Consider the following 114,526-nt stretch of genomic DNA (forward strand, 5'->3'; position numbering starts at 1 on the left):
GATTTACCCATGTGATTCACCTCCAACCGCAGTGAATCACACCGATACCCTCGTGAAAACCCCACTCGATTCTCAATTCAAGTGCGATGCTCTAGGCTTTCCGGGCCTTTTTTGTTCATGGCGTCGTGATTGTGCCTAAGTGCAAGAAATGCTGGCCGCAATTTCAGGTGTCGCGTTTAGAAGTTGTTAACCATGATTAGAAAGGATGCATTAACCGCACGATGCTTCCGAGAGTGCGCGACAGAGCCATAGAGAGGCTCACATTTTCCCTTCGAGGACCGACCATGCCAGTCATCACTTTCGCAAACACCAAGGGCGGCGCCGGCAAGACGACAGCCGTACTTCTCCTCGCCACTGAGCTTGCCCAAAAGGGCTATCGGGTGACCATCCTTGATGCCGATCCGCAGCACTGGATCACGCGATGGCATGAGGTGTCCGGCCACGTGCCCAACATCTCGGTGATCGACTTCGTCACATCGGCGTCCCTGCCGCTGCACATTTCGGAAAACAAGCACAATACGGATTACTTCATCATCGATCTCCCAGGCGCGCGCAATCCGCTGTTGGCGACGGCCATCGGGCTTTCAGACCGCGTGCTGATCCCGATCCAGGGGTGCGCGATGGACGCGCGCGGCGGTGCGCAGGTGCTCGAGCTGCTGCAATATCTCGATGAGAAGGCGGGTATCCGCATTGGGCACTCGGTTGTCCTCACGCGCGTCAACTCGATGGTAACGACGCGGGCACTCTCGATCGTCAAGTCGCTGCTGAGCGAGCGTCAGGTGCCGGTGCTCGATACTGCGATCATCGAACGCTCAGCCTTCCGCGATCTCTTCGACTGCGGCGGTACGCTGCATTCCCTCGATCCAGCCCGTGTCAGCAACCTCGACAAGGCGCGCGAGAACGCTCGCTGCTTTGCTGAAGAGATCATGGCGAAGGTACCAGTCAAACTGCCGGAGCCGGCGCGCAGTACTGGCCCCCTGATCCGCTCTGCCGCTTGAATAACCTGATCGACAAATGAAAAATGCGCCCGTAGAGGCGCATTTTTTCTGGTTGGTGCCGCCTGGGATCAATCGACGAATTCGACCGTGACGCCGGGCTTGACCATCTTCGCCAGTTCGGTGGCATCCCAGTTCGTGAGACGGATGCAGCCGTGGCTCTGCGTGCGGCCGATCTTCGACGGCTCCGGCGTTCCGTGGATGCCGTAGGTCGGCTTCGAGAGCGCCATCCAGACCGTGCCGACAGGTCCGTTGGGACCCGGTGGGATATTCAAGATCTTGTCGTTGGCGCCCTGCTGAAAGTTGATCTTCGGATTGTAGGTGTAGCCCGGGTTCAAGGCGACGCGCTCGACCGTCACGGTGCCGGAGGGCGAGGGCGTGTCCGTCGATCCGATCGAGGCCGGGTAAGCGGCGATCAAGTTGCCACTGTTGTCATAGGCGAAGACCTGCTTGCGGCCCTTGTCTGCCACGATGCGCGCAACTGCTCCACCCTTTGCGTCGCCCGGATTAACGACCTTGATGATTGTGCCGGGGACGGTGAAATCCACGCCTGGGTTGATTTCCTTCAGGAAACCTTCGTCCATGTGAAAGCGCTCGGCGAGCATCTCGGTTGTCGAAGTGTAGCCGAGAGACGACATGGCGGCCTTGTGGGCGTAGTCCTCCGGGATTTCCGCTACGTAAGGGCCGGCGGCGTCCGCCGGCGTGATCGTGTAGCTGACGAGCGGTAGACCGCCCGTCATCCGCAACTGCTCGAGAATGGCATCGGTGTTGTTGGGGTCAAGCGTCTCGCCGGCCATCTGCTGGTAGGCATAGATTGCCTTGGTGACGTTCGCGCCCATGCGGCCATCGATGGCGCCGGGAGACACGCCAGCGCGATCAAGGAAAACCTGCAGCGCAACAATTTCGGACTTCGATTTGTTCTTGAGCGTGATCACCGGCTCCTGGGGCGGCTTCGGCTCCAACATCTCGGGTGTCTGCTGATCCTGCTCGATGGACGCATAGTTATCGCCGCCCGGCGGGTAAGGCTGATCGTCAAGCGGCTGTCGGTCGATCGCAGCGTCGCGTGGGATCGAGCCGGTGACTGCACCGCGTTCGGAGTAACGGGCATCGCCGTACGGATCGTTTCCGTAGTAGCCATCGCCATTGTAGGCGTCGCGCACCGGCGGGCGCGGGTAGTAGCCACGCGCACGCATCTCGGTTGCGATCACATTGCCGTAGGGATCGATGAGGACACGGTTGCCGCGCCGGTCGCGTGCGTAGGCTGCGCCCGAAGGGATGTAGTCGAGGATATCGCCGTTTGGCGCCACGAAGACGACGTCACGTTGGCGACCATTATAAAACTGCTGCGCCTCGGCAGAGGGTGCCGCGACAGCGATGGCCAGCAGGGCTGCTGCGGCAGACAATCCCGATATTACAAAGCGATTCACGTCTTTAGACCCTTCAGTGACTTGGCCGACACACACCTGCGAATTTTGACGCTAGTGTGGAATTTATGAAATCGTGCTGAACAAAAGATAAAAACTCCGTGATTTTTCCTTTGGTCATAAACATTTGGGGGCATGGGTCGGTTCCGGTGCGCTCAGCGTGTGGTCGCGATTGACGAATTCGGCGGCACGACATAACCGTGCAAAGGTGGTCAGAACGGGAGGAAGTTGGACGATGATCGAGTTTGCCGCCGCTAAGGGGCCGAAACTGATGCTTGACGAGACGTCGCTGATGGATGTCGGCGGATGTGTTGTCAACGGCGTCGATGTTGCTCCCAAGGAGGCGGTTCCGGATGACGGCGATGCGCGCATTTCGCATTCCGTGCAGGGCTTCCTCTTTACCTGCGGACCGGATCATATCCGTCATCGTGAGCCCATACCCGGCCGCGCCGACGGGAAGGTATATCCCTTGCATGGATCAGGCCCCGGCCATGCAGCCAAAGTTCTCTGGACGAAGTTCGAGAATGGCAATGCCGAGTGCAGGGCGGACATCGATATCGTAACCGTCGAAGGCTTGCCGGCGCGCATCGAGCGCCATTGGTTCATCCACGGCGGGACAGGCGAAGTCAGCCTCAGAGACAAGGTCGTCAACACGAGCGACAAGGTCGTTCCGACCTTCCTGATGTACCATATGAACATCGGTGGGAAGTGGTTCGACGCGGGCACCCGACTCGAAGGCAAGATGCTCGATGGCGGTGGCTTCCCTTGGAATTTCGGCGAGGAACCGGGCGGCATCTTCTGCGTGGAGGCGCCGGCAACGGAAGGCGGCTTCGCCGAGGTGCGGCTTGGCCCGATTGCTGCCACTGGTGGCAGGGTTCTCAGAGTGCGAATTCTTGCCGAGACGCTGCCGCACCTGCAGGTCTGGCGCAATCAAAAGACGCCTGTCGATGTTCTCGGCATCGAGCCGGTGTCGCATCGATGGGTATCACGCTCCGAGTTGGAAGCGGCGGGCGAATTCGTCATGCTGAAGCCCGGCGAGAGCCGCGATTATGCGCTCAGCTTCGCCTTCGTTTGAGTGATCTGCGGTTGACGCTGCGCATGGGGCGGCGTAGTCATTCACCCCACGATTTCAGGAGGATTAGCGATGGACATTCGCCAGATCGACGACGAGTACTCCGTTTCCGGGCAGATTTCGGTCGAGGATCTCGACCAGATCAAGGCTTTGGGTTTCAAATCGATCGTCTGCCATCGTCCGGACGATGAAAGCCCCGACCAGACGCCTTTTGCGCTGGTAGCAGCGCGCGCCAAGGAACTCGGTCTCGATATCGCGCATGTGCCGGTCGGCCCTATGGGCGTCAATGAGGAGGCTATTGCGGGCATGGTCGATGCCTTGGACGAGTTTCCGCGTCCGATGCTCGGCTATTGCCGTTCCGGTGCGCGTTCGACCGCGATCTATCAGAAGACGCACCACATCCGCGCATAGTACTGATCACTGATCCAGGTTCGACGCCGCTTCAATCCAGCGGCGTCTTTCATTTCGTCAATAGGAGACAATCATGACAATCAAGCGCATCGACGTCGGCGCCCGCATGAGCGGCGCAGTCATCCACGGCAACACCGTCTACCTCGCTGGCCAGGTGGGCGAAGGCGAAAGCGTCACGGAACAGTGCAAGTCGGCGCTCGCCGAAGTCGATCGTCTGCTTGCTGCAGCCGGCTCGAACAAGTCGAAGATCCTGCAGACGCTGATCTATCTTTCCGACATGTCCTACTTCGCAGAAATGAACGCTGCCTGGGAAGCCTGGGTCGATCCGGCGAACACGCCGGCTCGCGCAACCAGCGAAGCCAAGCTTGCTGCGCCGAAGTACAAGGTCGAGTTCACAGTTACGGCCGCCCTCGACTAAGTCGACGGCACCGCGATTTGTAAGGCCGGTGAGTTTCGCTCACCGGCTTTTTGTTTGGGCGATTTCGGACAGCGTGCGCGTCGGCGTAATGGCTTCCGGGTCGAGCTTTACCTCGATGATCGAGGGTTTGCCGCTCGCCCTTGCACGCTCGAAAGCGGCTGCGAAGCTTTCCGTCGTCTCGACCGTCTCCCCATGGCCACCATAAGCGCGTGCAAGGGCGGCAAAGTCCGGGTTGGTCAGATCGGTGCCGCTGACGCGCCCTGGGTACTCGCGCTCCTGATGCATCCGGATGGTGCCGTAAATGCCGTTGTTGATGACAATGGCGATGATCGGCAGGTCATAGCGCACGGCGGTCGCAAATTCCTGGCCGTGCATCAGGAAGCAGCCGTCTCCGGCGAAACAGATGACCTCGCGTTCGGGAAAGAGCTGCTTGGCGGCGACTGCGGCGGGCAGGCCGTAACCCATGGAGCCGGACGCCGGTGCCGCTTGGGTGTTGAATTGACGAAAGCGATGGAAGCGGTGCAGCCAGGTGGCATAGTTGCCGGCACCGTTGGTGAAGATCGTGTCTGGCCGCGTGTTTGCCTCGATCCACTCCATGATCGGTCCCATATGGACCGGGCCGGGACCGGTTTGCGGTGGCGTCGACCATGCCATGTAGGTCTGATGCATCCGTTCGGTTCGTTCCGCCCATCTGAGTTCGCTGGGCGCCTCCAGATCAGCAAGATCCGCAACGAAGTCGCTCGGGCTCGCGCTGATTGCGAGGTCGGGTCGGTAGACACGGCCAAGCTCTGACGGATCCGGATGAACGTGGACGAGTGATTGCTGCGGGTAAGGGATGTCGATCAGCGTATAGCCGGAGGAGGGCATTTCCGACATCCGTCCGCCGAGCAGGATCAGCAGATCGCTCTCCTTGATCTCCTTAGCCAGCGCGGGGTTGATGCCGATGCCGACATCCCCGGCGTAGTTTGGGTGCAGGTGGTCGAACAGCATTTGTCGACGGAACGAGCAACCGACAGGGAGCGCGAAGCGTTCTGAGAACGCTTTCAGGTCGGCCACCGCATCCGCATCCCAGCGCGTACCGCCGACGATGACCATCGGTCGCTCGGCCTTCAGTAGCCGCAAGTAAAAGTCGTCAATCTGGCGGCGGCCGGGATGAGCTTCGACGCGCGAGTAACGCTTGGCGCGGGGCGCCTCTACCTCGTCTCGGAGCATGTCTTCGGGCAGTGACAGGACGACGGGGCCGGGGCGGCCGGATGTTGCAATTGCAAAGGCACGGGTGACGAATTCCGGGATGCGCGCTGCGTCGTCGATCTCGCCTACCCACTTGCTGAACTCCGTCAGCGCACGGCGGAACTCGACCTCCTGAAAGGCTTCGCGTTCCCTTGCATCGCGTTGGACTTGCCCGATGAACAGGATCATCGGGATAGAATCCTGCCTGGCGATATGCAGCCCTGCGGTGGCATTCGTAGCGCCCGGACCGCGGGTTACCATGCAGATGCCGGGCTCGCCGGCGAGCCTGCCCCATGCGTCTGCCATCATGGCCGCGCCGCCTTCCTGGCGGCAAACCATCACGTCGATGTCGCTATCGTAGAGCGCGTCGAGTACGGCAAGGAAACTCTCGCCGGGCACGCAGGAGAGGCGTTTCACCCCATTTGCTTTCAAGGCCTCGACGATCAGTTCTCCGCCAGTCTTTTTCATGATGGTCTTTTCCCCTCCAGTTCGGCGAGTTCCGCCAGAACCTCCTCCTGATGTTCTCCCAGCCGCGGGCTCGGCCGCTCGTAACGCAACGGCGTCTGCGACAGCACGACCGGCGTCCTGACGCCGGGAATGACCGTACCCTTTGCGTCGGCGAGATCTACCCGCAATCCACGCGCCTCAATTTGTGGATCCGCAAACATTTCTTCGATGGTGTTGATCGCACCGGCCGGAACGGCGTTGGCCTCACAGGCTTTAAGAAGGTCGGCTTTCTGCCATTTCAACGTTTCGGTGGAAACGAGCCTGCGGACCTCGTCACGGTTCGCGACGCGCGCCTTGTTCGTCGAAAAACGTAGATCGTCAGCAGTACCCTCGAGACCGAGGATCGCACATAGGCGGCGGAACTGGCCATCGTTGCCGACCGCGAGAATCAGATAGCCATCGGCGGCGGGGACGACTTCATAGGGCGAGATATTCGGATGTGCGTTTCCAAGCCGTGTCGGGGCGCGGCCGGAGACCAGGTAGTTCATGTTCTGGTTGGCCAGTACGGCTGACTGGACATCGAGCAGCGCCATATCGACCAACTGCCCTTCGCCGGTCTTCTGTGCGTGAATCAGCGCTGCCTCGATGGCTGCGACCGCATAGATGCCGGTAAATATGTCGGCGATCGCAACGCCCGCCTTCATCGGCTGCCCGTCGGGCTCACCGGTGATCGACATGAAACCCGACATGCCCTGAACGATATAGTCGTAGCCTGCCAGGCTGGCATAGGGACCGTTCTGGCCGAAACCCGTGATCGAGCAATAAACAAGCTTCGGGTTGATCTTCTTCAGGCTCTCGTAGTCGAGGCCGTATTTCACGAGCCCGCCGAGCTTGAAGTTCTCGATGACCACATCGGCCGTGGCGATGAGGCGGCGAACCAGTGCCTGGTCTTCCTCGCGCTTCAGATCGGCAGTGATCGAGCGCTTCCCGCGGTTGGCAGAGTGATAGTAGGCAGCGGAAAGGTTTTCTCCGTTGGCACCCTCGACAAAGGGTGGGCCCCAGTGCCGGGTGTCATCGCCTCCATCCGGGTTTTCGACCTTGATCACATCGGCGCCCAGATCGGCCAGCATCTGGCCGGCCCATGGGCCGGCGAGCACGCGTGCGAGCTCGATGACGCGGATGCCGGACAGCGGCGGCTTTTGGGGCTGATTGTCCGTCATGTTCCTCCCACGAGCAGATCAGGGCGCCAGGGCCGATTGAGGTGTATCGGATACGGGCTTCGATGCAAAGCGCCGCTCGCGCCATATAATGTACAGCCCCGAGGCGATGATGATGAAGATGCCGAGCCACTTGAGCGCATCCGGGAAGTCGCCGAAGACGAGCCAGGCAAAAATGGTTGCCGACACGATCTCGAAATACTGAAGGGGCGCCAATGTGGAGGCGGGCGCGGCGCGGTAGGCATAGACACCGAAGATGCCGGCAATGGCCGCCGTGACGCCGACGCCGAGCAGGTAGAGGTAGCCACGGCCATCCGGCATCACCGAGTCAAAGACGTCGGAACCCGTGCCGCTGCCGAGCGCGAGCAGAATGGCGCAGAACAATAGACCCCAGATGCCCATCTGAAACTGCATCGCCCACGGGTCTTCCCGGTGTGAAAGCACGCGTGTCATCAAGGCGAAGATGGCAATGCAAAAGGCGCTGACGACGGGCAGAAGCGCCACGTACCCTACCTCTTGAAAGCTTGGCTGAATGATCAGCATTGCTCCGAAGAAGCCGACGCCGCAAGCGGTGTAGCGGCGCCAACCGATCGTCTCCTTGAGGAAGATGCTGCTCAGGATCGTCAATATGATCGGCTCGACGAAGAAGATCGCGATAGCGTCGGCAACCGGCATGTACTTCAGCGTCGTGACAAAGGAGACCATCGAGATCGTTATGATGGCGCCGCGGATGGCATGAAAGATGTTGGCGCGCCACGAGAAGCCCTTCCAGCTTCCGCGCCAGACAACGATCGGCAGCATGCAGAGGGCCTGGACAACAAACCGAGCGCCTGTGATTTCCGCCGCGGGAATCGTCGCGATCGCAAGCTTGGAGAAGATGTCGATGATCGGCGATACGAGCACCGATAGGAACATCAGCAGAATGCCGGTCGAAACCTCTGAAGCAGAAACGGGACGGGAAGAAATACCATGGCTCATCGCGAAATCCTTCGGTTCAGGATCTCGCGATCGCTTCGTCGCACCAGTCGGCGAATGCGGCGATGGCCGCGTCCGCTCCAATTTCATTCAGCGTTTCGTGGCGCATGTCCTGATATATCTGTGTCGTGATACGGGAGAAGCCATGCGCTTTCAAATGGTTTGAAAGCCAGATCACCGCTTTTCCGCCATCCGTCGCCGGATCCTGCCCGCCACCAACAAGATGGATCGGTGTCTGCTTCGGCAGACGGTCCAGATGCGGCGTTTGCGGCGCGCGAAACGTCAGTTCGAAAATATCGAGCCAGAGGGAAACGGAGGCATCGAAGCCGCACAGCGGGTCGGCGATATACTTGTCGACCTCGACAGGGTCGCGGCTTAACCAGTCGAACTCCGTTCGACGATTGGCAATGGACTTTCCCCAAGTGCCGAAGGTGAGCTTCGGCAAAATGCCGCTTGGCACATCGGAGCCCTTCAAGGCCCGTTCGGCCAGCAGGATCGCTTGTGCTGCCCGCCCTGCGACGCCTGGGCTAAAATTGGAGTTCCAGACGGCGACGGCGTCATATTTCTCGGGATGGGTCACAGCAGCGTTCAGCGCGATGAGACCTCCCATCGAATGCCCGAAAACGATGACTGGCAGGCCGGGATACTGTGCCACAGCGCGGTCGCGTACGGCAGAGACGTCATCGATCACCTGCCTGACACCATCGCGGCGGGCAAAGCGTCCGATCGGAGCATCCGCAGCAGTCGTCTCGCCATGTCCACGGTGATCGAAGGCAAAGACATGATAACCACGCGTCGCCATCGCCGCCGCAAAACCGGCGTAGCGCTTGGAATGCTCGGCCAACCCATGGGAGACAACGATAATTCCGCGTGCCTCGGATTGTGCCGCTTCATGATGAAAGCCGAGCGAGGCGTTCGCCGTTTCAAGGCGTTGCGTATCTGCAAACATCAAATCCTCCCGTCTGCGCGAGAAGATCAGATCGTCCGCGAAATGCAACACATCCCAATATTTATGCGACTGGATTTTAGCACCCTAGGGATTGAGGGTTGTGAAAACAGACCCACCATGATTTCTTGTTCATGAATTGTTCCTGGGAGGGATGAAGATGAGCAATCCATTTCTGCGCACGGCTTTATTCCTGATTGCGATCACGACTGCTGGCACCGCTGGAGCCCAGGATGCGGGTGGAAGGACGCGCTTCATTTTGGCAGCCAGCTGGCAACCGGCCTTCTGTGAAACCAACCAGCGCAAGCCGGAATGCAGCAGTCAGACCAAGGACAGGTTTGATGCGACCAATTTCTCGCTGCACGGGCTTTGGCCGATGCGCAAGGACTATTGTGATGTCTCGGGCACGCTGCGGACCGCGGACAAGGAAGGTAACTGGAAGAAACTGCCTGAGGTAGAGCTTTCGGCGGAGACCAAAGCCGCGCTTGAGAAGGCGATGCCTGGAACGCAATCCGGGCTGGAGCGCCATGAGTGGATCAAACACGGTACTTGCACAAAGATGAGTGCCGACGACTATTTTGCGACGTCGGTTCGCCTCATCGATCAGCTGAACGCCTCTGCTGTCCGCGATCTTTTCGCTGCCAACATCGGCAAGCCGCTGACGGCGGAGGCGATCAAGGCTGCGTTCGACAAGAGCTTCGGCCCGGGCGCCGGCGATCGGGTCAAGATGAGTTGTCGGCGCGCCGGCGGCGGAGGCCGTGTCATTGACGAGCTCACGATCGGCCTGTCGGAGGACGCCACCTCGAATGACGGAGCGAGCCTGCGCGACCTCATTCAAGGGGCAGGGCGAACCTCGTTCGGCTGCGATCAGGGCGTCGTGGACGCTGCTGGGTTTTAGTGTTTTTGCTCATGTAGCCGAATATTAATCGGATTGGATTAATGTCTGGCCGCTGTTTGCTGGGGCGAGTGCGGAATGGATGCAGTTCTATCGCGAGCCGACTTGAAGGTCTTGCCTGACAGCAGGCCATTTCTGCGCACCTTTCTCACAGTCTACATCACAGGGCTTGCCATTGTTCTGTTCGATCTCGCCGACGGGGTGTTGTTCCTCGGTGATCTCGATGACCAGATGCGTGAGTTGCAGATCCGGTATCTGATGTCGCCGGATGGTCGGTGGTTCGATCTTACGCTGCCGTTCATTTCAATGCCCGAAGCTTACGTTTCGCCCTGGTCGAGATTGATCGATCTACCTTACGCGGCAATAGCGACGTTGCTGCGGCCGTTCATGCCCATCGATCAGGCTATCTCCTTCTCTTTCCGCATCTGGCCGCCGTTGATGCTCGCCCTTTTCTGCCTGCCGGTTGCGTCCACCGTGAAACGGTTGATGGCCGATCAGCCGACGTCGCGCTTGTCGTCGTTGCTGATGTTGATGCTGATGACAATTCTCATGGCGGTTGCCGTGTTCGAATTCTCGCCGGGCCGCATTGACCACCACGATGGCCAACTGGTCGCGATGATGCTTATGGTGTCCGGTCTTGTTCGCTGGGATCAGTTGGGCGGCGCGCTCGTGGGGGGCGCTGCGGCGCTCTCCATCGTCATCGGACTGGAATGCCTGCCGCTGGTCGTTGTTGCCTACGCCGGGCTGGTCCTCTGCTACATTGCCGGCGTCAGGGATGCGCGGGCGATGATTATTGCCAGCGGTCCCGCAATGAGTGCCGTCGCCGGTGCTGCCGCGCTTGCCTTCATTGGCCCGGACGGCATCGTTTCGACGCAATGCGATGCCTTTTCCGCACCCTATCTGTTTCTGTTGATCGGAATGTCCGCCACCCTGTCCTGCGTAGTTTGGGTGGTGCCGGATCGCTCATCGATCTTCGCAAAAATCCTATGGCTGGGCCTGTCAAGCGCATTCGTCCTTGGCCTGGCTGCGTGGTATTTTCCACGCTGTCTCGGCGGCCCCTATCAGATGATCGATCCGGTATCGCGCGCGTTTTGGTTCTCTCGCATTTGGCAGGAGAACAGCTTCCTCTACCTTTACGAGAGTGCGCAATACTCCACCGTTGCGCTGCTGGCGCTTTCCACTTGCGGTGCCCTTCTGGCTGCACCTTACGTCGCCGCGCAGATACGACAGCAAAAGTTCGGCGTGGGGGTTGCATTCGCCGTGGGTCTTGCCTCCCTGCTTCTGACGTTTGACGTCTTGCGGAACATCCGCTTTCCGATTGCGCTCATACCGCCGTTTCTGCCAGCGGCGATTGCCTATTATCTAAATGCCCGATCGCCAACGCGAGGAGTGCGAGTGGCTGTCGGATTTGCCCTTGCATCCGTTCTTGCGCCAGCGGTTCTTTGCCTTGTCATCCGACCGCCGATGCACGTATTCGATGCGGTCGATTACATGACGGCCAGCGACTGCGACGGCGAGGATTTCGGTGTTCTGAATTCGGTCGCCGCGGGACGAATTGCGCTTCCTCAGGGCATCGCGTTGCGCGTGTTATTCGCACGTCCTGCAGGATTTTCTGTCGGCGCAGTGCCATTCCACCGTGCGTCGCCCGGTATGAGACGCATGTTCGAGGCCTTCACCTCGTCTGACGCGGCGGTCCGCCGCGCGGCGTTGGAGCCCTTCGACTATGTGGCTGTATGCCGATTTCCGCTGGCGGCCGATCTACAGCAGGCTCCGCTCTATGCGGCTTTGGCGGCTGGGAAAAGTTGGCCGGGTCTCGAGAGGGTTCCTTATGCGAAGCCGAGCGATTTCCAACTCTTTCGCATCGATCACGCGAAGCTTTGGTAGTGACGCCGTCCCTCTGCAAAATGTCCGCAAGGCCACAAAAGCCTCTGGTTTTTAGCCTTCGCGCGTTGCTCCTTGAGCCCAATTCGCCTACATAGCGGCAAACTTAAATCCCGCCGCGGAGCGAACAATCAATGGCACGTCAGTTCATCTATCATATGGCCGGCCTCAACAAGGCGTACGGCAACAAGAAGGTGCTGGAAAACATCCACCTTTCTTTTTATCCTGATGCCAAGATCGGTATCCTCGGACCAAACGGCGCCGGTAAGTCGACGGTACTACGCATCATGGCCGGCCTCGATAAGGAATACACCGGCGAGGCCTGGCTTGCTGAAGGTGCCACACTCGGCTACCTCGCGCAGGAACCGCAGCTCGATGCCGCCAAAACCGTGCTCGAAAACGTCATGGAAGGTGTTGCTCCGAAGAAGGCGATCCTCGATCGCTATAACGAGCTGATGATGAATTATTCCGACGAGACGGCGGAAGAGGGCGCCAAGCTCCAGGACGTCATTGACAGCCAGAACCTCTGGGACCTCGAAAGCCAGGTCGAAATGGCCATGGACGCGCTGCGCTGCCCGCCAGGCGACTCTTCGGTCGAGAAGCTCTCCGGCGGCGAAAAGCGCCGTGTAGCGCTCTGCCGCCTGTTGTTGGCGCAGCCCGACCTGCTGCTGCTCGACGAACCAACCAACCACCTCGACGCCGAGACGATTGCCTGGCTTGAAAAACATTTGCGCCAGTACCCCGGCTCCGTCCTGATGATCACCCACGATCGCTACTTCCTCGACAATGTCACGGGCTGGATCCTCGAACTCGACCGTGGTCGCGGTATCCCCTACGAGGGCAACTACTCCGCCTATCTGCAATCGAAGGCCAAGCGCATGCAGCAGGAGGGGCGCGAAGAGGCCTCCCGCCAGAAGGCAATCAGCCGCGAGCAGGAATGGATGGCCGCCAGCCCGAAGGCCCGCCAGGCGAAGTCCAAGGCGCGTATCCGTGCCTATGACGAGTTGGTCGCAGCGGCAGAGGCCCGTCGCCCCGGCGATGCGCAGATCGTCATCCCGGTCGGCGAGCGTCTTGGCCAGGTCGTCATCGAAGCCGAGAACCTCACCAAGGGCTATGGCGATACGATGCTCATCGAAAACCTCACCTTCAAGCTGCCGCCCGGCGGCATTGTCGGTGTCATCGGTCCGAACGGCGCCGGCAAGACGACGTTGTTCCGCATGATCACCGGCCAAGAGAAGCCCGATAGCGGCGACATCCGGATCGGCGAGACTGTCGATCTCGGCTATGTCGACCAGAGCCGCGATGCGCTCGACGGCAACAAGACGGTCTGGGAGGAAATCTCCGGCGGCAACGACATCATCAAGCTCGGCAAGCACGAAGTGAACTCGCGCGCCTATTGCGGGGCTTTCAACTTCAAGGGCGGCGACCAGCAGCAGAAGGTCGGCACGCTTTCCGGCGGTCAGCGCAACCGTGTCCACCTGGCCAAGATGTTGAAGGCCGGTGGCAACGTCATCCTGCTCGACGAACCGACCAACGACCTGGATACGGAAACGCTCGCAGCCCTCGAGGACGCGCTCGAAAGCTTCGCCGGCTGCGCTGTCATCATCAGCCACGATCGCATGTTCCTCGACCGCCTGGCGACGCATATCCTCGCCTTTGAGGGCGACAGCCATGTCGAATGGTTCGAGGGCAACTTCGAGGACTACGAGAAGGACAAGATGCGCCGTCTCGGCGTCGACTCGATCAATCCGCACCGCGTGACCTATAAGCGCCTGACGCGCTGATCGCCAAAGAGCGACTCCAGCTATATGAAAGCCCCGGTTCGCCGGGGCTTTTTTTTGCGCGCACCTATGTCGTGATCCGAGCAGCTAATTTCGTGAATGGATGGAATTCCAGCTTGCCACACCTATTCAAATCACATAAAGATATCTTTATATGTTGATTGGATCGGGTATGGGTGAGCCTATCAGACTTGGATTGGATGCTTTGGTGGACGTCCTCAGGGCGGCCGGCGAGCCGACGCGTCTGCGTCTTCTGGCTCTGCTGGCGGCGGGCGACCTGACCGTGACCGATCTTACGGAAATCCTTGGCCAGTCCCAACCGCGTATTTCTCGTCACCTCAAGCTGCTGGGCGAAGCGGATCTGATCGACCGCTACCAGGAAGGCGCCTGGGCCTATTTCCGCCTTCGGCAGGATGGCAAAGCGGCCGCTTTCGTGCGCAGCCTGCTGGCGCATGCCTCCGAGAACGACCCCGTCGTCCTTCGCGACAGCGAACGGCTGGCGACGGTCAAACGTCAGCGGGCCGAGCGCGCGCAGGCCTATTTCAGCCGCAACGCGGCGGAATGGGACGAGCTTCGCCGCCTGCACGCCGCCGATGAAGAGGTCGATGCCGCCGTCATACGGTTGCTCGGCAGCCAGCCGATCGACTCGCTTCTCGATCTGGGCACCGGGACAGGACGCATCCTCGAGCTTCTATCTGGCCTCTATCGCCGGGCGATCGGCGTCGACGCCAGCCGCGACATGCTGAGCGTGGCGCGCGCCAACCTCGACAAGTCAGGGATCACCAAGGCATCCGTTCGTCACGCCGATATCCTGAATTTGCCGTTCGAGGCGCAGGATTTCGACGTGGTGACGATCCATCAGGTGCTGCATTTCTTCGATCAGCCGGAGATCGCAATCGGCGAGGCCGCGCGCATGCTGCGGCCAGGCGGACGGCTTCTTATCATCGATCTTGCCCCACACGGGCTGGAATACCTTCGCGACGAGCACGCGCATGTTCGCCTCGGCTTCTCGCATCAGTCGATGTCCGACTGGCTGCGCAAGGCCGGGCTGGATGTCGAGCAGGTCGTCGATCTTCACCCGGGTCATCAAAGCGGGCAGGGGCTCACCGTCACTGTTTGGCTTGCGCGCGACCCTCGGCGCCTCACGGCCTCAGCCGTGAGTGAAGGCGCCGAACCCATACTTGCCGGGAGATAATGAAATGGCTTTGAACAGCGACGCGCGCCGCAAGATCGGCATTTCCTTCGAGTTCTTTCCGCCGAAGTCGGAAGAGATGGAAGGACAACTGTGGAACGCGGTCAACGAGCTGCAGGACTGGAACCCGGACTTTGTGTCGGTGACCTATGGCGCCGGTGGGACTACCAAGGCACCAACGTTGGCGACCGTGTCGCGCTTCCTCGCCGAAACCCCGCTTGCCACGGCGTCGCATCTCACCTGCGTCGGCGCGACGAAGGACGAAACGCACAGCGTGATCGACAGCTTCCGCAAAGTTGGCGTCAAGCACTTCGTTGCGCTTCGAGGCGATGCCCCTGGCGGCGTCGGCGCACCCTACCAGCCGCATCCCGGCGGCTATGCGAATGCAGCAGCACTGGTTGCCGGACTGCGTGAAATCGGCGACTTCGAGATTTCGGTCTCGGCCTACCCCGAAAAGCATCCGGAGAGCCGTGATACCGCCGCCGATATCGATATGCTGAAGCAAAAGGCGGACAACGGCGCGACCCGCGCGCTGACGCAGTTCTTCTTCGACAACGACAATTTCGAGCGCTATCTGGAAAAGGTGCGGGCTGCCGGCGTCAATATTCCTATTGTGCCGGGTATCATGCCAATCCAAAACCTGACGCAGCTGAAGCGGTTTGCCGGCGCTTGCGGCACCGTGATACCGGCGTTTCTGGATGAGCGCTTTGCGGGCTTCGACGACAAGCCCGAAGAGAGAGCAAAGGTTGCCGCCGAGGTTGCGGCCGAGCAGATCGAAGACCTCGCTCGTCGCGGGCTCACCGATTTCCATCTGTACACGATGAATCGCTCGCCTCTCGTGTCGGCAGTGCTGACCAATCTCGGCTTTACCCGGGAAGGGGCCAGAAAGGCCGGCGCTGCCGCCTAGGCTGGCCCAGATTAGAGGACAAAAAGAAAAGCGCATCTCCGTGGGATGCGCTTTTCCGATTCATTGAACTGTTTCGCTACTCAGGAGTCTCGGCACTGTTCAATCGGCACGACGTTTAGATGAAAAGCATTGTCAATACGAATGCAAACGCCGCGCTGACCAAAAGGACATTCAAGGATTGTGTAAGTCCCATGTCTGTCTCCTTGCGTTAACGCCGCGATAATATGTCGCGAATGTGTCGCTTGGAAAGCAGATTTTATACTGCACTGCGGCGAAAATGTCACATCGACAATGCTGGCTTGCGGGCAACGTGATGAAATCACTGGCAAAATTGCGACGGAAAAATATTCACAGATTTTAACTTGGCGTTAAAGTCAGCGATCCCGCCTTCACACATGCGGCAAGATGAAGGCTAGGCGAAGTCTCTGAAACCATGGAACAAATGAAAAAGCCGGGTCTGAGACCCGGCTTTAAGCGTGCTGAATCAGTAATCACAGCGAATTCAGAAGTGTCGGCGTTGCCCAGCCGTCGGCCGGCATGCCGAGACGCTGCTGCTCCTTCTGGATGGCTACGCGCGTGCCCGAACCCAGGATGCCGTCGACCTTGCCGACGTCGTGGCCGAGGGTTCCGAGCTTGGTCTGCAGTTCCTTCATCTGGTCGTTGGAAAGACCCTGCTCCGGCGTGCCCTTGAGGTAGGTCTCCGCACCAGCAAGACGGGTCGCGAAGTAGGCTGCCGACGTCGTGTAGATGAACGACTTGTTCCATTCGAGATAGATCTGGAAATTCGGGTAGGCGATGAAGGTCGCTCCGAGGCGGCCCTGCGGCAGGATCAAGTCGGCGTGCAGGTTACCGAAGTTGGTGTTCCCATCCCGCGGCTTGACGCCGAGGGCAAACCATTCGCCGGCCGTCAGGGGACCGCCGATGCCCGACTTCTCCCAGGGCAGGCCTTCGGGAAGGGTGACTTCCTGGATCCACGGCTGGCCCTTCTGGAAGCCGAGATGCTGGATGAACTTTGCTGCCGTCAGAATCGCATCAGGAGCGCTCTGCTTGAGGCGCACGTGGCCATCGCCGTCGCCGTCCATGCCATAGGCAACGATATCGCGCGGCAGCATCTGGACCTGACCGATCTCTCCCGCCCAGGCGCCGGTGTTGGTTGCCGGGTCGAGGTCACCATGCTGAACCATTTCGATGAGGGCGATCAGCTGCGGGCGGAACAACTCCGGCCGCCGGCAATCATGGGCGAGGGTCACGAGGGCGTTGCGGGTGTTGAAGTCGCCCTGCACTGCGCCGAAATCCGTTTCCATGGCCCAGAAGGCGGTGATGACGCCAGCGGGCACCCCAAACTCTTGCTCGGCGCGGGCGAAGACATCCGCATATTGCTTCATCTTCTGGCGGCCGATATCGAGGCGAGCCTGGCTGACGGTGCGCTGCGAGAACTCCAGGAAGGTCTGCTTGAACACGCCTTGAGCGCGGTCGCGGCTCAAGACCTTCTGGTCGATCTGCGCGCCTTCCAGCGCCTTGTCTGCGGCCTCGGCCGATGCACCGGCGGCAATTGCGTCGGCCTTCACGCCGGCGAGAAAGTCCGTGAGGTCGCCGTCACATGCCGGGGCTGCTGCCTGCGAAGCCGGTGCACTCGATGCCGGCGTTTCTGCGGCGGCGCCGGTGGCGAGACCAGCGGCAAAAAGGAGTGCAAGTGCCGTGCGGCTTGCGGGCGAGCGGTACATAGTTTCGATCCTCGTCATCAAATGGAATTTCAGTCGATTTCCCAAATGATTGTGACGGAAGCAAGAAAGACCGCCGGACGTTGCTAAGAATTTGTGTCCCTCGATACCGCTGCCACCCAGTTGTGCCAGTTCTGCGTCGATCCGGCGAAAACATTGATATCCGTCGGTCCCTTGATGCCGGGGATGACGCCCGTCGACGTGTACTGCCAGAAGGCCCAACGGCGGTCGGCATACGTGACCTCGGGATGCTTGGCAGTGGAGCGAACCCAGAAGTGATAATCCTGGAAATAGCCGACGAGATTGTCGCGGTGGAAGTCGACCGAGGTATAGATGATCGGCCGCTTGCCGTAATAGGCCTCGAGGCGATCCATGAAGCGCTGAAGCTGGGCGCGAACCGTCGCCGGATCCGGGCGAAGGCGGCAAGTCTTCGATTCCGCATTCCATTCGGCGTCGAGGACCGGCGGCAAGCGCATCGATTCCTTTGGCACGTTACGGATGAACCAGTCAGCCTGCTCGTCGGGCGTCGAGCAGAAATAGTAGAAGTGATAGGGCGCGTGAGGAATGCCGACGGCGCGGGCGCGTTGCCAGTACTCGTTGAAGCGCGGATCGATGCGGTCCTTGCCTTCGGTCGCCTTGATGAACGCAAAGGCAACGCCAGAGCCCTTGACCGTCTGCCAGTCGATATTGCCCTGCCACTTGGAAACGTCGATGCCGTGGATCGGCTGCTGCTCCGGATGCTTTGCGCCGAAGTCCTGGGGATCGGTGTCCTTGAAGCGCGTTTTCGGCTTTACGGACGCTGTTTCGAGATAGTCATAGCCCGATGACGTGCATCCGGCGAGCATGATAGCCAACGGCAAAACGCAAAACAGAAGCCGGCGCATAGGTGTTCCGTCGCGAAACGAATGGATTTTTTGCCCCACAGCTCGACCTTCGTGAAAGACGTGTCCAGCGAGGAATGTCCCCTCTATTTCCCATATCAACGTAAAAATTCGGTTAGTTTCAAGCGAAATGTCAAGCTTTGGTCACAATGACAGCCCGCCAGGCATACCCGCCGCCCATGGTTTCGAATATTAGTCGTGCTTGATTTTCAGAGGCTTGGGACTCGAGAACCTGTCGCAAATCAGCGCGCGGCGAGACATGAAATTTTCGCAGCCATGCCTTGAGAAAGCGCGCGAACCACCCTGGCAGCCGCTCCTGCTGGCCAAAATCGACTATGTGCAACTCGCCGCCGGGGGCAAGAGCGGCAAGGGCTGAGTCGACGGCGCACTCCCAGTCGGGGATCATGGAGAGCGCATAGGAGATCAGGATCCGGTCGAATCCGCTGACGCCAAATTCGCGAGGCGTGAATGCCGTTGCGTCGGCGACGCGGAAGTCCGGGATCGTGGCCTTGCTCTCGAATGTCTTGCGCGCGGAGATCAGCATCTCCTGTGAGATGTCGAGGCCGTAGAGCCGAGCTTGCGGATAATGCTTATGGGCCAGCGCCATGTTGCGACCGGTGCCGCAACCGACTTCCAGCAAGGTGCCGCCCGCCGGCACATTCAGATCGCGGATCGTCTGATCACGGCCAAGCAGGTAGTATTTGCGCGTCAGATCATAGATGTGGCGCTGGTAGCGGTACATACCATCCATCAGGGCGGCATGGCCGTCGTCTTTGGCCACCGGGTTCGTGTCGACCCCGCTCACGCCGTCTTCCTGTAAATATGGAAGCCGCCGTAGATTGCCGAGCGATCGAGCGCCGTCAGCTCGAGGGAACGTTCCTCCATGTAGGTCCACTGATCACGGATGGCAGGCGACAGACGCCCTTCGATGATGCTCTTTTCCGCGGCGGTGCGGAAAATCACCCGAGCACCTTCACGCGCCGTCCGGCTAATTTCTGCCCAGAGATCATTGAGTTGCTCGTCCGTCATCCAATCCTGCGCATCCAGGAGGATGTAGCGATCGCGCGAGGCAGCCGGCTCTCCTGAAAGGAGCTCGGTGAAGCTGGCGTGATGAACGTTGACGCGATCGACGTTCGCGCGGATCACCTCGTAGTTTACAGGCTCGAGATAGGTCGGAAGCGGTCCTTCGCCTTCGGGGGCGTAGCGGCGCCCGAAGGCCTGCCAGGCAAAATAGTTCTCCTGCATCGGGAAGTGGCAGGCCAGCTTCTCAAGCCGATGCCGCAGAACCGGGGCGATCGACTGATCTGCCGCGAGGCTTGCCAGTTCGTCGTACTGCTGCGGCGGGATGCCGAGGCCGAATAGCGAGCTTTTGCGTCCGGTAATCCAGCGCACGACGGGTTTGTCGAACAGCGGTGCGATCCTCTCATCGAAGAACTGGCGCTGCTCGCGCAGCGAACGCGCCTTTGTCATCTCCGTGAGGTCGACGCCGTGCAGGCGGGCAAGAAGGTGAGCCGCGCCGATAAACCGTCCGAGCAGACCGGTTTCGTAGATATTGCGGTCGAAGACGGTGACGCGCCGGCGACCGAACTTGCGGCTGTTCCAGTAGTTCCGGGTTGCGTCGTCGAGGTTTGCCGCGAGGAACTGGTCGAACGCGTGGCTGTTCGACGTTTCACGCGGCTTTGCGAGGAAGCGAACGAGGTCGGTGTGTCCGGGAAGGTGACGGAATGCCGCAAGCTTCAGCCGATTGAGGGCGATATGATGCGGATTGAGGTCGACCACATCGATCGATGCTGGACCCTTAGAGAGATAGGCGAGCATATTGCAGCCGCCGGAGCCGATTGTCACGACGCGATGATGGGGCTGAAGCTCCATCGCCAGCATGTCGAGATCGGGATCTTCCCAGATTTGCGGATAAACCAAACCGGAAAACAAAAGGCCAAAGAGCCGTTCCGAAAAGCCCGCCTTGGAGAAGGCGTTGTGGCGGAGAAGGGCTGCCTTGAGTTTCCGGTTCTTGCGGAAGCCGGCATCCGGTGCAAATTCCGTCATATGAGTCTTTCACCCTTTTAGCGTTCAGGGCGTTTAGCGCGTCGTGACTACAGTTTGATGACGCGGGCTGTGGGCAGGGCGGCCGACGACAGGAAATGCAGGGCCAGCCGCACCCTGGGGTCTTTCGCTGTACGGGCTTTCCTGCTTCTCTTGCACGCAGGGAGGACCGTAGATGCGATTTGTGCTGCGTGTCGTAAAATCACTTGCTCTTCTGCTGGTAGTGATTGTCGCCATGGGCGCCGCCTGGCTCTATGTCAGCCCGCCGGAACTGCTGCGCGTGGGGGATGGCTATGCGGCCAAGATCGTTTGCTCGAACGTCTTTCTCGCGGGAAGGGATCCTGAACAGGTGCTCCATGAGGACGTGCAGGCGCCGGGAAACCCGCTGCTGCGGCTGGTGCGTGTGGCTGTCGACCGGCAGGAAAAGCGGGTTACTGCCCGTATCCTTGGGCTTTTCGCACCGGGTTATGCAATCTATCGCGGCGCGCTCGGCTGTAGCAGCGTGCCAGACGGGGACTTTGAAACGGCAGCGCGCGCGGTGCCAGACGGGCCGGAAGCTCAAAGCTCTCCAAATGAGGCGATATGGCCAGAGGGTAACACCGTCGCTGATGTCCATGATAGCGGTGTCGACGCGCTGCTTGCGAACAAAGATTTGCTCGGTCCGGCCATGCGCGCCGTCGTCGTCGTTCACAATGGCCGCATCATCGCCGAGCGCTATGGCGACGGCTTCGGTCCAACGACGCCGCTGACAGGCTGGTCCATGACAAAGACCGTCAACGCTGCGATTGTCGGGCGGCTGATGCTCGACAACAGAATAACATTTGATGACATAGCGCTCCTGCCGCAGTGGCAGGGTGGTGATCACTCGACAATCAAGCTCAGCGACCTCATGGGCATGCAGAGCGGCCTAGCCTTCAACGAAAGCTATGGCACGGTCGCTGACGTCACTCGGATGCTTTATCTCGATGCGGATATGACGGTACTGCCAGCGAGCCTCCCATTGGAGGCCAGTCCTGGCGAGCGCTTCAACTACTCCAGCGGCACATCGGTTCTCATCTCGAAGATATGGATGGATCGCATCGGCAACATGCAGACAGCGCTTGCCTATCCCAAGATGGCCCTGTTCGATCCGATCGGCATGTCGAGCGCGGTTCTGGAGGTCGACGCACGCGGCACATTCGCCGGCAGCTCCTATCTCTACGCCACCGCGCGGGACTGGGCCCGTTTCGGGCAGTTCCTTCTTCAGGACGGCGTCTGGAATGGGGAGCGGCTGCTGCCGGAACGCTTCATGACGGCGATGAGGACGCCGACGGCATCCTCAGGCGGCAAATATACGCAGGCGCAAGCCTGGCTTGCCGCGCCGGGTGGCGATAGCAGTGCATTAGCCGGTCTTCCCGACGATACATTCTGGATGGAAGGACATGACGGGCAGAGCGTGGCGATCGTGCCGTCGGCGAAACTCGTCGTCGTCAGACTTGGGTTAACGCCAAGCTGGCTTCGCTACAAGCCGCAGATGCTGGTGAAGGAGCTACTCGCTACGCTGGACCATAATGGTCAATAATTGCCCTGGGCGACGTCGTCCATACCTTTGCGCTTGGCCTCGTAATAATAGCCACGGGCGTAAAGGCGGACGGCATTGTCTTCGCTGCTGTCGGACACGAGCCAGGCGCCGCGCAGATACTTGGCGGCGTATTTGATGTTGGTCTCGGCGTCGAACAGACCGGCGGGCTCGCCTTCGTAGCCCATCGACTTCGCCGTGTTGTACTTGATCTGCATCAGGCCGAAGTAGCCACGCTTGTTGTAAGCCTTGGCATTGTAGCGGCTTTCGCGGTGGACGACGCGGTGAAGCAGCGAGGCGGGCACCTCATACATCTTCGAATACTTGTCGATGATCTTGGTGATCGCGCTTTTTTCCACGGTCGGCGCGCCGTCGTCGTCGCTGTCGCTGAACATCGGCGGGGCAGCAGGCGGGTCGGATGGACCCGAAGTGTCGAAGCCGTAGTCCATCATCGGGTGCGGCGTGGTGTCGATTGCGGAAAGGGCGGCGATGGCGCCGCTGCCGGCCTGGGGCGTTGCGGCAAAGGCGAGCTGCGTTGACGGGGAGGGGGTGCCAGGACGCGGAATGGGTATGACGGACTGTATTGCCGTCATCTCGGGAGTAAGGGGAATCTGCGCATAACCCGTTGCGGCGGTAGGCTCGATCTGACCGCCTGGTTGTGAAGGCGCCGCGGTCGGCATGGCTGGGGCTGCGAGAGCAGCCGCTGTCGGGTCCGTGGCAGGGACCATCGCCGTTTCAGTGCTGCCTTCGCCGGCAGGCACGGCGGCAAGTGTGGCATCTTCGCCCGGCTTCGGTGTCGGTACAACTGTCTGGAGAGCGGTCAATTCTGCCTGCGAGGTGTATTCGACGCTCGTGCATCCGGCAACAACGCCGCAGAGCATCGTCGAAACGACGAGACTGCGTTTCAGGCCGGAAAAACCGATCGCTACCATACTCTCACTTTCGTGAACGCGCCGCCCCGGCAGCGTTAGAAGTTACCAAAAACCTTAAGCCCGGATTCCGCCATTAACGTATTCGTTGCTTTGCTGCAACCCGCCGAAAATATTTACGCGGCGATGCGGCGATAGCCGGCCGTTACGGCGCCCGCGGCAATGAGCAGAGTGCCGCCGGTACGGTTGACTGCGCGTTGAACGCTCGCCTTACGGATGAGCCCGCGCGCCGCGTTTGCTGCCAGCGCATAAGTCGAGGCATTGATGGTGGCGAGCACCAGGAAGGTGGCTTCCATGATGAGCATCTGGCCGAAGAACGGCTGAGACGGATTCAAGAACTGCGGAACGAATGCGACGAAGAAGACGATGCTCTTCGGGTTGAGAGCCGTGACGACATAGGCGTGGAGGAAAACCTTGAGGGATTTCTTTTCGGGCAGGTTGTCATTGTCTGCCATCGGTTCGGAAATCACCGGCGCCCGCCAGAGCTTGATCCCGAGCCAGATCAGATAGGCGCCGCCGATCCACTTCAGCACCGTGAACAGGGTTGCGGAGGCCGCGAGCACGGCCCCCAATCCGAACAATGATGCGGTCATCGCGGTGAAGTCGCCGAGCGCCACGCCGGTTACCGTCGCAAGCGCCGTCTTGCGTCCGTGCCCGAGCGCATAGGAAACAACGAGGAGAATCGTCGGGCCAGGGATGGCCAGCATGATTGCAGACGCAGCGGCAAAAGCGAACCAGGCTTCGAGCGACATGGAATCTCCTCCTATTCCCTAGGACAAAAGCAAAGACACCATATCAACCCTCAGTCAATCATGCTGCCCGGTATTTCTGGCCAATCGTGTCCATGACTTCGCCGAACCACTTGGTGGAGGTGTCGAAGGCCTTGCCGCCCTTGATGCGCGGGAACTCGATCGTCCTGAGCTTGCCGTTTTGTGCTTCATCGTGGCCAGTCACACCGGACACCTTGTTGAGGGCGCTTTCAACGGCGAGGTCGGTCATGCTCTGAATCAGGCGAAGGTCATCGCCGTTAGCGGGAGCCGAGCGCGCAAAATAGCCGGACTTCTGCACGAGCGAGCGTTCGGCGTTGATGAGGCCAGCGAACTGCTTCTGGAACCAGCCGCCGACATTGATCGTGTCAATCTTGACGTGTCCGAAAGCGTCGCGCTTGACGGTCTCGCCGGCGGCTTCGCGTTCCGCGACGATTGCATCGAGGCAGGCGCCTTCCGAGACGAACACGGTCGCATGGCCAGTACGGTCGATGATTTCCTTCAGGCGTGCCGCTTCCGCATCGAGGTCGAAAGCCATTTCGGGCAGGTAGACCGCGTCGATGCTCTTCATCTTGGCGTTCGTCATGAAGCCGCCAACGTACTCGTAGTTCTTCGTCCGTTGCAGATAGGCACGCGCCGTCGCGGCCGTCAGCCATCCGCAGTGGCGCCCCATGACTTCATGGATGATCAAGGTGCGCGGTGCTGCCGTCTGCTCGTTGCTGACGTTGTCGAAGAAATGCGCTCCGACTTCGGCCGCCGTCCACGCGCCGAGTGACTGGCGGATAGGAACGACGTCGTTGTCGACCGTCTTCGGGAGGCCGACGACCGTCAGATTGTAGCCGTTGGCAGCCAGATATGCCGCGAGATCGGCGGCGGTGGTGTTTGTGTCGTCGCCACCGATGGTGTGAAGGATGGTTACGCCATCGTTGGCGAGGCGCTCGGCGGCAACGCGCAGCGGATTCTCGCCTTCCTTGACCAGGCCGCGCTTCACGCAATCGGCTGCGTTGGTGAGCTTGACGCGGCTATTGCCGATCGGCGAACCGCCGTAGCGATGCAGAAGCGGCGCCTTCTGGCGCATGTCTGCGTTGATCTTGATGCTGTCGCCGAGAAGCACGCCCTGATAGCCGGAGCGATAGGCGACGAGTTCGATGTCGGGCGCGACGTCGCTATAGCGTTCGATCAGCCCGCCAACCGCCGACGACAGACAGGGCGCCAGGCCTCCAGCCGTGAGCATTGCGACTTTCTGTTTGGCCATGATCCCTCCATCGTGTCTCTTATCAGAGCACCTGCGTGCTGCCTACCTAACGCATGAATGCGACAGGGAAAGGGGCATGTAAAGTGTAGTTATTGTGAAAATCCTGCACCAAAACGGCGAAGATAGGCTGAACGACGATATAATCGTTTCAAGCTTCGGATAGCCGTTGAGATCGATTGTGGAAATCTCCGAGCGCGCGCGGAGCAGCGGTGCGCCGGGCGCCGTGCCGTCGTCACCGCAGCCTATCCTTTGGTGTCATATGAGGCAATGCGAATGCGGCGTATGCTTCAGCATCGGGGCGACAATTACCGAAATGTGAAAGCTGTATTCGCTCCTACGACCAATCGCCGCCTTGCAAACGCAGGCTTTATTTGGTCAAGGTGTCTAACCTATTTGCGCTGCGAGAGACTTTTATGTCCTTCTGGGAAAAACTGCTGAATGCCATTGGCAACACCGCGGGCAACGTCCTTTCGGCGGTGGTCGAGGCTATCCGGACAGTTTTCGAGGGCGATCCCGAGACGCGCCGCAAGGTGGCCTTCTCGGTCGCCATCATCGCTCTGTCCGCAAAAATGGCCAAGGCCGATGGAATCGTGAGCGAGCGGGAGGTGGATGCCTTTGGCGAGATATTCGAGTTCCCGCCGGAGCAGGCAAAGAATGTCGCACGCCTCTACAATCTGGCGCGTCAGGACGTTGCCGGCTATGAAGCCTATGCGGAGCGCCTGTCATCCTTGTGCGTGACATGCGCAGCCAATTGCCCGGTCCTGGAAGAGGTGCTGGACGGTCTTTTCCATATCGCCAAAGCGGATGGGCTCATCCATGAGAAGGAATTGGCGTTCCTGCGGCACGTGAGCGAGATCTTCCATATGAATGAAGATCATTTCGAACGAATTGCAGCGCGGCATGTTTCCATGGGCCGCGATCCCTACAAGGTGCTCGGCGTTTCGCCCTCCGACGACTTCACGACGATCCGTCGCCGCTATCATGGACTTGTCAGCGAACATCATCCTGATCGCCTGATTTCGCGGGGCGTGCCGGCCGAGTTCCATGCGATTGCCAATGAGCGCATGGCTGCGCTGAATGCAGCCTACGAGGCAATCGAGAAGGAACGCCGCGCAGCATGACCTCGTTCGAGGCCGACTACCGGAAAGCAACCGTTCGCCCATCGCCAAATCACGGCGAACGTGCTGATGGGCGCAGGCCAGACATGATCCTTCTTCACTATACAGGCATGCCGACGCCTGACGGAGCCTTGGAGTGGCTCTGTCGGGACGAAAGTCAGGTCTCGAGCCACTACTTCGTTGGTGAAGATGGCGAGGTTCTGCAGCTCGTCCCCGAGGAGCGCCGTGCCTGGCACGCCGGCAAAAGTTACTGGCGGGGGGAGACCGATATCAACTCTTTGTCGATCGGGATCGAGATCGCCAATGCGGGTCATCCCGGAGGGCTCCCTGAGTATCCGCAAGAACAAATTCAAGCGGTCATTGAATTGTGTCGCGATTGCGGCCAACGTTGGTCCATTACCCCCGAAAGGGTGCTTGGGCACTCCGATGTAGCACCGATTCGGAAGGTTGATCCGGGAGAAAAATTTCCTTGGTCAGGCCTGCACAAGGCCGGTGTGGGGCATTGGGTTGAGCCTGCTGCGATCTCCGGTGGAAGATTTTTCCAACGCGGCGACAGCGGCCAGCCGGTCGAGGCTCTGCAGTCGATGCTCTCGCTTTACGGTTATGCGACTGAGATCACAGGCCAATTCTCCGACAAGATGGCGGGCGACATCGAGGCTTTCCAGCGCCATTTTCGGCCCGCTCGAATCGACGGGATCGCGGATTTTTCGACGATCGACACGCTGCACCGTTTGCTGGCGTCGCTGCCGCGATACGCCGCATAAGTAGTACTTTAGGGTGGCGCGGATTCTCAGGATTTTGAGAGTCTGCTGCGTCGCCACATCATTTCCCTATTATCTCCTCATTGCGATGGTCTAACGCCAACCGTCGAACGGCGCCGCTTGTGTTGTTTGGGGTTTCGAGCGGCCGTCAATTGAAACAAAAAGAATTGCTGCAGAATATCTAATATGTATCTGCTGCATACGACCGGATTGTTATTTCAACTGCGATCCGGAAATTCTTTGGGTCGGAGTAATTAGACTAAATGAAGAAGATCATTTCTGCTGCAGTGTGCGCCAGCGCACTGTTGATGGGTATCAACTGCGCCTTCGCAGGCGAATGGGGCGCAAGATCTCAGACAATCCCCTTGAAGACCGTTGACCGCACCAGCGGTTATGCAATGCCGGATTTCACAGCCAACAAATATTCCGCGATCATCGTCAAGTATGCCAACCAGTACAACGTCCCCGTCGAGCTTGCTCGTGCGGTCGTGCGCGTCGAGAGCAATTTCAATCCGAATGCACGCGGCAGCGCGGGCGAAATCGGCCTCATGCAGATCAAGCCGGCGACGGCACGCATGATGGGCTACTCGGGCCCTGCGAAGGGCTTGTTCGACCCTGAGACGAACATCAAGTTCGGCATGAAGTATCTGGCTGCAGCACATCAGCTAGGCGGTGGCGAAACTTGCGGTACGATCCTGAAGTACAATGCCGGCCATGGCGCAACCCGCATGAACCCGGTTTCCAAGGCTTACTGCGGCAAGGTCCTGGCGATGCTTTGATCGCTTGAAAGTGCTTGTTCGAGAATCGCTTCGAGCTGGCACTTAACAATATGATTCAACGTGGCGCCTGTGTTATCCGACCTCGGAAAATGAGGTGACATATGGCAGTTGATTTCAAGGTGATGATCGTCGGACGCGGAATGATGGGCGCGGCTGCTGCCCGCCATCTTTCGGGTATGATCGAAGGCGTAGCGCTTATCGGCCCCAGCGAGCCGGCCGAGCGCAAGAGCCATCACGGCGTCTTTGCCAGCCACTATGACGAGGCTCGCATTACGCGGTCCTTCGATGACAATAGGGTCTGGGCGACCCTCGCTGCACGTTCGCTCGATCGCTACGGGGAGATGGAAGCGAAAAGCGGAATCTCCTTTTTCTCGGAAGCGGGTTGTCTGTTTACCGGGCCGCCCGCGCGACCGGGCGAGGGATTTCTCGGGCGGGCGCTGCAGGTCAGCGAAACCCTCGGTCTTGACGTTGAAGCGCTTACGCCGGCAGCGTTGCGTGAGCGCTTTCCTCAGTTCTCCCTCGATCCGTCCCACCACGGCTATTTCGAAGAGCGGCGGGCGGGGCACATCAATCCGCGCGCTTTGGTTCGGGCACAAACCATGCTTGCCGAGCAGGCAGGCGTAACGGTCGTAGATGCAACTGTTACCTCGGTTCGCGACCGGGGCTCATCTGTCGAAGTTGAAGCTGGTGGCAGGAGCTATACCGCGGAGCGTGTGCTGGTTGCCGCTGGCGGTTTCAGCAATTTCAACGATCTCCTGCCAACTCAGATCGACATCAGAATTGCCGCCCGCACCGTTGCCTTCTTTGAGCTTGGCGAACGGGAGATGGCGACTTTCTCCGATATGCCTTCGACGATTGTCTTCGGTGATCGCGATGAGGACCACGTCTATATCCTGCCACCGGTGCGATACCCCGATGGTCGGACCTACCTGAAGCTCGGCGGCGATCTAGAGGCGCGGTCATTCGAGACGCTCGGGGATATCGGAACGTGGTTTCGCTCTGACGGCGATCCACTGGAGCGCGACAATCTGGTCTCAACGGCACTGCGGCTGATGCCGGCCTTGGCTGGCTGCCCAACAACCTCCGCGCCGTGTGTGTCAACCTTCACGACGACCGCGTATCCTTATGTCGGCTATACGGATTCACCGCGGATCGCTGTCCTGGCGGGCGGCAATTTCGTTGCCGCGAAATCGTCCGACGAACTCGGCCGGCTAGGGGCCGTCGTCATGACGCAGGGCTGGCTCGGGGCAGAGGACTTCGGCCGGGAACTGACACCGGTTTTCCGCTAGGCCCAGAGTCTTGTCACTAGACAGAGCTTTGTCGTCGCGAAGCCGGTAATATTTCGGTGGCATTCGCTCCGTGTCTCCGCTAAGGGAGCCTTGCCAGTTGGCCGGGCAGCCGCGCTTTACCAATGCCGAAAGGCGGTAGGGTGAGGAAAGTCCGGGCTCCACGGAAACACGGTGCCGGATAACGTCCGGCGAGGGCGACCTCAGGGAAAGTGCCACAGAAAGCAAACCGCCTGCCTCGGCAGGTAAGGGTGAAAGGGTGGGGTAAGAGCCCACCGCATCTCCGGTAACGGCGATGGCAAGGTAAACCCCACCGGGAGCAAGACCGAATAGGGATGACGTGGGAGGCGAAAGCCTTCCGGCCGGTTTCCAGGTCAGTCATCCGGGTGGGTTGCGTGAGGCAGCGTGCGAACGCTGTCCCAGAGGAATGGCTGCCACGTTCCGGCTTCGGCCGGGGCCATACAGAACCCGGCTTACAGGCCAGCTGGCGAACTACCCTTGCGGAAGCATGTCTTTGTGATTGCCGTCGATTGCTAGTGGGCGGTCGGCGCCTTCGCCAGACATTCCTCGCAGGTCGTGCTGCTGCGGGCGAGAATGGACCAGCGCTTGAATATCTTGCCGCAGGAATCGCATTGGATGTCAGTCGTCATTCCCGACTGCGACAGCGGAATACGCTTTTCCGGCTCAAAGCGTCCGTAAAGAAGTCCCTTTAATGTGAAGTTTGTCATAATGTTACTCCACGGTTACTTATTTAGCTTCAAGTAATATGCGGCAGCAGTGAACTAATTCAATTCTCCCGCCGTTCATTATTTTGCACGTGGCAGCAGCCGAATGGCTCGGCCTATTACTTCAAAGGAGATAGCGGCTGCATACCTCTTCGTGCGAGCGCTCGAGACGGGTGCTCCCACTCTTGAAGAGGATGCATTAAGCCTCTGTTTAAAAGCGCATATTTTGCTGTGCCAATTTGAACCATATGTGGCCTTTGAGGGCGCTTCGGCGGTTGGGCTGTCCGGTGTCCGCAAGCTCGATCCTAACCCTTTGTTAAACTTAACAGCTTATAAATTTCGGATACTTCGCTCATCGTGAGACGGGCGTTTCCCATTGACGCCCATATGGTCCCATGTTATCCCATTCATGCACTGCGCAAGGGCAAGTAGGTGCCCAACAATCGCAAAGCCAAGGTGTCTTCCGCTCCGGAAGCGCCGGGTGGGATTTCGCCCATTCGGCTCGCGAAGCTGTGCCTGAATTTCGAGGTTCCGGGCTTTTGAGTTCAGTCCGGGCTCTTTCGGGAACGGATGTTTCGTGTCATGAGCCGCTTCCTTTCAAATGCGACCAACAGAATCGATTCCAAGGGCAGGGTTTCCGTGCCGGCGGCGTTTCGATCCGTGCTGGCGCAGCGCAATGTTCAGGAGCTCTATTGCTTCCAGGACTTTGTGTTTCCGGCGATCAGTGTCGGCGGTCCGGATCTCCTGGAGAGGTTCGAGCGTCAGATTTCTGCGGAGGATCCGTTTTCGCCGGACGCGAACGAGATGTCGCTTCTCATCCACGGGGGCGGTATCTTCATGAAGCTCGATGCGGAAGGTCGGCTGATGGTCACGGATTTCATCCGCGACTTCACCGATATCTCGGACGAGGTGGCCTTCGTCGGTCGGGCGGATCATTTTCAGCTGTGGCAGCCGCAGGCATTTCAGGCCGCCCAGATGCAGGCACGAGGAGGGCGTCGGCTGGCGGGCAGGCGTTCCTAACGGTACGAGGGAACGGAATGGCGGCGAATCCTGGCGAAGATTCAACTGATGCCGGTGGCGGACCGGTTCGCCACATTCCGGTTCTTCTCAATGAGGTCCTCGCCGCGCTCGAGCCGTTGCCCGGCAAGATCATTCTCGACGGCACCTTCGGTGCGGGTGGCTACACCTCTGCCATTCTGGGCACCGGCGCCAACGTCGTCGCCCTGGATCGCGACCCGACCGCTATCGAAGCTGGTCAGGCTCTTGTCGCCGAGAGCCAAGGTCGTTTGAGGCTCGTTCATTCGCAGTTCTCTCGACTGGCCGATGCTGCTCCATCCGGCGGACTGGATGGAGTTGTGCTCGATATCGGCGTGTCCTCGATGCAGATCGATGAGGCCGATCGTGGCTTCTCGTTCCTGAAGAATGGTCCGCTGGACATGCGCATGTCGGCGGCAGGTGTTTCTGCGGCTGATGTGATCAATCGCGCCAAAGTGGCTGATCTTATCCGCATCTTTCATTTTCTCGGAGAGGAAAGCCAGTCGCCGCGCATCGCGCACGCGATTGAAAAGCGGCGGGCGGAAAAGCCGTTCGAGACGACGCGCGATCTGGCCGGCCTGATCGAACTCGTCACGCCGCGCAAGATGAAGGACAAGATCCATCCGGCGACCCGTGTCTTCCAGGCGTTGCGAATCTTTGTCAACGATGAGCTTGGCGAATTGGCGCAGGCGCTGTTTGTCGCCGAGCGTGTGCTGAAGCCCGGCGGTCGTCTCGTTGTTGTTACCTTCCATTCGCTCGAGGACCGGATCGTCAAGACCTTCTTCGCCGATCGTGCCGGCAAGGCTTCGGGCTCGCGTCATCTGCCTGTCGCGCACGAGCGTGCTGCAACGTTCGAGCGGATCGGCAAGCCGATGGTTGCTGCGACGGAGGCGGAAGCGCAAGCAAACCCGCGGGCGCGATCTGCCAAGCTGCGGGCAGGGCTGCGCACTGCCGCGCCTGCCGAAGCGGCAGATATTTCCATCTTCGGATTGCCGAATCTGGCGAGTCTCGGAAAGCTCGGAGCCTGATATGCTGAGAACCTTGGACCTCATCCTCGTCGGTGTCATGACAGCCGCTGCTGCTGTCACCTACACCATCAAGCACCATGCCGAGCTCAAGCTCGAGGAGGTTCATCGCCTCGAAGCGGAGATCAAGCTCGAGAGGGACACAATCGACCTGTTGAAGGCGGATTGGGCTCTGCTCTCCCAGCCGAACAGGCTCGAGCGCCTCGTCAACAACTACAATGGTGAGCTTCAGCTGCAGCCGACGGCGTCCACATCGCTGGTTCACGCCAAGGAACTGCCGATGCTGAAATCGCAGGTTCCTGTTCCCGAGATTACAGAAGCGAAAGCCGGTTCGGGCAAGGCAAAGCCAAAGCCAGCGACGCCTGAACCCGAAGAAGAAGACATGATGGCAACCGGATCGGTGGAGTAGAGATGTCGTTTCTTTCACGCATCATGGTCTTGAAGAGCCAGGCGCATTTCTCCGCCGGCACCAATAACCGCCTCGGCGGCAATAGGCCGATCGAGGGATCGCGAAAGAAGAAGGCGGGACAGGCGAAGAGCCGCGTCGGGCTCCTGATCGTCGGCTTTCTCGGCGTTTATTGCGTGATCGGCGGGCGCCTCGTGGAATACGCAGTCCGCGATCCTGATGTCGTGTCCAGCATCCTGCCACCGGATCGTCTGATGGCCTCGCGTCCGGATATCCTGGACCGAAACGGCGAGGTGCTGGCGACCGATATTCGCACGGTCTCGCTTTTTGCCGAGCCGAACAAGGTGGTTGACCCAGACGAAGCGGTCGAGAAGCTCGCGACGGTTCTGCCCGACCTCGACATGAAGGGCACCTACAAGAAGCTCGCGAACCGCACATCTCACTTCGCCTGGCTGCGACGCCAGTTGACGCCGAAGCAGCAGAGCCAGATTCTCGCACTCGGCATTCCCGGCATCGGCTTCCGCCCTGAGAAACGCCGCTTCTATCCGGGCGGCGCGACCGCGGCGCATATCCTCGGTTACGTCAACATCGACAACCGCGGCGTTGCCGGCATGGAGAAATACATTGACGATCAGGGCCTTGCCGACCTCGCTTCAGTCGGCATGACAAGCGACCAGCCGCTTGAGCCCGTTCGCCTGTCGATCGACGTTCGCGTTCAGAACATCGTGCGCGATGTCGTCGTCAACGCCGTCAAGAACTACGAGGCAAAGGGCGCTGGCGCCGTCATCCTCGATATTCATACCGGCGAAGTGCTCGGAATGGCATCGGCCCCTGACTTCGATCCGAACAACCCGCTGGAAGGCGCCAAGGAAGGCTGGCTGAACCGCATGTCGAACGGCACGTTCGAGATGGGGTCGACCTTCAAGACCTTTTCGCTCGCCATGGCGCTCGATACGGGCAAGGTCAGCCTCAACGACAGCTTCGACGCGACGCAGCCGATCCGCATCGGCGGCTTCACCATTCACGACTTCCACGGCCAGCGCCGTTGGCTGACGCTGCCGGAGGTGTTCCAGTATTCGTCCAACGTCGGTACCGCCCGCATCATCGACATCGTCGGCATCGATGCGCAGAAGGACTACCTGACGAAGCTCGGTCTGCTCACCAAGATGCAGACGGAACTCCCCGAGGTGAAGATGCCGAGCCAGCCGAAGGTCTGGAAGAAGATCAACTCGGTGACGATCTCCTTTGGCCACGGTGTTTCCACGACGCCGCTGCAGACGGCGGTTGCGGGCGCGGCGCTCGTCAACGGCGGCAAGCTCATCGAACCGACCTTCCTGCCGCGCAACCGCGAACAGGCAGACGAAGTTGCGGAAGTGGTCGTCAAGAAGACCACCAGCGATGACGTTCGCTATCTCTTCAAGCTGAACGGCATCAAGGGCTCCGGGCGCAATGCTGACGTGCCCGGCTTCAATGTCGGCGGCAAGACCGGCACGGCTGACAAGGTGGTCAATGGCCGCTACGCGACGAACCTCAATTTCAATGCGTTCCTCGCGGCTTTTCCGATCGACGATCCGAAGTATGTCGTGCTGACGTTCTGCGATGAGCCGCACAATGGCGAGAAGGGCCAGAACATTGCAGCGTACACGGCAGCGCCGATGGTCAAGAACATCATCGCCCGCGCGGCCCCAATTCTCGGTGTGGAACCCAAGTTCGGTGACGACGGATCGGCCATGTTGGTGTCTTATTGAGTCTGAATGAATGTCGGAGCCGATTCGCCACGGGGGCGCGGCGGCTTGAGAGAGAAAAGTACATTCGATGAACTTGCGAGACATCGCCGGAGATGCATTTCCGGAACTTGAAGATCAATTGGCCGGGTCTGTCGGGGCGCTGGCGGTTTCGGGTATCTCGTCCGACAGCCGCAAGATCGAACCCGGCATGGTGTTTGTGGCTGTCGCCGGGACGAAGGCCCATGGAGCAGGCTTTATCGCCGACGCGGCGGCGCGCGGTGCTGTCGCGGCCATTGCGTCCCATGGCGTTGATGCTTCCATACCTGTTCTCGTGGTGAACGATCCGCGCCGCTTCCTGTCGATCGCGGCCTCTTATTTCTATGGCAAGCAGCCGGAAACGATGGTTGCCGTGACCGGTACCGCCGGCAAGACGTCGGTTGCTTCCTTCACCCGGCAGATCTGGGCCTATGCAGGCCATCCAGCGGCGATGATCGGCACGACTGGCGTCGTCTCGCCGACACGCAATGAGTATGGCTCGCTGACGACCCCGGATCCGGTTTCGCTTCACAAATTGCTCGCGGAGCTTTCCGAGGAGGGAGTTACCCATGCCTCGATGGAGGCCTCCAGCCATGGCCTCGATCAGGGCCGTCTCGATGGCGTCAAGCTAGCAGCGGCTGCCTTTACCAATCTCGGCCGCGATCACATGGACTACCATCCCACGATCGAAAGCTACATGGCCGCGAAGATGCGGCTGTTCGATACGCTGCTGCCGAAGGGCGCACCGGCCGTGATCTTCGCCGACGATGCGTGGTCGGGGCAAGCCGTCAAAGCGGCGCGCGACGCGGGTCACGACGTTCGCACCGTCGGTCGCAAGGGCGACTACCTCACGCTGAAGCGCGTCGAGCATTTCCGGCACAAGCAGGTGGCTGAAATCCACGCCGAGGGAGAGATCTTCGAGGTCGATATTCCGCTTGCAGGGGACTTCCAGGTGGCCAACGCGCTCGTGGCGGCAGGTCTCGCCATATCGACGGGCGTGCCGGCGAAGGTCGCCATGGCGGCCCTCGAAAAGCTGCAGGGCGCATCCGGTCGTCTCGAATTTGTGGGCCATACCAAGGACGGTGCGCTTGCTTATGTCGACTATGCCCACAAGCCCGACGCGCTTGCCAACGTTTTGGAGTCCGTTCGGCCGTTTACCACGGGCCGCGTCATCGTCGTGTTTGGCTGCGGCGGCGACCGCGATCGTGGCAAGCGCCCGATCATGGGCGAGATCGCCTGCCGTCTGGCCGATGTGGTGATTGTCACCGACGACAATCCACGCTCGGAAGAGCCGGCGACCATTCGCGCCGAGATCATGGCGGCCGCGGGCTGCGCGAGCGAAATCGGCGACCGTGCCGAGGCGATCCGAACGGCCGTAGGAATGCTGACGTCGGGCGACACGCTGATTGTCGCCGGCAAGGGACACGAGGAAGGGCAGACGATCGGGAGCGTCACCCTACCGTTTTCGGATCATGCCGAATTGCGTAAGGCTTTGGAGGAGCTGAAACCGTGAACTGGCTTTGGACGACGGAAGACATGGTTGCCGCCATGGCAGGGCGGCCGTTCGGAACTTTGCCTGAGGGCATTACCGGTATTTCCATCGACAGCCGCTCCATTGCGCCCGGCGAAGCTTTCTTCGCCATCAAGGGCGACCGCGTTGACGGCCACGACTTTGCGTCGATGGCGATGGCAAACGGGGCTGCTCTGCTCGTTGTTAACGAAGCGCGCCTTCCAGCCATGGGGCGGCTTACCGTTCCTGTCATCGTCGTCGAAGATGTGCTGGCGGCACTCGGCAAGCTCGGTCAGGCTTCTCGTGCCCGTTCGCGTGCTCAGATCATTGCCGTGACCGGTTCGGTCGGAAAGACCACAACCAAGGAGATGTTGCGGCGCGTCTTGTCCCCATCGGGCAAGGTGCATGCATCCGTTGCCTCGTTCAACAATCACTGGGGCGTACCCTTGACGCTCGCCCGGATGCCGCTCGACACCTATTTCGGCGTTTTCGAAGTGGGGATGAATCATCCGGACGAAATCCGCCCACTGGTCAAGATGATCAGGCCGCATGTTGCCGTGGTGACAACGATTGCGCCGGCTCACCTCGGCAATTTCAAGAGCATACGAGAGATCGCAACGGCGAAGGCCGAGATTTTCGAAGGTGTGGTTCCCGGCGGTCAGGTCGTGCTCAACAGGGACAACGACCAGTTCAACTTCCTCGAGCGCACGGCGCAGGCCTGCGGCATCCAGCACATTCATTCGTTCGGTCAGCATGCGAAGGCCGATTTCCGCCTCGCGGAGTTCAATGGCTCCGACCAGAGTTCGACGTTGTGGATCACCATCGATGGCGACACCAAGGAGGTCGCGATCGGCGCGCCGGGCCGGCACATTGCCGAGAATGCACTGGCCGCCCTTGGCGTCGTCAAGCTTGTCGGTGCGGACATGCATCAGGCAATCACCTCCCTTTCGACGCTGCAGCCGGAAAAGGGCAGGGGACGGCGTCACCGCCTGGCAATCGACCGCAGCGCCTTCACGGTCATCGACGAAAGCTACAACGCCAATCCCGCTTCGATGCGTGCCGCGATATCCGTGCTTGCGAGTTCCGTTCCGGCAGGTGCTGGGCGGCGCATCGCCGTGCTTGGCGATATGCTGGAGATGGGTGACTACGCGGAGAAAGTCCATTCGGATCTGGCGGGGCCTTTGCTCGCTGCTGGTATAGAGCATGTCTGGCTCGCGGGGCCTGAAATGGTTGCGCTGAAAGAATCGCTCCCCGAGGGCGTGCAGGTCGTCCACTATGAGAAGACCGAAGAACTATCAGAATATGTATTGAACGCTGTCGCGGCTGGCGACGTGCTGATGGTAAAATCGTCACTGGGCATAGGTTTCGGCAAGATCGTTGCCGCGCTCCTTGACAAGTTCCCGCCATTTGCCGACACGCAACGCGATTTTTGAGCGGGTAAACAAGGGGCCCTGAATGCTGATTTGGCTTGTCGAACTGTCGGAACACCTGAAATTCTTGAATCTGTTCAGGTACATTACCTTCCGCACGGGCGCCTCCCTGTTTACGTCCGCCTTCATCGTCTTCCTGTTCGGACCGATGATCATCAGATCCTTGCGCATCCGCCAGGGTAAGGGGCAGCCGATCCGCGCCGACGGTCCGCAGACGCACTTCAAGAAGGCCGGTACGCCGACCATGGGCGGTCTGATGATTCTCGCCGGTATCGTCGGGTCGTCGCTGCTCTGGGCCGATCTTTCGAATGTCTACGTGGTTGCCACGCTGCTCGTCACTCTCGGCTTCGGGGCGATCGGCTTCTATGACGACTACCTCAAGGTCACCAAGCAGAGCCACAAGGGCTTCTCCGGCAAGGCTCGCCTTGGCATTGAATTCGTCATTGCCGGCATCGCCGTCTACTTCATGATGCGCACGGCGCTGGCGTCCGGAACCGCGGGTTCGACCTTCGGGTCCTCGGTCGCGTTTCCGTTCTTCAAGGACTTCATGATCAATCTCGGCATCATGTTCGTCGTTTTCGGCGGCTTCGTGATCGTTGGCGCCGGCAATGCCGTGAACCTGACCGATGGCCTTGATGGCCTTGCCATCGTTCCGGTCATGATTGCTGCGGCGTCGTTTGGTGTGATTGCCTACCTCGCGGGTAATGCAGTCTTTGCAAACTATCTGCAGATCAACTTCGTCCCGGGCACGGGCGAGCTTTCAGTCGTTCTCGGCGCGGTTATCGGCGCTGGTCTCGGCTTCCTTTGGTTCAATGCGCCGCCTGCCGCTATCTTCATGGGTGACACCGGCTCGTTGGCGCTCGGCGGCACGATCGGCACTGTTGCCGTGGCCACCAAGCATGAGATCGTCATGGCGATCATCGGTGGCTTGTTCGTGATGGAGACGTTGTCGGTCATCATTCAGGTCGGCTACTTCAAGATGACGGGCCGACGTGTCTTCCTGATGGCGCCGATCCATCACCATTTCGAGAAAAAGGGCTGGACTGAAAGCCAGGTGGTGATCCGCTTCTGGATCATTGCGGGCGGTCTCGCCCTGCTTGGTCTCTCGACCCTGAAGCTGCGGTAAGCGGCGATGATTCCCGTCACAACCCTCTCGGGAAAGAAGGTCGCGCTCTTCGGGCTCGGTGGTTCCGGTTTTGCTACTGCGCGAGCTCTGAAACTGGGCGGAGCCGAGGTGACGGCATGGGATGACAATCCGGATAGTGTCACCAAAGCCGCCGCCGAGGGAATCCATACGGCTGATCTGCGTTCCCTCGACTGGAGCGCACAATCTCTCTTCGTGCTTTCGCCGGGCGTTCCCCTGACGCATCCGAAACCGCACTGGACCGTCGATCTCGCTCGCGCCGCCGGCGTTGATATCGTTGGCGACGTCGAGCTCTTCGTGCGTGAGCGCCGCGCGCATGCGCCCGATTGCCCGTTTATTGCCATCACCGGCACCAATGGCAAATCAACGACAACGGCGCTAATCGCGCATATCCTGAAGTCGAGCGGGCGCGACACGCAGCTCGGCGGCAATATCGGGACGGCTGTCCTGACGCTCGATCCGCCGAAGGATGGACGCTTCTATGTTGTCGAGTGCTCATCCTATCAGATCGACCTCGCGCCGACGCTTAATCCGTCGGCGGGCATTCTGCTCAACCTGACGCCGGATCATCTCGATCGTCACGGCACGATGCAGCACTATGCCGACATCAAGGAGCGTCTGGTTGCCGGCAGTGGTGTGGCAGTGGTCGGCGTGGACGACAGCCACTGCGAGATGATCGCGGATCGCATCGAGCGAGCCGGCGGCAAGGTCACGCGAATTTCCCGCCGCCATGCGCTGCCTTATGGTATTTATGCGGAAGGAACGAAGCTCGTCCAGGCTTCGGGAGGCGCAACGAAGCCGATCGCCGATCTTGACGGCATCCAGACATTACGTGGCGGCCACAACGCACAGAATGCCGCCGCGGCGGTTGCCGCATGCCTTGCGGTCGGCGTCTCCGAGGAGGAGATACGCGCCGGACTTGCGTCCTTCCCTGGCCTCAAGCACCGGATGCAACCGGTCGGTCGTCGCGGCAATGTCGTTTTCGTCAACGACTCGAAGGCCACGAACGCGGATGCGGCCGCGCCGGCTCTGTCGAGCTACGATCGCATCTACTGGATTGCCGGTGGGTTGCCGAAGGCTGGTGGCATAACCTCGCTGACCGGGCTCTTCCCTCGTATTGCCAAGGCCTACCTGATCGGCGAGGCGGCGACGGAATTTGCTGCAACACTCGGCGAGGCCGTCCCCTACGAGATATCAGGGACATTGGAGCGTGCCGTGGCGCACGCGGCCGCGGACGCCGAAAAAGATGAAAGCGGCCCGTTGGCCGTGATGTTGTCCCCGGCTTGCGCAAGCTTCGACCAGTATAAGAACTTCGAAGTCAGGGGCGATGCATTTGTCAGCCATGTGGCAGCGCTCGACGGAATCACCATGCTGATCGGTTCGGCAACAGGAGATAAGTGACATGGTAAGCCGCGCGGAACGTGGGCCTCTGGCCGATTGGTTTTGGACCATCGACCGCTTCTTCCTGGCGATGTTCATCTTCCTGATGGGCATCGGCTTCATGCTGTCGTTCGCGGCATCACCCGCAGTCGCCGAGCGCATCGGGCTGGAGCCGTTCCACTTCGTCAAGCGCCACGCGGCGTTCATGATCCCGTCGCTCGCCGTCATGTTCGGTCTGTCGTTCCTGACGCCCCGCCAGGTGCGGCGAACGGCGATCATCCTGTTGATCGTCGCGCTTGGCATGATGCTGCTGGCGCTGTTCTTTGGCGTCGAGGTCAAGGGCTCCCGCCGCTGGGTCACCTTGGCCGGCATCTCGATCCAGCCCTCGGAGTTCATGAAGCCCGCTTTTGTCGTTGTCTGTGCCTGGCTCTTTGCCGAGCACGCAAGGCAGCCGGAGATACCGGGTAACCTGTTTGCCATCATCCTCTTCGGCATTGTCGCTGCACTTCTGGTCGCGCAGCCCGACCTTGGGCAAACGATCCTGACGACGGCCGTGTGGGGCGGCATGTTCTTCATGGCCGGCATGCCGTGGATCTGGATCATCCTGCTCGGTGCAGGCGGTGTCGGCGGTCTTGTCAGCGCCTATTACATCTTCCCGCACGTGGCGCTGCGCATCGACAAGTTCCTGACCGGCGAAGGCGATACCTTTCAGATCGACACGGCACGCGAAGCCATCATTCGCGGCGATTGGTTCGGCCAGGGACCGGGCGAGGGCATCGTCAAGCGGATCATCCCCGACGCGCATACCGACTTCATCTTCTCGGTCGCGGCCGAAGAGTTCGGCATCGTCTTCTGCATGGCGCTCGTCGCGCTGTTTTCCGTCCTCGTGCTGCGCGGTCTCTCGCATGCCTATAAGGAGCGGAACGACTTCAACCGCTTTGCCGTCGCTGGCCTCGTGCTGCAGATCGGCATACAGTCCATCATCAACGTGGGCGTCAACCTCGAACTGCTGCCGGCGAAGGGCATGACCCTGCCGCTGATTTCCTACGGCGGTTCGTCCATGGTCGCGATCTGCGTCACCGCCGGGTTTATTCTCGCGCTGACGCGCCATAGGCCGGAAAAACGTGCGCAGGACCGGAGCCTCTTCCGCGTCGCGCATGGAATGCCGGCGGAGTAAGAGTTCATGAGCAAAGGCATCGTCCTGCTTGCCGCCGGGGGGACCGGCGGCCATGTGTTTCCGGCGGAGGCTCTGGCCTACAAGCTGAAGGAACGCGGCTATTCTGTGCATCTCGTGACTGATAGCCGTGCCGAGCGCTATGCCGGCAAATTTCCGGCCGACGAGATCCATGTCGTCCCATCGGCGACAATCGGCTCGAAAAACCCGGTTGCCGTTACGCGCTCGTTGTGGATGCTTTGGAGCGGCATGCGCGCGGCCAAGAAGCTCATTTCACGGCTGAAGCCTGTTGTCGTCGTTGGTTTTGGCGGCTATCCGACCGTACCACCACTGCTGGCGGCGACGCGCCTTGGCGTGCCCGCCATGATCCACGAACAGAATGCGGTGATGGGACGCGCAAACAAGGCGCTGGCGAGCCGGGTGCAGGCGATTGCCGGCGGCTTCCTGCCTGAAGGCGGCGGTCAGTTTCCTGACAAGACGGTGACGACAGGCAATCCAGTGCGCCCGGCGATCATCGATGCGGCGAAGGTGCCGTACTCTCCGTCCAAGTCAGGCGAGCCTTTCAATCTTGTCGTTTTTGGCGGCAGTCAGGGCGCGCAATATTTTTCCAAGGCGATGCCGACCGCCATCAGTTTGCTCGATGACGAGCTTCGCGACCGCCTGCGCATTACCCAGCAGGTGCGACCGGAAGACACTGAGATGATGAGCGTATGCGTCGCTCGCCTGAAGATGGCGGCTGACACGGCACCGTTCTTTACTGACATGGCCGAGCGGCTTGCCGCCGCCCATCTTGTCATCTGCCGTTCCGGAGCCTCGACCGTTTCGGAGATCTCGGTGATCGGACGTCCGGCAATCCTCGTGCCTTATCCGCATGCGTTGGATCACGACCAGGCGGCCAACGCGGCAGCGCTGGCTGCGACCGGCGGCGCCAAGGTGATCACCCAGGCGGAACTCTCGCCCGAGAAGATCGCAACGATCCTGACCCATGTGATGAACGATCCGGAAAAGCTTGCCCGGATGGCGGCTGCCGCCAAGCAAGCGGGCAAACCCGACGCTGCGAACTTGCTTGCTGACATGGTAGAGGCTATTGCGGCACGACGTACAATTGCAGAGTTCAAGGGGAAACGCGCATGAAAATGCCGAAGGCCATCGGCCTCGTTCATTTCATCGGCATCGGCGGCATCGGCATGAGCGGCATTGCCGAGGTGCTCCACAACCTCGGTCATCGCGTGCAGGGGTCGGACCAAGCCGACAGCGCCAACGTGCAACGCCTGCGCGACAAGGGCATCGAAGTCTTCGTCGGCCACAAGGCGGAGAACCTTGGTGACGCCGAAGTCGTGGTCGTCTCGACGGCGATCAAGAAGAACAATCCGGAGCTTGTTGCGGCGCGCGAAAAGCTGCTGCCGGTCGTGCGCCGGGCGGAGATGCTTGCCGAGTTGATGCGGTTCCGGAATGCGATCGCGATCGGTGGAACGCATGGCAAGACGACGACCACGTCGCTGGTGGCAACGCTGCTGGAAGCAGGCGGCCTCGACCCCACCGTAATCAATGGCGGCATCATCAACGCCTACGGCACCAATGCCCGTATGGGCGAGGGTGAGTGGATGGTGGTTGAGGCCGACGAATCCGACGGCACCTTCCTGAAGCTGCCTGCCGATGTTGCGGTCATTACCAATATCGACCCGGAACACCTGGACCACTACGGCAACTTCGATGCCGTGCGCGCCGCGTTCCGCCAGTTCGTCGAGAACGTGCCGTTTTACGGTTTCGGCGTGCTGTGCCTCGACCATCCGGAAGTCCAGGCGCTCGTCGGTCGTATCGAGGACCGCAAGATCGTGACCTACGGCGAGAACCCTCAGGCGGACGTGCGCTTCATGAATGTCCGCATTGATGGTCCGCGTTCGATTTTCGACGTAGAGATCCGCCGCCGGCGGACCGGGCAGGTGATCAGGCTCGACAACCTGGTCATGCCGATGCCCGGCCGTCACAATATTTCCAATGCAACCGCAGCGATTGCCGTCGCCAACCGTCTCGGTATGTCGAGTGAGGACATCGCCAAGGGGCTGGCCTCTTTCGGCGGCGTCAAGCGTCGCTTCACGCTGACCGGCGAATGGAACGGTGTGCAGATCTTCGACGACTACGGACACCATCCGGTCGAGATCAAGGCTGTGCTGCGGGCCGCGCGCGAAGCCTGCAAGGGGCGCGTGATTGCGGTTCACCAGCCGCATCGCTATTCGCGGCTGTCCAGCCTCTTCGAGGAGTTCGCCTCCTGCTTCAATGATGCGGATAGCATTTTCCTTGCTCCCGTCTATGCCGCGGGTGAAGATCCGATCGAAGGAGCGAACTCGGAAGAGCTGGTGTCGCGGATCAAATCCGGCGGTCACCGCGATGCCCGCTTCCTGTCATCCCCAGAGCTTTTGCCTGAAATGGTCGCAGAGATTGCAAAGCCGGGGGATTTTGTGGTTCTGTTGGGGGCTGGGAGCATCACGTACTGGGCGGCGGCGCTGCCCAAGCAATTGCAAAGCCTTTCGGGAATATCTGCATGAAACAGGTGAATGGGGAAAAGCTTCTTGCGTCGCTTGGCGACGGCGTAAAGGACATCCGTGGAAGGATCACGCCGGATGCGCCGATGGACCGTGTCACCTGGTTCCACGCCGGCGGTCTGGCCGAGCTGATGTTTCAGCCGCATGACGAGGAAGACCTCGTTGCCTTCCTCAAGCTTCTGCCGGAAGAGGTGCCGATCACTGTTGTCGGTGTTGGATCCAACATTCTCGTACGTGATGGCGGCATTCCCGGCGTTGTCCTGCGCCTTTCGGCGAAGGGCTTCGGTGCGGTCGAACTTGCCGGCGAGAATCGCATCCGTGCCGGCGCAATCTGCCCCGACAAGCATGTCGCGGCGATGGCAATGGACAACGGCATCGGCGGCTTCCATTTCTACTACGGCATTCCCGGTAGCATCGGCGGCGCCGCGCGCATGAACGCGGGGGCCAATGGCGGAGAGACACGCGAACGCCTCGTCGAGGTGAATGCGGTTGATCGCAAGGGCACCAAGCACGTTCTGTCGAACGCGGATATGGGCTATTCCTACCGTCATTCGTCGGTACCAAGCGATCTGATTTTTACGTCGGTGCTTTTCGAAGGGTACAGCGAAGATCGCGCCAAGATCCGCGCCGAGATGGATGCCGTTCGCAGCCATCGCGAAACGGTCCAGCCGATTCGCGAAAAGACCGGCGGCTCTACCTTCAAGAACCCCGAGGGGCATTCGGCATGGAAGCTCATCGATGAGGCCGGATGCCGCGGATTGGTCATCGGCGGCGCGCAGATGTCTTCGCTTCACTGCAACTTCATGATCAACATGGGGCAGGCAACTGGTTACGATCTCGAATATCTCGGCGAACAGGTCCGCCGTGAAGTCTTCGAAAACTCCGGCATCAAGCTTGAGTGGGAGATCAAGCGTCTCGGCGTCTTCATGCCCGGCCGCGAAGTGCGCCCCTTCCAGGGTGTCACCAGCGAATAGCGGGCGGTGACATTCCTGGCTTAGGTGACAGGAACAGTCTTCTTAATTTCTCTAAGAACTAAAAAGGCCGCGAAACATGTGTTTCGCGGCCTTTCTGTTTCAGTCGCGGTAAACCTCAGACTTCGTCGCGGCCGGAGGCCAGGATGCAGATCAGGGTAATGACTGCAGAGAGGCCGAGATAGTAACCGACATACTGCATGCCGTAGTTCGCCTGTAGCCAGGTGGCGATGTATGGCGCCAGCGAGGCGCCGAAGATGCCGGCAAGGTTGAAGGTGATCGACGATCCGGTGTAGCGCACCGCCGTCGGGAAGGGGGCGGCAAGCGCCGTGCCGATCAGACCATAGGTCATCCCCATCAGCGCCATGGCAACGATCGCGAAGACCACGATGCTACCTTCGCCGCCCGTCATCAGGCCGGGCAGGAAGAACGAGAAGATGCCAATCAGGACGGTGGTCAGGATCAGCACTTCGCGACGGCCGAAGCGCTCGGCGAGCTTGCCCACGATCGGGATGAAGACGCCGAAAGCGATCGAGCCGACGATCTGGATTTCAAGCGCGTCGAGGAACGGGATCTTCAGGACCTTGACGTTGTAGGACAGCAGGTAAGCTGAGCCGATATAGAACAGCACGAAGGTCGCCAGCGCCACGAAAGTGCCGAGGAACAGGCTGCGCTTGTGCTTGCGGAAGAGTTCGGCAACCGGAACGGCCACGCGCTCCTGCTTGTCAATTGCCTTTTGGAAGGCCGGCGTTTCGGTGATCGAAAGGCGGACCCAGAGGCCGATGACGATCAGCAGGATCGACGAGATGAACGGCACGCGCCAGCCCCAGCTCAGAAGCGCATCCTGCGACATGACCTGAAGCAGCAGCCAGAAGATGCCAGAAGAAAGGAACAGGCCGACGGGCGCCCCCAGCTGCGGGAACATGCCGTACCAGCTGCGCTTGCCCTCCGGCGCATTCTCTGTGGCGAGCAGAACGGCGCCGCCCCATTCCCCGCCGAGGCCGAAGCCCTGGCCGAAGCGGCAAAGGGCGAGGAGCAGCGGCGCGAGGACGCCGATCGATTCGTACGAGGGCAGAAGGCCGATCACCACCGTCGAAATGCCCATGGTGAGCAGGGCGGCGACGAGCGTCGTCTTGCGGCCGATTCTGTCACCGAAATGGCCGAAGACCACGGCACCGAGCGGACGGGCGAAGAAGGCGATCGAGAAGGTTGCAAAGGAAGCAAGCAGCGCGGTCGTCGGGTCGCTGTTCGGGAAGAATAGCGTCGGGAAAACCAGCACGGCGGCGGTTGCATAGACGTAGAAGTCGAAGAATTCGATCGTGGTGCCGACGAGGCTCGCGATCAGAACGCGCGCCGGCGAGTTGACTTGCGCACTGTTCGATGAAGCGGGGGTCGGCGATACTCTGGATATCGCGTCAGACATTTTCATTCCAATCGGGATTATAGCTGCGCCTTGGGAAGGCAGGCGGCTCTTAACGCAATTTTAATTCGGCGCAAATGGTCATCGCGTAAGAAACGGAAAAAAGATTAGCGTGCTTCGCATTTTTTTGCCGCCCGTCGGTTTGCTCGACCAGAATCACCAATACCTCGAACGCGGACTTGGATCATTGATCTCGCCGATCTCGGCGGCGCCTCGTCGGAAAGTTAACGTTCCAAGAAACCCCGAGCTGGCTCAACTTCTTGATGAAACCTCGTGCGCTATGCCCTGGCGCTGCTGGTTTCTTTGCGTCTGGCGCGGTTCCGAGGAGATGGTCGCGAGAGGCGAAAATTAACGAAAGTAAACACTTCATTAACCATAATCGGGCTCTAATACATCTGCATCACCGAGCGAGATTCGGACGAGAAACAAGCTTGGTGCAAGCGTCGGAACTCAGAGTGCAGGTTATTTTTGGGGGTGTTGATGAGTCGCAAGCATGTCGCTGTCCTGATGGGCGGGTTTTCCTCGGAGAGGCCGGTAAGCCTTTCTTCCGGGACGGCGTGCGCGGATGCTCTCGAGGCTGAGGGTTTCCAAGTGACGCGGATTGACGTCGACCGCGATGTGTCCGCAAAGCTTGCCGCGTTGCGACCGGACGTCGTCTTCAATGCGCTGCATGGCCCGTTCGGCGAGGATGGCACCATCCAGGGTGTCCTCGAGTATCTCGAGATCCCCTATACGCATTCCGGCGTGTTGGCGTCGGCGCTTGCCATGGATAAGGAAAAGGCAAAGGGGGTTGCTGCCGCTGCGGGCATTCCTGTTGCTCAGTCCGAGGTGATCAATCGATTCGCCTTTCCGGCGGAGCACCCCATGAAACCGCCCTACGTCGTGAAGCCTGTCCGTGAAGGTTCGAGCTTCGGCGTAGTGATCGTTCAGGAAGATCAATCCCACCCGCCGCAGATCATCAGCTCCCCGGAATGGCGCTACGGCGAACAGGTTCTCGTCGAGCGCTACATCTATGGTCGGGAACTGACCTGCGGCGTTATGGGGGATCAAGTGCTCGGCGTGACCGAGGTGGTGCCGATGGGGCACGGCTTCTACGATTATGATGCCAAGTACGTCGCCGGTGGATCGAAACACGTCATCCCGGCGGAAATTTCACCGAATATTTACCAAAAAATACAATCATTGGCGTTAAGGGCGCATCAAGCAATTGGTTGCCGTGGCGTCAGTCGCTCCGACTTTCGTTACGACGATCGCTTCTCCGAAGATGGCGAAATCATCTGGCTGGAAATCAATACTCAGCCGGGCATGACGCCAACCTCCCTGGTGCCCGAAATGGCCGGTCATGCCGGCTACTCGTTTGGGGAATTTCTCCGTTGGATGGTGGAGGACGCTTCTTGTTCTCGGTGACGGTCAAAAGGATAGGGCGCCCAAGTCATCAGGCTGAGCCTTCGTATCCCGAGGGTGATGGTCGGCTGATTCTGCCGCGGCCGCTGCGTCGCGTGGTGCGCTTTCTTGTCAGCCTCGGAAGCGGTCGCATCCATATTCCGGCTCATGTCGGAACGGTCTCCGCCCTGGCTTTCTTTGCTGCGACCGGCCTCTATGGCATGTCGCTCGGTGGTCACACCGAAGCGGTTGCTCAGGCGACGACGACTGCTGCCGGCTTTGCTATCGACGATGTGAAGGTTTCCGGCAACGCCGAGACTTCCGAGATCGAGATTTTGCAGTTGCTGGGGCTTGACGGTACGACCTCGCTGGTCGCTCTCGACGTCGATGCTGCGCGCCAGAAGATTGCCAAGCTCCCCTGGGTCGAGAACGTAGAGGTCCGCAAGATCTATCCGAAGACGATCGAGGTTAAGCTAAAGGAGCGCCAAGCCTATGCCATCTGGCAGCATGGCCAGGATCTCTCTCTCGTGGAGAAGGGCGGCTCGGTCATCGCGCCCCTGCGCGACAACAAATTTTCGCAGTTGCCTCTGGTTGTTGGTCGCGGTGCGGAAGTTGCGGCAACTTCGCTGGAAACCGAGTTTGCAAAGTGGCCGGACATCAAGGCGCGCGTGAGGGCTTACGTCTGGGTTTCGGGCCGTCGCTGGGACCTGCATATGGATAACGGCGTTGCGGTGAAGTTGCCGGAAGACGAAGTGGATCTGGCTTTGGCGCGGCTGGCGAAGTTCATGAAGGAGCAGGATCTTCTGGATCGCGATATCGCAGCCGTCGATCTGAGGCTGGTCGACCGCACGGCAATTCAGTTGACACCGGAAGCGATGGCGCGCCGGCAGCTTGTGCTCGATCAGCGGGCTAAGGATTTGAAGAAGGCGGGGCAAAATATATGAGCTTTTTCGGTTCGTCCCATTTCGGATTGCCGCGCCTGAAGCCGCTTTCGTCGAAGCGGTCCCACGTCGTTTCGGTGCTCGACATCGGATCGACGAAGGTCGTCTGCATGATCGGCCGCCTGACGCCTCGCGAGGAAAGCCAGGTGCTGCCCGGTCGCACGCACAACATTGAAATCATCGGGATTGGCCATCAGCGCTCGCGTGGCATCAAGACCGGCGCGATTTCCGACCTCGATGCGCTGGAAAGCGTGATCCGCCTTGCCGTCGACGCGGCCGAGCGTATGGCGGGCCTGACCGTTGAGAGCCTGATTGTCAATGTCACGGCGGGCCGCCTGACGAGCGATATCTACACTGCAACCATCGATCTCGGTGGACAGGAAGTTGAGCTGAACGACCTGAAGAAGGTTCTGTCGGCAGCCTGCCAACAGTCGCTGCGACAGGATCGCGCCGTGCTGCATTCGCTGGCGACCGGCTTCTCGCTCGACGGCGAACGAGGCATTCGCGATCCGCTGTCGATGTACGGCGACGTTCTCGGTGTCGACATGCATGTCGTGACCGCTGAGCGCACCGCGCTGAAGAATCTCGAGTTGAGCGTCAATCGTGCGCACCTCTCTGTTGAGGGAATCGTTGCAACACCGTACGCTTCGGGTCTGGCCGCGCTTGTCGATGACGAAGTCGAGCTTGGCTGTGCGGCGATCGACATGGGGGGCGGAACGACGACGATTTCGGTCTTTGCAGAGGGTAAGCTGGTGCACACGGACGCCGTCAGTCTCGGTGGCCATCACGTCACGACCGACCTGGCACGCGGTCTTTCGACCCGGATCGAAGACGCCGAGCGCCTCAAGGTCGTTCACGCTTCCGCAATGCCGAACTCCTCAGACGAACGCGAGTTGATTTCGATCCCGCCGATCGGCGAAGACGAACGCGATCTGCCGACGCAGGTGCCGCGCGCTTTGGTGTCGCGCATCGTTAGCGCCCGTATCGAGGAAACAATGGAATTGATCCGTGACCGCATCCAGCGTTCGGGCTTCAGCCCGATCGTCGGCAAGCGTGTCGTGCTGACGGGTGGTGCGAGCCAGCTGACCGGCCTTGCCGAAGTTGCGCGCCGCATTCTTGCCCGCAACGTCAGAATCGGTCGTCCGATGGGCGTCTCGGGCCTGCCGACTGCAGCGAAAGGCCCCGCCTTTTCGACGGCCGTCGGCCTGATGATCTATCCGCAGGTCGCGGACCAGGAAACACATGCGTCACAGAGCGGTCTGCTCATGTCGCTTGGGGGAAATACCAGCCGCTTTGCCCGCATGGGGCAGTGGTTGAAAGAAAGCTTCTGACAATTGAGTGAATTGGCCGGCGTGGCGATGCGGCCATAAAGAGAAGGAACGGTAACATGACTATCAAGCTGCAAAAGCCGGATATCACTGAGCTTAAGCCGCGTATCACCGTGTTCGGTGTTGGCGGTGGCGGTGGCAACGCTGTCAACAACATGATCTCCGCTGGCCTCCAAGGCGTCGACTTCGTCGTTGCCAACACGGATGCCCAGGCCCTGACAATGACCAAGGCAGAGCGCATCATCCAGCTCGGTGCCAACGTCACGGAAGGTCTCGGTGCTGGTTCGCAGCCGGAAGTCGGTCGTGCGGCCGCCGAAGAATGCATCGATGAAATCATCGATCATCTGAACGGAACGCATATGTGCTTCGTTACCGCCGGCATGGGCGGCGGCACGGGTACGGGCGCTGCTCCGGTTGTTGCCCAGGCAGCCCGGAACAAGGGCATCCTGACGGTGGGCGTCGTTACCAAGCCGTTCCACTTTGAAGGCGGTCGCCGTATGCGGCTTGCCGAGCAGGGCATCGAGGAGCTGCAGAAGTCGGTCGATACGCTGATCGTTATCCCGAACCAGAACCTCTTCCGCATCGCCAACGACAAGACGACCTTTGCCGACGCTTTCGCGATGGCTGACCAGGTTCTTTATTCTGGTGTCGCTTGCATCACCGACCTGATGGTGAAGGAAGGTCTCATCAACCTCGATTTCGCCGACGTCCGTTCGGTCATGCGCGAAATGGGTCGTGCGATGATGGGCACCGGCGAAGCATCCGGTCAGGGCCGCGCGATGCAGGCTGCCGAAGCTGCCATCGCCAACCCGCTGCTCGACGAAACCTCGATGAAGGGTGCACAGGGCCTGCTGATCTCGATCACGGGCGGTCGCGACCTGACCCTCTTCGAAGTCGACGAAGCGGCGACCCGTATCCGCGAGGAAGTCGATCCGGATGCGAACATCATCCTCGGCGCGACGTTCGACGAATCGCTCGAAGGCATCATCCGCGTTTCCGTCGTTGCGACCGGCATCGACCGCGCGATCAACGCGGCAGCCGGCAAGACCTTCCAGCCGGCGGCAAAGCCGATCGTCCGTCCTTCCGCGGCCGTTGCTCCGGCGCCGGCCGCAGTTCAGCCTGCACCTGTCATGCAGCAGGCACCCAAGCCCGTCGACACGGTCGCGCAGGCAATTCGCACGGCCGAAGCCGAAATGGAACGCGAACTTGAAATCCATGCTCCGCGTGCTGCAGCTCCGGTCCAGCAGCCCGTAGCTCAGGAAACCTTCCGTCCGCAGAGCAAGATCTTCGCTGCTCCTGAGGCCGCTCCGATCATCCGTCCGGCGCCGGTCCAGCAGGCTCCCGTTCACGCACCTGTCATGAGCCAGCCGGTTCAGCAGCCGGTCATCAGCCAGCCGGCTCCGGTCATGCAGCAGCCGATGGTCGCCCAGCAGGCCGTTCGCATGCCAAAGGTGGAAGACTTCCCGCCGGTGGTTCAGGCTGAGATCGACCATCGCTCGCAGCCGGCTGCTCCGTCGCATGCCCATGAAGAGCGTGGTCCGATGGGCCTCCTGAAGCGGATTACCAGCTCGCTTGGTCGCCGCGAAGAGGAAGTCGCTCCGGAGATGACCTCGGCCCCGGCGGCTGCATCGCAGCAGCGTCGTCCGCTTTCTCCCGAAGCAAGCCTCTATGCGCCGCGCCGCGGGAACCTGGACGATCAGGGCCGCAGCGTTCCTCAGGCTCGCATGATGCAGGAAGACGATCAGCTTGAAATTCCTGCGTTCCTTCGCCGCCAGTCGAACTGACGCAAGGACGGAATCGCCACAACGATGCCCGGGAGTACGCTCCCGGGCATCGTTGTTTTTGGTCGCAAAAATTGGTGCGAATTATGCAGTTATTTCAATGGCATGCTTTCGTAACAAAGCGAAAGAAACAGTGATTTGGAATGGAACCCCGGCGCACGTATGTATGTGCTCGAAGAAACCGTCTTCGTGCGCTTTATGGTGCGAGTTTGACGGAGTGAAATGAACCCTGGCGGATGGCCGGCATGTTAGCCGCGACGGATTACCAGGGGATAATAAAGGCAAAATTTATGGTTATTGGCATGTTGGGTTTTCAGACGACGGTATCACGTCCGATCACGCTCTCGGGCATCGGCGTCCATTCCGGTGCTGACGTTTCGATTACCTTCAACCCGGCGGAAGCCGACACTGGCGTCGTCTTCAATCGCATGCACGAGAACGGTGAGGTTTCCGAATACCGCGCTGTGTCGTCGCAGGTTGGCAATACGGATCTGTGCACGGTTCTCGGCTTTTCTCCGGCGCGCTCGGTCGCGACGATCGAACATGTCATGGCCGCTGTCTATGCGCTTGGTCTCGACAACGTTGTCATCGAGGTCGATGGAGCGGAAATGCCGATCATGGACGGCAGCTCGATGCCGTTCATCGAAGCGATCGAGCAGGTTGGCCTGGTGTCGCTCGGCGTGAAACGCCGCTATATCCGCATCACCAAGCCGGTTCGCATCGAGCATGGCGGCTCGTGGAGCGAGTTCCGTCCCTATGACGGTATGCGCTTCGAAGTCGAGATCGATTTCGACTGCCCGTTGATCGGCCGTCAGAAGTGGGAAGGCGATATGACTTCCGCGACGTTCAAGTCGGAGCTGTCGCGCGCTCGTACCTTCGGCTTCATGCGGGATGTCGAGCGTCTCTGGGCCTCCGGTCATGCGCTTGGTTCGTCGCTCGAAAATTCGGTCGTCATCTCGGACGACAACACCGTCATCAACGTCGAAGGTCTGCGTTACGCCAAGGACGAGTTCGTACGCCACAAGGCGCTCGATGCCGTCGGCGACCTCGCGCTTGCTGGCGCTCCGTTTATCGGCTGCTATCGCTCCTATCGTGGCGGCCACAAGATGAATGCCAATGCTCTCAAGGCGTTGCTCAGCGATCCGACCGCCTATGAAGTGGTCGAGACGTCTGCGCCGCGCCAGCGTGTTGCTCCCCGGGACTTCATCCGGGTCAACGCACCGGAATTTGCTCCCTGGTCGGCATGACCTCCATCGCAGTTTTTAGGCCAGGGCCGCCTCCTTCGGGAGGCGGTTTCTTTATGGGCTGTGAGCTGTCGGCGAATCCTGGATAGGTGTTTTGCCGCAGATGTTTAGAGGCAACAGTTGCAGCTTTCCCGGTGCAAAACTGGCGATTATGGCCCGCCTCGCCACAAAAATGCGTTAATGCATCATCATTGCGTTGCTCTGGCTCCACATTTGTGGCTAGAAACGCCAGCAGGGCGTGGCTGCCGTTGAGGGATGGCGGCGTTGGGATTGTTCCGATGGGTTATGCAGGGTCTGAAAGTATGATGAAGACAGCGCGCGCTTTGTTCGCATCGCTCTTGGTGCTGAGCGCAGGTGCCTTAATTTCCGGATGCCAGTCTGACCCCGATATCGACATCACCAAGCTCGGCCTCGAGAATGATCCGCCGGATGTTCTCTATACGCAGGGTCTCGCCAACATGAAGGCCGGCAACATGGCCGAAGCGGCGCGCAAGTTCGACGCGATCGACCGCGAGAACCCGTTCTCGGAATGGGCGCGCAAGGCCCTCGTGATGAGCACCTTCGTCAAGTACCGCCAGGGCCGTCTCGATGACGCGCTTGCTTCGGGTAACCGCTACATGGCGCAGTATCCGAAGTCCAAGGATGCGCCTTACGTCCAGTATTTGATCGGCCTGACCTATTCGAAGCAGATCGTTGACGTCACGCAGGATCAGCGCGCATCGGCCAAGACCGTCGAGGCCATGCAGGCGGTCATCGACAACTATCCGGATTCCGAATACGTCGACGACGCACAGGCGAAAATCCGCTTCGCACGCGACCAGATGGCCGGCAAGGAAATGCAGGTCGGCCGCTACTATATGGAGCGTAAGGAATATCTCGCCGCGATCTCGCGCTTCCGCACGGTGGTCGAGAAGTATCCGAATACCAACCAGATCGAAGAAGCCCTCGCGCGCCTCGTTGAGGCTTACTATGCAATGGGGATCGTCGACGAGGCGCAAACAGCTGCGGCGGTTCTCGGCCACAACTACCCTGACAGCCAGTGGTACGCGGATTCCTTCAAGCTCCTGAAGAGCGGTGGCACCGAGCCGCGTGAAAACCCGGGCTCCTGGATCGCTGCCGCAGGCAAGAAACTCCTGCTCGGTACCTGAGGCCAATGCTGATCCAGCTTTCGATCCGCGATATCGTTTTGATCGAGCGGCTGGATCTTGCCTTCGAGACCGGCCTCTCGGTGCTGACCGGTGAGACCGGCGCTGGCAAATCCATCCTCCTCGACAGCCTTTCGCTTGCCCTTGGGGGTCGCGGCGACGGCGGCCTGGTTCGCCATGGCGAAGACAAGGGCCAGGTTACGGCCGTCTTCGACGTCGGCCCGGATCACGGTGCCCGCAACCTGCTGCGTGAGAACGGCATCGATGATGACGGCGATCTGATCTTCCGCCGTGTTCAGAACTCCGACGGGCGCACCAAGGCCTATGTCAACGACCAGCCGCTCAGCGTTCAGCTGATGCGTCAGGCCGGACAAATGCTCGTCGAGATCCACGGCCAGCACGATGATCGCGCACTCGTCGACGCGCATGCGCACAGGATCCTGCTTGATGCCTTCGCGGGCGCGAACGAAGACGCTGCCGCCGTTTCCAACCTCTACCGTATCTGGCGCGATACTGAGCGAACGCTGAAGAAACAGCGCGAGAAGGTGGAGAACGCCGCCCGCGAGGCAGACTATCTGCGCTCCTCCGTAGAGGAACTGGAGAAGCTTTCGCCCCACGACGGCGAAGAGGACGAACTTGCCGACCGTCGCCAGAAGATGATGAAGGCAGAGCGCATCGCGGGCGATATAGCCGAAGCGTCCGAGTTCCTCAATGGCAACGCTTCTCCCGTGCCGCACATCGCCTCGCTGGTGCGCCGGCTAGAGCGCAAGAGCCACGAAGCCCCAGGCTTGCTGGAAGACACTGTGGCGCTTCTGGATGCTGCGCTCGATCAACTTTCCAATGCGCAAATGGAAGTCGAGGCTGCGCTGAGGAAGACGGAATACGATCCCAAGGAATTGGAGCGTGTCGAAGAGCGCCTGTTTGCGCTTCGCGCCGCTTCGCGCAAATACTCTGTTCCGGTGACCGAACTGCCGGCGCTCGCCGTTCGCATGATCAGCGATCTTGCGGATCTCGACGCCGGCGAGGAAAGGCTCGCCAAGCTTGAGGCCGAAGTTGGTGTCAGCAAGGCGAACTACCACGCCGCGGCTCGCTCGCTTTCCGACAAGCGCCATCATGCCGGCGACGCCCTGGCTGCTGCCGTGATGGCGGAATTGCCGGCACTGAAGCTCGAGCGGGCGCGGTTCATGGTGGAGATCACCACCAATCCCGAGGATGCGACATCCGAGGGCATCGACATCGTCGAGTTCCATGTTCAGACCAATCCGGGTACGCGTCCGGGCTCCATCATGAAGGTCGCCTCCGGCGGTGAACTCTCGCGCTTCCTGCTCGCCCTAAAGGTGGCGCTCGCCGATCGCGGTTCGGCACCAACGCTCGTCTTCGACGAAATCGATACCGGCGTCGGCGGAGCGGTTGCGGATGCGATCGGTCAGCGACTCAAACGCCTTTCCGACCGCGTGCAGGTCCTTTCCGTCACGCATGCGCCGCAGGTTGCAGCGCGAGCGGCTACGCACCTGCTGATCTCCAAGGGGCCTACTTCCGACGGCTCCGAGAAGATCGCGACGCGCGTCGCGACGATGGCGCCCGACGATCGCACCGAAGAAATTGCCCGCATGCTGGCCGGGGCTTCGGTGACCGAGGAGGCGAGGGCGGCTGCTGCCCGGTTGCTGGCTGGCAGCGGCTGATTCCACAGCTCTTCGAAATGGGGAGCAGGCACGGTTAACGATCTCTCCCGCTCTTTCAATCCATACGTTTTGCTCTAAAACCGACTCCAGATTCGTGGAGCGAGAGCCGTATGTCGACTGAAGCCATAGCCGTTGATGCCCTGACGATCGAAGATGCCGCAGCCGAGCTTGAGCGGCTTGCCAGAGAGATCGCCCGCAACGACGAGCTCTATCACGGCGAGGACCGTCCGGCGATCTCGGACGCCGAGTATGATGCGCTGAAGCGACGCAACGACGCGATCGAGGCGCGTTTCCCTGAGCTCATCCGCGAGGACAGTCCGTCGCGGCGCGTCGGCGCGGCACCCTCGGTGACCTTCGCGCCTGTTGTGCACGCACGGCCGATGCTGTCGCTAGACAACACCTTCTCGCAGGAGGATGTGCAGGACTTCGTTGCAAGCGTCTATCGTTTCCTCGGCCGCTTGCCGGACCAGTCGATCGCGTTTACGGCAGAGCCGAAGATCGATGGCCTCTCCATGTCGATCCGTTACGAGAACCGCAGGATGGTAAGCGCTGCAACCCGCGGCGACGGTACGACCGGCGAAAACGTCACCGCCAACATCCGGACGATCAAGGAAATTCCTCAAACCCTTCCTGCGAGCGCGCCAGCAGTCGTCGAGGTGCGCGGCGAAGTCTATATGGCCAAGAGCGATTTTCTAGCGTTGAACAAGCAGATGGAAGCCGAGGGGAAGCAGACCTACGTCAATCCGCGCAACACGGCCGCGGGTTCGCTACGTCAGCTTGACGCCAAGGTGACGGCAAGCCGCAAGCTGAAGTTCTTCGCCTATGCCTGGGGCGAGATATCCGACATGCCTTCCGACACTCAGTTTGGCATGGTCGAGGTATTCAAGAGTTGGGGCTTCCCGATCAATCCGCTGATGAAGCGGCTGAATTCGGTCGCCGAGATTCTGGCCCATTACGATGAGATCGGCCTGAAGCGGCCGGATCTGGACTATGACATCGACGGTGTCGTCTACAAGGTCGACAGTCTTGAGCTGCAGGCCCGCCTTGGCTTCCGCTCACGCAGTCCACGTTGGGCGACAGCCCACAAGTTCCCGGCCGAGCAGGCGTTCACGACGGTCGAAAATATCGATATCCAGGTCGGCCGCACCGGTGCGCTCACTCCGGTAGCGCGGCTGACGCCGATTACGGTCGGCGGCGTCGTTGTGACCAATGCGACACTACACAACGCCGATTATATCGAAGGCATCGGCAATTCGGGCGAACGTATCCGTGAAGTCGGGCATGACATCAGGATCGGTGATACCGTTATCGTACAGCGGGCAGGCGACGTCATCCCGCAGGTGCTTGATGTTGTCATGGAGAAGCGGCCCACAGACGCCGTCCGCTACGATTTCCCGCAAAAATGCCCGGTCTGCGGCAGTCATGCTGTGCGGGAAAAGAACGAGAAAACGGGAAAGCTCGATTCAGTTACCCGATGCACCGGCGGTTTCATCTGCCGTGCACAGGCAACCGAGCATCTGAAGCACTTCGTCTCCCGCAATGCCTTCGATATCGAGGGCCTGGGGTCGAAGCAGGTCGACTTCTTCTTTGAGAGCGACGATCCTGCCCTGCAGATCCGCACTGCGCCCGATATTTTCACTCTGGAGAAGCGGCAGGCGAACTCGCTGACCAAGCTTGAAAACATCGAAGGCTTCGGCAGGGTCAGCGTCGGAAAGCTCTATGCGGCAATCAACGAGCGACGCAGCATTGCGCTGCATCGGTTCATCTATGCCCTCGGTATCCGCCACATCGGAGAGACCACGGCGAAGCTTCTGGCGCGCTCCTACGGCACCTACGCCGATTTCGAGGCAGCGATGAAGGATGCTGCGCCCCTGTCCGGCGATGCCTGGAACGACCTCAACGCGATTGAAGGCATCGGGGAGATCGTGGCGCGCGCCATCGTCGAATTCTACAAGGAGCCGCGCAATGTCGAGGTCATCTCGCGGCTGCTTGCCGAACTGAACGACGGCACACCCCTGGCGGCCGAAAAGGTCGCGGCTTCCAACAGCCCTGTTGCCGGCAAGACCGTCGTCTTCACCGGTTCGCTGGAGAAGTTTACGCGTGACGAGGCCAAGGCGCGGGCAGAGAGCCTTGGAGCCAAGGTTGCCGGTTCGGTGTCGACGAAGACCGATATCGTCGTCGCAGGACCCGGAGCCGGCTCGAAGCTCGACAAGGCACGTGAGCTTGGCGTCCAAACGATGGACGAGGACGAGTGGCTGGCACTGATCAGTGGGTGAGGACGCCAGCCTTCGCCTTTCTACAGCCTGACTCGCGCCATCGTGTACGCGTCGACATAGGCGCCGTCTCGGAAGCCGAAGGACTTTAACAGGCCTTCCGTCTCGAAACCGAACTTCTTGTAGAGTGCAAGGGCGGCAGCGTTATCCGTGTAGACCGTGAGTTCCAGCCGCTTGATATCAAGCCAATTGTCCGCCGTATCGACAAGCGCCTGCATCAACGCGCTGCCGACGCCCTTTCCGGTGAAATTATCGTGCACGCCCATGCCGATGCTCGCCGCGTGGCTGCGCCGCCCCAGAAGGCGCATGAGATGCGCGTCGCCGATCGGCACCCCGTCGACCTCCGCGACAATGCTCACGTTGCCCTGTGGCATCGACTCGAAACGCTTCCGTGTTTCCTCGACGCTCTGATAAGGAAGACGGAGCGTGCCGTGGCGAAAGCCTGGCAGGTTGAGCATGGCCGTTACCGCCTCGATGTCGCTTGCGCGCATCGCGCGGATCGTCACGCCCGTCACGGGCGGTTTGAGGGGTTTTTCTTCCGGATTATCCAAGACGCTCTCCTTGAGTTGTTGGAGGAGAGCAAGCTTCGAAAACCCTGCTCACCTCGGCAGGGTCTTCGGGATCGATCGGTCGATTAACGCGCCAATGCTCCCCCGAGCCCTGCATGGGTCGTGGTGTGGTGCATGGTCGTAAGAATTGCGCGTGATCCGATCATGCGACGAAAGTCGTTGATGGCGACGCTTGAGTCAAGCCGGGGTGTTTACCTCCGGCTCCCTACAACGCTAAATCGGTGAAAAGATATCGACTCGGAAGCCTCGGTTGAAGACCATCGCCATTGACTTCGAAACAGCCAACGAACAGCGCGGCAGCGCCTGTTCGGTCGGTCTGGCATGGATCGAGGACGGTAAAGTGACCCGCGTAGAGGAGCGTTTGATCCGACCGAGGGAAATGCGGTTTTCCGGCATGAACATCGCCATTCACGGCATTCGGCCGGAGCATGTCGAGGACGCACCCGAGTTTCCCGAGGTTATGGACGAGTTCCACCACGATTTCCGGGGGGCGACCATGATCGCGCACAATGCTGCTTTCGATTTCAGCGTCTGGCGCGCAAGCCTCGATCTCTATCGGCAATCCTATCCGGAACTGACCTATCTCTGCAGCCTGAAGATGGCTCAGCGGATCTGGCCGCATTTCCTGTCGCATCGGCTCAACATCGTCGCCGAGCACCTTGGCCTGCGCTTTGCGCATCACAACGCTGCCGAAGACGCAGCCGTCTGCGCGCACGCGGCGCTCGCGATGGCAAAGGCCGTCGGTGCCGCTGCCGTCAATGCCATTCCCGCTCTGATCGGGATGAAGCCGGGAAAGTTGACACCGGAAGGATATGAAGCCTGCACCTGCCGGAAGGCGTGAAGGTTCCTTGTAAAGGCATCCGTCGGACTTACCTTAGAATCGGATGTAACCAGGGAAACACCATGTCTGGAAAAAGCTGCATCATTCTCGCTGCCTCGCTCATCGGTCTCTGCGCCGGCACGGCATCGGCTGACCAAGTCGGCAAGGTTGGTGTCGACTGGATCGGTAACGACATCATCATCGACGCAGTGGCAGACCCTCAGGTGAAGGGCGTAACCTGTCACGTCACCTATTTCGACCGCAGCGTCATCGACCGCGTGAAGAACGGCAACTGGTTTGAGGATCCCTCGAACAATTCCATTTCCTGCCGCCAGACCGGGCCGATCGAGATCGACGACATCAACCTCTCGAAAGGCGGCGACGAAGTCTTCAAGACGGGCATGTCGCTGATCTGGAAGAAGCTGGTCGTCAACCGGATCTACGACAAGGAAAACGACACGCTGATCTACCTCGCGCATTCCCGCGAATTGACCGATGGCTCGGCCAAAATGGCGATCTCGACGATCCCGCTTTATGGCCAGAACGTCACCTGGAAAAACGGTAAGCCGCAATAACGCCTGCACGCCGGTTCGGATGGAATCGGCGGCAGGCCCAGATATGGTCCGATGGCGGACCAAACCGAAGGGAACGCTCATGCCAAGCCACGCGCGGATCGGCAACCAATATCTGACGGTCGATGTTTCCTCACTAGGAGCCGAGATGCAGTCGCTTGTGACAAGCGACGGCCGGTCGTGGTTGTGGAACGGAGATGCGGCTTTCTGGGGCGGACGTTCGCCGGTGCTTTTTCCGATTGTCGGCAAGGCGCCCGAGGACATGTTGGCGATCGACGGCGAGACCTATCCGATGGGGCAGCACGGTTTCGCGCGCCGGACGGAATTTGCCCTTGCCTCCGCGGACGCAACGACATGCCGGTATGAACTCGCCTCATCGCCGACGACGCGGGCGGTCTATCCTTTCGACTTCCTGTTGGCGGTAGAACACACGCTGGAGGGACGGGCACTGACCGTCGCAGCCGAGGTCACAAATCGCGATAGCCGGCCGTTGCCCTTCGGCCTCGGCTTTCATCCCGCCTTCGTCTGGCCATTGCCTGGATTTGCCGGGCGCGATCACGTCATCACCCTCGACAATCAGGGAGAGCCAGGTTTGGTGCGATTGCAGGGTGGGTTGATCTCGCCCGCGAAGCTGGCGTCGCCATTCAAGGCCGGACGGCTTGTGCTGGACCGCGGCATGTTCGAGCAGGATGCCATGATCTTTCCCGAGGGGGCGGGGAAGGGATTAAGCTACGGTGTCGATGGTGGGCCGACGATGCATTTCCGTTTTGAAAATCTGCCCAATCTGGCGCTCTGGCAGAAACCGGGCGCACCGTTCATCTGTATCGAACCCTGGCATGGAACGGCCGCTGAGAAGGACGGCTCGAACGAGATTGCAAAGCGCCCGTACAGCCTGACATTGCCTCCCGGCGAAACCAGCCGCTTTGCATTCACGGTCGAGATCGTGGAGTAGTTAAAGCTGGCATCTTTCCACGCGCGAAAGACGAAAACCGCCTGCAAGTAGTCTTGCAGGCGGCGAGTTTGCTTATGGGACGTGACCGCGCAAGACGGGCTATTACGCAGCTTCGCGCGTCAATTCGTCGGCGATGACGGTGTCGAGGTTCAGGAAGCAGACCATGGTCTTTTCGAGGGCGACGATGCCGCGGCAGAAGGCGCGCTGCGCTTCCGGGATGATTTCCGGGGCCGGCTGCAGGTCTTCGCTCTTGATGGTCATCATGTCGGAGACCTGTTCGACCAGCAGGCCGACGAGCTTGCCAGCAATGTCGGTGACGATGATGGCAGAGCGCTCTGACGGCTCGGTCATCTTCATGCCGAGACGGCAGGCCATGTCGATGACAGGGATCACAGCGCCACGCAGGTTGATGAGGCCGAGGACGTAAGGCGGCGTGTGCGGCATCGGCGTCACCGGCGCCCAGCCGCGAATTTCGCGGATCGCCATGATGTCGATGCAGAATTCCTGCTCGCCGAGATGGAAGGAGACGATCTCGAGATGCGAGCCGGTCTGGTTGATGACGGTGTTGTTCATGATCAGAATTCTTCCCAGTTGTCTCCGGCCGGTGCGGCCATGGCTCTGGCGGTTGCGCCGCCGCTGAATGCGCCCGCGACCTTGCCGATCAGGCTTCGTGCGGGAGATGGTTTCGGATGCGAGACTGCGGTGGCTTCCCGCGGCGTGGAACGGGCATTCATGCCCTCGCCGATCTTGAACGTCCGGATCAGGTGGATCAGGCTGTCGGCATCGGTGGCGAGCGCATGGCTTGCTGCGTTCGTCTCTTCCACCATGGCCGCGTTCTTCTGCGTGACCTGGTCCATCTGGCTGATGGCCGTGTTGATTTCGTTCAGTCCGGTGGATTGTTCGCGTGCAGAGGTTACGATTGATTTAACATGCTCGTCGATGCGCAAAACATCTTCGCCGATCTGGCGCAACGCTTCGCCTGCAGCGGTCACGAGTTCGCCGCCGGCCTTTACCTCAGCCCCGGATTTTCCGATCAAGGCCTTGATATCCTTGGCAGCCCCTGCTGCCCGACCGGCGAGTTCGCGCACCTCCTGCGCGACGACCGCGAAGCCCTTGCCAGCTTCGCCGGCACGCGCTGCTTCGACGCCGGCATTGAGGGCGAGCAAGTTGGTCTGGAAAGCGATCTCATCGATGACGTTGATGATCGTTCCGATCTCACGAGAGGCCGTAGCGATTCGCTCCATGGCGGCCATGGCGTCGGTGACGACCGCATCTGATTTCGTCGTGTTCTGTCGGGTATGGGCAACCATGTGGCCGACTTCTTCGGCGCGGTTGGTGGCGTTACGGACCGTTGCCGTGATCTGATCGAGTGCCGCGGATGTTTCCTCAAGCGATGCGGCTTGCTGCTCCGTGCGCTTGGCGAGATCGTCGGCGGCGGCACGCATCTGCTGGCTGCTTGCCTGGATGGACGTACCGTTCTGAGAAATGCCGGCCATCGTCTGGCGGAGTGTTGCCGTGGTCAAATTGAAGTCGCTGCGCAGGCGCTCCAGTTCAGGCTTGAATGGCTGGTCGATGGTGACCGTTACGTCGCCGCCAGCGAGCCGGTTGAGGCCCTGGCCCAATGCCTTGACAGCATTGTCGAGCGCCTCGGCATCGGCCAGCTTTGCTGCTTCGCGGCTGCGACGCTCTGCGTCGCTTTGCTGACGCTCGCTGTCAGTCCGCGCCTGGAGTTCCAACTTGTCGATTGCGGCAAGCCGGAAGCTTTCCGCCGCGCGTGCCATGTCGCCGATCTCGTCGCCACGCTCGGTGGCGGGGACGTGGCTGGCGAGATCGCCCCGCATGATCGCGTGCATGCTCTTGCGGACGGCCTCGATGCCGCGGCTGATGGAGCCGCCATGAATGTACTGCAGGATCGCCATTGCGAGGATGGCAACGATACCGAGTGCAAGCTGGATGTGGATTGCCCGCTGCGAGATCGCGTTTGCCTCGTCGATTCGAGCCTTGGCGAGTTCGCCGCCATCGCGCGCGAGCTTGTCCAATGTCGCGCCTACTTTGTCGCCACCTCCGTCGATAGCGTCGTCGAGCCTGTCGAACTCACTGTCTGGCGCGCCGGCTTCGACAGCCGCCTTCAGGTCGCCGACGATATTCTTCCCGAGCGTCGCGACGTCTGCGTCATACGTGGATAGCAGGCTTCCAGCGTTCAACTCTTCGGCCAGACGGTGCAATTCCTTGGAGCTGTTTTGTAGCCCCGCAATTGCGTCATTCATCAGCTTCAGGCGTTCGGGCATCACTGTGCGATCGCCACGATCGACGATGGTGTCCATGGCGGCAAGAATCAGAGTGAGGTTTGCGGCTCGCATCTCGTTGATGTGGTCGACGCTGACCTGGATTTCGTTGGCGTGTCTTAGACCGGCATCAGCGCTTGAATTCTGGTACCAGCCAACCGCGATCATCGAGCCGAACCCGATGAACGCAGCGCCCGCAAGGGTGCCGAGCCTCTGGCCAACAGAGAGGCTGCTGCGCACTTTCATATCAGTCATGTGATGATTATCCCCCTCCGCGATGAGACGCGGTATCCATTTTGCGCTCACGCGGATAGCCGGGATCGAAATGCCAGGCAGACGTCATGTCACGGGAGCGGCGGACGCTCCATCCAGTGCTAAATATAGATGTGTATTTTTAAGTATTTACTAACCCTCAAAGATTGTAGGCTGCCTCCTCTCGTACCAGCATGTGTTGGTAACTATCTGGGCTTTTTAGTTCGATTACGCTTTTTCCGTGTGCCTGTGGGGCAATCGGTCGCCGGCGGGAAACGTCTTGTTGAATTGCGCCGTCGAGAATGAGGCGATATCACCCGTGAACGGGAATGGTCCCGACATCAGAGGTTTGATCGATGAAGACTGTCCGCGTTGCGGTGTGGGTTGCGGTGCTGTTGATGGCCGGGATTCTCGGCTGGCTGACCCTCAATGTCACCAAGACGAAAGACGCGGTGTCCGAGGGACCGTTCGGCGTGCCGTTCACGCTGGTCGCCCAGGACGGCCAACCGATCACCGAGCAGGCCTTCCGCGGCAAACCGACGGCGCTGTTCTTTGGGTTCACTCATTGCCCGGAAGTCTGCCCGACAACGCTGTTCGAAATGAATGGTTGGCTGGAGAAGGTCGACCCAGAGGGCAAGAAGCTTCAAGCGTATTTTGTGACCGTCGATCCGGAGCGCGACACGCCTGACGTGATGAACCAGTACGTCTCCAATGTGTCCAAGCGCATCGTCGGTATTTCAGGCGCGCCCGACAAGGTCGCCGATGTCATCAAGGGCTACCGGGTCTACGCCAAGAAAGTTCCTGTCGACGAGAGCAAGCCGGACGGCGACTACACAATGGACCACACGGCTTCCGTCTTCCTGCTCGACTCGGCGGGGCGCTTCGCCGGCACCATCGCCTATGGCGAAAACCCCGATACGGCGGTAAAGAAATTGGAGAACCTCGTCAGCAAGGGATGACGGCATGGCGTCAGGGCATCGCAGCATCTTGATCGCCGGCGCCGGCACGACCGGCCTGACTGCCGCCCTCGAACTTGCCCGGCGCGGGCACGTTCCGCGTATCATCGACGGTGACGCCGGCCCTGTGCCGTTGGCGGAAAGCCGGGCTCTCGGCATCAATGCCAGAACACTGACGCTGCTTTCGCCTTCACGTGTAAGCGACGCCATCCTGCAGGAAGCACAGCGGATTGCGCATTTCCGCATCGTCTCCGGGAACAGACTGCTTGCCGACGTCGACACGACAACCGTGCCCGGTCCCTACAGCGCTATCCAGATGCTGGCGCAGGGACATACCGAGCGGCTCCTGTTGGGCAAGCTTTCCGATTTTGAGGTTGCTCCCGAATGGCAGACCGTGGTGGAGACGGTTTCGCGGGATACCTCGAAGCCGCGAGTAACTCTGCGGAAGCCCGATGGATCTGTAGAAACGGCGGATTTCGATATTGTCATTGGCGCCGACGGCGCTCATTCGACGGTGCGCAAGGCTGTCGGCATCGATTTCCCCGGGCAGGCGCTGGAGAGCAGCTTTTATCTCGCGGATTTCCGCTACGACGAACCGGTCGATACCGGCTTTGTCGAGATCAATCTGCTCGACCCGGGGATGATCGGACGTCTGCCTGTTACGCATGATGTCCTGCGCTATATCTCGACGCTCCCCGATTTCGAGAGCCGCATCCGGCATCCTGCACGGGTCACCGAGCGCGTCTGGGCCTCCGATTTTCGCATTCACTTCCGTCGTGCTTCGGAGATGGCAAGGGGTAACGTGTTTCTCGCAGGTGACGCGGCGCATATTCACTCGCCGGCCGGTGCGCGCGGGATGAACCTTGGCATAGAAGACGCGTGCTGGCTCGCCTGGCTCATTTCTGAGGGGCGGGAACGCGAATATGCGGCTCTGAGGATGCCGGCGGTGACGACGGTGCTGAAACAGACCCACCAATTGACGTCGCTGATCACCATGGAGAATCCGATGGCGATCGCGGTCCGAAACCTTGCCGTCCCCTTCCTTTTGCGAATACCTGCCTTCCGACAAAAATTGCTTCGCGGCGTGTCGGGATATGATACGCAGTCGCCTCCCTGGATCGCTGGCGCGCTATAGAAGAAAGACCGATTGTGGAAATACGCCTTTATGTGACGACAACCGAAGTACTGGCCGGCGAGATCCTGGATCTGTTGTCCGATGTCTTTGGCGAAGAAGACTTCGCAATCGCGACGACTGAGATCGACGAGAAAAAGGACATTTGGGAAGCGTCTGTCTACATGATGCGTGAGGACGAGGCGGAGGTCAGAGCGCGTGTCGAGGAAGCGCTGAAGACGAGTTTTCCCGACGCAAAGGTAGAGCGTGAGGTTATCCCCGATGTCGATTGGGTTGCGAAATCACTCGAGGGGCTGAAGCCGGTGCGGGCGGGGCGGTTTCTCGTCCACGGCTCGCACGACCGCGATAAGGTGCGTCCGGGCGACATCGCTATTGAGATCGATGCGGGCCAGGCGTTTGGTACCGGTCATCATGGCACAACGGCCGGCTGCCTGGAGACGATCGATCGCGTTCTTCGTTCCCGCCCAGTGCGCAATGCGCTTGACCTCGGAACCGGCAGCGGCGTTCTGGCGATTGCCGTGCGGAAGCTCCGGAACATTCCTGTTCTCGCGACCGATATCGATCCGATCGCAACGAAGGTTGCGGCCGAGAATGTCAGAAGCAACGGCATTGCGTCAGGCATTTCGACGGCAACGGCCCCGGGCTTTCACTCGACCGCATTTTCCGCCCACGGCCCCTTCGATCTGATCATTGCCAATATCCTGGCGCGGCCACTGATCAAGATGGCGCCGCAACTCGTTAATCATCTGGCGCCCGGTGGTTCGGTCATCCTCTCCGGAATTCTTGCCGCGCAACGCTGGAAGGTGCTGGCCGCCTACAATGGCGCGCATCTGCGGCATGTCCGCACCATCTGGCGCAACGGCTGGGTGACGATCCATCTCGACCGCCCCTGAAATGAAGGCAAAAAGAAAAGGCGGTGCCAATGGCACCGCCTTCGGACCAGTTTCCCGGTCATGCCCGCGAGCTCGAAGGAGGAGGAGCGCTCGAGCGGGCTTCTACTGGTTCTGATCGCCGATCCCGTGAGGGAGGAGGAGAAGGGAGCGGCGAGTTGCTCAGAACGCGTAGCTGGTTGCGACCTGATGGCGCGTAACCCTTTGGCCGGCGCCGAGCATCTTGAGGGTGTCCTCATGCAGCGGACGGCGCGAGCCGATGATGTGACGCACAGTCTGGCGCTCGCCAGCCTGTACCGGGCTGCTGTAAGCGAAGCGCGACAGAGGGGCAGTCATATCTGAATTCCTTTTGTTTCGTTTCAGGTTCGTCTCGAACCTGTTTGATGGCGCCTATATAGCGATTTAGAAAAGCGGAGGGAGAGGGTTTCGTTCATGGGAGCCATGCGCTGAATGCATAAAGCGTGCCAGTTTGTGAATCGATGCCTCATTTCCGCCGAATTATTGGGCGGCTTTTGCTCAGGCATCACTTTGCAGATTTCTCGTATTCGCCTGAAATTCCGATAACATAGCCGAATCCCGTCGCTGAGGGATTCGCACAAAACCGGGTTATTGAGCATGTTCCAGTCTTTTGAAGTCACTTCGACGCCACAATTCGGCCGCGATCGCGTCTCCGCTTTGCGGGCAAGTTTTGATGCGCTTGGCATCGACGCCTTTCTGGTGCCGCGCGCCGACGAGTTCAACGGCGAATATGTCCCGGCTTGTTCGGAGCGTTTGTCCTGGTTGACGGGCTTCACCGGATCGGCGGGCATCGCGCTGGTGACGCGTGCGGCGGCGATTGTCTTCGTGGATGGGCGCTACGTGACGCAGCTTGCCGAGCAAGTGGATAATTCCGTCTTCACCGGCGGAGACCTTGTGAACGAACCGCCCCACGCTTGGCTTGCGAAGAATGGTTCGAAGGGCCTGCGTCTCGGTATCGATCCGTGGCTGCATTCCGGCGCGGAGGTGCGGCGATTAGAGAAGGCGCTCGCCGAAATTGGTGGTTCGCTTGTCGTCCTTCCCCACAATCCCCTTGATGAGCTCTGGAGCGACCGCCCGCAGGAACCGCTGGGGCAGGTGGCAATCCAGAACGTCGTGCAGGCGGGCATACTCGCGACCGAGAAGATCGCGACGATTGCAGCCGATCTCGCAAAGAAGAACTTGAAGGCGGCCCTGATCGCGGATCCGTCTTCGGTGGCCTGGACCTTCAATATCCGCGGTGCCGATGTGCCGCATACGCCGCACCCGCTGGCGCGCGCGATCATCCATGCCGACGGCAAGGCCGATCTCTTCCTCGACAAGCGCAAAACCGGCATCGAGGCGGAAGCCTATCTTGCACAGATGTGCGTTCAGCTTCCACCGTCGGAACTCGAAAAGAAACTGTCGACCGTTGCAAGGGATGGTGGCCGCGTCCTGGTCGATCCGGATCTCACCTCGTATGCCCTGGCGGAGATCATTCGCAAGGCGGGTGGCGAGGTCGTGGAAGGCAATGATCCCGCGAAGCTGCCACGGGCCGTCAAGAACGGCGTGGAGATCGATGGTTCTGCTGCCGCGCATCTCCAGGACGGCGCGGCCATGGTCGAGTTTCTCTACTGGCTGTCGCAGACCAAGCCGGGAACGGTGACCGAAATCGAGGTGGCGGAGAAGCTGGAAGCGGCACGCGCTCGCGTCGGCCAGAGCATGCAGAACCCGTTGAAGGACATCTCCTTCGACACGATCTCCGGTGCCGGTGAGCATGCGGCGATCATGCACTACCGCGTGACGACGGAAACGAACCGCAAGCTTCAAGCCGGGGAACTCTTCCTGATCGATTCCGGTGCCCAGTACATCAACGGTACGACCGACATTACCCGCACCGTCGGTATCGGCTCGGTCACCGAGGAACATAAGCGCTTCTTCACGCTGGTGCTGAAGGGGATGATCCAGATCAGCACCGCGCGCTTTCCCAAGGGCACCCGCGGCTGTGACCTCGATCCGCTGGCCCGCATCGCGCTTTGGCGAGCAGGGGCTGATTTCGCCCATGGCACCGGCCACGGGGTCGGGTCCTATCTTTCAGTGCATGAAGGGCCGCAGCGCATCGCCAGGCTTTCAACGCAGGAGCTGCTGCCAGGGATGATTCTCTCGAACGAGCCTGGCTACTACAGGCCAGGCGCTTTCGGGATTCGCATCGAGAATTTGATCTATGTCCGAGAGGCGGAGGCGATCGACGGCGGTGACTTGCCGATGCTTGGCTTCGAGACGCTGACCTTCTGCCCGATTGACCGGAGCCTGGTCATTCCGGAACTTCTGACGCACGACGAACTGCATTGGTTCAATGGCTATCACGAACGCACGCGTGAGGCGCTGATGCCGCTGATCCACGACCACGACGTCAAGGCGTGGCTGGAGAATGCCACCCTGCCGCTCGAATATTGACTAGCGCCGGCGGCGTCACATGCCGATGGTGTGACGCCAGGCCATCACGACGAGCCATGCGACAATCAGCATCCAGGTGTGCGAGGCCCTCAGGCCGACGACGAGCGCGGCGAGTAGGGCGAGCTTCGACTCCCAGCCACCGGTGAAGAAGGCCGGCGCGACAAGCGTCGTCAACACAGCGGCCGGAACTGCGGCAAGTGCTGCCTCCATGCGCGGCGGGATGCGCTTCATAGTCGTGATGAGGATATAGCCACCGATGCGCGTCGCGTAGGTCGCAGCCGCTGCCGCCAGGATCACGAGCGCCATGTGAAGATCGAAGGCCATCATCATACCTCGTGCAGATCGGATTCGAGTTCCTGTTCATGCGGCGGCGGCGGGAACAGGGCGGCAAGCACGATGCCGGCAGCGGCGCCAAGGCTTACGTGCCAAGGCGAGCCGACATAATGGTAGGCGACAACAGAGGCGACCGCGCTAACGGCAGCGACCGGTAGAAAGTTGTCGCGATGGCGGAAATCGAGGACGATGCCGAGGAAATAGGCTGGCAACAGGATGTCCAGTCCGATCGATTTCGGGTCGCCGATGTAACTTCCGAGCGTGCCGCCCAGCAGACTGACCAAAACCCAGGGCACGTAGATGATGATCCCAAAGCCGAGGTACCAGATGAACGTGACCGGCTTGCCGCTTTCGCCACGTTTGACCGTTTCCGCAAACTGCGGATCGACCAGAAGGAAAAAGGTGAAGAACTTCTGGAGCGGCGAAAAATGCTTGATGTAAGGCGCGATCGCCGCGGAATAGAGGACGTGGCGGAAATTGACTGCAAGGATCGAGGCAACGATCAGCCACGCCTGCACATTGTGGCCGAAGAGCTCGATGCCGACCATCTGGCTCGCGCCGGCGTAAACGGTGGCACTCATGAAGGTCACTTCCGCAAGTGACATGCCGTTATCAACCGCGAGCGCTCCAAACAAGGCCCCGAACGGGGCCGAGGCCAGCGCGATGGCCGAGCCACCGCGCAAACCGTCGAAAAAATCAGCGCGACTCATCGGCGACAATCCTTCTGGAATTTTGCCTTCCGTGTAAGGAGGGGTAGTACCTGCCGCAAGCAAATTTCCTTGATTGAACGATCGATTTCGCTGAACGATGCGGTCGCGACTGATTGCCGTTCGGGGAGAAAAGATGAACCAGATCGAATTTTCGAAGGAAGAGAAGGCCGAACTTCTTGCGCGGATTCAGCACTATTTCAGCAGCGAGCTGGACCAGCCGATCGGTCTCCTGAAAGCGGAGTTCGTGCTCGAGTTCTTTGCGAAGGAAGTCGGCGCCGCCTACTACAAGAAGGGGCTGGAAGATGCGCAAATCGCGCTCGCCAGACGGATGGACGACTTTTCCGAGGACGTCTACCAATTGCAACGGAATGCGACGGCGTAGCTAGGTCCTGCCGCTAGCCGTCGAGAACCTGCCGGCTGGTGATGATATCGATGCCATGCTCGCGCATCTCCTCGATCGCCGCCGCAACGCCCTCAGGCGAGATGCCGCGGCTGGCGTCTTCGATGAAGCGAACGCGGACGCCGGGCATCATCTCGGTCGCATCCAATGCCGAGAACTTCACGCAGTAGTCGGTTGCGAGACCGCAGACGTCCAGATCGGTCACCTCCTGGCCCTCAAGGAAATGGGCAAGACCCGTCAGCGCGTCCTGATCGTTGTCGCGAAAGGCGGAGTAGCTGTCGACACTGTGATTCTCGCCCTTTTGCAGGATGAGATCGATCTTGCCCATCTTGAGGTCCGGATGCAGTTCTGCGTCCGTCGTGCCCTGAACGCAGTGGTCCGGCCACATCATCTGCGGCTTGCCTGACAATGTGCCAAGTTCGAACGGTTGCTTTCCCGGGTGAGAGGAAGCGAAGCTGCCATGACCGGACGGATGCCAGTCCTGCGAGGCAACGATCAGGTCGTATTTGCCGCTGTCGATCAGACGATTCGCGATGGGGACCACCTCGTGGCCATCCAGCACTGGAAGGTTGCCGCCTGGGCAGAAGCCATTTTGAATATCGACCAGCAACAAGGCTTTCATCGGTGCGATTCCCTCGAGTTGTGCGCTGCACCATGCCAAGGGTGGAGGGATGGCGCAAGCGCCAAGACACTTCGCCGCAGATCAGCGAAGTGCGCCTTGAAAGGGTCAGCTCGGCCGGTGCCCTTTCAGCCCGTAAAAGGCGATGTAAGCATAGCACAGAACCGGCATGAGGAAGGCGAGGTGAATGCCGATCGTGTCCGCCAGCGCGCCTTGAACAAGCGGAAGCAACGCGCCGCCGACGATTGCAAGGCAGAGGATTCCCGAGCCTTGGCTCGTATGTTTTCCGAGACCGTACAGTGCCAGGCTGAAGATCGTTGGGAACATGATCGAGTTGAAGAGACCGATCGCCAGCACGGACCACATGGCGACATGACCACCCGAGAAGACGGTCAGCAATAGGAGCGCGATTACTACGACTGCATTGAAGGCCAATGCCTTGCCGTCGTCAACGTAACGCATGACGACAGCGCCAACGAAACGACCAATCATCGCCCCGCCCCAGAAATAGGACACGTGATGCGCGGCCTCGGCTTCCGAAAAGCCGGCGATATCAGGCTGACCCAGGAAGTTGACGAGGAAGCTGCCGATGCTGACTTCGGCACCGACGTAGACGAAGATGCCGACGGCGCCGAGGATCAGATGGCGGTACTGCCAGGCAGAGCCGCCGCCGGTGATCGGCTCGATCTCTTCGGCGCTGTCAACATGCGGCAGTTTCAGGGCTGCAAAAAGTGCTGCCAATACCAGGAAGGCGATGGCCAGGAGCATGTAGGGAAACTTCACGGCGCCCGCTTCGGCGAGCCTCATGGCATCGAGTTGTTCGGGTGTGGCGCCGACAACGGCGGCGGTCGTAGCGGACAGGATCAGGAACGCACCGAACATGGGTGCAAGCGTGGTGCCAAGAGAGTTGAATGCCTGCGTCAGGGTCAGGCGGCTTGCGGCCGTGTCGGGTGGACCGAGCACGGTGACATAGGGATTGGCCGCGACTTGAAGCAGAGTGATCCCGGTTGCCAGTACGAAAAAGGCTCCGAGGAAGAGCGCGTAGACGCGGTAGCTCGCTGCAGGAATGAACAGCGCGCAACCGACCGCAGCGATGAGGAGGCCGGTTACGATACCCCACTTGTAGCTGATGCGCTTGACGAGCGCGCCGGCGGGCAAGGAGATGATGAAGTACGCGCCGAAAAAGCAGAACTGAATCAGCATGGACTGCGTGTAATTCAGATGGAAGACGTTCTTCAGATGCGGAATGAGAATGTCGTTCAGGCAGGTGATGAAGCCCCACATGAAAAACAGCGACGTCAGCGCCACGAGCGCAAATCGATAGTTCGCTGCCGGGGAAGTCGTAGCCGGGCGTGTCGTCGCGGCGTTGTTGGTGATGATACCAGCCACTGTCTTGTACCTCTTGTTCTTGTTGCGCCGGAAACTTCCCTCGGAGCTATCAAGGCGATGGGCCGGCGGTGGCTCGGCAGAGCGCTTGGGAGGAGGCGTGCAGCAAGCCACAAGGCTTCATATATTCATTTGGAGTCGAATTGGTAGTATTCAAACTATTTTATTGTGCGGTTGGTGGGAGGTTCTCGACCGCGAATTGGACGGGCCTTAGGCCGCGCAGGCGGACTTCGCGCCTGCCTGTTCTTCTGCCGTGCGACTGGCGTGATAGGCGCGCTTCTGTGCGTACATGGCAATGTCGGCACGCCGCACCATCGACTCCATCGTTTCCCCGGGCTCGCTTGTCGCGACACCCAGAGAAATGCTGAGCGGTGCATTGGAATAGAACTGGTTGTTGATCTTCAGAAGTTCGCCGATCGTCTCGACCATCGTGGCGACGGCCTGCTTGTCGGCGCCAGGCATGAGAACTGCAAACTCGTCGCCGCCGATTCGGGCCGCATGGTTGGGTTGTGCGACAGCGCCGCCCAGAACTTCGCCCAGTCGACGCAGCAGCGCGTCGCCTGCGTCATGCCCGAGCTGGTCATTTGCTTCCTTCAGGCCATTGAGATCGATGATGACGGCCGACACTGGACGCAGCGACTTGCGCTCCAGCCTGTTCAGTTCGTCGACGTAGAAGGCACGATTGTGGAGCTTGGTCAGCACGTCGTGCTTGCCGAGATATTCGAGATAAGCCTCGGCCTTCTTGCGCGCGGTGATGTCGGTGAGCGCCACCTGCACCAGTGCCCAGTCCGCCTCGTGGCCGGGCAAAACGGAGAACTGAAGGAGGACATAGCGCTCGGAGCCGTCAAGCGCGTAGTTCACGACTTCACGCTGATGGAATAGACGGCCATGCCACAACTCGATCAGCTGTTCGCGGAAATGCTTTTCCATGTCATCGCGAAAGACATCGCCGATACGGTGCATCAACGTGCGACGGTCCGGCGCGCAGAACAGGTCGAGTGTGGCCTGGTTGACGTCGATGACACGAATCTCGCTCATGCACTGGCGCACAAATTCCGGGTGGACGTCGGTGAACACCCTGAAATCGTCGATGCCGCGATCGCGAACACTCTGCAGCAGCAGCTTGATCCGGCTGAAATCCTCGACCCAAAGCGAAACCGGCGAATGCTCGAAGATGCCTTCGGCGTAGCGCCGATTCTCGCGTTCCTTGCGGCGTGCTTCCTCACGAGCAGTGACATCTTCGGTCGTGAGCATCACCTGTGCAAGCGATTGCTCGTGCCCTGGCAGCACCGAGCCGCGCAGTTGGATATCAAGCCGGCGTCCGGACAGTGTGTAGTTGACGGCGCTGCTCGTGAACTCCGTCTTGCCGTCCCAGAGTTCGGCCAGTTCGTTGACGTGGCTTTCGAGCATCTCATCGCGAAAGACCGAACCGAGATTTGCTACCAAGTGGTCGAGGTCGTTGGCTTCGAAGAGTTCAAGTGTCTTGCGGTTGACGCGTAGTACGCGGATCAGTTGCGAGCAGGAGGCGACGCGACCCGTGTCCTCCCTGAGATAGGCTCTGATATCTTCGACGCCTTCGGCGCGCCAGCGATCGAATTGTGTCTTAACACCGCTGAAATCCTCGATCCACATCGCGATAGGTGAGAGGTCAAAGATATCGGAATCGCTCATGACAGGGCTTTCGGTTGTTGAGTGCGCGGCGTTACCTCACGGATCTTTAAGGATGATTCGTAAACCTTCGCTTGACGCGGCGATAACAGGTTGCGCTGTTTTGACGCCGTGGTTTCTCTTCCGCGCCATTGACGCGCGCGTCGTCAGGCCAATCTAGGGTAATGGGATCTCGCGGCTACAAACACGCGAGAGTGTGACAATGGTGAGTGGCGTTCAGAGTATCGGGCGGCAAGCGACGGTGGCGACTGTGAAGTTTTGCCTCGTCATGCTGGTGATAACCTTCCTTATCGCGGGTTCCCTGTCTTATTGGCAAGGATGGCTGTTTCTTGCGAATTTCTGCGGATGGTCCGCGGCCCTTACGGTATATTTCGTCAATCACGATCCGAAACTGGTTGAGCAGCGTCTCCACGTCGGGCCGACGGCGGAACGTGAGCCATCGCAGAAGCGCATACAATCCTTCAACAGCGTTGCAATTATCGCGCTCTTCGTCGTCTCGACGCTCGACTACCGGTATGGTTGGTCGGGCTCCGTTCCCGTCGCTGTCGTCGTTCTCGGCAACCTGCTGATCGCTGCCGGCTACATCGGGTTCTTCTTTGTGTTCCGGCAGAACTCGTTTGCGGCGGCGACCGTCGGCGTGACCGCTGAGCAGCGAGTGATCTCGACGGGTCTCTATAGCCTTGTGCGTCATCCGATGTATGCGTCAGCCTTGCCGATGTTTCTCGGCGTACCCTTGGCGCTCGGCTCTTACTGGGGCGTGCTCGTGGTGCTGCCGATCCTGGGCGGCCTTATCGCGCGGCTGCTCGACGAGGAAAAACACCTCGTGCGGGATCTGCCGGGTTATGGCGCCTACCGCAAACAGGTCAGGTGGCGCCTTTTCCCGGGTCTCTGGTGAGAGCGCGGCGTTTGCTGTAGATATCGCGGCGGGTCGATGGAGAGGCTGCAGTGGCTATTAGTGTCGTGCAATTGGGGTCACCGAGGGGAGAAGGTGAAGGCGTGCGGATCGGCACTGTTCGCCGGCCGCCGCGGGCCGTGCCGAAAGAAGAGTTTGCCAGCCGCAACTATTATGACGTGTGGCTGCCAATCCTTTCGCCGAGCCAGGTGCTTGTCACCGAAGCGAAGGCGGCAACCACCGACGCCGAGTGGACGGCCTTCGTGCGCAGCTTCACCAAGGAAATGAAAGTGCCGGAGGCGAGCCATGTGCTCGACCTGCTGGCGACGCTTTCCCATGCCAGTAATTTTTCGATCGGCTGCTACTGTGAGAGCGAAAGCAGATGCCATCGAAGCGTCTTGCGACGCCTGCTTGAAGAGCGGGGCGCAAGGTTTGCGGCTGAAGCCTGCGCCTAGTGTCCATATGATCTGCGGCGAGCCGTGGTCTTGCCGATTCCGGGAATCTCTGCCTTTCTTTGCCGAAGGATAACCCGGAGCCCAAGCCATGACCGAGCCCGGTCCAGAAGAGAAGATCGACGCGACGTTCCGCAACGGCTCGCTGACGGCAGCCGGCATCATCCTCGGCTTTTCCCTGAGCTTCGTCAGCCGCTGGGTCTCGAATCCAAACGATTGGAGCCGGATCGACATTCTGCCGATGCTGCTGCTGACAGTGGGTATTGCGTTGCAGGTCAAGGTTTTCGCCGATCTGCTCGCCCGGGATTCGCTGATTGCTGCCAAGTATGACCGGGCCAGACGGTTGTTTCTGATCGGGATCGCGGTCGTCGCCGCCGGGATCGGGCTGGCATTGCTCAACGACATATTGGGGCTGGGTTCGATGCCGATCCTGGGGTGAGCGGGCGTCATGCCCGCTCTGCGAATTCGGACTTCCTCGCTGCCGCGGCAAGTGCCGCGTTCATGCACCCTCGATGTCAGGTCCCGAGAATGATGTGGTTGCAGGCAAAGGCGATGGTTGGACTGCTCAAGACGGCAATCATGAGCGAGGCTGCGATCAGAGATAGCGAATAACGTTTCATCTGCGTCCTCTTACTCTCCCGCGATCAGTGCGCGCGGGAGCGCAGTATGCGGGACGCGCCGCCGCAAACGAAGTCACGAATGGGTGAGGCCCGGATTCCGGAGAGAGCAAGGCTTTACGAAACGCACAATCCTCGCTTTACGAAACCCGTTCGACAAACCCATCCAAGACCCGCTTCTGCCCGGCACGGTCGAACTCGATCGTCAGCTTGTTGCCCTCGATCTCGACGATGTTGCCGTTGCCGAATTTCAAGTGGAAGACGCGGTCGCCGGTCTTGAATTTCGACGGTTCCGTGGCGGTCGATTTCGCCACCAGTTCGCCATCGATGGTGCGACCTCGCGGGCCGCTTTCGCCGTAACCGATGCGTTCGACGGCGTGGCCCGAGCGTGTGCCCCAGTTGTCGCGGGTGGCGTCCGTCTTGTTCTGCTGGGCACGCTTCCACCCGGGCGTCGAATAAGAGGAACTAGCGAAGGGATCAGCTTTGTCGAAGCGCGACTGGCCGTAACCGCCGCCGCCGCGACCGTAGCCACCATAGCTCTGTTCGGTTTCCGCAACCTCGACATGCGTTTCCGGCAATTCATCGAGGAATCGCGACGGTATGGTCGATTGCCAGAGGCCGTGGATGCGCCTGTTGGAGACAAACCAGATGTGGCAACGGTGCTTGGCGCGGGTGATGCCGACATAGGCAAGGCGGCGCTCCTCCTCGAGACCGGCGCGGCCGCTTTCGTCGAGCGAACGCTGGTGCGGGAACAAGCCTTCCTCCCAACCTGGCAGGAAGACGGTGTCGAATTCCAAACCTTTGGCGGAGTGCAGCGTCATGATCGAGACGGCGTCGAGGTTTTCGTTCTGCTCTGCGTCCATCACCAGCGCGACGTGCTCGAGGAAGCCGCGCATCGACTCGAAGCTTTCCATCGAGCGGATGAGTTCCTTGAGGTTTTCGAGACGGGTCGGCGCATCGGCCGACTTGTCGTTCTTCCACATGTCGGTGTAGCCCGACTCTTCGAGGATCTGCTCGGCAAGCTCGGTATGCGGCGTGCTCTCGAGCATCTCCTGCCAACGGCGGAATGATTGAACGACGTCGAAGAGGGCTTTGCGCGCTTTCGGCTTCAGTTCGTCAGTCTCGATCATGTCGGCTGCGGCTGCCAGCATCGGAATGTCGCGGGCCCGGGCATAATCGTGAAGCGCGCGCACGGTCGTATCGCCGAGGCCGCGCTTCGGGGTGTTGATGATGCGTTCGAAGGCAAGGTCGTCGGCAGGTTGGGCGACGAGGCGGAAATAGGCCATCGCATCGCGGATTTCCAGGCGCTCGTAGAACCGAGGGCCGCCGATGACGCGGTAGTTGAGGCCAAGCGTGACGAAGCGGTCTTCGAATTCGCGCATCTGGAACGAGGCGCGAACCAGGATTGCCATGTCGTTCAGCAGATGCCGCTTGCCGGTAGCGGCGCCACGCTGAAGCTGCTCGATCTCCTCGCCGATGGCGCGGGCCTCTTCCTCGGAATCCCACGAGGCGTGCACCTGCACCTTGATGTCCTCTGGATCTCTACGGTCGGTAAAAAGCGTCTTGCCGAGGCGGCCTTCGTTGTGGGCGATCAGGTGACCGGCGGCACCGAGAATATGCGCCGTCGAGCGATAGTTGCGCTCGAGCTTGATGACCTTGGCGCCCGGAAAATCCTTCTCGAAGCGCAGGATGTTATCCACTTCGGCGCCGCGCCAGCCGTAGATCGACTGGTCATCATCACCGACACAGCAGACATTCTGAAGTTCGCCCTTCGGACGTTGCGCAAGCAGCCGCAGCCACATGTACTGGGCGGTGTTGGTATCCTGATACTCGTCGACCAGGATGTAGCGGAAGCGGCCGTGATATTCCTTGAGAAGATCCGGGTTCTTCCGGAAGATCGCAATCGGATGCATCAGGAGGTCGCCGAAGTCGCAGGCGTTCAGCGTCGACAGCCGCTGCTGGTAGGCAAAGTAGAGTTCGCGGCCCTTGCCATTGGCGAAGGCGCGGGCGTCGCCTTCCGGAATGTCCCCCGGTCCTAGGCCCTTGTTCTTCCAAGTATCGATCATGCCGGCGAACTGCTTGGCAGGCCAGCGCTTGTCATCCAGGCCTTCTGCCTGGATCAGCTGCTTGATCAGGCGCACGACATCGTCGGTGTCGAGAATGGTAAAATCGGAGCGAAGTCCGACGAGTTCGGCATGGCGGCGCAGGAGCTTGACGCCGATCGAATGGAACGTGCCGAGCCAAGGCATGCCCTCGACCGCGCCGCCGACGAGAACGGCAATGCGCTCCTTCATCTCGCGTGCAGCCTTGTTGGTGAAGGTGACGGCAAGAATCTGCGAGGGAAATGCGCGGCCGGTGTTGAGGATATGGGCGATGCGCGTCGTCAGAACGCGCGTCTTGCCGGTACCCGCGCCCGCAAGCACGAGAACGGGGCCTTCCAGCGTTTCGACGGCTTCGGTTTGCTCAGGGTTCAAGCCAGAAAGATAATCGGGACGCTTGCCGCCACCGCGCGCAGCCATGGCGCGGGCGGCGAGCCCTCCAGCGGCCGGAGCGGCAGGAGCCGGCTGCTTGCGCGGCGCCTCATCCGGCTCTTCATCGAAGAAGGGGATATCGTCGAAACTATTGCTCATGGCGCGTAATGTAGTGATTCGGGATGGAAAGGCCAGAAAAGATGTTCTGCTTTCATTCCCCTCGATGCCAGCTTTCCTCAGCTTACGCCGGGCATTCGAGAAAGCCGGCTCCGGGAACTGCCCGCATATGCGGCAAGAGACAGCTGCGGTTGCGCGTAAGCATCGTCAATAAACGTTAGGAAACAAAACCGTCATTTGACGTTGAGAACGAAATTCTACAACACGGTCCAGAGGGTTGAGAGTTGCCACAACAGTAACTCAGTCTTGATATTACAATTCAGTAATGCGGGACCAATTCGCTTGCCGGTGGTCAGCAAAGGGACAATATTGTCGCAGACGCGCGGCAATTTGTCCTGCGAACGCCTCTTTCGATAGACCCTGGACTAGCCTCGAGTCCCTCTGGAGACGTGAATGCCATTTTGGAAGCAGTTTGTAGTTTGCGTTGTCGTAATTGCGGCCGGCTTTGCCGGATGGGTTTACTTTGTGCCTGGGGCCGGCGAGACGCTGCGTAAGGCCGGTTTTTCAGAGGTTTCAAAATTGGCGCCCAGCGAGGCTAGTTCGCAACCGGCCGCCGGCGGAGAGGGACAACGGCGGCGTGGCGGTGGCGGCGCCAATGCTCCGGTTCTCGTCGCCACTCAAGCTGTCGTCCGTGGTGTCGTCAATGATCGCTTGAGCGCCATCGGGACGGGAGATGCCATTCGTTCTGTGGTGGTCATGCCGCAGGCGAGCGGCACGATCCGCGAGATTCTGATCAAGTCGGGCGATAGGATCACCAAAGGGCAGGTTCTGGCAAAGCTGGACAGCGAAGAGCAAGTCATCGCTCGCGGCCAGGCTGATGTCGCGTTGAAGAGCGCTGTCGAGAAATCCAGCCTCTACCACAACATCAAATCCAGCGTGTCGCGCATGGATGTCTTCGATGCCGAGATCGCGGAGCAGGGTGCACGCTTGCAGTTGCAGGCAGCCGAACTCAATCTTGAGCGCCGCAGCATCGTTGCGCCGATCGACGGCATTGTCGGCATCATCCCGGTCAACATCGGCGACAACGTTTCGACGACGACACCGGTCGCGACGCTCGACGATCGGACCGAAATCCTCGTCGACTACTGGGTGCCTGAACGCTTCGCCAACACGATAACAGTCGGCCAGCCGGTCGAGGCGACGTCGGTCGCCCGACCGGGACGCGTTTTTTCAGGTGTGGTCGAAGCAATCGACAACCGTATAGACGCCGCAAGTCGGACGATGCGCGTGCGGGCCCGGATCGACAACGCCTCCGACGAGTTGCGCGCGGGCATGTCCTTCAATGTCGGAATGAAATTCGGCGGCGACCGATATCCGGCGGTCGATCCGCTTTCAGTCCAATGGGACTCGCAAGGGGCATTTGTTTGGCAGGTCGTCGATGGCAAGTCCGGCAAAGTGCGGGTCAGTATCGTGCAGCGCAATCCAGACTACATTCTCGTCAAGGCTGATCTGAAGGATGGCGACGCCATCGTTACCGAGGGCCTGCAGCGCGTCCGTGAGGGCGGCGCGGTGCGGGTTGCCGGCGAAGTCGCGTCGAATTCGGAGCCCGTCACGCAATGAACGTGATTGAAATGCAGGACAAGCCGGCTTCCGGCAAACAGACATTTACGGCGCTGTTCGTCCGGCGCCCGATCCTTGCGCTGGTTTTCAATGCCCTGATGATTGTCGCCGGCCTTGCAGCCTATGCCGGGATCGAAGTGCGCGAACTGCCTGATGTCGATCGGCCCGTCGTCACCGTTCGCACCACGTTCGACGGTGCCTCGCCGCAGACGATCGATCAGGAACTGACGAAGGTGATCGAGGGGGCGGCCGCGCGCGTCAGCGGCCTCAAGTCGATTTCCTCCAGCTCGCAGTTCGGCCAGAGCCGGGTGACGCTGGAATTCTCCGATTCCGTCGATCTCGCGGTTGCCGCAAACGATGTGCGCGATGCCATCGGTCGCATCGCCGATCGCCTGCCCGAAGAGGCGGATGCGCCACAGATCGTCAAGGCGGATTCGGATTCCCAGCCGATCATGCGCCTCGCAGTCACCTCGTCCAAACTCAACATGGACGATCTGACCCTTCTCGTCGAAAACCAGGTCATCGATCGCCTTGCCTCGGTCGACGGCGTGGCCGATGTCGAAACCTATGGCGACCAGGAGAAGGTTTTCCGCGTCGACGTCAACCAGAGCGAGCTCGCGAGTCGAGGGCTGACCGTCGGGGATCTCACGAAGGCGCTGTCGAGCGCGGCTCTTGACGTGCCCGCAGGATCGCTCAAGAGCCCGACGCAGACGATCGTCGTGCGTGCGATGGCAAGCCTGCAGACGCCGGAAGACTTCTCCAACGTCATCCTGCAGAACCACGTTCGCCTCGGCGATGTGGCGAACGTGACACTTGGGCCGCGCGACGGGCAGACGGCGCTGCGCTCGAACGGCGTCCCTGGCATCGGTCTCGGCATCATTCGCCAGGCGCAATCAAACACTCTGAACATCTCGAACGGCATCAAGGATGCTGTCGCCGAGCTCTCCAAGACGCTGCCTGAGGGCACGCGGATCGCCATCACCAGCGATGATGCCGTGTTCATCCAGGGCGCGATTCATGAGGTCGTGCTGGCGCTCATTCTCGCTGCCGTCATCGTCACCATTGTTATCTATCTCTTCCTCAGAGATTGGCGAGCAACGATCATTCCGGCGGTCAGTATGCCGGTGGCTTTGATCGGAACGCTGGCGGCTGTCTATCTCGTTGGCTTCTCGATCAACATCCTGACGCTGCTTGCGATCGTGCTGGCAACCGGTCTCGTCGTCGACGACGCCATTGTCGTTCTCGAAAACATCGTGCGTCGACGCTCGGAAGGCATGGGGCCAAGGGCGGCTGCCGTGCTTGGCACGCGCGAGGTATTCTTCGCCGTCATCGCGACGACGGCAACGCTTGCCGCGGTCTTCATTCCCTTGTCCTTCCTGCCGGGGCAGGTGGGTGGGCTGTTCCGAGAATTCGGTTTCGTGCTCGCTTTCTCCGTCGGCCTTTCGTCGATCGTCGCCTTGACGTTGTGCCCAATGCTGGCCTCGCGGATATTGACCAAGGAGATGCTCGAAGATCACGGCCTTCTCGGACGTTTCGGCACATGGTTCGCCGATGCCTACCGTTGGTCGCTGCATGCCTGCCTGAATGCCCCGCTGATCGTCATCGTCGCTTGCCTGATTTTCGCGGGTGCGGCGGTCCTCGCGTTCCAGACGGTCCGCAGTGAGCTGACGCCGAATGAAGACCGAGCGCTGGTGATGATGCGCCTGACGACCCCCCAGGGTTCCAGTCTAGAATACACGCGCGACAAGATGCAGCTGGTCGAAGAGTATCTTAAGCCGCTCGTCGACAGCGGTGATATCAGCAACATCTTTTCCATCTCCGGGCAGGGCGGACAGGTCAATAGCGGCTTCATGGTGCTGACATTGGCGCCTTGGGGCGAGCGTCAACGTACGCAGGCAGAGATCGTGACAGACATCAATCGCACGGCTGCGAGGGTCCCGGCGCTCCGTGGCAACGCCATCCAGTCGAACAGCCTGCGCATTCGCGGCGCCGGCAACGGCCTGCAGATGGCTCTTGTTGGCAACGATCACGAGGCGCTGACGGCCGCGGCCGCCCAATTGGTCCATGCACTGGACGCGACCGGGCATTACGATACGCCGAGATTGACCAACGAACCGACCCAGGCTCAGGTGTCTGTGACGATCGACCGCGAGCGCGCCTCGGATCTTGGGATCGACATCACCGGCCTTTCGACGGCCATGCAGTCGCTGCTTGAGGGGCGCTCGGTCGTCGACGTCTTCGTCAAGGGCGAAGCCTACCCGGTACTGCTCACCTCGAACACACGGCCGCTCGACGACCCGACGGATCTCGAGAATGTGTTCCTCAAGACCGGTGATGGCAAGATTGTCCCGATGTCGGTGATTGCATCGCTGACGGAAAGCTCGGTCGCACCGCAGCTGAATCGCGAACAGCAACTTGCTTCGGTTGCGATCACTGCGGGCCTGAGGGGTGGCCTCTCCCTCGGAGACGCGGTCAAGGAGGCAACTGAAATCTCCAAGTCGATCCTGCCCGCCGGCGCTCGCCTTGTGCCCCTCGCGGAGGCCGCAACGCTTGAGGAAAACTCGAGTGGCATGGCGCTGACCTTCGGCTTTGCCATCGTCATTATTTTCCTGGTTCTGGCCGCGCAGTTCGAGAGCGTGTTGTCGTCCGTCATCATCATGTCAACCGTGCCGCTCGGGCTTGCCTGCGCCGTGTTCGCGCTTGTTATCACCGGCTCCAGCCTCAACATCTACAGCCAGATTGGCCTTGTGTTGCTCGTCGGCGTAATGGCGAAGAACGGCATTCTCATCGTTGAGTTCGCGAACCAGCTGCGGGATCGCGGCGAGGAGGTGCGTGCGGCGATCGAAAAGGCATGTGCGTTGCGGCTGCGACCTGTGATGATGACCATGATCGCAACGATCCTTGGCGGTGTACCACTGGTCTTCGCGCATGGCGCCGGAGCGGAAGCGCGCATTGCCCTCGGCTGGGTGATTGTCGGCGGCCTCGGTTTTGCGACGCTGGTGACGCTGTACATTACCCCGGTGGCTTACTTGCTCATCGCGCGCTTTGCGAAGCCGCATGCTCACGAAGAGGAGCGGCTACACGAAGAAATGGCGCACGCCTCTCGTCCGCGCCCTGCCGCCAAGGCTGGACGGCTTCAGGCGGCCGAGTAAGCGAAGCGCGCCTTGAGCGGGTAAAATCCTGCGAGTTATAGCTTATAAAAAGTTGTAGAATTGGATGAATTTCCTCTCAATTTTAGATATTTTTTAAGCATGAGCGGTAATCATTCCCACAGAAGCCGATAGGTCCTCCAGCGTTTTGAGAGGATCACCCTGGCGCCTCGTTCAGGCGCTCCCGGACATGATCGTTCGCGGTACGGTTTGTTTGTATCAGTGTATTGTTGTGTTCGGAGTACAGTACCTTGAGCATTTATCGGCGCACTTCGGTGGATGCCGCGCTGTATGTATTGCGCGACATTGGTCGTGATATGACAAAGACCCAGAGGCAGGTGTCCACCGGCCTCAGAGTGGAAAAGGCGTCCGACAACGGTGCCTATTGGGCGATCAGTTCAACGCTGAAAACCGATCAGAAAGCCCAGTCAGCCATTCGCGACGCTCTCGGTCTTGCGGCTGCCACCATGGGCACAGCCTACAACGCCGTCGACAACGCGATCGATCTCGTGAGCGAGATCAAGGCAAAGTTGGTGGCGGCGACCGAGTCCGGCGTCGACAAGGACAAGATCAACACGGACATCGCACACCTGAAGGATCAGCTGCGGTCGGTTGCGCAGTCTGCCGAGTTTAACGGTGATAACTGGGTTGCGATCGACGATTCGGCTGATCCCTCCAAACCAAGGGAGATCCCATCTTCCTTCATCCGCTATTCCGACGGGACGGTGAAGGTCGACATGCTGAGCTACGAGGTCGATCTTGCCCCAGTTGGGGCGACGACATCGAAGGATGCCCGCTACCTGATCGACGATCGGACAACGGGCTCCGGTGAATATGGCGCTCTTACCTCCCAGTATTTCGCGACCGAGGCGGGAGCCTCACAAAACTACGTGATGTTGAAGGGCGCGGGGAATACGGCCGGGCAGGTCGAAATTGGTGTTTCGAGCAGCACGACGCAGGCGCAGGTGAAAGAGATGATCACCGTCGTCGACATGATGCTGAACCAGATGACGACAGTGGGTTCGGCCTTCGGCGCGCTCGAGAAGCGCATCAGCATCCAGAGCGACTTCGCGCAGTCGTTGGACGATTCATACGCCCGCGGTATCAGTCGCCTGATCGATGCCGACATGGAGGAGCAGTCGAGCCGGCTGCGTGCATTACAAACGCAAGAGCAGCTTGGCCTACAGTCGCTGAACATCGCCAACGCCAGCTATGACACGGTTCGCCAGCTCTTCCAGAACTTCTGACGGGTCGCCTTGCGATACAACCGTCGCCCGGATTCCGACGGGCGACGTGGGCACTTGGCTCATCGCTGTTGCTTGCGATCCGCAGTAGTTGTGCAATTTGCCCAATTTCCAGTGTCTGAAAGCGTCGGTTTCATCTTGTTGCCGCAATCCTTAATACTGGTCGCATCAACACCGAACTGGAGATCCGCCTGTCCATGATCAAGAAATTCATACTTTTGGCTGTTGCTGCAACTTACCTTAGCGCCTGCACCACGACCGACCCCTATACGGGCGAACAGAAGATGTCGAACACGTCGGGCGGCGCGCTGCTCGGTGCCGGCGTTGGCGCGCTTGCCGGCCTGGCAGTCGGCGGCTCGCCGGTAGGACGTCGCAATGCCGCGCTGATCGGCGCCGGCGTAGGCGCGCTCGCAGGTGGCGCGATCGGCAACTATATGGACCAGCAGGAATCGGAACTGCGCGCCCAGCTTCAGGGAACCGGAATCTCGGTGACCCGCCGCGGCGACAACATCATCCTCAACATGCCGTCCAACATCACGTTCGATGTCGACCAGGATGCCGTAAAGTCTGGCTTCTATCCGACGCTGAATTCTGTGGCGATCGTCCTGCGCAAGTTCAACCGCACGCTGATCGATGTGAACGGCCACACCGATTCCACCGGCAGCCTGCAGCACAATCAGGACCTGTCGCAGCGCCGCGCGATGTCGGTTGCCGATTATCTCGGCACGCAGGGCATCGATCCGCGCCGCGTTTCGGCCGTCGGCTTCGGTCCGTCGCAACCGGTCGCTTCCAACGCGACGGAAGCCGGTCGTGCTCAGAACCGCCGCGTCGAAATACAGATCGCGCCTGTCACCCAGAGCTGATCCAGCCTGCAGTCAACAGAAACGGCCGGGCCAACGCCCGGCCGTTTTCGTTATTGATGCATCGTCGCGCCCTTGGTGATCTTGTCGACGATCTTCTTCTCCGCCCGGATGGCGATGCCGACAACCTTGGCATCGTCAGGTGCGTATTCTGCAAAGACGGCCCTGTTGGCAACGTCGTGGCCGGTTGCAAACATCTCTTCGATGAACAGCGATGAGGTTACGCCGCGCTCCAGGGAGCGGCGATGGATCGCCGACATCGTCTCGTCCTCGGCCGATAGGACGATGATCGGCTGGATGGAAAGTGGATTGTAGAGATTGCCGGCGCGGTCCTTGTAGGCTTCGCCGATCATCTCGGGGTGCTGTCCGGCGATGCCGCTCATTAGAAAGGCAGTGACGTTCAGCTTCTGCCAGGATGCAAGATTGTTTCGCAGGACGATCGCAATTTTGGTATCAAACATTCCAGTCTCTTTCATACGGGTTCGAAAGTCGCGTTGGACCAGGATGTAAACAGTCACGCCTTCGAGGGTCTTGAACGTTTGTGCACCGAGCCCGGCGCAGACGGGATCGTGATTGCGCCGGCCTTTCCCGGAATCGAGCGGATGGAAGCGCAGTTTTCCGGCAAGGCGTTCGAGCCTCATCGCCACGATACCTACGCTCTCGGTGTGACGATGAAGGGCGTGCAGACGTTTTCGTATCGTGGCCAGCGGCGCTTCAGTATGCCGGGACAGGTGCTCGTACTCCACCCAGATGAGGAGCACGACGGTGGGGCTGGTACTGACGACGGGCTGCAGTATCGCATGCTTTATCTTGAGCCGGCGCTACTGCTCGAATGCCTTGGAGCGCAGAAGATCGGGCTTCCCTTCGTTGACGATCCTGTCATCCGGGATCCGATTCTTGCAGGTACGCTGCTCGGAGCCCTTACAGAGCTCGATCGCGAGCTCGACGAGTTGTTCGTCGACGATTTCGTTTCGCGTGTTGCGGGCGGACTTGCAAAACATGCGAAGGCTCCACAACGGCCGCTCGGCAGCGTGGCGTGGCAGCGCGCAAGATTGGCGCGCGACTATCTCGAAGCGCATGCCACGGAAGCCGTGCGATCCGGCGAGCTTGAGACTGTCACCGGTCTCGACCGCTTTTCTCTCTCCCGGCACTTTAGGGCGGCTTTTGCAACAAGCCCGCATCGTTATCTGCTCATGCGGCGGCTGCAGCAGGCGCGTGCGATGATCGGCGCAGGCGACGGGCTGTCTGATGTTGCGGCGGCGACCGGCTTTGCCGACCAGAGCCATCTCACCCGCCATTTCAAAAATGCCTATGGAATGACACCCGGCCAATGGGCGAGCCTTAGACGGACTTTTCCGCAAGGCCGGAGCGGCGTGCGATGAAGCGTGCCAGCATCGGGCCGGTGAACAGGATCACCAGGAACCGAGCGGTTTGCATCGCCATGACGAAGGGCACGTCGACATCGCTCGAAGCTGCGATGATTGCCACAGAATCGGCGCCGCCGGGGCTTGTCGCCAGATAGGCTGTGAGCGGATCGACACCTGCGAATTTGTGCAAGGCAAACGCCATGCAGCCACAGATCGACATCAAAAGCAGGATAGAGGCAGCGACGCGCGGCAGTGCGCGAGCGGCGTGCATGACGATCCCGCGGGTGAAACGAAGCCCGATGTTCCAGCCTATCAGGGCATAACTGATCGCCAGCAGCCAGAGCGGAAGTTCGATCTTGAGTAGACCGAGGCCTTGAAGCAGGGCGCCAAGGACCAGAGGCACCGTGATCGTGCCGCCCTGAATGCGAAAACGCACCGCAAGGTAGGCGGACAGGCAGGTGAGTGCGATGGTCGCAGCCAGCGCCTGCCAGTCGACCGGTGGGAAGAGGATGAACGGCGGCGGTTCGCCACCATCGGCGGCGACCCAGAGGCGCGAGACGACCGAGGCCGCCACAGCGACGAAGACCACCCGGAGATATTGCATGAACGCGACGAGACGGGCGTCGGCACCATAGGCTTCGGACATGATCACCATCGCGGAGGCTGCGCCCGGCGAAGAGCCCCAGACCGCCGTCGTTCCGGGTAGAACCTGCCAGCGCGTCAGCAACCAGCCAAGACCGGCTGCGGCAGCGATGACGGAGAGGATCATCGCGAGAAAGAGTGGCGCGTCAGTGGCCATGGTCTTGAGGATGTCAACGGTGATGGCGCGCGCCATCAGAAAGCCGACGAGCGCCTGCCCGAAGAGGAGGGGCCAGCGCGGGACCTTGAGCGATCCCTGACCGATGGATAAGGCAAGGACAATCGCCGCCACCATGGGGCCGATCAGGAGCGAGGCCGGCAGCCCGAGCAATTCGAGCCCGACTACAAGCACGGTGGAGACGCTGAGCAGGAGGATCCACCGCGGCAGGCTGGCGTATTGAAAGAAGCGGCTGGCGTCGTGCAACGGCATGATTCCCATGCATGTCTTGCCAATGCTGGAACCGCGATCGAGCGAAACAGGGGAGCAGCACTGGCTGGCAAAAGAGGCCGGCCGAGGAGGCCGAAGGATATGTGCCGATATAGGCGCCGGCCGGTGAAGGGGTCAATTGCGAAATTCTGCAGACGCGATGTCAGAGGCTGACGCGCTCCGCGAGGAAGTCGAGAAGCGCTCGGACGCGCGCCGGCAGTGGGCCGCCCTGGCCAACATAGACGGCGTAGAATTCTTCTATGTCGCCGGGATTGATGTCCTCGAGAACCGCGACCAGCCGGCCGGCCTCGATATCGGCGCGAACGGTGAAGGTGGCGAGGCGAACAAGGCCAGCACCTGACAGCGCCATATATCGCATCGCTTCGCCGTCGCCTACCTGGACGCCTGGCGTAATCGGCAGCGCAATGGTCTCGCCGCCATCGAGTAACGGCCAGCCCCGAACGCTGCGCGCGTAGGAGAAGCCAACGCGGCGATGGTGCGTCAGGTCGGTAATGGTCTTCGGCTCGCCTTCGCGCTTCAGGTAGTCCGGCGATGCCACGATGACGTTGCGGGTGAAGCCGAGCTTGCGCGCAATGAGGCTGGAGCTCTTCAACGGTCCGGCGCGGATCGCGACATCGGCGCGATCCTCGACGAGATCGACGATGGCGTCTGTGTGCGAGACGTCGAGTGTGACGGCGGGATTAAGCGCCAGAAATTCGGAAACCAGCGGCGCAAGGATATGATGGCCGAAGGAGGCGCTGGTGTTGATGCGTATAGGCCCCGTGGCCTGTTCACCTGATGATGCGTAGCGTTCCGCCTCTGCGATATCAGCAAGGATGGAAACGCTGCGATCGTAAAAGGCGGATCCTTCAGGCGTCAGATGCAACTTGCGGGTCGAACGGTTGACGAGGCGAGCACCAAGGCGTGCCTCAAGGCGTGCTATGAGCTTGCTTACTGCAGACGGAGTCATTCGGCAGGCACGCGCCGCGGCCGTGAAGCCGCCGAGTTCGACGGCGCGCACGAAGACTTCCATTTCGCCGGAGCGATTGATGTCTTGCCTGCTCATGATGACTTCAATTCACGGATAGTTTTCCTTCCGGCAATCTATATCACGGTAGATTCAGTGTCTATCTCTTCTGAAGTCCACACAGGAGACCGATCATGGAATACAGAAATCTCGGTGCATCAGGCCTCAGGGTGCCGGTTTTGAGCTTCGGCGCGGGAACATTCGGAGGCTCAGGCCCGCTCTTCGGCGCATGGGGAAATACCGACGCAGCCGAAGCCCGACGCTTGGTCGACATTTTGTTGGAAGCGGGCGTCAACCTTTTCGATACGGCCGACGTCTATTCGGCCGGTGCCTCCGAAGAGGTCCTTGGCCAGGCGATCGCTGGTCGGCGCGACGCTGTACTGATCTCAACCAAGATCGCATTGCCGATGGGCGATGGACCGGCGGATTGGGGAACGTCGCGCTCGCGACTCATACGTTCCACGGACGAGGCGTTGAAGCGCCTCGGCACGGACTACATCGACCTGCTGCAACTCCATGCATTCGATGCTTCGACACCCATCGAAGAGGTACTCGCAACGCTGGACGGGCTGATTGCTGCAGGGAAAATCCGCTATGTCGGCGTCTCGAATTTCGCGGGATGGCAGTTGATGAAGTCGCTCGGGATTGCCGAGCAGCATGGCTATCCGCGCTATGTTGCACATCAGGTCTATTATTCGCTGGCGGGTCGTGACTACGAATGGGAACTGATGCCGCTCGCCGCCGATCAGGGCGTCGGCGCATTGGTCTGGAGCCCGCTTGCCTGGGGCCGTCTCACCGGCAAGATCAGGCGCGGTCAGCCGTTGCCGGAGGGCAGTCGGCTGCACCAGACGGCAGAATACGGGCCGCCGGTCGATGACGAGAAGCTCTACGATATCGTCGATGCATTGTTCGAGGTTTCCGAAGAGACGGGCAAGACTGTCCCGCAGATCGCCCTCAATTGGCTTATCGGCCGCCCAACCGTTTCCAGTGTCATCATCGGCGCGCGCAACGAGGAGCAGCTGCGGCAGAATCTCGGAGCTGTCGGGTGGTCATTGTCGAAGGAGCAGGTTGAAAAGCTCGATAACGCGAGTGAAGTTACCGCGCCTTATCCCCACTTTCCATACCGCAGGCAGGAAGCTTTTGCGCGGCTCAACCCGCCGTTGGTCTAAGGGCGCACGATAGGGGACGGTTCTACCCGATCATGCACTAGACAGGCGCCATCTCTTGTCTCATACCAACCTGCCTCCGGGTGTGAAGGTGAAGGAGATCAAAGAGATGGCGCTCAAGGATGCAAAATCCGGAACACGCAACGAGGCAGGCATCGCCGCCGCTCTTGGTATTCTGAAACAGAGCTTTGGTGAGCGCTTCCAGACCGGCGAGGCGTTCCGTGCACAGCACGCGCATACCACTACCTACATCCCGGCTCAGCTGCCAGACGGCGTGCTTTTTGCAGAGAGTGCCGACGATGTGAAGGCTGCAGTCAAGATTTGCGCCGAGCATAAGGTACCGGTCATTGGCTTCGGCACCGGCTCGTCGCTGGAAGGGCAGGTCAATGCGCCGAATGGCGGTATATCGATCGATTTCAGCCGAATGAATCGGATTCTTGAAGTCAATGCTGAGGATCTTGACTGCACCGTCGAGCCCGGTGTGACGCGTGAGGAATTGAACACTTATCTCCGTGATACCGGTCTGTTCTTTCCGATCGATCCCGGAGCAAATGCTTCGATCGGTGGCATGACCTCCACGCGGGCCTCCGGAACGAATGCCGTGCGTTACGGCACGATGAAGGACAATGTGCTCGCGGTCACGGCGGTGACAGCAAATGGCGAGGAAATCCGCACTGCGCGACGCGCACGCAAGTCGTCCGCCGGCTACGACATGACCCGGCTGTTCGTCGGAGCTGAAGGCACGCTTGGCATGTTGACGTCCGTGACGCTGAGGCTGCAGGGCATCCCGCAGAAGATCGGCGGTGGCGTTTGTGCCTTTCCGACCATTCGAGCCGCCTGCGACGCCGTGATCATGACCATCCAGATGGGTATTCCCGTCGCCCGCATCGAACTTTTGGATGCGCTGCAAATTCGCGCCTGCAATGCCTATTCGAAGCTGAACTACGAGGAGAAGCCGACGCTCTTCCTCGAGTTTCATGGTACGGATGAGACCGTTGCTCTGCAATCGGAACAGTTTGCCGAGATCGCCTCCGAATGCGGGGGTGGCGCGTTTTCGTGGACCGTTAACGCCGAGGAACGCAGCAAGCTCTGGAAGGCAAGGCACGATGCGTATTGGGCATCGCGTGCGCTGGCGCCGGAAATGGCTGCGCTCTCGACGGATGTCTGCGTGCCGATTTCCCGTCTTGCCGATTGCATCGGCGAGACGCAGGCCGATATAGAGGAACATGGCCTGTTGGCGATGATCGTCGGACATGCCGGCGATGGGAATTTCCATGTGCTCCTGTTGTTCGACGACAAGACCGACGAAGGTATTGCTGTCGCTGAGACCTTTGTCGGCAGGCTCAATGCCCGCGCTTTGGCGATGGACGGCACGTGCACCGGCGAACACGGCATCGGCCAAGGCAAGATGGCGTTCCTCGAAGAGGAGCTTGGCGGCACGGTCGATCTCATGCGGCAGGTCAAGAAAGCGCTCGATCCGGACGATATCTTCAATCCCGGAAAGATATTCCATATTGCCTGAAAACGAACACTCTGTTGCGCTTGTCTACCAGGCGAGACCGACCGAGAGGGAAATAACCGGGCATGAGGAGAATTCATCTCGGAATCAAGTAAATAGAGCACGATGTTGCCGGAAAGCGGCTTCACAGCTTTCGGTATGATGCTCTAGTGTCCGCGATGGATTCCCAAATGGAGAATTGTTGAGTTGGTAGGCCGGTTCCTCGTCTTTTTGGGCGGAGTGATTGTCGTAGCGCTGTTCGTGGCGCTGCTGGCGCCGTTGTTTATCGACTGGACGGACTTCCGAAAGAATTTCGAGGATCAAGCAAGCCGGATCATAGGCAAGAAAGTCGTCGTGCACGGTGCGGTGGATGCGCGCCTTCTGCCGTTTCCATCGGTGACACTGCATGACGTGCGCGTCGCGCAGGAACTCGACGGGTCGCCCCTCGTGCAGGTCGAGCAGTTTTCGATGGATGCCGAACTCGCGCCGTTCCTCTCCGGCGAGGCGTTGATCTTCGACATGCGCGTGGTCAACCCGAAGGTAAAGCTGAGGCTGTTGAAGGACGGCACGCTCGACTGGACACGCGGCAGCCAGCCTGAAATTCCGGCCAGGACGGTTGTTCTTGAGAACGTCCATGTCAGCGGCGGCGATGTTCAATTCATCGACGACCAGTCGGGGCGCTCGCGGCACGTTACCGGCCTGAATGCCGAAATGTCGGCCAAGTCGCTTGCCGGTCCATGGCGGATCGAAGGTGATGCGGCGCTTGATGGCGCGCACGGCAACTTCACGATCGCCAGCAATCAGCCGGACGAGAACGGAATCCTGCGGATGCGTACGCAGTTGCAGCCCGACAAGCAGCCGGTGACGGTCGATCTCGACGGAGAACTGAAGCTCGTCGATCGCCGGCCGAACTATCAGGGAACGGTGTCGGCTTCGATTGAGAACCGGGATGGCAAGAAGACCGCCAAGGGCGATCTGCCTCCACGCCTGAAAGGGAAGTTCGAGCTTACCAACGAGAGCGTTCGGATACCGGAATATCGGCTGGAGGTTGGGGCGGCAGACGATCCCTATGTCGTCACCGGCGAGGCGACGCTCGATACGGGAAGCAAGCCGCAATTCCTGCTGATCGCAAACGGCCAGCAGATCGATGTCAATCGCATCGGTAATCAGGGCGCGAACGGCAAGACGACCCGCGATGCCGGCCTCTCGGCTCGACAGCGATTGAACGCGCTGATCCAGATAGTTTCACAGGTGCCGGTACCGCAGGTGCCAGGGAAGGCGAGCGTTCGCTTGCCGGCCATCGTTGCGGGCGACACGACGATCCGCGACATTCAGCTCGATGTCCAACCCGCTGGCAGCGGCTGGACGATCGACAATGCGGTCGGCACGCTTCCCGGTCGCACACAGGTCGAAGGCCAAGGCAAGCTCAATCTGCAGGGGCAGGCGTCCTTCGTGGGGCAGATGACAGTGGCGTCCAATCAGCCCACCGGTCTTGCGGCCTGGCTCGCCGGTTCCGTGGATCCGGCGATCCGACAGCTGAGGCAAGCGGGTTTTTCCGCCGATGTCAGCCTCACCCACGACCGCCAGACGTTCGACAACCTGGAGATTGCCGTCGGGCAGGCGACGCTCAAGGGCAGGCTGGATCGCCAGGCTGCGGCCAATCAGACGCCGACGCTGGATGTCGCGCTTGCCGGCGACGCGCTCGATCTGGATGCGCTGCGTGCGCTGACAGGATTGCTTACCGGTCAGGACGCGGGCGACAATGTGCTTGATCACAAGATCGCTGCGCAGCTGAAGGCCGACAAATTCACGGCCTTCGGCGTCGAAGCGGCCGATGTCGAGACAAGCTTTACAATTGCCGATGGCGCCTTGGCGGTCGAGAAGCTTTCGGTCAAGAATCTGGCGGGCGCCGAGGTGACTGCGACCGGTCGCGCCGAGGGATCGCTGCTCGATTACAAAGGCTCGGGGGAAATCACCTTCAAATCAGCCGATCCGGGCTCCTTCTTCACCATGCTCAAGCAACACCTGCCGCAGCATCCCGTCATGGATAGGCTCGTGCGCAATGCCGCCTGGTACACGAATACTGCTTTGCGTGGTGCCCTGACGCTTGGCGGGGACGAGGGCGATGGCCTGACCCTGACATTGGCCGGCGTGAGCAACGGGAGCCGCGTCAATCTCGACTACCGAATGTCGGACCTTCTGGCTCTGACAGGCAAGGGCACCACGAGCCTTGAGGCGACGCTCGAGAACAGCGTCACCTCCATCCTGTTCGGGCAGGCCGGCCTTGATCCGCTGCCGGTTGAAGCCGACGCCAACGGGCGTATGACCCTCAAGGTGCAAGCCGAGGGAACAGAGCCTGCAGACGCGCAGCTGACGTTTGCCACCGACCGCACCTCGTTTACCGCCGGCGGCAAGGTCGACGTCCGGCCGCAAACCTTCATGAACGGGCAGCTTGCGGTTTCGCTGGAGAGCGCGGACCTTGATCCGTACCTTGTCATGAACGGCATCGCTGTCCCGCAAATGGGTACGGGCCTGCCGTTCAAGTTGACGACAAACGCGACGATCGACGGCGACAAGATTGCCCTTGCTGACGTTGCCGGCCATGCCGCCGACAATGAGTTCAGCGGCGCGCTGACCCTAGACCGCAAGGCCGAGACGACGACGGCAACTGGCGAATTGGCGCTTTCAAAGGCTGATGCCGCCTGGCTCGGAGAAGCCATCTACGGGCCAATGACGGATGCGGCGACCGGCAACCTGTCAGCGGGGGGGCTCGGCTTGCCCGTCTTCAAGGACATGGACGTCAGCCTCAAGCTCTCCGCCAAGCAATTCTGGCCAGGCTGGTCGGGCGCGATTTCGGATTTCACATCCGATGTGGCGTACAGGGGCGACGAACTACAATTGAACAACATCAAGGGAGGCTGGGACGGCGGCAGCCTCGACGGCAGTCTCCTCTTTACCAATGCCAATGGGACGGGCTTCTTCCAGACGAAGCTGGCGCTGGCGAATGCGGACCTTGCCGCTGTGGTGTGGCCGCGCGACGGCGCGCCCGTGGCCAGCGGCAAGTTCGGACTGGGGCTCTCCATGGAAGCGTCCGGCAAATCCATGAAGGATATCGCCGGTTCGCTGAACGGCTCCGGGGAGCTTCGGCTCGGTGAAACGAGCGTTCGCGGGCTCAATCTTGGGATGCTGGCGCCATTGCTGGCAGCCACCGATCCGATGCAGGATCAGCTGAATGCCGGCAAGGTTCATCCGATCGTCGAGACCTTGCTCAACAACGGCGAAGCGAAGCTGCCGCCGACTGCCATCCCGTTCAACGTTACAGATGGTGTGCTGCGCTTTCAGAACGTCAGCGTGACGACCGATCAGGCGAAGGTGGTTGGCAACGGCCAGATCGACCTGCCGCAAGAGCGTATCAACGCATCACTCAATATTGCGCTCAATCCAGGCAGTGAGGTGCTTCCAGGTGCCGAACCTGCGATCCGCCTGGACTTTTCGGGGCTGCTCGCGTCGCCTGGCCGAACCATGGACGTCACCGATATCACCGGCTTCCTGTCCTTGCGTGCCTTCGAGCGTGAACGCCGGCGTGTCGAGCGCTTGCAGTCGAACGTGCTGGAAAAGCAGCGACTGCGCCGCGAAGTTGCTCTCTACAAGTTCAATGATCTGGAACGCCAGAAGGCCGCGGCCTTCGAGGCGCAGCGGCAGGCCGAGGAGCAGCGTTTGAGAGACCTAGCCGCCGCCCAGGCAGAGCGTGAGAGGCAAGCTGCCGAAGCGAAAGCAAAGGCGGAGGCCGAGGCAAAGGCGAAAGCGGACGCAGCGGCGCGCGCGAAGGCGGCGGAGGAAAAGGCTGCCGCAGATGCTGCGCGACGTGCACAGGAGCAGCTTTCCGTTCCCCCAGAGAACTCGCTCAATTTCGGAACCGTACCGGGGCTGCCCGGTGTGCAGATGCCGCAGTAGTAGCGGCGGCCACATCGAGGAAGATCACCGCAGGTGTTGCCACGTGCTATCTAACGGCACCCTCAGCTTTCAGCCAGTGCAGCACATAGACACGTAGCGCAGATGATAGGTTGCTCTCGGGCTGACGCTGATCGTCAATGTCAGAGATCAAGGCTGCGAGCGGAATGGCACGCGCCTTGGCGATCATGTTCAGTTCGGCCCAGAATTCGTCTTCCAACGAGAAGCTGGTGCGATGTCCGTGTAGCGTGGCCGAGTGCTTGCGGATCATCGCAAGGCTTCGTAATTCGATTCAAGCGGGTGATGTCCTGAATCCGGACGGCCGTTCAAGCGATTGATCCAGGAATCTTTTTTACTTTCCTGGATACTCATTTGTCGTCGTCGGATTTCTCGATGTGGCCCTGCTGATGCGAGCGTTCGGCCTTCTCGTTGAGCGCCTTGGTGAGCTGCTTCTCAACCTTGGTACGGCCGAAGGAAATACGGTTTTGCTCGGCCTGCTTTTCCTTGTTGGCGCGGGCCTGCTTCTTTTTGAACTGACGGAGATTGACGACTTCGGCGGTCACGGCTGGCCTCGATCGGAATTGAAAAAGGGAAGCAGTTGCTTCCCTCGGTTTTACTGCTTCTTTCGGAAGGCGTCGAGCGAGACGACCGAACCGGGCTTCTTTTCCTCGCCGTCGGCTTTGGCGGCGGGTGTTTCCTCCGACTTCTCGGATGCCACCGGATAAGCGGTAATCTCTGCGGCGGGAAGCTCGTCGCTGTCGGCGAGAGGCACGTCGAATTCGAGCTCGAAGTTCACCGAGGGATCGTAGAAGCCGCGAATCGCATTGAATGGAATGAAGAGCTTTTCCGGAACATCAGAGAAGGAAAGGCCGATCTCGAACGTCGTCTCCGTGATCTTCAGTTCCCAGAACTGGTGCTGGATGACGATGGTCATCTGTTCCGGATATTTCGCCTTCAGGTGTTGCGAGATGCGAACACCGGGCGCGCCGGTAAGGAAGGTGATGAAGAAATGATGCTCGCCTGGCAGGCGGCCCGTCGCGGCAACTTCGGACAATACCTTGCGGATGACGCCACGCAGTGCGTCCTGTGCCAGAATGTCGTAACGGATGTGATCCTGCCCCATGCTTTCCTGTCTTTCGTTAGGTTCGGACTCGTTTCCCAAGGCTGTATGGCATGCCAAGACGCCCTGGAAAAGGCCTGAGCCGAGTCATGCTTGACCAAACCATACATGATTTGCGCGCAAGGGAGAAGGTGAAGGCTTCTGTTGCCAGGTGCCTTCGGACCCCGCCTAGAGGTGCGAACCACTAGGGCTTTATTTGAAGTGTCACACCGCGATTAAGCAGCGAGACGAGCTTCCGCATAGTTGTCGTTTGCAACTACAATTTTAGCCCGATAACGGCGGTACAATGCCGAGCAAAAAGACGATCTTTACACCCTTGTCGATCCTGTTTCGCCCCCATCAAAAGCCGGCCATCTCATTGCTGGGCCGCCGGTTTTTGGTGGAGGCGCCGGGTACCGCCCCCGGGTCCAATAGGTTTATTACACCGCTCATTTATCGCCATAGCCGGCCCGAAGACCGGCATGGGTGATATAGTGTTTTCCGTCAGGGATGGGAAGAGGTGTTGTCACAAAACCGTGTGGTCCGCTCAGAAAGCGAGAGGACGCTCGGCAGCCTAAGAGAGAGAGAGAGAGAGAGAGATCACCTTCCGATCGTGAAGGCGCCACGCTTTCAACATACTGACGATCCCGGTCGCTGCTCCGACTATCGCTACAAACAAGCCAAGGAGAGAGATGCAGGGAAGCGGCGGGCATCAAAGGCTTCGGCAACCTTCGCATTGAACGTCAAATCGCCAATAGGCTGATCCTAGTCAGCGAATGGATACGTGGGCGCTGATCGTGACGGAGATTTGTCGGGATAAAGCCCGCGCGACGATTGGTTTCGATGAGCGAAGCGCTTAAATAAGCTCAGAACGGAATCGGCGGCGAACGATGAAGCAGTATCTCGATCTTCTGAAGCATGTGATGGAACACGGAACCGATCGCGGCGATCGTACCGGCACGGGCACGCGCTCTGTGTTCGGCTATCAGATGCGGTTCGACCTGCAGGAAGGCTTTCCGGTTCTTACGACAAAGAAGCTGCATCTGCGGTCCATCATCCACGAGCTGCTCTGGTTCCTACGTGGCGACACCAATATCCGCTACCTCAAGGACAATGGCGTTTCGATTTGGGATGAATGGGCGGACGAGAATGGCGATCTGGGGCCGGTCTATGGCGCGCAGTGGCGCTCGTGGCCTTCGCCGGATGGCGGCCATATAGATCAGATCGCCAAACTTGTTGCCGGCATCGTCAAGAATTCGAACTCGCGCCGCCATATCGTTTCTGCGTGGAATCCTGCCGAGGTCGATGACATGGCGCTTCCGCCATGCCATTGCCTGTTCCAGTTCTACGTCGCCGACGGCAAGCTTTCCTGCCAGCTTTATCAGCGCTCCGCTGATATCTTTCTCGGGGTGCCATTCAACATTGCCTCGTACGCTTTGCTGACGATGATGGTGGCGCAGGTTGCCGGTCTGAAACTCGGTGATTTTGTGCATACGCTTGGGGATGCGCATCTCTATCACAACCATTTCGAGCAGGCGAAGCTGCAACTGACCCGCACGCCGAAGCCGTTGCCGTTCATGCGGATCAACCCCGATGTGAAGGATATCTTCGGCTTCAAGTTCGAGGATTTCGAGTTGGTCGGCTACGAAGCCGACGCCAGCATCAAGGCCCCGATCGCGGTCTGATTGGAGAGGTCGATGTCTGACATTCGCAAGACGATCGTGGTCGCCGTTTCCGAGAACGGCATCATCGGGCGGGATGGTGACATGCCATGGCGGCTCTCCACCGATCTCAAGCGCTTCAAGGCGCTGACACTGGGCAAGCCTGTTGTCATGGGGCGGAAGACCTATGACTCCCTTGGTAAGCCGCTGCCCGGGCGACCAAACATTGCGATTTCCCGGCAGTCTGCCGCGGTAGCGAATCCGGACGTGCATATGGCTCGTTCGCTGACCGAGGCCATCAGCCTTGCAGAGGACCTTGCCAAGCAAAATGGTGGGAGCGAAATCTGCATCATCGGTGGTGGGCAGATCTATGAGCAGGCCATCGATCTCGCCGATCGGCTGTGCGTGACGCATGTCGAAACCGCGGTCGAAGGCGATACGTCATTTCCGGCGATTGACCCAGCGCTCTGGAGGGCGACGGAGACGATCGACGTGCCTGCAGGCGACAAGGATAGCTATCCCACGAAATTCGTGGTCTATGACCGGCGCTAACCGCTGAAAACCAACTATTTTCCAATAAATATCGTCAAGTTCCTCATGCTGCGTTGAAAGCAGATGCGGCGATACCTATAACGGTCACGATCGCAGCTATCCGCCGCCCCCGTGGGTTAGGCGATCGGAGTTCAACGAATAAGAGGTTTTGATGCCCTGGAGCAATCAGAATGGCGGCGGCGGCCCTTGGGGCGGCGGCGGCGGTAACAATCAGGGACCATGGGGGCAAGGGCCCAATCGCCCGCGCGGTGGCGGCAAGGGTGGGCCGCCTGATCTTGAGGATATTATCCGGCGCGGTCAGGACCAGCTGCGCAACATTGTGCCTGGCGGGTTCAACGGCGGCGTGCTTGTCATCGTTGCGGCGATTTTGGTGGTGTTCTGGCTCTTCCAGTGCATCTATATCGTCCAGCCGGACGAGCGCGGCGTCGAACTGCGTTTCGGCAATCCCAAGGAAGAGGTTTCGACCCCGGGCCTGCATTTCCACCTGTGGCCGATGGAAACCGTCGAGATCGTCAAGGTGACGATGCAGCAGCAGAATATCGGTGCGGCATCGACGTCGACATCCTCGTCGAGCGGGCTGATGCTTTCCGGTGACCAGAACATCCTGAACGTTCAGTTTTCAGTCTTCTTCACGGTCAGCGATCCCAAGGCCTATCTTTTCAACGTGGAGAACCCGGCTGAGACGCTGCAGCAGGTCGCCGAAAGCGCCATGCGCGAAGTTGTCGGTCGCCGTCCGGCCCAGGATGCCTTCCGCGACAATCGTCAGCCGATTGAAACGGAAGTCGCCAACATCGTCCAAGGAACCATGGATCGCTACAGGGCTGGTATTTCCATCGGCGCCGTGACGATTCAGGACGTGGCTCCGCCACGTGAAGTCGCCGATGCCTTCGAAGAAGTGCAGCGAGCCGACCAGGACAAGCAGCGACTGGTCGAAGAGGCCAATCAGTACGCCAACCAGAAGCTCGGTCAGGCGCGCGGTGACGCCGCCCAGATCCGCGAAGCGGCAGCGGCCTACAAGAACCGCGTGGTCAAGGAAGCCGAAGGTGAGGCTCAGCGCTTCTCGTTCATCAACGAACAATATGCGAAGGCGCCCGAGGTCACTCGTACACGTCTCTTCCTTGAAACGATGGAGCAGGTTCTGAAGAATTCCAAGAAGGTCGTGATCGACGAGAAGCAAGGGGTTGTGCCTTACTTGCCGCTTAATGAGATCGGCAAACCGGCGCAGCAGGGAGGTTGAGCCATGACATCGAACAGGCTTCCCCTCATTCTCGGCCTTCTCGCCGTCGTCTTGATTGCGCTCTACTCGTCGGTCTTCGTCGTGAATGCGCGTGAGCAGGCGATTGTTGTCCGCTTCGGTCAGATCCAGTCGGTGAAGACCGAGCCGGGTATCTACTTCAAGTTGCCGTTTGCCTTCATGGATGCCGACCGCGTCCAGATCGTGGAACGGCAGGCACTGCGCTTCGACCTCGACAACATTCGTGTTCAGGTTCGTGGCGGCGCGACCTTCGATGTTGATGCCTTCGTGGTCTACGACATCAGGGATGTCCGCAAGTTCCGCGAAACCGTCTCGGGCGATCGCGAGGCCGCGGAGGCACGCCTTCGCACGCAACTCGATTCTTCGCTTCGACGTGTCTACGGTCTGCGCGACTTCGATGCTGCACTGTCTGAAGAGCGTGTGGCAATGATGCTTGAGGTTCGCGACGACTTGCATCGCGATGCTGAAGATCTTGGTCTCAACATTCAGGACGTCCGCATCCGTCGTACGGATCTGACGCGCGAAGTCGCGCCGAAGACCTATGACCGGATGCGCGCCGAGCGTCTTGCCGAAGCTGAACTCCTGCGTGCGCAGGGTACGGAAGAGGGTCAGCGTCGCCGGGCTATCGCAGACAGGCAGGTGGTCGAAATCACCGCCGAAGCGCAACGCGATTCTGAAGTCCTGCGCGGTCAGGGCGACGCCGAGCGCAACCGCTTGTTTGCGGATGCATTCAGCAAGGATCCTGCGTTCTTCGAGTTCTACCGTTCGATGGCCGCTTATTCGACGGCTCTGACCTCGCAAGACACGACGTTGGTGATCTCGCCGAACTCGCAGTTCTTCCGTTTCTTCAACGATGCAAGCGGCGCGCCTCGAAACGCAGCGCCGGCGATGCCGACAGCACCGACCAACTGATCGCCGCGTTGCGACGCCTGACAAAAAAATGCGAAGGCCGGCTAATCTGCCGGCCTTTTTGCGTGGCGGCACGAGGGCTGCGAGCGCGGTGAACAGGATTGCACGGGATTTCGCGAAAAGGTGATTTCACCCTCCATCATTCCGCCTTATGCTGGTGCTCAGAGTGCGTTTTATTTGAAATGAGGATGCTTGATGGCCCCGACGACCCGCCCGACCTTCAGACGATCGCTCGCTCTCCTGGCCGGCGCCGCACTTCTGGCAAATGTTGGTTTCACCGGCTCGGTGCAAGCGCAGGGCACGCCGCCGATGAACGGCCCGGCATCCGTTGCCGATCTCGCAGAAGGCCTCCTCAATGCCGTTGTAAACATTTCGACTTCGCAGAATGTCAAGGATGACGAGGGTGTTGGCCCGGCCCCGCGCGCGCCCGACGGTTCTCCCTTCCAGGAATTCTTCAACGACTTTTTCAACAAGCAGAAGGGTAACAAGGGCGGCAACCACAACGTCAATTCGCTGGGATCGGGCTTTGTGATCGACCCTCAGGGCTACATCGTCACGAACAACCACGTGATTGAAGGCGCCGACGATATCGAGGTCAATTTCGCGGATGGCACTAAGCTGAAGGCGAAGCTGATCGGCACCGATACCAAGACCGATCTTTCGGTGCTGAAGGTTGAGCCAAAGGCGCCGCTGACGGCCGTGAAATTCGGCGATTCCAGCGGAATGCGCATCGGTGACTGGGTCATGGCGATCGGCAATCCGTTCGGCTTCGGCGGGTCGGTGACTGTCGGCATCATTTCGGGACGCGGTCGCAACATCAACGCCGGACCCTACGACAACTTCATCCAGACGGATGCGGCCATCAACAAGGGCAATTCCGGCGGCCCGCTCTTCAACATGAAGGGTGAGGTTATAGGCATCAACACGGCGATCATTTCGCCGAGCGGCGGATCGATCGGTATCGGTTTCTCGGTGCCGTCGGAGTTGGCTGCAGGCGTCGTCGAACAGTTGCGCGAGTTCGGCGAGACGCGCCGCGGGTGGCTCGGTGTCCGCATTCAGCCGGTTACCGACGATGTTGCTGACAGCCTCGGCCTATCGAGCGCCAAGGGTGCGCTGGTGGCGGGCGTCATCAAGGGTGGTCCCGTTGATGACGGTTCGATCAAGGCTGGCGACGTCATCCTCAAGTTCGACGGCAAGCCGGTCAACGAAATGCGTGATTTGCCGCGCGTGGTGGCGGAAAGCCCCGTCGGCAAGGAAGTCGACGTTGTCGTGCTTCGTGACGGCAAGGAGCAGACCGTGAAGGTGAAGCTCGGCCGCCTGGAGGATAGCGATCAGGCCGCCTCGAACGATGCCGACGCCAACAACAAGGGCGGTGTCATCAATCCGGATCCTGATGAAAACCAGGATATGGATGAGCCCGATGACCAGCAGACCCAACCCATGCCGGATGGCAAGGGCAAGACGGATCAGGCTGCACCCGATGCAACGAATCCGAAGAATGTACTCGGCCTGTCGCTGTCTGAGCTAAGCGCGGAGACCCGGAAAACCTTCGGTATCGCTGAAAGTGTCGATGGCGTGCTTGTCGCTGAGGTCGCAGCCGGCTCTTTGGCGGCGGAAAAGGGCTTGAAGCCTGGTGACGTGATCGTTGAGGTGGCGCAGGAGTTTATGCGCTCGCCCGAGGCCGTCGCCGCGAAGGTGCAGTCGCTAAAGCAGGAAGGCCGGCGGAACGCGCAGATGATGATCGCGTCGGCAAACGGCGACTTGCGCTTCGTAGCTGTGCCGATGGAGTAGCGAGACGAGGGCTCGCTCATCCCTCAATAAGCGTCAAATGGCTTCGTCGTCGGAAGTCCGTGCGGCGACGAAGGCAAGCGGCACCAACTTCTTATGGTGCCGTGCGCCGGCAATTGGCGTTAGCGGATCCCGCATTCCCATTGCTGACGGCTGATCGTGTAAAGAACGTGGCGTTTCAGATGCGGATGCGTGTCCGGAATGCTGGGGTGGTCGAAATCGCGATCAGGTTCATGATGCAAGCCAAGCCGCTGCATGACAGCGGTCGAACGATGGTTGTCGGTTACAGCAAACGAAACGATTTCGCTGGGGTCGAACTCGGTGAAGCCATGGCGCAGTGCGGCCATTCCCGCTTCTGTCGCATATCCGCTGCCCCAGTGCCTTTTCGCGAGACGCCAGCCGACTTCGATCGTGCCCGCTGGCAGAAACGGTTCGAGCTTGGGTCTCCAGAGACCGCAGAAACCGATCGGCTCATTGGTTTCCTTCAGGGCTATCGCATAGAAGCCGAGGCCGGTCTCGGCGATACTGTCGCGGATCGTGTCGAGCATCGAATCCGCTTCAGCGCGGTCGCGACGGAAGGCGAAGAATTCCATCACCTCAGGATCGGAGTTGATCTCGTGGAACAGCGGCCGATCACCGTCGGTCCAGTTGCGCAAAAGCAGGCGATCGGTCTCTAGGATTACCGTCATGGCACTACGAAATCGGTCTTGCGGTAGCCCTGGATATAGAGCAGGGCGCTGAGATCGCCGTGATTGATCTGTATCTTCGCCTGGGCTGCGACGGTTGGTTTAGCGTGCAAAGCGACGCCGGATCCAGCCAATTGAAGCATGCCGAGGTCGTTGGCGCCGTCGCCAACGGCAATGGCGTCGTCGGGAGAAATGCCGAGCCTTTCGGAAATGTCGTTCAGCGCATCGACCTTGGCTTGCTTGCCGAGGATAGGTTCAGAGACGAAGCCGGAAAGAACACCAGCCTCTTCCAGCAGAACATTCGCGCGGTTCTCATCGAAGCCGAGCGTCTTTGCGATGGGGCCGGTGAAGACGGTAAAGCCGCCGGAGACCAGCGCTGTATAATGTCCCTTCGACTTCATGGTGGCGATCAATTCTGGGCCACCTGGAGTGAGCGTGATGCGTCTGGAAATAACGTCGTCGACGACCGAGATCGGTAGCCCTTTCAAGAGCGCAACGCGCTCACGGAGGGCTGGTTCGAAAGCGATCTCGCCGTTCATGGCGCGAGCCGTGATCGCGGCGACCTTCTCCTTTAGCCCCACTTCGGCAGCGAGTTCGTCGATGCATTCCTGGCCAATCATGGTTGAGTCCATATCGGCGATCAGAAGTCTCTTGCGGCGTGTCTCGGCATCCTGGATGACGAGGTCGATGGCAGCGCTGCCGATGGCGGCGAGAATGCCGGCTCGAGCGGCTTCGACGTCGGCTCCATCCCTCAGTGCGATATCGCAGGCAATTCCGTCAGCCAGCCAGTAGAGGCCGGAAGCTTTCACTGCATCGGTCACCTGCTCGGCAATCGACTGCGTGAGAACAGGATTTGACGGATTGGCAACAAGCGTGGCAACGAGGGCCATGATGGAAAACCTTCTGAGCGCAATGAACGCGATCCTGATAACCGGGCCGACCGCCAGCGGCAAGTCCGCGCTCGCCGTCGAATTGGCAAAAGAGCACAGTGGGGCAGTCGTCAATGCCGACAGCATGCAGGTCTACGACACGCTGCGCGTGTTGACCGCGCGGCCATCTGAAGACGATATACAGGGTATTCCCCATTACCTCTACGGTCACGTCCCCGCGAGTCGTGCCTATTCTACAGGGGCGTGGCTGCGGGACGTTACGGATCTGCTGCAGCGTCTTCGTGCCGATGGACGCAAACCGATTTTTGTAGGCGGAACGGGCCTCTATTTCAAAGCGTTGACCGGCGGCCTTTCCGATATGCCTGCGATACCGGAGGACGTGCGCAACAGCCTTCGCTCACGCCTACAGGATGAGGGACCCGACGAACTCTATCGGCAACTGCAAGAGCGCGACCCTGCGGTCGCCGGCAGTCTTCGTCCGCAGGATGGACAGCGGATCGTGAGGGCGCTCGAGGTCATCGAAGCAACCGGCCGCTCGATCATCGATTTTCAGGCGCAAGCGGGACCGGTGATGATCGACCCCTCGGCGGCTCGCAAGATCGTGGTCGAACCGGAGCGTGCCGTCCTTCACCAGCGGATCAACGGGCGATTTGAAAAGATGCTGGAGCAGGGGGCTGAGGGTGAAGTGAAAGCGCTGCTCTCGCTTTCATTGTCGCCTGACATGCCTGTGATGAAAGCCATTGGCGTTTCGCAGATTGCGGCGATGTTGAATGGCGAGCTTACGCGCGACGAGGTTCTGGAGCGGGGCGCTGCGGCGACGCGGCAATATGCCAAGCGACAGATGACCTGGTTTCGCAACCAGATGGACGAAAGCTGGGAGCGCTTGCGGTAGCGTGGTACCGGCTAGTCCTTGTTATTTAGGCTGCTGAGCGGCTTTTTCAGGATGCTGTCACGGAGGGACATACCGGGTTCACGGCGAATGCTTCCTGCGACAGCTGGGCCGTCGCCGGTCCTGGGTGGCGGTTCTCCGCGCATTTCACGTCGTAGGGCTTCCAGGCGGCCATCGATAGACGTTTCCGGCGCTGCAAGAGGCGCGCGCTGAGGAGCGGCAAATGGCTCTCGCGGGGTGCCTGATCCCGGCAACATGTCGCGACGATATGGTTCGATCGGCGCGAGTGGTGGAGCCGCCAGAGAATGACCCGGCAATGGCGCTGACGGATAAGAGGAAGGTGCTACCGGGCCGTCGTAGTCGTTGTCATAGTCCTCTTCGTCCTCATAAGGACCGCTTGGTGGCATTGCAGCGGAGTAGCTTTGCTGGAACGCCGAAATATCCGGGCCGCTGGTGGCGCGCATGCGGGTTACGATCTTGCGCAGATCGACGTTGTCAGGATCCTCGTCGCTGACCTTCACGTTGGCACCGTTGGCCTTCGGCAAGTAGCGTTCCTCGACGCGCGAGAAGCGCATTCGCATTGGAACGCTGATCGCTTCACCGAAGGCAATCGCCTCGCCGTTGCCGATCGAGGAAATGAAGCTGGTCGTCGAGATCGACGAGTTGGGAATCGCCGAACGAATGATTTCCTGGTCGCGATCATTGGCAAGGCGCATGGCAAACAGCGTCGAGCACTGCGACAAGATCGTCTGATCGAGTTCGCCTGGACGCTGGGTGATGATCCCCAGCGACACGCCGTATTTGCGGCCTTCCTTGGCGATGCGGGCGATTGCCTGCCGTGTCGGGAAGAAGCCGAGATTCGGATCCGACGGAATGTAGCGGTGCGCTTCTTCGCAGACGACGAGCATGTGGATGGCACCGTCGCTCCACAATGCGATTTCAAAAGCCATGCGGCAAAGAACCGAAGCGACTGAGTTCACGACCTCGGAGGGGATGCCGGATAGCTGGAAGGTGCAGATCGGCCTATTGTCGCCAGGGATGCGGAAGATTTCCGCCACCGTCTCCATGATTGTGTCGCTGATGGTGTTGCTGGAGAACATGAAGTGGTAGCGCGGATCGTTGATGGCAGCGAGAACGCGCATCTTCAGCGACCGGAGCAGAGGCTTTTCGCTGCGTCCCTCGAGCCTGCCGATGCGTTCGTCGATCAGCGCCAGCAGATCGGCCATGCGATAGGGAACCGGCGTATCCGCCGTAATCGAGCTCTTTTCCGTTGTGCGCCTGACGAGCGAATTGTCGCTGCCGCGGAAGGCGCGCTTTGCCTCCGGCAGCAAATCCCGCAGGATGTCGACTTCTTCCGGAATCGGTGTTCGGCCTCTGAAGACCACTTCCGCGAACTCTTCCAGTTTCATCAGCCAGAACGGCAGGTCGAGCGTGTCCGTATCGATGACAACCGAGTGCTTCGGGAAGGCGGCAGCAAACTCGTTGTGCGGGTCGAGGATCAGTACGCGCAGCTTCGGGTCAGCCTCGATCGCCTTGTGCAAGAGCAGAGACACGGCTGTCGACTTGCCGACGCCGGTCGAGCCAACGATTGCGAAATGCTTGGACAGCATCGAGGGAATATGGATGGCGGCATCGATGCTCTCGTCTTGCGTGAGCTTGCCAATCACGGCTGTTGTTCCGCTGCCGGCGTCATAGATGCGCATCAAGTCCGTCGAGCGGATGCGGTGAGCGATGGCGCCGAGATAGGGATAGCGTGAAATGCCGGTCGAGAATTGCTCGCGGCCATCCTCGTCAACGCGAACTTCGCCAAGCAATTCGGTTTCGATTTGAAAGTAGTTGTCTTCTCCTTCGCCCCAGCTGTGACCGCCGGTGTTCATGGAGTAGACGAGGGCGACCACCCGGTTTCGACCGACGCTGATCGAAATGAGCCTTCCGACCGACCACAGTTCGGCCAGCTCTGTGCCGCCAGCTTCTGCGACGGCAGCGATCGTGGCGCGAGACCCGCTACACGCAACAACGCGGCCAAGAAACCGGTTACCCGGGGTCTGGTCGTCGCGGCGGTCATGCTCGCCTGCCTTGCCTGCCGTGTGCAAGTCCTTGTTCAGCAAAGGGCTACTCCCTGCGGTAGCAAAGGAGGATATGAGCGAACGTTTAAGAAAGTCTTTTTGCGACAGGCGCGCCAGTCCCGCGCACGTCTGACCGGGACGATTGCATTCGATTTTTTATTGCGGCATGCGTTGACGATGCGAAATTTTCTGTCTATCAATTCGCCCCATGAAAATCGCAGTAGCTCTTATCGTGGTGGGAAGGCGCATGGGCAGGATGGTATAACCATCCGGCGATAGCCACCCATGCGCTAGACGAAGGCTCCCACAGGGGCCTTTTTTTATGTCCGAAAATCGGGCTTCCGGACCACAAAACTCAAATCCCAGCAGTCAAAACGGAAAAGAAACATGACGGGCACGGACAATCAGGCAGCAGGAAATCGGATGACGGGAGCGGAGATCGTCCTCCAGGCGCTGAGGGACAATGGCGTCGAGCACATCTTCGGCTATCCGGGTGGCGCAGTGCTGCCGATCTACGACGAGATCTTCCAGCAGGACGATATCAAGCACATTCTCGTCCGCCATGAGCAGGGCGCCGGCCACGCCGCCGAAGGCTATGCCCGCTCCACAGGCAAGGTCGGTGTCATGCTCGTGACCTCGGGTCCGGGTGCGACAAATGCCGTCACGCCGCTGCAGGACGCCTTGATGGACTCGATCCCGCTCGTTTGCCTGACCGGTCAGGTTCCGACCTCGCTGATCGGTTCGGATGCCTTCCAGGAATGCGATACTGTTGGCATCACGCGCCCCTGCACCAAGCACAACTGGCTGGTCAAGGACGTCAACGATCTGGCCGCGATCATCCACGAAGCCTTCCGCATCGCCCAGTCCGGCCGTCCGGGTCCTGTTGTCGTCGATATCCCGAAGGACGTTCAGTTTGCGACTGGCACCTACACGCCGCCGTCAGCCCATGCGATCCAGAAGAGCTACCAGCCGAAGGTTCAGGGTGATCTCAGCCAGATCCAGGCTGCCATTGAACTGATGGCAAGCGCAAAGCGTCCGGTCATCTATAGCGGTGGCGGCGTTGTCAATTCCGGCCCCGAAGCGACCAAACTGATGCGCGAGTTGGTCGAACTGACGGATTTCCCGATCACCTCGACGCTGATGGGCCTCGGCGCCTATCCCGCATCGGGCAAGAACTGGCTGAAGATGCTCGGCATGCACGGCTCCTACGAGGCGAACATGGCGATGCATGATTGCGACGTGATGGTCTGCATCGGCGCCCGCTTCGACGACCGTATCACCGGCCGCATCAATGCCTTCTCGCCGAACTCGAAGAAGATCCACATCGACATCGACCCGTCCTCGATCAACAAGAACGTTCGCGTCGATCTTGGGATCCGCGGCGATGTCGGAAGCGTTCTGGAAGATATGGTTCGCCTGTGGCGCGCATTGCCGAAGAAGCCGGAAAAGAGCCAGATCGCCGATTGGTGGGCTGATATCGCTCGTTGGCGCGCGCGTAATTCCTTCGCCTACACCAAGAATAACGACGTGATCATGCCGCAATACGCGCTGGAGCGCCTCTATGCGCTGACCAAGGATCGCGACACCTACATCACGACCGAAGTTGGTCAGCACCAGATGTGGGCAGCACAGTTCTATGGCTTCGAGAAGCCGAACCGCTGGATGACCTCGGGCGGCCTCGGCACCATGGGGTACGGCCTGCCGGCAGCGCTCGGCGTGCAGATTGCCCATCCGGAAAGCCTCGTCATCGATATCGCCGGCGACGCCTCGATCCAGATGTGCATTCAGGAGATGTCGACGGCGATCCAGTACGAGGCGCCGATCAAGATCTTCATCATGAACAACCAGTACATGGGCATGGTCCGCCAGTGGCAGCAGCTGCTGCACGGCAACCGTCTGTCCAACTCCTACACGGAAGCGATGCCTGACTTCGTCAAGCTCGCCGAAGCCTATGGTGCCGTTGGTCTGCGTTGCGACAAGCCCGATGATCTGGACGGCGCCATCCAGGAAATGATCGACGTGAAGAAGCCGGTCATTTTCGATTGCCGTGTCGCCAATCTCGCCAACTGCTTCCCGATGATCCCGTCGGGCAAGGCCCATAACGAAATGCTGTTGCCGGACGAAGCCACGGACGAGGCGGTCGCCAACGCGATCGACGCCAAGGGCCGTCAGCTCGTTTGATATCAAGGTAGAGGAAACCCACGATCATGAACGCACATCTTCAGCCGACGGGCTCTGCCTACTTCATTTCGCCGGAGACGGCGGCGGCCGAAAGCCACACGCTTTCGGTCCTCGTCGACAACGAGCCCGGCGTCCTTGCCCGCGTCATCGGCCTGTTTTCCGGCCGGGGCTACAACATCGAGAGCCTGACCGTCTCCGAGACCGAGCACCAGGCACACCTGTCGCGCATTACCATCGTGACGCGCGGTACACCGCACGTGCTCGAACAGATCAAGGCGCAGCTTGAACGCATCGTCCCCGTTCATCGGGTTGTCGATCTCACGGTCCGCGCCCGCGAGCTCGGCCAGGAGCGTCCGATCGAGCGTGAAGTGGCGCTCGTCAAGGTGGTCGGCACGGGCGAGACGCGCGCCGAAACGCTCCGGCTCGCTGACGCCTTCCATGCGAAGGTGGTGGACGCGACCGTCGATCACTTCATTCTCGAGATCACTGGAAAGTCTTCGAAGATCGACCAGTTCGTTTCGATCATGAAGCCCCTTGGCCTGATCGAAGTCTGCCGCACCGGCATTGCCGCCATGAATCGCGGCCAGCAGGGCATGTAAGAAAACAGACGTGCCGGACAACGTGGCGTCCGGCACTTCCTTCTTCCTTATGCCGCGCGCCCATGGATCTGGGCGTGAAGCTATTCGGCAGCGATCAAGACGATATCGGATCCTGCATTCGCCTCCAAAACCTTGGCACGCACAGGCTCTAGCGCCGCAAGGACCTGTTGGCGCAGCCATACGTGGCCGGCGTTGCGGTCGGACGAGGTATGCCATCCAAGCGAGATGTCGTAGGGCGGGATGTCCACCGGTCCGGGGCTGATGGCGAGGCCGAACACCGGCGCCCAGGCTCGCGCGAAGCTTGCCGGCACGGCAGCGATCACGTGCGTATCACGAACCAAGATCGGCAGCGTGAAGAGGTGTGGCGTGGTCACCGCTGCGCGTCGTTTCAATCCGCGCTCAGCCAGCACTTCGTCCACGAGCCGGCAGCGGCCGTCCTTGCTGACGATCACGGCCTGCGGGGTCGCAAGAAACGTCTCGAGGTCGATGGCGCCGGAACCACCGGTTGTCTCGGGGTTGCTGAGGATGACATAGCGCTCGGACCAGAGCTTGCGACGTTTATGAAGTTCGTTGCCTGTCTCCACCTTGCCGATCGCGAGGTCTATCTCGCCGCTGTCCAGGAGATCCGCGGGATAATCCTGGTCGATCGACCGTATCACGAAATTGACATGTGGCGCCTGCTCGTGAACGGAAGCGAGCAGCGGCGGCATCAACAGGCTTTCCAGATAGTCAGTCATTCCGAGCGTGAAGGTTCGCTCATCCGTTGCCGGGTCGAATTGCTCCGGCTCGATCAGGCGGGATTGGATCGTGCACAGGATGCCGCTCACGGTTTCGGCGAGTTCCTGCGCCCGTGGCGTCGGTTCGATTCCGCGCGCCGAGCGAACAAACAGCTCGTCGGACAGAAGCGCTCGCAGGCGCCCAAGGTTGTGGCTCAAGGCGGATTGGGACGTGCCGATGCGCTGTGCCGCCCGCGTGACGTTGCGCTCGCTCATCAGGGCGTCAAACGCAACCAGCAGATTCAGGTCGAACTTCAAGATATGAGCGTGATCGATCGACATCATGATTTCCATCTGTTGGATTTATGACTGTGCCAGAGATATCTGTTTGGTCGATGATAATCAACCCAATTAAGGAATAACGCTCATGAAGTCTCTCTTTGAAGTCTACGATCTTCGCGGCCAGAAGCTTCGCAACCGCGTCGTCATGGCTCCGATGACCCGCGCCCGGGCGAAGGACGGTATCGCCGACCAGCAGACCGCCCAGTATTACCGCCAGCGCGCCGGCGCCGGTCTGATCGTCTCGGAAGGAACGCCGATCTCGCAAGAGGGAACAGGCTTTGCCTTCATCCCTGGCATATGGTCGGACGATCAGGTCCGTGGCTGGCAGGGCGTGACGAAGGCCGTGCACGAGGAGGGCGGGAAGATTTTTGCGCAGATCTGGCACGTCGGTCGCATGTCGCACACCTCTCTTCAGCCGGCCGGCGGACAGCCTGTCAGCTCCAGCGCCAAGCCTGCGCGCGACGATAAGAGCACGGCGTATGCGTTCAATGAGGACGGCGTTGCCGGCTTCGTCGAAGCGAGCGTACCGCGGCCGCTCGGGACCGACGAGGTTGCGAGGGTTGTAGACGACTTTGCGAATGCCGCGACAAATGCCATTGCGGCCGGATTTGACGGCGTCGAAATCCACGGCGCAAACGGCTATCTGCTTGAGCAGTTTCTCAATCCTGAAATCAACGACCGCGCCGATCGGTATGGAGCGGGCAACGTCGAGGACAGGACGCGCTTCGTGCTCGAGATCGTCGATGCGGTGGTAGCGCGGATTGGCGCGGAGAAGGTCGGCATCAGGCTTTCACCATTCGGCAAGCTGTTCGACATGCCGCATCATCTGTTGATCGAGGAAACCTACCTGCACCTTGCTGCTGCGCTCGCTGAACGCAACCTTGCCTATGTGCACTTGAAGGACCAGGGTCCGGCCAGTGCTCCGGCTCTTTCGAGAGATTTCCTGCGCAAGTTCCGCCAGAGCTACTCCGGTACGCTGATTCTTGCTGGTTCCCTCGACAAGGGTCGCGCCGAAGAGTTTCTGCGGGACGGCTTGATTGATCTTGCCGCCTTTGGTCAGCCGTTCATCGCAAATCCGGATCTGGTAGAACGTCTGCAGGGGGATCTGCCTTTGGCGACGCCCAACCGTGACACCTACTACGGCGGCGGCGCCGAGGGATACACTGACTACCCGGTATACGCGGGTGGCACTGAGGCAAAGGCTGCCTAGTCGCGGCGCCGACCAGCGATTTCCAGGAAATCGCGACGCGACGTCATAGAAAGCCGCTGGATGTCACAGCATCTCCAGCGGCTTTTTTCTTGCTGGAGGCGGGAAGGCAGTGTCGAGTGCCGCCCAGTCCTCGTCGGTAATATCGAGCGAAACGGCGTCGCGGTTTTCGGTGGCGCGGGCAGCGCTCGATGTCTTCGGGATAACGATTACACCATCGCGCTCCAGCAGGAAGGCAAGCGCCACCTGCGCAGGCGTCGCCTGGTATGCCTTGGCAATGCGGATCAGTTCCGGATGATGCAGGATGCGACCCTGTTCGATCGGCGAATAGGCCATGACAGGGATCTGCCGCTCCTGACAAAATGGAAGCAGATCATATTCGACGCCGCGGCGCGACAGATTGTAGAGGACCTGATTGGCGGCGACGTTGCGGCCATGAGGTACATCAAACAGTTCCTCCATATCGCTCTTGTCGAAGTTGGAAACACCCCAAGCTCCGATCTTGCCCGATGCCTTGAGCCCCTCGAACGCTTCGACGGTTTCCGACAAAGGGTGGTCGCCGCGCCAATGCAACAGATAGAGGTCGATCCGATCCGTCCCGAGACGCGACAGGCTGCCTTCACAGGCGTCGATCGTGCCCTGCCGGCTGGCGTTCCAGGGATACACCTTGCTGACGACAAAGACCTCTTCTCGGCGCCCACGGATTGCCTCGCCGACGATCTTCTCAGCACCGCCATCGGCGTACATTTCCGCCGTATCGATCAGCGTCATGCCGAGATCCAGGCCTGCCCGCAGGCTCTCGATTTCCCGCTTTGCCTCCGAGGATCTCTCGCCCATGTTCCAGGTGCCCTGGCCAAGGGCGGGGACCTCCGCACCGTTCGGAAAGCGGATCGTTGGGATGGCGTCGCCTTGCATGATGTCGTTCCCGGTTTAGGAGAAGATTGGACAGATCGATGATCTTTCAACCAATCCTGTCACCATGACAATGGCCGTGTGGAAAGACGAATTTAGGTCACGTACACTGACCTAAATTCAAAGGCCTCGCCGTACCGGACGCGGGCTTCGGGAGGTTCCATGCCGCTGGACACATTTCTTGCCCTGGTGCTCTTTGCATTTGCAACATCCATAACGCCGGGGCCGAACAATATGATGCTGTTCGCATCCGGCGTGAATTTCGGTTTCCGCCGTACCGTTCCGCATATGCTGGGTATCGGGGCAGGGTTCTTTTCACTGCTGATCGGCGTCGGATTCGGGCTCGGGGCACTCCTGCATACGGTGCCGGCGCTCTACATGACGCTGAAGTTTGCCGGTGGCGCCTATCTTGCCTGGATCGCGTGGAAGATTGCGACGTCGCGTTCTATCGGCGAAGGCAAGAGCGGCGCGAGGCCGATGTCCTTTCTGTCTGCGGCCGCCTTCCAGTGGGTCAATCCGAAGGCCTGGGTCATGGCCGTCACAGCAATGGCGACCTATACGATCCCCGACATCTATCTGGCGAGCGTTCTGATCGTCGGCGGCGCGTTTGCAGTGGTCAACGTGCCAAGCCTGTCGACTTGGGCGGGCTTTGGTTCGGCGCTGCGCGATTGGCTGTCAGAGCCGACACGGCTCAAATGGTTCAACATCACCATGGCCGTACTGTTGGTGCTAAGCCTGTGGCCGTTGTTAAAGTAGATACCGGCAGGCGGTGAGCTTGGCGGCTGGATTTCAACCGCCTAAGATGCGTCACGCATTGGCGGAGGATGTCCCTTGCACGACGACGATCACGACCATCATCACCATCACGACAACCGCTACACGGACATGCAGGCGCGGGTGAGGGCGCTGGAGACTGTCCTGACAGAGAAGGGGCTGATTGATCCGGCAGCGATAGACGTGATTGTTGAGACCTACGAAACAAAGGTCGGTCCCCGCAACGGAGCGCGTGTCGTCGCGAAGGCCTGGAGCGATCTCGAATTTGCGGACTGGTTGCGACAAGATGCGACAGCTGCGATCGCGAGTCTCGGATATGCGGGGCGCCAGGGCGAGCATATGCGTGCGGTGTTCAACACCGACGACACCCACAACCTCGTCGTCTGCACGCTCTGCTCCTGTTACCCCTGGTCTGTGCTTGGCTTGCCGCCGGTGTGGTACAAGGCACCGGCCTATCGCTCGCGGGCAGTCATCGACCCGCGCGGCGTACTGGCAGAGTTCGGCGTTACATTGCCGGAGAGCAAGAAGATCCGCGTCTGGGATTCTACGGCCGAGTTGCGGTATCTCGTTGTTCCGGAGCGGCCGAACGGCACGGACGGTTGGAGCGAGGAACGACTTGCCGATCTCGTCAGCCGTGACGCGATGATTGGAACAGGTCTGGCAGCTGTTCCGGAGAATGCACGATGAACGGCCCGCATGACCTTGGTGGCCAGATGGGCTTTGGCCCAGTCGCGCCGGAAAAGAACGAGCCGTATTTCCATGCCGAGTGGGAGAAGCGGGCACTTGGACTTACGCTGTCCAGCGGCGCGCTTGGCGCCTGGAACATCGATGAGAGCCGCCATACACGCGAAAGCATCCCGCCAGCCGATTACCTTGGCGCGAGCTACTACGAGATCTGGACGCGGGCACTGGAGGTGCTGTTGCAGCGACATGGCTTCGTCACGGCTGCGGAGATCGATGCCGGCCGCAAGCAATCGGATGGCGCGATGCCGAAGCGGGTACTTAAAGCCGATATGGTGGCGGGTGTGCTCGCCAAAGGCGGCCCCTGTGACCGGTCTGTGACAACGGCGCCCCGGTTCGCTGCCGGTGACAAGGTTCGAACCAGAAATTTCAATCCGACCACCCATACGCGGTTACCACGTTATGCGCGCGCGAAATCGGGCGTGGTGGAAGCGGTTCAGGGCTCGTTCGTCTTTCCGGACGACAATGCCCACGGAAGGGGTGAAAACCCGCAATGGGTGTATACCGTTGTGTTCGATGGCGGCGAGATCTGGGGCGAGGGTGCCGATCCGACACTCCGCGTTTCGATCGATGCC

General features: G+C 60.1%; 100 protein-coding genes and 2 other RNA genes (1 of these 102 cut by a window edge). 66 read left to right on the forward strand and 36 right to left on the reverse strand.

The annotated features are described in order from the left end of the window. Nucleotides 1-284 precede the first annotated feature (284 nt). Nucleotides 285-998, forward strand: coding sequence for a ParA family protein (locus FHX16_RS21370; protein ID WP_183860957.1), 714 nt, complete (start codon nucleotides 285-287; stop codon nucleotides 996-998). A gap of 68 nt (nucleotides 999-1,066) precedes the next feature. Here the strand turns inward: FHX16_RS21370 and FHX16_RS21375 are convergent, their stop codons facing one another. Continuing rightward, entirely contained in the window at nucleotides 1,067-2,422 is a 1,356-nt protein-coding gene (locus FHX16_RS21375; protein WP_183860955.1) for a L,D-transpeptidase, read from the reverse strand. 232 nt (nucleotides 2,423-2,654) lie between these two features. On the opposite strand from FHX16_RS21375, the gene FHX16_RS21380 reads away from it, so the two are divergent. The 3 genes from FHX16_RS21380 (at nucleotide 2,655) to FHX16_RS21390 (ending at nucleotide 4,320) form a co-directional block, all read left to right on the forward strand. Next, nucleotides 2,655-3,494 (forward strand): DUF4432 family protein, encoded by an 840-nt coding sequence (locus tag FHX16_RS21380; protein ID WP_183860953.1) that lies wholly within the window; start codon nucleotides 2,655-2,657, stop codon nucleotides 3,492-3,494. 69 nt (nucleotides 3,495-3,563) lie between these two features. Beyond that, nucleotides 3,564-3,902 (forward strand): TIGR01244 family sulfur transferase, encoded by a 339-nt coding sequence (locus FHX16_RS21385; protein WP_183860951.1) that lies wholly within the window; start codon nucleotides 3,564-3,566, stop codon nucleotides 3,900-3,902. 73 nt (nucleotides 3,903-3,975) lie between these two features. Further along, complete coding sequence (locus FHX16_RS21390; protein ID WP_183754531.1) at nucleotides 3,976-4,320, forward strand: RidA family protein; 345 nt, start codon at nucleotides 3,976-3,978, stop codon at nucleotides 4,318-4,320. Nucleotides 4,321-4,359: 39 nt separating this feature from the next. Here FHX16_RS21390 and FHX16_RS21395 read toward each other — a convergent pair whose 3' ends face one another. Genes FHX16_RS21395 through FHX16_RS21410 form a run of 4 tightly spaced genes read right to left on the reverse strand, consistent with a single transcriptional unit; the run spans nucleotide 4,360 to nucleotide 9,138 of the window. After that, nucleotides 4,360-6,018 carry a thiamine pyrophosphate-binding protein gene (locus FHX16_RS21395; RefSeq protein ID WP_183860949.1) on the reverse strand — a complete coding sequence of 553 codons (1,659 nt, stop codon included), beginning with the start codon at nucleotides 6,016-6,018 and terminating at the stop codon, nucleotides 4,360-4,362. After that, nucleotides 6,015-7,217, reverse strand: coding sequence for a CaiB/BaiF CoA-transferase family protein (locus FHX16_RS21400; protein ID WP_183860947.1), 1,203 nt, complete (start codon nucleotides 7,215-7,217; stop codon nucleotides 6,015-6,017). Before FHX16_RS21400 ends, FHX16_RS21395 begins: the two co-directional genes overlap by 4 nt. An 18-nt stretch (nucleotides 7,218-7,235) precedes the next feature. Then, entirely contained in the window at nucleotides 7,236-8,192 is a 957-nt protein-coding gene (locus FHX16_RS21405; RefSeq protein WP_183860945.1) for a DMT family transporter, read from the reverse strand. A 16-nt stretch (nucleotides 8,193-8,208) separates the two neighbouring features. Next, on the reverse strand, nucleotides 8,209-9,138 hold the full coding sequence (locus FHX16_RS21410) for an alpha/beta hydrolase (protein ID WP_183860943.1): 930 nt from the start codon (nucleotides 9,136-9,138) through the stop codon (nucleotides 8,209-8,211). Nucleotides 9,139-9,295: 157 nt separating this feature from the next. On the opposite strand from FHX16_RS21410, the gene FHX16_RS21415 reads away from it, so the two are divergent. From FHX16_RS21415 to metF, 5 genes are all read left to right on the forward strand, one after another. Next, a complete protein-coding gene (locus FHX16_RS21415; protein ID WP_183860941.1) occupies nucleotides 9,296-10,033 on the forward strand; it encodes a ribonuclease T2 family protein in 738 nt (245 codons plus the stop codon). 75 nt (nucleotides 10,034-10,108) lie between these two features. Then, the gene (locus FHX16_RS21420; RefSeq protein ID WP_183860939.1) at nucleotides 10,109-11,914 is read left to right on the forward strand and encodes a hypothetical protein; all 1,806 of its coding nucleotides are present in this window, start codon (nucleotides 10,109-10,111) and stop codon (nucleotides 11,912-11,914) included. Nucleotides 11,915-12,045: 131 nt separating this feature from the next. After that, nucleotides 12,046-13,695: an energy-dependent translational throttle protein EttA gene (gene ettA / locus FHX16_RS21425; protein WP_114713201.1), complete on the forward strand. Its 1,650-nt coding sequence runs from the start codon at nucleotides 12,046-12,048 to the stop codon at nucleotides 13,693-13,695. 169 nt (nucleotides 13,696-13,864) lie between these two features. Beyond that, complete coding sequence (locus FHX16_RS21430) at nucleotides 13,865-14,887, forward strand: metalloregulator ArsR/SmtB family transcription factor (RefSeq protein WP_183860936.1); 1,023 nt, start codon at nucleotides 13,865-13,867, stop codon at nucleotides 14,885-14,887. 4 nt (nucleotides 14,888-14,891) lie between these two features. Then, complete coding sequence (gene metF, locus FHX16_RS21435) at nucleotides 14,892-15,791, forward strand: methylenetetrahydrofolate reductase [NAD(P)H] (protein ID WP_016554539.1); 900 nt, start codon at nucleotides 14,892-14,894, stop codon at nucleotides 15,789-15,791. A 491-nt stretch (nucleotides 15,792-16,282) separates the two neighbouring features. Here metF and FHX16_RS21440 read toward each other — a convergent pair whose 3' ends face one another. The 4 genes from FHX16_RS21440 to FHX16_RS21455 form a co-directional block, all read right to left on the reverse strand. After that, on the reverse strand, nucleotides 16,283-17,515 hold the full coding sequence (locus FHX16_RS21440; RefSeq protein ID WP_183860934.1) for a lytic murein transglycosylase: 1,233 nt from the start codon (nucleotides 17,513-17,515) through the stop codon (nucleotides 16,283-16,285). An 83-nt stretch (nucleotides 17,516-17,598) separates the two neighbouring features. Then, nucleotides 17,599-18,396 (reverse strand): GH25 family lysozyme, encoded by a 798-nt coding sequence (locus tag FHX16_RS21445; RefSeq protein WP_183860932.1) that lies wholly within the window; start codon nucleotides 18,394-18,396, stop codon nucleotides 17,599-17,601. Between the two features lie 130 nt (nucleotides 18,397-18,526). After that, the gene (locus FHX16_RS21450; protein ID WP_183861409.1) at nucleotides 18,527-19,144 is read right to left on the reverse strand and encodes a class I SAM-dependent methyltransferase; all 618 of its coding nucleotides are present in this window, start codon (nucleotides 19,142-19,144) and stop codon (nucleotides 18,527-18,529) included. A 50-nt stretch (nucleotides 19,145-19,194) separates the two neighbouring features. After that, nucleotides 19,195-20,439: a DUF3419 family protein gene (locus FHX16_RS21455; protein WP_259130278.1), complete on the reverse strand. Its 1,245-nt coding sequence runs from the start codon at nucleotides 20,437-20,439 to the stop codon at nucleotides 19,195-19,197. 172 nt (nucleotides 20,440-20,611) lie between these two features. On the opposite strand from FHX16_RS21455, the gene FHX16_RS21460 reads away from it, so the two are divergent. Then, entirely contained in the window at nucleotides 20,612-21,997 is a 1,386-nt protein-coding gene (locus tag FHX16_RS21460) for a serine hydrolase (RefSeq protein ID WP_259130280.1), read from the forward strand. Here the strand turns inward: FHX16_RS21460 and FHX16_RS21465 are convergent. The 3 genes from FHX16_RS21465 to FHX16_RS21475 form a co-directional block, all read right to left on the reverse strand. Then, entirely contained in the window at nucleotides 21,991-22,926 is a 936-nt protein-coding gene (locus FHX16_RS21465) for a lytic transglycosylase domain-containing protein (RefSeq protein WP_183860926.1), read from the reverse strand. The two genes, FHX16_RS21460 and FHX16_RS21465, sit on opposite strands and share 7 nt — an antisense overlap. 113 nt (nucleotides 22,927-23,039) lie before the next feature. Next, nucleotides 23,040-23,675, reverse strand: coding sequence for a LysE family translocator (locus FHX16_RS21470; RefSeq protein ID WP_016554532.1), 636 nt, complete (start codon nucleotides 23,673-23,675; stop codon nucleotides 23,040-23,042). Between the two features lie 58 nt (nucleotides 23,676-23,733). After that, nucleotides 23,734-24,945 (reverse strand): pyrophosphate--fructose-6-phosphate 1-phosphotransferase, encoded by a 1,212-nt coding sequence (locus FHX16_RS21475; protein WP_114713193.1) that lies wholly within the window; start codon nucleotides 24,943-24,945, stop codon nucleotides 23,734-23,736. A gap of 413 nt (nucleotides 24,946-25,358) precedes the next feature. Here FHX16_RS21475 and FHX16_RS21480 point away from each other — a divergent pair, with 413 nt between their 5' ends. The 5 genes from FHX16_RS21480 (at nucleotide 25,359) to rnpB (ending at nucleotide 29,381) form a co-directional block, all read left to right on the forward strand. Beyond that, nucleotides 25,359-26,066 carry a DnaJ family molecular chaperone gene (locus FHX16_RS21480; RefSeq protein WP_183860924.1) on the forward strand — a complete coding sequence of 236 codons (708 nt, stop codon included), beginning with the start codon at nucleotides 25,359-25,361 and terminating at the stop codon, nucleotides 26,064-26,066. Continuing rightward, nucleotides 26,063-26,827, forward strand: a complete 765-nt coding sequence (locus FHX16_RS21485; RefSeq protein ID WP_183860922.1) for an N-acetylmuramoyl-L-alanine amidase — start codon at nucleotides 26,063-26,065, stop codon at nucleotides 26,825-26,827. The genes FHX16_RS21480 and FHX16_RS21485 overlap by 4 nt, the downstream gene beginning before the upstream one ends. Before the next feature lie 260 nt (nucleotides 26,828-27,087). Continuing rightward, a complete protein-coding gene (locus FHX16_RS21490; RefSeq protein ID WP_016554528.1) occupies nucleotides 27,088-27,603 on the forward strand; it encodes a lytic transglycosylase domain-containing protein in 516 nt (171 codons plus the stop codon). Between the two features lie 101 nt (nucleotides 27,604-27,704). Further along, nucleotides 27,705-28,892: an FAD-binding oxidoreductase gene (locus FHX16_RS21495; RefSeq protein WP_183860920.1), complete on the forward strand. Its 1,188-nt coding sequence runs from the start codon at nucleotides 27,705-27,707 to the stop codon at nucleotides 28,890-28,892. Between the two features lie 93 nt (nucleotides 28,893-28,985). Next, an RNA gene (gene rnpB, locus FHX16_RS21500) (RNase P RNA component class A) lies at nucleotides 28,986-29,381 on the forward strand. Between the two features lie 41 nt (nucleotides 29,382-29,422). Here rnpB and FHX16_RS21505 read toward each other — a convergent pair. Beyond that, complete coding sequence (locus tag FHX16_RS21505; protein WP_016554526.1) at nucleotides 29,423-29,617, reverse strand: hypothetical protein; 195 nt, start codon at nucleotides 29,615-29,617, stop codon at nucleotides 29,423-29,425. Between the two features lie 579 nt (nucleotides 29,618-30,196). On the opposite strand from FHX16_RS21505, the gene mraZ reads away from it, so the two are divergent. The 12 genes from mraZ to murB all read left to right on the forward strand — a co-directional run bounded on the left by mraZ (nucleotide 30,197) and on the right by murB (nucleotide 43,998). After that, nucleotides 30,197-30,634: a division/cell wall cluster transcriptional repressor MraZ gene (gene mraZ, locus FHX16_RS21510; protein WP_246712577.1), complete on the forward strand. Its 438-nt coding sequence runs from the start codon at nucleotides 30,197-30,199 to the stop codon at nucleotides 30,632-30,634. A gap of 17 nt (nucleotides 30,635-30,651) precedes the next feature. Further along, entirely contained in the window at nucleotides 30,652-31,677 is a 1,026-nt protein-coding gene (rsmH, locus tag FHX16_RS21515) for a 16S rRNA (cytosine(1402)-N(4))-methyltransferase RsmH (RefSeq protein WP_259130288.1), read from the forward strand. A 1-nt stretch (nucleotide 31,678) separates the two neighbouring features. Further along, nucleotides 31,679-32,083, forward strand: coding sequence for a hypothetical protein (locus FHX16_RS21520; RefSeq protein ID WP_183860914.1), 405 nt, complete (start codon nucleotides 31,679-31,681; stop codon nucleotides 32,081-32,083). A 2-nt stretch (nucleotides 32,084-32,085) separates the two neighbouring features. Beyond that, nucleotides 32,086-33,828 (forward strand): penicillin-binding protein 2, encoded by a 1,743-nt coding sequence (locus tag FHX16_RS21525; protein ID WP_183754573.1) that lies wholly within the window; start codon nucleotides 32,086-32,088, stop codon nucleotides 33,826-33,828. Between the two features lie 67 nt (nucleotides 33,829-33,895). Then, nucleotides 33,896-35,356, forward strand: coding sequence for a UDP-N-acetylmuramoyl-L-alanyl-D-glutamate--2,6-diaminopimelate ligase (locus FHX16_RS21530; protein WP_259130292.1), 1,461 nt, complete (start codon nucleotides 33,896-33,898; stop codon nucleotides 35,354-35,356). Further along, nucleotides 35,353-36,786 carry a UDP-N-acetylmuramoylalanyl-D-glutamyl-2,6-diaminopimelate--D-alanyl-D-alanine ligase gene (locus tag FHX16_RS21535; RefSeq protein WP_183860910.1) on the forward strand — a complete coding sequence of 478 codons (1,434 nt, stop codon included), beginning with the start codon at nucleotides 35,353-35,355 and terminating at the stop codon, nucleotides 36,784-36,786. The genes FHX16_RS21530 and FHX16_RS21535 overlap by 4 nt, the downstream gene beginning before the upstream one ends. Nucleotides 36,787-36,808: 22 nt before the next feature. Continuing rightward, nucleotides 36,809-37,909, forward strand: coding sequence for a phospho-N-acetylmuramoyl-pentapeptide-transferase (gene mraY / locus FHX16_RS21540; protein ID WP_016554518.1), 1,101 nt, complete (start codon nucleotides 36,809-36,811; stop codon nucleotides 37,907-37,909). 6 nt (nucleotides 37,910-37,915) lie between these two features. Continuing rightward, complete coding sequence (gene murD, locus FHX16_RS21545) at nucleotides 37,916-39,328, forward strand: UDP-N-acetylmuramoyl-L-alanine--D-glutamate ligase (protein WP_183860908.1); 1,413 nt, start codon at nucleotides 37,916-37,918, stop codon at nucleotides 39,326-39,328. A 1-nt stretch (nucleotide 39,329) separates the two neighbouring features. Continuing rightward, the gene (ftsW, locus tag FHX16_RS21550; RefSeq protein WP_183754580.1) at nucleotides 39,330-40,484 is read left to right on the forward strand and encodes a putative lipid II flippase FtsW; all 1,155 of its coding nucleotides are present in this window, start codon (nucleotides 39,330-39,332) and stop codon (nucleotides 40,482-40,484) included. A 6-nt stretch (nucleotides 40,485-40,490) separates the two neighbouring features. Next, nucleotides 40,491-41,615, forward strand: coding sequence for an undecaprenyldiphospho-muramoylpentapeptide beta-N-acetylglucosaminyltransferase (gene murG, locus FHX16_RS21555; protein WP_183860906.1), 1,125 nt, complete (start codon nucleotides 40,491-40,493; stop codon nucleotides 41,613-41,615). Further along, a complete protein-coding gene (gene murC / locus FHX16_RS21560) occupies nucleotides 41,612-43,027 on the forward strand; it encodes a UDP-N-acetylmuramate--L-alanine ligase (RefSeq protein WP_183860904.1) in 1,416 nt (471 codons plus the stop codon). The genes murG and murC overlap by 4 nt, the downstream gene beginning before the upstream one ends. Then, complete coding sequence (murB, locus tag FHX16_RS21565) at nucleotides 43,024-43,998, forward strand: UDP-N-acetylmuramate dehydrogenase (RefSeq protein WP_259130301.1); 975 nt, start codon at nucleotides 43,024-43,026, stop codon at nucleotides 43,996-43,998. Before murC ends, murB begins: the two co-directional genes overlap by 4 nt. Before the next feature lie 115 nt (nucleotides 43,999-44,113). Here the strand turns inward: murB and FHX16_RS21570 are convergent, their stop codons facing one another. Then, the gene (locus FHX16_RS21570; protein WP_114713180.1) at nucleotides 44,114-45,418 is read right to left on the reverse strand and encodes an MFS transporter; all 1,305 of its coding nucleotides are present in this window, start codon (nucleotides 45,416-45,418) and stop codon (nucleotides 44,114-44,116) included. Between the two features lie 477 nt (nucleotides 45,419-45,895). Between FHX16_RS21570 and FHX16_RS21575 the strand changes: the two genes are divergently transcribed. The 8 genes from FHX16_RS21575 (at nucleotide 45,896) to ligA (ending at nucleotide 57,195) form a co-directional block, all read left to right on the forward strand. Beyond that, nucleotides 45,896-46,822 (forward strand): D-alanine--D-alanine ligase, encoded by a 927-nt coding sequence (locus tag FHX16_RS21575; protein WP_114713179.1) that lies wholly within the window; start codon nucleotides 45,896-45,898, stop codon nucleotides 46,820-46,822. Then, nucleotides 46,810-47,742, forward strand: coding sequence for a cell division protein FtsQ/DivIB (locus FHX16_RS21580; protein WP_183860900.1), 933 nt, complete (start codon nucleotides 46,810-46,812; stop codon nucleotides 47,740-47,742). Before FHX16_RS21575 ends, FHX16_RS21580 begins: the two co-directional genes overlap by 13 nt. Then, a complete protein-coding gene (gene ftsA / locus FHX16_RS21585; protein WP_016554509.1) occupies nucleotides 47,739-49,070 on the forward strand; it encodes a cell division protein FtsA in 1,332 nt (443 codons plus the stop codon). The genes FHX16_RS21580 and ftsA overlap by 4 nt, the downstream gene beginning before the upstream one ends. Before the next feature lie 56 nt (nucleotides 49,071-49,126). Beyond that, nucleotides 49,127-50,851 (forward strand): cell division protein FtsZ, encoded by a 1,725-nt coding sequence (gene ftsZ / locus FHX16_RS21590; RefSeq protein ID WP_183860898.1) that lies wholly within the window; start codon nucleotides 49,127-49,129, stop codon nucleotides 50,849-50,851. Nucleotides 50,852-51,138: 287 nt separating this feature from the next. Next, on the forward strand, nucleotides 51,139-52,095 hold the full coding sequence (lpxC, locus tag FHX16_RS21595) for a UDP-3-O-acyl-N-acetylglucosamine deacetylase (RefSeq protein ID WP_183754594.1): 957 nt from the start codon (nucleotides 51,139-51,141) through the stop codon (nucleotides 52,093-52,095). A 275-nt stretch (nucleotides 52,096-52,370) separates the two neighbouring features. Beyond that, complete coding sequence (locus FHX16_RS21600) at nucleotides 52,371-53,240, forward strand: outer membrane protein assembly factor BamD (RefSeq protein WP_183754596.1); 870 nt, start codon at nucleotides 52,371-52,373, stop codon at nucleotides 53,238-53,240. 5 nt (nucleotides 53,241-53,245) lie between these two features. Then, entirely contained in the window at nucleotides 53,246-54,919 is a 1,674-nt protein-coding gene (gene recN, locus FHX16_RS21605) for a DNA repair protein RecN (protein WP_183860896.1), read from the forward strand. A 110-nt stretch (nucleotides 54,920-55,029) separates the two neighbouring features. Next, entirely contained in the window at nucleotides 55,030-57,195 is a 2,166-nt protein-coding gene (gene ligA / locus FHX16_RS21610) for an NAD-dependent DNA ligase LigA (protein WP_183860894.1), read from the forward strand. Between the two features lie 20 nt (nucleotides 57,196-57,215). Here ligA and FHX16_RS21615 read toward each other — a convergent pair whose 3' ends face one another. Beyond that, the gene (locus FHX16_RS21615; RefSeq protein ID WP_246712583.1) at nucleotides 57,216-57,683 is read right to left on the reverse strand and encodes a GNAT family N-acetyltransferase; all 468 of its coding nucleotides are present in this window, start codon (nucleotides 57,681-57,683) and stop codon (nucleotides 57,216-57,218) included. 328 nt (nucleotides 57,684-58,011) lie between these two features. Here FHX16_RS21615 and FHX16_RS21620 point away from each other — a divergent pair, with 328 nt between their 5' ends. The 3 genes from FHX16_RS21620 to FHX16_RS21630 all read left to right on the forward strand — a co-directional run bounded on the left by FHX16_RS21620 (nucleotide 58,012) and on the right by FHX16_RS21630 (nucleotide 60,105). Next, nucleotides 58,012-58,602: a 3'-5' exonuclease gene (locus tag FHX16_RS21620; protein ID WP_183860890.1), complete on the forward strand. Its 591-nt coding sequence runs from the start codon at nucleotides 58,012-58,014 to the stop codon at nucleotides 58,600-58,602. Between the two features lie 62 nt (nucleotides 58,603-58,664). Then, nucleotides 58,665-59,156, forward strand: a complete 492-nt coding sequence (locus tag FHX16_RS21625) for a CreA family protein (RefSeq protein ID WP_183754605.1) — start codon at nucleotides 58,665-58,667, stop codon at nucleotides 59,154-59,156. A gap of 79 nt (nucleotides 59,157-59,235) precedes the next feature. Continuing rightward, on the forward strand, nucleotides 59,236-60,105 hold the full coding sequence (locus FHX16_RS21630; RefSeq protein ID WP_183860888.1) for an aldose 1-epimerase family protein: 870 nt from the start codon (nucleotides 59,236-59,238) through the stop codon (nucleotides 60,103-60,105). Between the two features lie 102 nt (nucleotides 60,106-60,207). Here FHX16_RS21630 and FHX16_RS21635 read toward each other — a convergent pair whose 3' ends face one another. Continuing rightward, the gene (locus tag FHX16_RS21635; protein WP_056812703.1) at nucleotides 60,208-60,678 is read right to left on the reverse strand and encodes a chemotaxis protein CheW; all 471 of its coding nucleotides are present in this window, start codon (nucleotides 60,676-60,678) and stop codon (nucleotides 60,208-60,210) included. Nucleotides 60,679-60,680: 2 nt separating this feature from the next. Further along, entirely contained in the window at nucleotides 60,681-62,645 is a 1,965-nt protein-coding gene (locus FHX16_RS21640) for a methyl-accepting chemotaxis protein (RefSeq protein WP_183860886.1), read from the reverse strand. A 353-nt stretch (nucleotides 62,646-62,998) separates the two neighbouring features. Here FHX16_RS21640 and FHX16_RS21645 point away from each other — a divergent pair, with 353 nt between their 5' ends. The 3 genes from FHX16_RS21645 to FHX16_RS21655 are packed head-to-tail and all read left to right on the forward strand — an operon-like array spanning nucleotide 62,999 to nucleotide 65,623. Next, the gene (locus tag FHX16_RS21645; RefSeq protein WP_183754611.1) at nucleotides 62,999-63,601 is read left to right on the forward strand and encodes an SCO family protein; all 603 of its coding nucleotides are present in this window, start codon (nucleotides 62,999-63,001) and stop codon (nucleotides 63,599-63,601) included. 4 nt (nucleotides 63,602-63,605) lie between these two features. Beyond that, nucleotides 63,606-64,733, forward strand: a complete 1,128-nt coding sequence (locus tag FHX16_RS21650) for an NAD(P)/FAD-dependent oxidoreductase (protein WP_183860884.1) — start codon at nucleotides 63,606-63,608, stop codon at nucleotides 64,731-64,733. Between the two features lie 11 nt (nucleotides 64,734-64,744). Beyond that, on the forward strand, nucleotides 64,745-65,623 hold the full coding sequence (locus FHX16_RS21655; RefSeq protein WP_183861407.1) for a 50S ribosomal protein L11 methyltransferase: 879 nt from the start codon (nucleotides 64,745-64,747) through the stop codon (nucleotides 65,621-65,623). A gap of 159 nt (nucleotides 65,624-65,782) precedes the next feature. Here FHX16_RS21655 and FHX16_RS21660 read toward each other — a convergent pair whose 3' ends face one another. Continuing rightward, a complete protein-coding gene (locus tag FHX16_RS21660) occupies nucleotides 65,783-65,956 on the reverse strand; it encodes a hypothetical protein (RefSeq protein WP_183860882.1) in 174 nt (57 codons plus the stop codon). 279 nt (nucleotides 65,957-66,235) lie between these two features. Here FHX16_RS21660 and FHX16_RS21665 point away from each other — a divergent pair, with 279 nt between their 5' ends. Beyond that, complete coding sequence (locus FHX16_RS21665; protein WP_183860880.1) at nucleotides 66,236-68,071, forward strand: aminopeptidase P family protein; 1,836 nt, start codon at nucleotides 66,236-66,238, stop codon at nucleotides 68,069-68,071. 15 nt (nucleotides 68,072-68,086) lie between these two features. Here FHX16_RS21665 and FHX16_RS21670 read toward each other — a convergent pair whose 3' ends face one another. Both FHX16_RS21670 and FHX16_RS21675 read right to left on the reverse strand, forming a co-directional pair. Continuing rightward, a complete protein-coding gene (locus FHX16_RS21670; protein WP_016554492.1) occupies nucleotides 68,087-68,395 on the reverse strand; it encodes an AzlD domain-containing protein in 309 nt (102 codons plus the stop codon). A 2-nt stretch (nucleotides 68,396-68,397) separates the two neighbouring features. Further along, on the reverse strand, nucleotides 68,398-69,114 hold the full coding sequence (locus FHX16_RS21675) for an AzlC family ABC transporter permease (RefSeq protein ID WP_183754618.1): 717 nt from the start codon (nucleotides 69,112-69,114) through the stop codon (nucleotides 68,398-68,400). Between the two features lie 133 nt (nucleotides 69,115-69,247). Between FHX16_RS21675 and FHX16_RS21680 the strand changes: the two genes are divergently transcribed. After that, entirely contained in the window at nucleotides 69,248-69,496 is a 249-nt protein-coding gene (locus FHX16_RS21680; RefSeq protein ID WP_183860878.1) for a DUF2164 domain-containing protein, read from the forward strand. A gap of 13 nt (nucleotides 69,497-69,509) precedes the next feature. Here the strand turns inward: FHX16_RS21680 and pncA are convergent, their stop codons facing one another. From pncA to FHX16_RS21695, 3 genes are all read right to left on the reverse strand, one after another. Then, nucleotides 69,510-70,136, reverse strand: a complete 627-nt coding sequence (gene pncA / locus FHX16_RS21685) for a bifunctional nicotinamidase/pyrazinamidase (protein WP_183860876.1) — start codon at nucleotides 70,134-70,136, stop codon at nucleotides 69,510-69,512. 105 nt (nucleotides 70,137-70,241) lie between these two features. After that, nucleotides 70,242-71,522, reverse strand: coding sequence for a sugar MFS transporter (locus tag FHX16_RS21690; RefSeq protein ID WP_405049308.1), 1,281 nt, complete (start codon nucleotides 71,520-71,522; stop codon nucleotides 70,242-70,244). Between the two features lie 207 nt (nucleotides 71,523-71,729). Next, entirely contained in the window at nucleotides 71,730-73,190 is a 1,461-nt protein-coding gene (locus tag FHX16_RS21695; protein WP_183860874.1) for a sensor domain-containing diguanylate cyclase, read from the reverse strand. Between the two features lie 199 nt (nucleotides 73,191-73,389). Between FHX16_RS21695 and FHX16_RS21700 the strand changes: the two genes are divergently transcribed. From FHX16_RS21700 to FHX16_RS21710, 3 genes are all read left to right on the forward strand, one after another. Continuing rightward, nucleotides 73,390-74,082 carry an isoprenylcysteine carboxylmethyltransferase family protein gene (locus FHX16_RS21700; protein ID WP_183860872.1) on the forward strand — a complete coding sequence of 231 codons (693 nt, stop codon included), beginning with the start codon at nucleotides 73,390-73,392 and terminating at the stop codon, nucleotides 74,080-74,082. Nucleotides 74,083-74,132: 50 nt separating this feature from the next. Beyond that, complete coding sequence (locus tag FHX16_RS21705) at nucleotides 74,133-74,534, forward strand: DUF488 domain-containing protein (RefSeq protein ID WP_183860870.1); 402 nt, start codon at nucleotides 74,133-74,135, stop codon at nucleotides 74,532-74,534. An 88-nt stretch (nucleotides 74,535-74,622) separates the two neighbouring features. Then, on the forward strand, nucleotides 74,623-74,970 hold the full coding sequence (locus FHX16_RS21710; protein ID WP_183754630.1) for a hypothetical protein: 348 nt from the start codon (nucleotides 74,623-74,625) through the stop codon (nucleotides 74,968-74,970). A gap of 318 nt (nucleotides 74,971-75,288) precedes the next feature. Here the strand turns inward: FHX16_RS21710 and FHX16_RS21715 are convergent, their stop codons facing one another. Next, nucleotides 75,289-77,778, reverse strand: coding sequence for an ATP-dependent helicase (locus tag FHX16_RS21715; RefSeq protein WP_183860868.1), 2,490 nt, complete (start codon nucleotides 77,776-77,778; stop codon nucleotides 75,289-75,291). A gap of 411 nt (nucleotides 77,779-78,189) precedes the next feature. On the opposite strand from FHX16_RS21715, the gene FHX16_RS21720 reads away from it, so the two are divergent. The 4 genes from FHX16_RS21720 to FHX16_RS21735 all read left to right on the forward strand — a co-directional run bounded on the left by FHX16_RS21720 (nucleotide 78,190) and on the right by FHX16_RS21735 (nucleotide 84,612). After that, the gene (locus tag FHX16_RS21720) at nucleotides 78,190-79,356 is read left to right on the forward strand and encodes an efflux RND transporter periplasmic adaptor subunit (RefSeq protein ID WP_183860866.1); all 1,167 of its coding nucleotides are present in this window, start codon (nucleotides 78,190-78,192) and stop codon (nucleotides 79,354-79,356) included. Beyond that, a complete protein-coding gene (locus FHX16_RS21725; RefSeq protein ID WP_183860864.1) occupies nucleotides 79,353-82,508 on the forward strand; it encodes an efflux RND transporter permease subunit in 3,156 nt (1,051 codons plus the stop codon). Before FHX16_RS21720 ends, FHX16_RS21725 begins: the two co-directional genes overlap by 4 nt. Nucleotides 82,509-82,756: 248 nt before the next feature. Further along, the gene (locus tag FHX16_RS21730; RefSeq protein ID WP_016554481.1) at nucleotides 82,757-83,752 is read left to right on the forward strand and encodes a flagellin; all 996 of its coding nucleotides are present in this window, start codon (nucleotides 82,757-82,759) and stop codon (nucleotides 83,750-83,752) included. 194 nt (nucleotides 83,753-83,946) lie between these two features. After that, the gene (locus FHX16_RS21735; protein WP_183754638.1) at nucleotides 83,947-84,612 is read left to right on the forward strand and encodes an OmpA family protein; all 666 of its coding nucleotides are present in this window, start codon (nucleotides 83,947-83,949) and stop codon (nucleotides 84,610-84,612) included. Between the two features lie 50 nt (nucleotides 84,613-84,662). Here FHX16_RS21735 and FHX16_RS21740 read toward each other — a convergent pair whose 3' ends face one another. Continuing rightward, nucleotides 84,663-85,070, reverse strand: coding sequence for a DUF2000 family protein (locus tag FHX16_RS21740; protein ID WP_016554479.1), 408 nt, complete (start codon nucleotides 85,068-85,070; stop codon nucleotides 84,663-84,665). A 33-nt stretch (nucleotides 85,071-85,103) separates the two neighbouring features. Between FHX16_RS21740 and FHX16_RS21745 the strand changes: the two genes are divergently transcribed. Beyond that, complete coding sequence (locus FHX16_RS21745) at nucleotides 85,104-85,991, forward strand: AraC family transcriptional regulator (protein ID WP_183860863.1); 888 nt, start codon at nucleotides 85,104-85,106, stop codon at nucleotides 85,989-85,991. Here FHX16_RS21745 and FHX16_RS21750 read toward each other — a convergent pair. After that, nucleotides 85,951-87,045 (reverse strand): AbrB family transcriptional regulator, encoded by a 1,095-nt coding sequence (locus FHX16_RS21750; RefSeq protein ID WP_183861403.1) that lies wholly within the window; start codon nucleotides 87,043-87,045, stop codon nucleotides 85,951-85,953. The genes FHX16_RS21745 and FHX16_RS21750 overlap by 41 nt on opposite strands. A gap of 160 nt (nucleotides 87,046-87,205) precedes the next feature. After that, nucleotides 87,206-88,108 carry a LysR family transcriptional regulator gene (locus FHX16_RS21755; RefSeq protein WP_183860861.1) on the reverse strand — a complete coding sequence of 301 codons (903 nt, stop codon included), beginning with the start codon at nucleotides 88,106-88,108 and terminating at the stop codon, nucleotides 87,206-87,208. 95 nt (nucleotides 88,109-88,203) lie between these two features. On the opposite strand from FHX16_RS21755, the gene FHX16_RS21760 reads away from it, so the two are divergent. The 3 genes from FHX16_RS21760 (at nucleotide 88,204) to FHX16_RS21770 (ending at nucleotide 94,687) form a co-directional block, all read left to right on the forward strand. Beyond that, nucleotides 88,204-89,238: an aldo/keto reductase gene (locus FHX16_RS21760; RefSeq protein WP_183860859.1), complete on the forward strand. Its 1,035-nt coding sequence runs from the start codon at nucleotides 88,204-88,206 to the stop codon at nucleotides 89,236-89,238. A 106-nt stretch (nucleotides 89,239-89,344) separates the two neighbouring features. Continuing rightward, nucleotides 89,345-90,757 carry an FAD-binding oxidoreductase gene (locus FHX16_RS21765; RefSeq protein ID WP_183861401.1) on the forward strand — a complete coding sequence of 471 codons (1,413 nt, stop codon included), beginning with the start codon at nucleotides 89,345-89,347 and terminating at the stop codon, nucleotides 90,755-90,757. A gap of 183 nt (nucleotides 90,758-90,940) precedes the next feature. Then, nucleotides 90,941-94,687: an AsmA-like C-terminal region-containing protein gene (locus FHX16_RS21770; protein ID WP_259130329.1), complete on the forward strand. Its 3,747-nt coding sequence runs from the start codon at nucleotides 90,941-90,943 to the stop codon at nucleotides 94,685-94,687. Nucleotides 94,688-94,733: 46 nt separating this feature from the next. Here FHX16_RS21770 and FHX16_RS21775 read toward each other — a convergent pair whose 3' ends face one another. The 4 genes from FHX16_RS21775 to ssrA form a co-directional block, all read right to left on the reverse strand. Beyond that, nucleotides 94,734-94,955 (reverse strand): ribbon-helix-helix domain-containing protein, encoded by a 222-nt coding sequence (locus FHX16_RS21775; RefSeq protein ID WP_183860855.1) that lies wholly within the window; start codon nucleotides 94,953-94,955, stop codon nucleotides 94,734-94,736. A 97-nt stretch (nucleotides 94,956-95,052) separates the two neighbouring features. Beyond that, complete coding sequence (locus FHX16_RS21780) at nucleotides 95,053-95,247, reverse strand: DUF4169 family protein (RefSeq protein WP_183754649.1); 195 nt, start codon at nucleotides 95,245-95,247, stop codon at nucleotides 95,053-95,055. A gap of 50 nt (nucleotides 95,248-95,297) precedes the next feature. Beyond that, a complete protein-coding gene (locus FHX16_RS21785; RefSeq protein WP_016554469.1) occupies nucleotides 95,298-95,807 on the reverse strand; it encodes an SspB family protein in 510 nt (169 codons plus the stop codon). A gap of 127 nt (nucleotides 95,808-95,934) precedes the next feature. After that, nucleotides 95,935-96,304: a transfer-messenger RNA gene (gene ssrA / locus FHX16_RS21790) on the reverse strand. Between the two features lie 369 nt (nucleotides 96,305-96,673). Between ssrA and FHX16_RS21795 the strand changes: the two genes are divergently transcribed. The 5 genes from FHX16_RS21795 (at nucleotide 96,674) to FHX16_RS21815 (ending at nucleotide 101,951) form a co-directional block, all read left to right on the forward strand. After that, nucleotides 96,674-97,468 carry a thymidylate synthase gene (locus FHX16_RS21795; RefSeq protein ID WP_259130334.1) on the forward strand — a complete coding sequence of 265 codons (795 nt, stop codon included), beginning with the start codon at nucleotides 96,674-96,676 and terminating at the stop codon, nucleotides 97,466-97,468. A gap of 12 nt (nucleotides 97,469-97,480) precedes the next feature. Further along, a complete protein-coding gene (locus FHX16_RS21800; RefSeq protein ID WP_183860853.1) occupies nucleotides 97,481-97,996 on the forward strand; it encodes a dihydrofolate reductase in 516 nt (171 codons plus the stop codon). Between the two features lie 151 nt (nucleotides 97,997-98,147). Next, nucleotides 98,148-99,233 (forward strand): FtsH protease activity modulator HflK, encoded by a 1,086-nt coding sequence (gene hflK, locus FHX16_RS21805; RefSeq protein WP_016554465.1) that lies wholly within the window; start codon nucleotides 98,148-98,150, stop codon nucleotides 99,231-99,233. 3 nt (nucleotides 99,234-99,236) lie between these two features. After that, a complete protein-coding gene (gene hflC, locus FHX16_RS21810; RefSeq protein WP_114713142.1) occupies nucleotides 99,237-100,163 on the forward strand; it encodes a protease modulator HflC in 927 nt (308 codons plus the stop codon). A gap of 192 nt (nucleotides 100,164-100,355) precedes the next feature. After that, nucleotides 100,356-101,951 (forward strand): DegQ family serine endoprotease, encoded by a 1,596-nt coding sequence (locus FHX16_RS21815; protein WP_183860851.1) that lies wholly within the window; start codon nucleotides 100,356-100,358, stop codon nucleotides 101,949-101,951. Between the two features lie 119 nt (nucleotides 101,952-102,070). Here FHX16_RS21815 and FHX16_RS21820 read toward each other — a convergent pair whose 3' ends face one another. Together FHX16_RS21820 and serB are read right to left on the reverse strand one after the other, a co-directional pair. Then, nucleotides 102,071-102,637, reverse strand: a complete 567-nt coding sequence (locus FHX16_RS21820; protein WP_183754656.1) for a GNAT family N-acetyltransferase — start codon at nucleotides 102,635-102,637, stop codon at nucleotides 102,071-102,073. Then, a complete protein-coding gene (gene serB / locus FHX16_RS21825; RefSeq protein WP_259130340.1) occupies nucleotides 102,634-103,524 on the reverse strand; it encodes a phosphoserine phosphatase SerB in 891 nt (296 codons plus the stop codon). The genes FHX16_RS21820 and serB overlap by 4 nt, the downstream gene beginning before the upstream one ends. Before the next feature lies 1 nt (nucleotide 103,525). On the opposite strand from serB, the gene miaA reads away from it, so the two are divergent. Continuing rightward, the gene (gene miaA, locus FHX16_RS21830; protein ID WP_183861399.1) at nucleotides 103,526-104,416 is read left to right on the forward strand and encodes a tRNA (adenosine(37)-N6)-dimethylallyltransferase MiaA; all 891 of its coding nucleotides are present in this window, start codon (nucleotides 103,526-103,528) and stop codon (nucleotides 104,414-104,416) included. Nucleotides 104,417-104,427: 11 nt separating this feature from the next. On the opposite strand, the gene FHX16_RS21835 is transcribed toward miaA, so the two are convergent. Further along, nucleotides 104,428-106,521, reverse strand: coding sequence for a helicase HerA domain-containing protein (locus FHX16_RS21835; protein WP_183860847.1), 2,094 nt, complete (start codon nucleotides 106,519-106,521; stop codon nucleotides 104,428-104,430). Nucleotides 106,522-106,866: 345 nt separating this feature from the next. Between FHX16_RS21835 and FHX16_RS21840 the strand changes: the two genes are divergently transcribed. Together FHX16_RS21840 and ilvN are read left to right on the forward strand one after the other, a co-directional pair. Then, nucleotides 106,867-108,660 carry an acetolactate synthase 3 large subunit gene (locus FHX16_RS21840; protein ID WP_259130343.1) on the forward strand — a complete coding sequence of 598 codons (1,794 nt, stop codon included), beginning with the start codon at nucleotides 106,867-106,869 and terminating at the stop codon, nucleotides 108,658-108,660. A 26-nt stretch (nucleotides 108,661-108,686) separates the two neighbouring features. Further along, entirely contained in the window at nucleotides 108,687-109,259 is a 573-nt protein-coding gene (gene ilvN / locus FHX16_RS21845; RefSeq protein ID WP_016554457.1) for an acetolactate synthase small subunit, read from the forward strand. Nucleotides 109,260-109,339: 80 nt separating this feature from the next. Here ilvN and FHX16_RS21850 read toward each other — a convergent pair whose 3' ends face one another. Continuing rightward, nucleotides 109,340-110,317, reverse strand: a complete 978-nt coding sequence (locus FHX16_RS21850) for a LysR family transcriptional regulator (protein ID WP_183861396.1) — start codon at nucleotides 110,315-110,317, stop codon at nucleotides 109,340-109,342. 85 nt (nucleotides 110,318-110,402) lie between these two features. On the opposite strand from FHX16_RS21850, the gene FHX16_RS21855 reads away from it, so the two are divergent. Next, nucleotides 110,403-111,527, forward strand: a complete 1,125-nt coding sequence (locus FHX16_RS21855) for an alkene reductase (protein WP_183860845.1) — start codon at nucleotides 110,403-110,405, stop codon at nucleotides 111,525-111,527. A 63-nt stretch (nucleotides 111,528-111,590) separates the two neighbouring features. Here FHX16_RS21855 and FHX16_RS21860 read toward each other — a convergent pair whose 3' ends face one another. Further along, nucleotides 111,591-112,439 carry an aldo/keto reductase gene (locus FHX16_RS21860; RefSeq protein ID WP_183860843.1) on the reverse strand — a complete coding sequence of 283 codons (849 nt, stop codon included), beginning with the start codon at nucleotides 112,437-112,439 and terminating at the stop codon, nucleotides 111,591-111,593. A gap of 159 nt (nucleotides 112,440-112,598) precedes the next feature. Here FHX16_RS21860 and FHX16_RS21865 point away from each other — a divergent pair, with 159 nt between their 5' ends. From FHX16_RS21865 to nthB, 3 genes are all read left to right on the forward strand, one after another. Further along, nucleotides 112,599-113,192: a LysE family translocator gene (locus FHX16_RS21865; protein ID WP_259130351.1), complete on the forward strand. Its 594-nt coding sequence runs from the start codon at nucleotides 112,599-112,601 to the stop codon at nucleotides 113,190-113,192. A gap of 75 nt (nucleotides 113,193-113,267) precedes the next feature. Further along, a complete protein-coding gene (gene nthA / locus FHX16_RS21870) occupies nucleotides 113,268-113,897 on the forward strand; it encodes a nitrile hydratase subunit alpha (RefSeq protein WP_183860839.1) in 630 nt (209 codons plus the stop codon). Next, nucleotides 113,894-114,526, forward strand: partial view of a nitrile hydratase subunit beta gene (nthB, locus tag FHX16_RS21875; protein WP_183860837.1) — the 5' portion only. Its footprint extends 27 nt past the window's final position; 633 of the gene's 660 nt are visible here — the first part of the coding sequence; the start codon lies at nucleotides 113,894-113,896; its stop codon lies beyond the right edge, outside the window. Before nthA ends, nthB begins: the two co-directional genes overlap by 4 nt.

It is taken from the genome of Rhizobium sp. BK661 (genome assembly GCF_024808825.1).
Lineage (GTDB): Bacteria > Pseudomonadota > Alphaproteobacteria > Rhizobiales > Rhizobiaceae > Rhizobium.

Excerpts from the sequence above, each read along its gene's own strand:
- FHX16_RS21640 (WP_183860886.1), bottom strand. The coding sequence starts at position 62,645 with ATGACTGATATGAAAGTGCGCAGCAGCCTCTCTGTTGGCCAGAGGCTC.
- FHX16_RS21505 (WP_016554526.1), bottom strand. The coding sequence starts at position 29,617 with ATGACAAACTTCACATTAAAGGGACTTCTTTACGGACGCTTTGAGCCG.
- FHX16_RS21370 (WP_183860957.1), top strand. The coding sequence starts at position 285 with ATGCCAGTCATCACTTTCGCAAACACCAAGGGCGGCGCCGGCAAGACG.
- FHX16_RS21570 (WP_114713180.1), bottom strand. The coding sequence starts at position 45,418 with ATGTCTGACGCGATATCCAGAGTATCGCCGACCCCCGCTTCATCGAAC.
- ftsW (WP_183754580.1), top strand. The coding sequence starts at position 39,330 with ATGGTAAGCCGCGCGGAACGTGGGCCTCTGGCCGATTGGTTTTGGACC.
- FHX16_RS21720 (WP_183860866.1), top strand. The coding sequence starts at position 78,190 with ATGCCATTTTGGAAGCAGTTTGTAGTTTGCGTTGTCGTAATTGCGGCC.
- ettA (WP_114713201.1), top strand. The coding sequence starts at position 12,046 with ATGGCACGTCAGTTCATCTATCATATGGCCGGCCTCAACAAGGCGTAC.
- FHX16_RS21670 (WP_016554492.1), bottom strand. The coding sequence starts at position 68,395 with ATGGCCTTCGATCTTCACATGGCGCTCGTGATCCTGGCGGCAGCGGCT.
- serB (WP_259130340.1), bottom strand. The coding sequence starts at position 103,524 with ATGGCCCTCGTTGCCACGCTTGTTGCCAATCCGTCAAATCCTGTTCTC.
- FHX16_RS21490 (WP_016554528.1), top strand. The coding sequence starts at position 27,088 with ATGAAGAAGATCATTTCTGCTGCAGTGTGCGCCAGCGCACTGTTGATG.
- FHX16_RS21575 (WP_114713179.1), top strand. The coding sequence starts at position 45,896 with ATGAGTCGCAAGCATGTCGCTGTCCTGATGGGCGGGTTTTCCTCGGAG.
- FHX16_RS21450 (WP_183861409.1), bottom strand. The coding sequence starts at position 19,144 with ATGGATGGTATGTACCGCTACCAGCGCCACATCTATGATCTGACGCGC.
- FHX16_RS21675 (WP_183754618.1), bottom strand. The coding sequence starts at position 69,114 with ATGAGTCGCGCTGATTTTTTCGACGGTTTGCGCGGTGGCTCGGCCATC.
- ftsZ (WP_183860898.1), top strand. The coding sequence starts at position 49,127 with ATGACTATCAAGCTGCAAAAGCCGGATATCACTGAGCTTAAGCCGCGT.
- murB (WP_259130301.1), top strand. The coding sequence starts at position 43,024 with ATGAAACAGGTGAATGGGGAAAAGCTTCTTGCGTCGCTTGGCGACGGC.
- FHX16_RS21630 (WP_183860888.1), top strand. The coding sequence starts at position 59,236 with ATGCCAAGCCACGCGCGGATCGGCAACCAATATCTGACGGTCGATGTT.
- FHX16_RS21460 (WP_259130280.1), top strand. The coding sequence starts at position 20,612 with ATGCGATTTGTGCTGCGTGTCGTAAAATCACTTGCTCTTCTGCTGGTA.
- FHX16_RS21860 (WP_183860843.1), bottom strand. The coding sequence starts at position 112,439 with ATGCAAGGCGACGCCATCCCAACGATCCGCTTTCCGAACGGTGCGGAG.
- rsmH (WP_259130288.1), top strand. The coding sequence starts at position 30,652 with ATGGCGGCGAATCCTGGCGAAGATTCAACTGATGCCGGTGGCGGACCG.
- FHX16_RS21615 (WP_246712583.1), bottom strand. The coding sequence starts at position 57,683 with ATGCGCGCAAGCGACATCGAGGCGGTAACGGCCATGCTCAACCTGCCA.
- FHX16_RS21455 (WP_259130278.1), bottom strand. The coding sequence starts at position 20,439 with ATGACGGAATTTGCACCGGATGCCGGCTTCCGCAAGAACCGGAAACTC.
- FHX16_RS21715 (WP_183860868.1), bottom strand. The coding sequence starts at position 77,778 with ATGAGCAATAGTTTCGACGATATCCCCTTCTTCGATGAAGAGCCGGAT.
- FHX16_RS21445 (WP_183860932.1), bottom strand. The coding sequence starts at position 18,396 with ATGCGCCGGCTTCTGTTTTGCGTTTTGCCGTTGGCTATCATGCTCGCC.
- FHX16_RS21390 (WP_183754531.1), top strand. The coding sequence starts at position 3,976 with ATGACAATCAAGCGCATCGACGTCGGCGCCCGCATGAGCGGCGCAGTC.
- FHX16_RS21795 (WP_259130334.1), top strand. The coding sequence starts at position 96,674 with ATGAAGCAGTATCTCGATCTTCTGAAGCATGTGATGGAACACGGAACC.
- ligA (WP_183860894.1), top strand. The coding sequence starts at position 55,030 with ATGTCGACTGAAGCCATAGCCGTTGATGCCCTGACGATCGAAGATGCC.
- FHX16_RS21850 (WP_183861396.1), bottom strand. The coding sequence starts at position 110,317 with ATGTCGATCGATCACGCTCATATCTTGAAGTTCGACCTGAATCTGCTG.
- FHX16_RS21475 (WP_114713193.1), bottom strand. The coding sequence starts at position 24,945 with ATGGCCAAACAGAAAGTCGCAATGCTCACGGCTGGAGGCCTGGCGCCC.
- FHX16_RS21750 (WP_183861403.1), bottom strand. The coding sequence starts at position 87,045 with ATGCCGTTGCACGACGCCAGCCGCTTCTTTCAATACGCCAGCCTGCCG.
- recN (WP_183860896.1), top strand. The coding sequence starts at position 53,246 with ATGCTGATCCAGCTTTCGATCCGCGATATCGTTTTGATCGAGCGGCTG.
- ftsA (WP_016554509.1), top strand. The coding sequence starts at position 47,739 with ATGAGCTTTTTCGGTTCGTCCCATTTCGGATTGCCGCGCCTGAAGCCG.
- FHX16_RS21820 (WP_183754656.1), bottom strand. The coding sequence starts at position 102,637 with ATGACGGTAATCCTAGAGACCGATCGCCTGCTTTTGCGCAACTGGACC.
- FHX16_RS21395 (WP_183860949.1), bottom strand. The coding sequence starts at position 6,018 with ATGAAAAAGACTGGCGGAGAACTGATCGTCGAGGCCTTGAAAGCAAAT.
- FHX16_RS21600 (WP_183754596.1), top strand. The coding sequence starts at position 52,371 with ATGGGTTATGCAGGGTCTGAAAGTATGATGAAGACAGCGCGCGCTTTG.
- FHX16_RS21525 (WP_183754573.1), top strand. The coding sequence starts at position 32,086 with ATGTCGTTTCTTTCACGCATCATGGTCTTGAAGAGCCAGGCGCATTTC.
- FHX16_RS21470 (WP_016554532.1), bottom strand. The coding sequence starts at position 23,675 with ATGTCGCTCGAAGCCTGGTTCGCTTTTGCCGCTGCGTCTGCAATCATG.
- FHX16_RS21410 (WP_183860943.1), bottom strand. The coding sequence starts at position 9,138 with ATGTTTGCAGATACGCAACGCCTTGAAACGGCGAACGCCTCGCTCGGC.
- FHX16_RS21650 (WP_183860884.1), top strand. The coding sequence starts at position 63,606 with ATGGCGTCAGGGCATCGCAGCATCTTGATCGCCGGCGCCGGCACGACC.
- FHX16_RS21520 (WP_183860914.1), top strand. The coding sequence starts at position 31,679 with ATGCTGAGAACCTTGGACCTCATCCTCGTCGGTGTCATGACAGCCGCT.
- mraZ (WP_246712577.1), top strand. The coding sequence starts at position 30,197 with ATGAGCCGCTTCCTTTCAAATGCGACCAACAGAATCGATTCCAAGGGC.
- FHX16_RS21760 (WP_183860859.1), top strand. The coding sequence starts at position 88,204 with ATGGAATACAGAAATCTCGGTGCATCAGGCCTCAGGGTGCCGGTTTTG.
- FHX16_RS21755 (WP_183860861.1), bottom strand. The coding sequence starts at position 88,108 with ATGAGCAGGCAAGACATCAATCGCTCCGGCGAAATGGAAGTCTTCGTG.
- FHX16_RS21725 (WP_183860864.1), top strand. The coding sequence starts at position 79,353 with ATGAACGTGATTGAAATGCAGGACAAGCCGGCTTCCGGCAAACAGACA.
- FHX16_RS21695 (WP_183860874.1), bottom strand. The coding sequence starts at position 73,190 with ATGAGCGATTCCGATATCTTTGACCTCTCACCTATCGCGATGTGGATC.
- FHX16_RS21775 (WP_183860855.1), bottom strand. The coding sequence starts at position 94,955 with ATGATCCGCAAGCACTCGGCCACGCTACACGGACATCGCACCAGCTTC.
- miaA (WP_183861399.1), top strand. The coding sequence starts at position 103,526 with ATGGAAAACCTTCTGAGCGCAATGAACGCGATCCTGATAACCGGGCCG.
- hflC (WP_114713142.1), top strand. The coding sequence starts at position 99,237 with ATGACATCGAACAGGCTTCCCCTCATTCTCGGCCTTCTCGCCGTCGTC.
- FHX16_RS21405 (WP_183860945.1), bottom strand. The coding sequence starts at position 8,192 with ATGAGCCATGGTATTTCTTCCCGTCCCGTTTCTGCTTCAGAGGTTTCG.
- FHX16_RS21660 (WP_183860882.1), bottom strand. The coding sequence starts at position 65,956 with ATGACTGCCCCTCTGTCGCGCTTCGCTTACAGCAGCCCGGTACAGGCT.
- FHX16_RS21430 (WP_183860936.1), top strand. The coding sequence starts at position 13,865 with ATGGGTGAGCCTATCAGACTTGGATTGGATGCTTTGGTGGACGTCCTC.
- FHX16_RS21740 (WP_016554479.1), bottom strand. The coding sequence starts at position 85,070 with ATGTTTGATACCAAAATTGCGATCGTCCTGCGAAACAATCTTGCATCC.
- FHX16_RS21680 (WP_183860878.1), top strand. The coding sequence starts at position 69,248 with ATGAACCAGATCGAATTTTCGAAGGAAGAGAAGGCCGAACTTCTTGCG.
- FHX16_RS21400 (WP_183860947.1), bottom strand. The coding sequence starts at position 7,217 with ATGACGGACAATCAGCCCCAAAAGCCGCCGCTGTCCGGCATCCGCGTC.
- FHX16_RS21480 (WP_183860924.1), top strand. The coding sequence starts at position 25,359 with ATGTCCTTCTGGGAAAAACTGCTGAATGCCATTGGCAACACCGCGGGC.
- FHX16_RS21735 (WP_183754638.1), top strand. The coding sequence starts at position 83,947 with ATGATCAAGAAATTCATACTTTTGGCTGTTGCTGCAACTTACCTTAGC.
- FHX16_RS21765 (WP_183861401.1), top strand. The coding sequence starts at position 89,345 with ATGGCGCTCAAGGATGCAAAATCCGGAACACGCAACGAGGCAGGCATC.
- FHX16_RS21530 (WP_259130292.1), top strand. The coding sequence starts at position 33,896 with ATGAACTTGCGAGACATCGCCGGAGATGCATTTCCGGAACTTGAAGAT.
- FHX16_RS21645 (WP_183754611.1), top strand. The coding sequence starts at position 62,999 with ATGAAGACTGTCCGCGTTGCGGTGTGGGTTGCGGTGCTGTTGATGGCC.
- pncA (WP_183860876.1), bottom strand. The coding sequence starts at position 70,136 with ATGAAAGCCTTGTTGCTGGTCGATATTCAAAATGGCTTCTGCCCAGGC.
- metF (WP_016554539.1), top strand. The coding sequence starts at position 14,892 with ATGGCTTTGAACAGCGACGCGCGCCGCAAGATCGGCATTTCCTTCGAG.
- FHX16_RS21420 (WP_183860939.1), top strand. The coding sequence starts at position 10,109 with ATGGATGCAGTTCTATCGCGAGCCGACTTGAAGGTCTTGCCTGACAGC.
- FHX16_RS21440 (WP_183860934.1), bottom strand. The coding sequence starts at position 17,515 with ATGTACCGCTCGCCCGCAAGCCGCACGGCACTTGCACTCCTTTTTGCC.
- hflK (WP_016554465.1), top strand. The coding sequence starts at position 98,148 with ATGCCCTGGAGCAATCAGAATGGCGGCGGCGGCCCTTGGGGCGGCGGC.
- FHX16_RS21380 (WP_183860953.1), top strand. The coding sequence starts at position 2,655 with ATGATCGAGTTTGCCGCCGCTAAGGGGCCGAAACTGATGCTTGACGAG.
- FHX16_RS21625 (WP_183754605.1), top strand. The coding sequence starts at position 58,665 with ATGTCTGGAAAAAGCTGCATCATTCTCGCTGCCTCGCTCATCGGTCTC.
- FHX16_RS21485 (WP_183860922.1), top strand. The coding sequence starts at position 26,063 with ATGACCTCGTTCGAGGCCGACTACCGGAAAGCAACCGTTCGCCCATCG.
- FHX16_RS21840 (WP_259130343.1), top strand. The coding sequence starts at position 106,867 with ATGACGGGCACGGACAATCAGGCAGCAGGAAATCGGATGACGGGAGCG.
- mraY (WP_016554518.1), top strand. The coding sequence starts at position 36,809 with ATGCTGATTTGGCTTGTCGAACTGTCGGAACACCTGAAATTCTTGAAT.
- lpxC (WP_183754594.1), top strand. The coding sequence starts at position 51,139 with ATGGTTATTGGCATGTTGGGTTTTCAGACGACGGTATCACGTCCGATC.
- FHX16_RS21710 (WP_183754630.1), top strand. The coding sequence starts at position 74,623 with ATGACCGAGCCCGGTCCAGAAGAGAAGATCGACGCGACGTTCCGCAAC.
- FHX16_RS21785 (WP_016554469.1), bottom strand. The coding sequence starts at position 95,807 with ATGGGGCAGGATCACATCCGTTACGACATTCTGGCACAGGACGCACTG.
- FHX16_RS21855 (WP_183860845.1), top strand. The coding sequence starts at position 110,403 with ATGAAGTCTCTCTTTGAAGTCTACGATCTTCGCGGCCAGAAGCTTCGC.
- FHX16_RS21495 (WP_183860920.1), top strand. The coding sequence starts at position 27,705 with ATGGCAGTTGATTTCAAGGTGATGATCGTCGGACGCGGAATGATGGGC.
- murD (WP_183860908.1), top strand. The coding sequence starts at position 37,916 with ATGATTCCCGTCACAACCCTCTCGGGAAAGAAGGTCGCGCTCTTCGGG.
- FHX16_RS21800 (WP_183860853.1), top strand. The coding sequence starts at position 97,481 with ATGTCTGACATTCGCAAGACGATCGTGGTCGCCGTTTCCGAGAACGGC.
- FHX16_RS21465 (WP_183860926.1), bottom strand. The coding sequence starts at position 22,926 with ATGGTAGCGATCGGTTTTTCCGGCCTGAAACGCAGTCTCGTCGTTTCG.
- FHX16_RS21415 (WP_183860941.1), top strand. The coding sequence starts at position 9,296 with ATGAGCAATCCATTTCTGCGCACGGCTTTATTCCTGATTGCGATCACG.
- ilvN (WP_016554457.1), top strand. The coding sequence starts at position 108,687 with ATGAACGCACATCTTCAGCCGACGGGCTCTGCCTACTTCATTTCGCCG.
- FHX16_RS21635 (WP_056812703.1), bottom strand. The coding sequence starts at position 60,678 with ATGAACAACACCGTCATCAACCAGACCGGCTCGCATCTCGAGATCGTC.
- FHX16_RS21700 (WP_183860872.1), top strand. The coding sequence starts at position 73,390 with ATGGTGAGTGGCGTTCAGAGTATCGGGCGGCAAGCGACGGTGGCGACT.
- FHX16_RS21865 (WP_259130351.1), top strand. The coding sequence starts at position 112,599 with ATGCCGCTGGACACATTTCTTGCCCTGGTGCTCTTTGCATTTGCAACA.
- murC (WP_183860904.1), top strand. The coding sequence starts at position 41,612 with ATGAAAATGCCGAAGGCCATCGGCCTCGTTCATTTCATCGGCATCGGC.
- FHX16_RS21385 (WP_183860951.1), top strand. The coding sequence starts at position 3,564 with ATGGACATTCGCCAGATCGACGACGAGTACTCCGTTTCCGGGCAGATT.
- FHX16_RS21665 (WP_183860880.1), top strand. The coding sequence starts at position 66,236 with ATGTTCCAGTCTTTTGAAGTCACTTCGACGCCACAATTCGGCCGCGAT.
- FHX16_RS21815 (WP_183860851.1), top strand. The coding sequence starts at position 100,356 with ATGGCCCCGACGACCCGCCCGACCTTCAGACGATCGCTCGCTCTCCTG.
- murG (WP_183860906.1), top strand. The coding sequence starts at position 40,491 with ATGAGCAAAGGCATCGTCCTGCTTGCCGCCGGGGGGACCGGCGGCCAT.